Genomic DNA, 115,343 nt, shown 5'->3' with positions numbered 1-115,343 from the left:
ACTCTTTAATAGAATCCAAAATAATTTCTGAGTGAGGCGAATGTTTGATGATTTCAAAAAAAGCAACTTCCTTCGGGTATTTCATGGTAAATGCCGCGCGGTTTTCCCATTGCTTCCATAATCCTTCTTCAAATGACATTTTTGGGGAAAAATTTTTTACCGTACTGGTAAAAAATTGAAGTGCCGTAACAGCACCTATTTTTTGTATTAAATCATCTTTGTCTTTATAGTAAATATAGAGTGTGCCTACTGATATCGAACAGGCCTTCGCAAGCTTATTCATACTGAAACCCTGAAATCCGTCACGTACAATCTGATCGATCGCCATTTCGATTACCAACTTTTCCTTGTCTGCATCTCTTACTCTCATACTCCTTTTTTTTGCAAATATAAAACAATAAATGAATGAACATTCTTTTATTAATTGTTTTTTTGAAATTATTTTTATTGACAAATCCGACAGGTTTTATCCTGAGGCTTCAGAAGATTCGTTTCCCTATGTTTGAAACTACGGTCTATGTTTGAAATACGATAAGTTAAGAGTTCAACAAAGTATATCATCAAAGTATGTCATTTCGGAGGAGACCCGAGCGATCGCGAACAGACGAAGTAGATCTCTCCAAGAAATTAGCGCAAAGTATTTTCCCAAAATTGTGGGAGCTATTTGTGGCGATCCTTCGCTACTCGGGATGGCAAACCAGACGTCAATCCTAAATCGTCTTATGAAAACGAGCCCTGATAGAAGTGGAAATCCTTTTGCGAAGGCGTTCGCCGCAAAAGATTGGAACGAAGAACGGGATTAGCTCCTGAAAAAAAATAGTAAATAAAAAAAAACTCCTGTCCAAAAAATGAACAGGAGTTTTAAAAACATAATCTAATTTCTATTTCTAATCTAATTCTAATATTTAATTTTTAAACTAAACCACGTGTCAACCAGCCTCTTTTATTGGCGGTAACGATGGCGTAAGGTGTAATCCAGAATAAGCTGAAGGTATAAAAAACACTGTACGAATACGCCCAAAGCGAATCAGACAAGTTGTATCTCTTGGCATAAAACAAAACCGGAAAACTCGATACGATTAAGATTCCTAAAAGTGTTGAACTTAAAAACAACAACGGATGTATGGCGATAAAAAAGAACATAAAAAGCATAAATGGATACGCCATAACAATTCTTAGTGCCTGGTTCAGCCATAAAAGTCTTGAACCAAATTTAGATCCTTCTCTAAAATCTGTAAATACATATTTTGCCATAGCAATGTTTTCACGCACATTACTTCTGCTCCATCTGATAAACATTTTATATAATCCAGTGTATTCTTCCGGAACGTTAGTCAATACATAAGCATTTCTTTGAAACAATACATGCTGTCCTTGTTTCAGGATCATATTGGTCATGGCGCGATCTTCTCCAATGTCAGATGGCTGTCCCATAAAAGTCTGGTTGATCCATTCGTCAAGACATGCGAAAACCGAAGTTTTTCTGTAAGCTGCTGCTGCTCCGGGAGTACAAAGTACAGAACCCAATTTGCTTTCGGCAGAACGCATAAACTCAAAACTCATTACGAAACTTACATTCAGCATTTTTGGCAGGATCGCTTTTTTACTGTTTAACACATGCACGTTTCCAGCTACTGCGCCACATTTTTCATCTACTACAAACGGACTTACCAGGTTTCTAAGAGTATCTTTTTTAACGATTGAATCACTATCTACCGTTACAAAAATTTCTCCCATTCCTAATTCAAACCCACGGTACAAAGCGTGACGTTTTCCTGCATTTGCCGGTTGTTGAAAAATCGTTAAACGATCTCCTAATTTTATTTTAGCCTGTTGCATCCAGTACCATGTATCATCTTTACTTCCGTCATCAACGGCTAATATCTCTAATTTATGTGCCGGAAAATCACTTTCGGCCAAACTCATTAAAGTATCCCAAACCAGTTTTCCTTCGTTATACGCAGGAACAATTACTGTCACTGTTGGCAGCATTTCGTCTGACACAGATTCGATTGGTTTGTAGTTAAAATACAAGTATAAATTATACAAGAAAACTCCTGTTTGAAAGAAAAATAACAATCCCGCAATGATCAAAAACGGAAGTCCCCAATTTGAGTTCAGACGCTCAATCTGAAACTGATCAAAGTCGTCCTGCATATGATAGACAGAATAAGCTCCAACAAACATTAAGATAAAAGTACTTACCAGCACAAATAACCCAAACTTACTTTTGGTGCGCTCGCTTACTTTTTTTGTTGCTACATGATCATTACTAATACGAAAAATGGAACTGTTTAAGGCTTGTTCGTTATTAAGATCTGATTTCGACGTATAAAATTGTTCTGTTGTTAAGGTTTCACTTTTCATATGACACTACTTTTGATTTGCTTTGTATGGCTTTTATTTTTTTGCTTTCCTCCCGATTCGTTATTTTCATTTATCGACAGAAATCTACATTATCCCATTTTGCAAGCCTCGTGCCATTATCAGTTTTTACTGGTTTTGAGTTGTTTAGCGGTTTTGTATTATTTTGATGTGTGTAATTATTATACGGTTTTAGGATACAGTATACAGTTTTATTGGGGTTTTGGGAGGTTTTGAGGATGAGGTTTTGGTGTGTTTGAATACCCCGAAGTTTAGTAAAAACGATTTTTGGAGTTTATTATTGTTATACTGAGAGAAGTTGAAGTTTTTTTTGGGATTTGGGATTTGGTCCCGAGGCTTCAGAATTGAAATATCGGAATTTCTTTTTCTGGAGCTATTTACTTCGTCAGTCGCTATCGCTCGTGTCCTCCTATCCGCTTGTATCTTTTCATCCGCAAAAAAGCGGATAAAAAGGATACCGCTTCTATCAGGGCTAGGGGTCTTGAGGTTATGAGAACTATTTATATAAATTGAAGTTTCATTATTACAAATACAACAAAGTAAAAAGTATACTCTCCAATAAAAACATATATCAATTTCTATACTTTCTGGTTTTCCTTATTCATCTTAATCAATTATTCAATACTTTAGCAATCCGATTATTTTTTGTAGATGCGCATCAACAGTGTGGAAGTAAAAGAATATAGCAACGAATTTCATGGAAGAATAGCTTATATGAACACGGGAGAAATACTTATATATCAAAATCAGGAAGGCAATATTAAAATCGATGTACGACTTGAAGAAGAAACGGTTTGGTTAACTCAAGACCAAATGGCACAATTATTTGGAAAAGCCAAATCTACTATTAACGAACATATTAAAAACATTTTTGAAGAAGGAGAACTCCATGAAAGCTTGTCTATGCACAAATTCGGAATTTCCGAATTTCAGCAAAAAGCACCTAATTATTACAATCTTAATGTCATAATTTCTGTAGGTTACAGAGTAAAATCACTTCAGGGAACTCAATTCAGGATTTGGGCAACCCAACGATTAAAAGAATATATAGTTAAGGGTTTTGCATTGAACGCTGATCGTTTTAAATCAGGTAATACAATGAATTACTTTAGCGAATTGCAGCAACGCATTTGTAATTATCGAATACAAAAGAGATAAAAATAGTACTGTCATAGATCAAGGTTTTACGTATTTAAGTTTAATGTTGGAGAACAAAGCAGATTTTGTCTTGACTTATAACGAAACTTTAAATAAATCAATTCACAGCTATTCAATAGATTGGTCACAAACCAGAGTTGCTTTTGTGTCTCCAAGTTTTACAGAAAACCAAAGACTAGCGACTAATTTTAAAGATATTGCTATTGAATTATGGGAAGTAAAAAGATATGAAAATAATCTAATCCGTATTAATCCTATTAAGAAAACAAAATCTGCAGAAAGTATAAGCCATTGACGAAGCAGAATAGTGTTATTAAATCGGTTACTGATGAGATTAAAGTCTATAATGAAGAAGATCATTTACACAGTTCTTCAGAGGAAATAATAGAGTTGTATGAAATTATAAAAATGCAATTTTAAATTTAGCAGACGATATTGAAATTGATCCTAAAAAGTTATATATCGCTTTTAAAAAGAACAAAAACATAGCTGACATCGTTATCCTCAAAAAAGGGACCAAAATTTTGATTAACCTTAAAAAAGGACAATTAGATGATCCTAAAAGTTTAATGAAAGACATTTCTAAAATTGGTTATTGGGGAAATGGAGATTACGAAACTATTGTTAGTAATACTAATAATTTAGAATACATTATGAGTCTTGTAAAACAAGCTATTTAATGTAACCAAAAAACATGTTTTATTGCTTAATTTATATTTAAGAAAATGGTATTTACAAAAGAAAAGATAGATGAACAATGTCAAAAAGTAAAACTTGAATTACTTTCTAATCCAAAACATAAATTCAATAAAATCGATAAGTGGTGCAATGCTTTGGATTCTTTGCCCGGAATCTATGGAATTTTCATAAATAATGAATTAAAATATATTGGAGAGACCGGTAATTTTAAGGCCAGAATGAGAGAGGTTCACAGAACATACAATCATTCTTTTAGAAAGAAATTAGGTCGTTCTTTAAACGCTACTTTAGTTAAAAACAGTTATCATCCTGAAGTCGAAAAACAACTTGATATTATTTTTGAAAAAAGTTTTTCCGTTTCATTTGTACATGTTAACTATGGTCGCTTAGAAATTGAGACAAAATTAGTTACTGAATTACAAGATTCTTTACTAAATTCTATCAAAAAAAGAAAATAATCCCCCTACTCCTCATACATCTCCATCCACAACCTCGTCTCTTCCAAATCCAGTTCCTTCTCAATCTTCCTGAAAATCTCTTCATTGACAGAACCTGCTTTGTGCATTGATTCTAGTTTGTCGCGTTCTACATTCAGGAGATCAATTTGTATTTTGGTAAAATCGTTGAAAATCTCGCCGCCCATTACATTTCCTTTTCCGAAGAAATTGGCCGGGAGTTCGGTTTTTTGGAGGCGGTTGAATTTTACTTCGTATTTGCTTTTGATGTTGTGCAGCAAGTCATCGTTGAGTAACGAGAAATTATCTTCGATGTGCGTAATAGTTTGCGAAACGATAATGTTTCGGATTTCGTATTCTTCGGCGATGATGGAGTACTTTTCGATTTTTAGTTTTTTGATCAGCCACGGCAATGTCAAACCCTGAATGACCAAAGTCGAAAGGATCACACAAAACACCAGATAAATGATGAGGTTTCGTAACGGGAAAGCTTCGGTTTCGTTCATCATTAGCGGAAGCGCCAAAGCCGCAGCCATCGACACCACACCACGCATTCCGGACCAGCCGAAAACAATCATGTTTCGGAAATCGAATTCCTCCTGCAAACGGATTTTTTTACTGATATATCTGGGGAGTAAAGTCGCCGGAATCACCCATAAAAAACGCACAAGAATCACCACTAAACTCACCGAAGCGCCCCAAATAAACAAAGACCAACCGGAGTAATTCCCGATTCCGGCAATAATTTGGCGCAATTGCAATCCGATTAAGATAAAAATTAATCCGTTTAGAATATTGGTTAGAACACTCCAGATCGTTCCTGTCATGATTCGGCTTTCGTGTGTGAAAATCGTTCCCGATCTTGCCGAAAGAAAAAGTCCGGTTGCCACTACGGCCAAAACACCGGAACATTCAAAATGTTCTGCAATCAGGTACGACGCAAAAGGTGTCAGTAAAGTCAGAGTTGCTTCGATCACCTCATCGCAGACAAACTTTTTATGAATAAAACTCATGATATAACCTACTCCTAAACCAATGGCGATTCCTAAAACCGACATGACCACAAAGTTCAGTCCGGCTTGCCAGAGCACAAAATTTCCGGCTGTGATGGCCGTCAAAGCATATTTGTACGCTACCAGACCACTGGCATCATTTACCAGACTTTCGCCTTCGAGGATTGCAATTAATCTTGGGTGCAACCCCAGTCCTTTAGTAATAGAAGTAGCCGAAACCGCATCCGGCGGCGAAACGATCGCGCCCAATAAAAAAGCCAACGGCCAGGAGATATCATCAATCAGCATATGTGCTGCAACAGCCACTGCAACGGTAGTAAAAAGTACCAAACCTACGGCTGCCAAAGTAATTGGCCGGATCGTTTGTTTAAAGTCTGACCAGCTCGTATACCACGCAGCGTGATACAAAAGAGGCGGTAAAAAGATAATAAATACAATTTCAGGACTTAAAGCAATCACCGGAAGTCCCGGAATAACACTAATAATGACTCCGCAAAGTACCAGCACAATTGGAATGGGAAAATTGTATTTTTTGCTAATAAGACTCAGAAAAGCCACCCCGAAAAGCAGCATGATAATAACGGTTATATTTTCCATTTTGTGATTGTTTTGGTAATGCTGGTATTTAGAGTACGAATATAATATTTTTAAAACTTTGTTAGAACTATGATTGTATGGGTTATTTTTTTGCAATTTCTAAGTCACATGGTCAGGCTGACCGAAGTCGAAGCCCACGTTCCTGTTGGAGCGCCCTTCGACTCCGCTCAGGGGGACATATAGAAAGAAACATTAAAGTGATTTATTTCACGCAGATTTTACTGATTATAGCAGATTAAAAAAGATTTTTTTTGCAATTTCTACATCGCATTGTCAGGCTGAGCGGAGTCGAAGCCCAAGTTCCTGTTGGAGCGCCCTTCGACTCCGCTCAAGGGGACACATAAAAAGAAGCATTAAAGTGATTTTATTTCACGCAGATTTTACAGATCATAGCAGATTTAAATAGATTATCATTCAAATTAATTTGCGTAAATCTGCTGAAATCTTTTTTAATCTGCGTGAAATTCATATTTAAAAAATCTGTATGAATCGCTTTAAACAGATAGCAATCAGGGCTGACAAAAAAATAATGCACAACAAGATTAAGCCCAATTCACTAAAATTTCTTAACCAAATTTTATTATCCCTTTAAGTCATAAATATCTTAAAAAAAATTACATTTGATTCTTAAATTCATTGCCTTACATTATGATTCAGAAAAGAAATTATATTTATTTACTCGCCCTGACAGCCGTCTTTTTTTACGCGCCACTCGCCTATTCCCAAACAGCACCGGTCAAAACTGAAGCTGCGCCTGCAAAAACAGAAAACCGTTCAAAGCTTTTTCAGGAAACTGTTACCGACAGCGATTATCTGATGGCGATCGAAAAAGCCGGAGAAGTTTTGAAATCTGCTCATAATGACACTGAATTTGATGCCAACAGCCATCATTTGTTTGGAGAAATTAAAAGAACACAAAGCAAACTCGACCTGATTTTAGTGAGTATAAAAGGCGCAAATCCAAATGTGCGCAACCAGCAAATGTACCGTATTGTCCTGAAAGAAATCGAACAGGAACTGGACGAGCAAAATACCGCAATCAATTCGCGCAACCTCGCTTTGGAGAAAATAAAAGACAGGGTAATTGATCTTCGCAAAGACAAAACCTTAATGGGACTTTTGACAGATACCATTAAACGCAAGCAATTTAAAAAAGAATTTGCCAATCTTAAAGACCGATACCTCAGCACGGATAGTCTGATGACTAAAAACCAGGGAATCCTGAACAATAATAAAAGGCTGACGGTAGAAAGAAAAATTGCCGTTTCGAATGCTTTGATCGCCGTCGACAATAAACTCGAACAATCCGGCATCAGTATTCTAAAAAGAGAATATCCTGTTTTATGGAGTACAAACGATTCGACTTCAAAAAAAATAGAAGGGCAAAACATCAAGGCCAAAATTGTGATCGAACAAAGCGTCGCTTCTTACTATCTAAGTTACAAAGCAGGCGCCCTGATCTCCTTGCTTTTATTAATGGGAATATTGGGCTGGTATATTGCACGCAATCTAAAATACCTGAAAAATAACGGACATGCCAAGAACCTGTCTCAGTTTAATTTCAAATACCTCAACAAAGGCGTTATTATTCCGGTAGCTGTTATTGCGTTGAATATTGCAGTTGTAAGTAACTTATATGCTCCGGCGATGTTTATAGAACTGGTTCAGCTTTGTCTTCTGGGACTACTGACGTTTCTTTTTAGAAAAGACTGGTCTTCTGTCGCCATCCGCAATTGGATGTTTCTTTTAGTCCTGTTTTTTATTCTGTGTTTCCTGGACCTGTTTATTGCCGTTGGTTTTATACAGCGCTGTGCTTTTATTGTCATCAATATTTTAGGAATCCGTTACGGTTTTGTTCAGATCAAAACTTTAAAAGATCAGCTGTACATCAAAGGATTCTTCAAATGGGCGACGATCATTTTTATCGGCCTGAATGTTTTGGCGTTAATCAATAATGTTTTCGGAAGGGTTTCCCTCGCCAATATGTTAAGCCTTACCGCTTTTATTTCGCTTACGCAGATTGTCGCGTTAAGTGTATTTTTGAAAATAATTTTAGAAATTATCCTTTTACAAATTTATACGACAAGGGTAAAACGCGGTATCGAGAAGATTTTTGATTTCGAAAGCCTGTCGGATACACTCAAGAAACCTTTCATCATCGTCATTAGCTATATGTGGATTGTTGTCATCGCAGCTAATCTGAATATCTGGGAATCTTTACGCGATGGTTTAAATGCGCTGTTGAGTCATCCCAACACAATCGGAAGCATCACTTTTACTTTAGGAAATATTGTCTTGTTTTTTATCATCATTTGGCTGGCACATTTATTACAGAATTATGTAGCGTACTTTTTTGGCGAAGTCGATGATGAAAACGAAGAAAACATCAACAAAAGGCAACATTCCAAATTATTGATCACAAGACTTGTCGTCTTAATCAGTGGTTATCTTTTGGCCGTTGCCGCATCGGGAATGCCACTGGACAAACTAAGTATTTTGCTGGGAGCCTTGGGCGTTGGTGTCGGACTTGGACTTCAGAGTGTGGTTAATAATTTTGTTTCGGGTATTATTTTAATTTTTGACAAACCCATACAAATTGGCGATGTGATCAATATTGCTTCAGAATCCGGCCGTGTAAAATCGATGGGATTGCGTACCACCAAAATCAACTCGGCAAACGGTGCCGAAATCATTATCCCGAATGGTAATTTATTGTCTCAAAACATTACCAACTGGACGTATACCGACAATTTTAAACTGGTAGAAATCGCCGCAGAAGTGAGCGGAGAAATCATGCCGGAAGAAATTAATGCGCTCATATTAGAATCTCTCGAAAGCATGGTTTTAGTAAACAATGCTAAACCTCCGCACATTTATTATACGGCTATTGCTGACGGAAAATTCAAATTGCAAATTAAATTCTGGTGCAGCATTTACCGCACAGAAGAAACAATTAGCAGCGCGCGTCAGGTATTGTACAGTAATTTTAAAGCCAAAGGTTTAGTGTTATCCACATAAATTACTGATTCTTAACTAACGTGCCGAAATCTAATCTTTAAAACTGTGCGGGATAAATATCACGCAAAGACGCAAAATCGCCAGGTTTACATCTAAAATCTTTGCGTCTTTGCGCGAAATAAATTACCCTAATCAGCTAAAAGAAGCTTAACTTAATGACATTGCCCGAAGCCACTGGATTGATTTCAAAAATTTGAAAAAAAATGCCAAACGAGTTAATCACTATGGATTATATCTTAAATCCGTCAAATTAATTTTTTGGCGGATTTTTTTTTGAAGTCAATTTTAAAAATAAAACAACAAAAGCCCAACTATTTAATTTTCAATATGTTAATTTTAAAATAAAACGATTACAGAATTAGGCCTAAAAGCGTTAAATTTATTGAAATATTCATGATTATTTGTAATACAATTAATCTTATCTTAGCGAAATAATAGCCTTTTTGAATTTAAATTCATGATAGGTCTGAAGCAGAAAGGCTTCAGCTGACACATTGTACAAAACAAAAAAAACTGATTTTCAAACAGATAACAGACCAACAATACTGTTATTTTAGAAAAACAGGGAGATTAACCGGAATTGAATCAGGACATTAAATCTTACAATACTTAAAATGAGCAAGCAGAATTATAATTTATTACTGGCAGATGACGATGAAGATGATTGCGATTTCTTTAAGGAAGCACTTGATGAATTATCATTTCCCGCAGTACTTGTAACGGTAAACGACGGTGTACAACTCATGGATTTTTTAGCCAGTATCACTACCGGTGATTTACCGGATATTCTTTTTCTTGACCTGAATATGCCCCGCAAAAATGGTCATGAATGCCTGACGGAAATAAGAGAAAAAGAAGCTCTCAAAGATCTTCCGGTAATTATTTTTTCGACTTCGCTAGATAACGAAATTGTCGATAAAATGTATGCCAAAGGAGCCACTTATTACATTCGTAAGCCCGGTGAATTTGCTCAACTAAAAAAAGTAATCGAAAATGCACTAACTACAGCATCTGGCAATAATTTTAAGCAGCCCATGAGAGAGCACTTTATACTTCAACCTTAATTCATTTTTAGAATGAGCCTTACAAATAAGAATCTTTATTTTCTGACCGGTGGTGGAAAAATGGGCAAATTAATGCGAACTAAAGACTGGAATACAACTCCTTTAGGCGATCCCGAAACCTGGCCTCAAAGCCTTAAAACCATTGTTGCCCTAATGCTCAATAACCCCTTTGGAATGTTAATTGTATGGGGGGAAGATTTTACGCAAATATACAACGATACCTACAGCCAGATTCTGGGCTCAAAACATCCTAAAGCTTTAGGAATTAGTTCCCAAATCACATTCTCTGAAGTCTGGGACATCCTTGCTCCCATGTTTGAGGATGTTATGAAAGGAAGCTCGGTTACTTTTCCGGATTTTAAATTAACATTAGACCGAAAAGGCTATGATGAAGATTGCTATTTTAATTTCTCATACAGCCCCATCAAAAAAGAAGATGGCGTAGTAGGCGGTCTTTTGGTAACAGTTATCGAAACTACGGAAAAAGTAAGGGCCACAGCAGCTCTTAAAGAAAGTAACGCCAGATTTAGAAATAATATCATGCAGGCTCCTGTTGCCATGTGTGTTATGAGAGGTAAAGATCAGGTTGTAGAAATTGCAAACGATCAAATGATTCAGTTATGGGGAGTCGAGGCCAGCGAAATTCTCAACAAACCTGTATTTGACGCTTTACCGGAAACAAGAAACCAATATCTTGAAGAGGTACTGAATAATGTTTATAAAACTGGGAGAAAATTTATTGCCAATGAGCAGCTCGTGAAACTGCCGCGCAATGGTAAAATCGAAGATACATATATCAATTTTGTATACGAAGCCCTTAAAGAAGCTGACGGAACTATTTCCGGTGTTGTTGGGATTGCCATAGAAGTTACGTCACAAGTATTGTCACGTTCTAAAATTATTGAAAGCGAACAAAAAGTACGCGAACTGGTAGAAAATGCCCCCTTTCCAATTGCTTTATATGCAGGAAAAGAAATGATAGTCGAACTCGCCAATGATTCCATTATTAAAATATGGGGAAAAGGCGATGACGTTATCGGAAAATCTTTTAAAGATGTCGTTCCGGAACTGGACAATCAATTGGTTTTTGAACAGATTAAAGAGGTACTGGAAACCGGAAAATCCTTTCATACAAAAAATACGCCCCTTGATCTTACCGTTAACGGAAAATTACATACCTATTATTTCAATTACAGCTTAACACCAATATATGACATAAACGGCAATATTTATGGTGTTATGAATACAGGAGTCGACTTAACAGACCTGAATTTAGCCAAGAAAAAAATTGAAGAAAGCGAGGAGAATTTACGCAGCATGGTCGCTCAGTCTCCAATTGGTATTTGTGTAATAGATGCCGCCACTTTAATAAGCGAAATTGTAAACGACAGTTTTATCGAAGTTGCCGGAAAATCCCGCGAAGAAATTGCCGGAAAACATTACTGGGATACTTTTGCCGAGGTAAAATCTTGCTACGAAGCACCGCTTGAAAAAGTAATAAAAGAAGGGCTTCCATTTTATGCTAATGAAGTAGAAATGGAACTCATCAGACAAGGAAATAAAGAGAAAGTATATGTCACTTTTGTATATGCACCACTCAAAAATACCGAAGGCAAAGTAACCAAAATTGCCATTTGGGTACTTGATAATACACCACAGGTTATTGCAAGACAAAAAATTGAAGAAGCCGATAAACGTTTCAGAAATACGGTTAAGCAAACTCCGGTTGGAATCAGTATTTTACGCAGTCCCAACCATATGGTCGAAATGGCCAATGAAGCGTACCTGAAATTGGTCGCCAGAGAAGAAAAAGACTTTGTAGGCAAACCCCTGTTTGAATCATTACCAGAGGTAGAAGAAGCTGTAAGTGCTCTTTTAGAAGGAGTTTTTACTACCGGTATTCCGTATCATGGTTATGAAGTCCCTGTACCTATCAACCGATATGGCAATCACGAAATTTTTTATTTCGATTTTCTTTATCATCCTTTAAAAGAGGAAAATGGAGATATTTCAGGAATCATAGTAACCGTCACGGAGGTAACGGAGAAAGTCGAATCCAGAAAAAAAACAGAACTCAATGAGGAAAGGCTTAATATTATAGTCGAAGCGAGTGAACTGGGTACGTGGGAATTGGCGGTAAAAACAAAAGACCTTCAGTATTCTACAAGATATCTCGAAATTGTTACCGGTTACAAAGACGGTGAATATTTAACCCATGCCCAACTGCTGAGCCATGTGCATCCAGACGATTTACACATCCGCGAAAAAGCGTTTAAAGAAGCGATTGCCTTTGGAAACATTCAATATGAAGCCAGGGTAATATGGGACGATCAGTCGATTCACTGGGTCGAGGCCAAAGGAAAACTTTTTTACGATGACGACAACAATCCTGAAAAATTATTAGGCACCGTAAGAGACATCACTGACGAGAAAAATCATCAGCAGGAACTTGAAGCAAGCGAGAAAAGATTCCGTAAACTGGTCATGGAATCTCCTGTTCCCAAAGCCATTCTGAGAGGAAAAGACATGACGATCGAAATGGTCAATGCTGCTCTTTTGAAAAATATATGGAGGAAAAATGAAAGCGATGTTCAGGGGAAAAATATATTAGACGTATTTCCGGAACTCAAAAAACAAAAATATGCAAGACTCTTAAATGAAGTTTATGCCACGGGAAATGTACATTCAGAATCTGAATCCTTATTTTATTTGAACAATGGAGATACGGAATATAAAATGTATATTGATTTTGAATACGCCCCAATGCGCGAAATCGACAATACGATTTCAGGCATAAAAGTAACACTGATTGATGTTACTGAAAAAGTCGAAGCCAGAAAAAAAATTGAAGAAAGCGAAAAGAAATTCCGATCCCTAACCGAAAGTATTCCACATCTTATCTGGGAAACCGATGAAAAAGGAAATTCCCTGTTTACTTCCGGCAAATGGTTAGAATATACAGGCGTAGTCCCAACTGGTGAAAAAGCCTGGCAAGCCATGATTCATCCTGATGATCTGGAGGAAAATACCAAAATCTGGAACAAGAGTCTGGCCACCGGGGCAGTTTATAAAACTGATGTCAGGGTTTTAAGAAAAGACGGCACCTACAGATGGCATGCTGTAATTGGTGAACCTGTTTTGAACAAAGACAATAAAATCATCAAATGGGTGGGTGCCTTTACGGATATCCAGACTGAAAAAGCATTTACACAGGAATTAGAAAAACAAGTTACCGCACGTACAAAAGAACTCGAACAAAAAAATGTAGAACTGGAGCAAATGAATAAGGAACTTCAGTCTTTTGCCTATATTTCGAGCCACGATTTGCAGGAACCGCTGCGTAAAATTCAAACTTTTGCAACACAAATTATCGAAAAAGAATCCGATAATCTATCCGATTCCGGAAAAGATAAATTCCAACGAATGCAAAACGCTGCACAGCGAATGCAGACCCTAATCAATGATTTGCTTTCGTACTCACGAACCAACATTCAGGAAAGAAAGTTTGAAAAAGTCAATCTTTCTACAATTATTGATGAGGTAAAAGAAGATCTTAAAGAAGAACTGGAACAAAAAGGAGCGGTAATCGAAATTAGTAAAACCTGCGAAGCCAGTATTATTCCGTTTCAGTTTAGACAGTTGTTGTATAACCTGGCGAGTAATTCACTCAAATTTTCGAATCCGGATGTTCCTACCGTAATAAAAATGAACTGCGAATTCAATAAAGGAGCAAATTTAGGCCATCATGGCCTATCTAAAGAAACAGAATATTGTCATATTAGCATTTCAGACAATGGTATTGGTTTTGAACCGCAGTACAGTAAAAAGATATTCGAAGTTTTTCAGCGTTTGCATGGAAAATTAGAATACACAGGAACAGGAATCGGACTTGCGATCGTTAAAAAAATAGTAGAAAACCATAACGGAATCATCACGGCACAAGGAGAAAAAAACAAGGGAGCTACTTTTGACATTTATATCCCGGTGATCCAAAATACAAACTAATAAAAAAACGGAAATAACTTTTAGAAAGTCATTTCCGTTTTTGATTTTTAGTTCTCTAAAAGAATTAAAAAATTACTTCAGATATATTATCTTGTATACACCGTAATGATACCAGTAGTTTTATCTTTCAATTTTAATTCTTTGTTCGTAAGGTTCATGATGTCACTAGTAGAGCTCAAATTACCAACACTAATAGTTAAATCATTATGAGATCTTGCATAAGTCCCTGTAGTTTCAGTTAATGCACAATCAGAACCATTATAATCACCTATAACGGCTGCATTACTTATTCTAAGATCTAAATAATCCCTGCTGCATCCTGCTTGATTTTGTGGGGCATCGATCAATACCTCTTTTCCGTCAATAATTGTTCCTGTCTGACTTAGGTTGTATTTCCCTTGTATCGGAACAATTGTTTCTCCTTCGTTGTCATCACTGCTGCAAGATGTTGCAAATAAACCGATGCTCAATAATAATGCGAATAATATTCTTTTCGTTTTCATGTTTGATTTCTTTAAAATTATTTTATGCTAAATTAGTTTTAAAGTATATCAGAAATGTTCTATAATTTTCGGTTTAATTTATATAATTCCATTAAATATTAAAGAATTGTTTTACGAAATTATAGCAATAACATTATTTACATGGTTTATTGCTTACGTATTTACCCACCATATAATTGGTAATAGGCCTTAGGTATTGACTTCGCCTTTCAGGATGGTATCCCATTTGATTAAAGCATTCTAGTGAGTCTCGAGATCTGGCATAAAACACAATAGGTTTGTCACTTTTAAAAAAAGTAGTTGTATCACACACTTTAATTCTTTTCATGTTAATCTGATTTGGATCTAAAAGTTCAATATTATTGTCCGGTGCTTTCAAATCACAATCTACTATCTCATAGTTATTACCAGTCCACTGCATACAGCCTTTATTTGGAAATGCAAAAAAGATTACCGGAAATCCTATAAATAAAACCAATCCCAGTCCTATTATAGTATTCCTAATTCTTTTGTTCAATTTGCCCGGAGTTTTTTCCTGAATAGAGACAAATGCATTGATTGCTTGTGGCGTTGATTTTATTTCTTCAGTAGTACTTTCTGTTACTTCTTCACTTTCTTTTACCTCAACATGTTTCTTTTCTTCTATTATCCCCTTTTCTATTCCTTTTTCTCTCTCCTTTTCATCAAGAAAAACTTCCAGATCTCCTGAACCCTCATTTTGTCCCTTTTGTTGATTTACTAAAACTACTCCATCATCACCTTTAATTTCATCAGGAAATAAATTGTGTATTCTAAATTTATTAAAAGGTCTCGGTTCTAAATCTACCAAAATTGCAGCCATATTTACTGCCTCAACATTTGCCGGATCAGTTTCTCCTTTAAAGAAAGTTTCAATAGGTCTGAATTTATCTTTTTGTTCATCAAACTTATTCCTTTTAGTAACATCAAAAGCTAGCCCTAATAAAGTACTAAAGACATTTAAATCATCTTGATTTCTGTTTTGCTGCAAAAATAACTCCCAACATAAATTACGAAGTCTACCTCTCGTCGGGTTATTTAAATAAACAAAGTATTCGCTATTTCTAACTTCTTCATATTTCTTTTTTACAGCAATTTTATAATCTTCAAAAGTATTGTTTGGCATGGGTTATCTGGAATTTTAAGGATTTCTCATTTGGAATTTTAAGGAATTATGTGGAATTGTCCGGAATTCTAAAAATATATCGGAATTCCCGGAATTCCCTCTCAATTCAGGCTTAAAGCCGTTGTTACTTTGCGGTATCAAAAATTAGTTCTTGTTCGATATCGCGATTAGAACAAATGTACAAACTAGTTTAAATAAAAAGTGCGGAAAACCGTAAAACGGAGTTTATCCGGGAAGTATAAATAAATTTTTACTGTCTACGCACTTCACTTCCCAACACAAAATGATGTTGCATTAAAAATTTCGGAAAAGATCCGAACGGCAATACTCATGCTTAATCCATAAATATAAAAAAAATGAAAAAGCTAATATTATTGGGAGCGTGCGCTCTATTGACAACTATGATTTCTTGTACTTCTGATGATTTCGAAGATACTAAAGCAAATATAAAACCCGAAGTACCAGCATACGCTGACGGACCTGGAGATTTACCAATAAAGGTTCCGCCACCACCACAATAGTGGCAATTTTAAGTAGTTAATTTCAAATTAATTACTATTTTCGGGGAAAGTAACTCTTATGCTACGATCCCCGTTTTTTTGTTTTCTTTTTTTCCTGCTTTTTCTTTCCTGTAAAGAAGAAAACATTAAACCTGTGGATACATCTTTTATTAAAAAAGAAGCACGAGATTTTAGAAAAAAAGGAATAGAGAGCTTTGAAAATAAAAATTTCAATAGTGCATTCTACAACTTCAATAAATCAAAAATAATTTTTGAGACCATAAAAGACAGTGCTAATATTGTCTTTAATCTGATTCAAATGGCTTCTATCCAGCAAATAAATGGAGATTATTATGGAAGTAAAGAAACACTTACAGAAGCACTGCCTTTTCTGAAACACAAAGACATATATAGTGCTTCCATTAATAACTTCTTCGGAATTGCGGATAAAGAACTTTCTCTTTACCATGATGCCATCCATTATTACAAGGAAGCTATCGCAGATTGTACAGATGAGGTATCAAAACAATCTCCTTTAAATAACATTGCAACTGTTTATATTCAGCAGAAAAAATATGATGAAGCGATTCAAATTTTAAAATCTATACTCGATAAAAAAATTATTGATAAGGAACCTTTTGAAAAAGCAGGAATATTAGACAACCTCGGTTTTGCTTATTTTAAAAACGGATTAACCGAAAAAGGACTATCCCTAATGCAAGAAGGTTATCAATTAAGAAAACAAATTGATGATTTTTACGGAAGCATCGAAAGCAATTTACACCTCGCAGAATATTTTTTAAAAACCGATTCCAAAAAATCGAATCAATATGCACAATCAGCCTATGAAATTGCTACAAGATTTAATAGTGTCGATGAACGTTTGAAAGCTTTGTCTTTTTTAATTTCGAATGATTCCGGAAATAAAAATGCGCAATATGCGCAAAAGTACATTACTATAAATGACAGTATTATTAAGATCCGAAACAATTTTAAAAACAAGTTTGCCAAAATTAAATACGATTCTAAAAAAGAAAAAGACGAAAACCAGAAACTGCGACTTGAAAAAGCAGAGAATGAATTATCGCTACAGGCAGCAAACTATCAAAGGATATTTTTTATAATTGGTATTACATCATTGTTCCTCTTATTATTGTATTTGAGAAAATTTTATCAAAACAGAAACAGGATCGAAAAATTAGAAACCGCCTACGACACTGAAACCAGAATTGCCAAGGACATTCATGATGAACTGGCAAACGATGTTTTTCACGCCATAACTTATACACAAACGCAATCTCTGACTAAAGAAGAAGTAAAAGAAACTTTACTGCAAAAACTGAATCATATTTATATTCGTGTTCGCGGAATTTCGAGAGAAAACAATAGTATTGATACCGGAATAAATTATTCCGCTAATCTAAAAGAAATGCTTTCGACCTACAATAGCAGTAACACAAATGTTCTTATTAATAGTCTGGAAAAAGTAAATTGGGAAAGCATTGATGAAATCAAAAAAGTCACGATACAGAGAGTATTGCAGGAATTAATGGTCAATATGAAAAAACACAGCGATGCTCCCGTAGTTGTTTTAAAGTTTGAAAGTACCGCAAATACTATTACTATCAATTATTCGGACAACGGAAAAGGCTGCGAAAAAGATCTCATTATAAAAAATGGTTTGCAAAATATGGAAAACCGTATTTTATCCATAAAAGGAACTCTTACTTTTGACTCTGAACCGGGAAAAGGATTCAAAGTAAAAATAACACTGCCTAAATAAAAGCCTATGTTTAAAAAAGTAATAATTGCCGAAGATCTTGACGCTATCAGTTTAGGAATTGAACAAGTTTTAAAAGATGTAAATATTGTCGATTTTCAACATTCAAAATATTGTGACGATGCGTTTTTAAAGATCCGCGCTGCTATTCATAAAAATGAACCTTATGATTTATTAATTAGTGATCTTTCGTTCAAAACAGATCATCGGGAAGTAAAAATTGCCAATGGTGACGAATTGGTTCAAAAAGTTCGTGAATTACAACCTGATATTAAAATAATAGCCTACTCTGTAGAAGATAAAAGTTACCGTATAAAATCTCTTTTTGACAATGCTGAAATTGATGGTTTTGTATTAAAAGGTCTGACCAGTATTGAAGAATTAAAGAAAGCAATACACATCATTTCAACCTCCGGAGAAAAATATATTTCACCTGAAGTAGCTTCTGCATTACAGGAAAAAAACAACTACGAAATTGACGACATCGATATTAAAATCCTAAAACATTTGTCTGATGGTACCTCGCAGGATGAGATTGTAGAAATTTTTAAAACCTCAGATGTCAAAGCCAATAGCAAAAGCGCACTGGAAAAAAGACTTTCCAGATTAAAAGATTTTTTTAAAGCAAATAATACCGTTCATCTGGTTTCTATTGCAAAAGATATGGGGATTATTTAAAATATCGTTTACTATTATTAATTCTATAAAGCTCCTTCGGGGCTTTTTTTATGGCTTAAAATTTAAAAAAAAACGGATTATGGATTTCCGTAAAATACTGGTTTTAATTGGATTTACATTTGGATAATTACAAATTAAAATATTAACCAGTATGATAAACGATTTAAAAAAGTTCTTAAACGAAGAACAAGATCCAAAAGCGGTCGAAAAACTTTTAACTAAAGTTAACGGATTACTTACTTCTGGAGAGCAGGTAGAATACATTGCCGTACAAAAAAAACCAGTTGTAAATCTTTCACCAGATTGTATAGCTCTAACTAATAAAAGAATAATCTTTTGTAGACCAAGAAATCTAGGATTATCAATGGATTTTCAGGATTATGCATGGAAAGACATACTAGATTGTCACATGAAAGAGGGAATTATTGGGGCAACCTTTTCTATGAAAACAGTCAAAGGAAATATGAATATGCTCGATTACCTACCAAAAGCTCAAGCCAGAAAACTATATCAATTTGCGCAACAAAAAGAAGAAGAAATGATTGCATATAGACGTGAGCATGATCTGGAAAATAAAAGAGCAATTGCCGGGGGAGGAATTACTGTAAATGCGAATTTACCTATTCCTCAAAATGTAGCAGAGCAAAAAGAAGATCCACTGGAAACACTTCAAAAATTAAAAAAATTATTAGATAGTGAGATTATATCACAAATGGAATTTGACACAAAAAAAACAGCAATTTTATCTAAAATGTAAATTATGAAAAGTAAACTAACCGCAGCAATTTTAACTTTCTTTCTTGGAGGAATTGGTATTCATAAATTTTATTTAGGACAATCTGTACAAGGAATTCTTTATCTCCTCTTTTGTTGGACATTCATTCCTGCAATATTGGCATTTTTTCAGTTTTTTGGACTATTGCTAATGTCTGATCATTCTTTTAACGTAAAATATAACAATGGTTTTTTAAATGACTAAAAATGGGAAAATACATAAAAAGGAAAGATGCCATTAGCGTATCCCTCACAGACTTTATAGATTTTGTAAACAAATCAGGGGGTTCTAAAATGACAAAGGTTAAGCAAGTTAAAAATAGACCTCCCTACAATCCTGCTACCGATTTTTATAAAGCCTTACGTGAGGAAATTATTGACACTCACAAAAATAATGATGATAAAAAAAGGTTGGACAACTTATTGCAAAAACTAACTGATTCAAAGAAAATAGCTAATTATCCTTCATCAATAGACGGATATAAAAAATTTTGGGGAAAGAAAAAAACACAATGGTTTAATCCTCCTTTTTATCATTGGTTAACCGGAGATCTTGATATTAAAATTAATCCTGAATTAGGACTAGCATTTGATAAAAAATATTATGTTATCAAATTATTTTTAAAGGCTGACAAAATTTCTAAAGATAAATTATCACAAATTTTATCACTTATGGAAAGCCAATTACGAAAGGAAGCTGGAGATCAAGTTATCTTTGCTGTTTTAGATGTAAAAAATTCGAAACTGTACGAAAACACAAAAGATAATTTCACTTATTTACCTTTATTAGAAGGTGAAGCAAAAAGTTTTGAATCAATTTGTAAAGCTATATAAATTTCTAATAAAATCAAGTATTACTACGTATTTTAAAGAAGGTATTTCTACTTAGATTTAGAACTTAAAAATTACTTGGTTTTTAATCACAGATTTCAAAAACACTTTTTTATATATAAAATTTTTTATCCAAAAAGCCTATGCAAAAAAACTACCTCATCTTATTTTTATTACTTGTAACACTTTCGTGCAAAAAAGCTGCTGCTCCGCCTCCACCGGAAATTAATTCTTTTTACCAGCAAGCAGTTACGGCAGAGGATCGAAAAACGATCACAGCAGAAGAAGCCAAAACGTATCATGTTAACACCACCTATCAATACGAATACAGAACCGGAAATCCCGGACAATACGAATACAATTATGATGTAAAAGGAATTAATATTCAAGGTGATTCCGTTCACGGAAATATCAACGTTCAGGGAAAATACGGTGCGGGAATTCTAATTGGTGATACTATCGCCTATATTGAAATTAATACAGAATGGGTTTCATACGGAAAGCTAAAAGCCTCAGATAAAAAAGGAAATGAATATCAATTAATTGTCAAATAAAAGAAGTCTGATGCAACATACCCTATTCCTGCTTTTTATTCTTTTAACCTCCTTTCATCCTCCGGAAACCAAAGTATATATCTGTGGTCCGGCCGGAGCCAAAAAATACCATTACAAAGAAAACTGTCGCGGTCTCTCAGCTTGTCGGCATGAGATTATAAAAACATCTATTGCGCAGGCTCAGGGTTTTGGACTCACTCTTTGCGGTTGGGAAGACTGACGACTTTCAATAAAACAATATTTAATTATTTGATAATAATCACTTTACGTTAAATTCACATTAGTTTTATTAATTTGAATAAAACTAAACGTTATGAAATTCTTTAATCTAAATTTTCTGGTTTCCTTCAAAGAATGGCTTTTTTTACGAGCTATGCAATCGTCTTTCCTTCATTAATAAATTAGAATAAAAAAAGGAAAAACTCATTTGAATGAATAAAACTGAGAACTCATTTTTGAACAAAGACCAATTTGGAGATGATTTCTTGTGGGGTGTTTCAACCGCTGCTTTCCAAATTGAAGGGGCACACGATGCCGATGGTAAAGGTTCTTCGATCTGGGATGTTTTTACGTCTCAAAAAGGAAAAATCAAAAACGGCCATCATGCCTTAACCGCTTGCGATTTCTATAATTCTTATCAGACAGATATTGATTTAATTCAGGAATTAAACATTCCTAATTTCAGGTTTTCGATCAGTTGGCCCAGAATTATGCCTACGGGAGTTCATCCTGTAAACCAAGCCGGTATTGATTACTACAACAAAATCATCGATTCTTTACTGGCATCCGGAATACAACCCTGGATAACACTTTATCATTGGGATCTGCCGCATGCCCTGGAAACAAAAGGCGGATGGACCAATCGGGAATCTGTTTCCTGGTTCTCGCAATATGTTGACATTTGCGCCCAATATTTTGGAGATCGTGTCAAAAACTGGATGGTGATCAACGAGCCTTCGGTTTTTACGGGTGCCGGATATTTTCTGGGTATTCATGCCCCGGGAAAAAAAGGCATCTCTAATTATCTCAAAGCCATGCACCATGTTACTCTTGCCACGGCTGCGGGAGCAAAAATACTTCGGAACCGAATTCCCGACGCGAATATAGGCACTACTTTTTCCTGCACGCATATCGAACCGGCTACTGAAACCCCAAAAGATATTGAAGCCGCAAAACGGGTCGATACTTTACTGAACAGAACTTTTATCGAACCTATTTTGGGATTGGGATATCCTCAGGCTGATTTACCTGTGCTAAAAAAGCTCAACAATTATATTTTAGAAGATGATCTCAACAATTTATCTTTTGATTTTGATTTTATAGGCCTGCAATGTTACACCCGCGAAGTCGTAAAATCATCGATGCTGATTCCGTATATTGGCGCCGAATTAATCAGTGCCGAAAAAAGAAACGTAATCTCAACAGATATGGGATGGGAAGTGTATCCTGCTGCGCTATATCACGTCCTGAAAAAATTCAATGCGTACAAAGGCATAAAAAAAATCATCATTACTGAAAATGGCGCCGCGTTTCCGGATATCCTGACCAATGGCAAAGTATACGACATCAAGCGTACCCATTATATTCAGGACCATTTAGAACAAATTCTAAAAGCCCGAAAAGACGGCCTAAACGTTGAAGGCTACTTTGTCTGGAGTTTAACGGATAACTTTGAGTGGGCAGAAGGTTATAATGCCAGATTCGGCTTAATTCATATTGATTTCGAAACGCAGCAACGAACCATTAAACACTCGGGATTGTGGTTCAAAGATTTTTTATCTTAAAACGGATACTTAAAAATAAAAAAAGCCTTTCACTAATTAATTTGTGAAAGGCTTTTGTATTTGAAATAAAATCATTTATCGCTGAAATCGAAACAAATATTTCTGTTTTAAGATTCCAATATTAAGTTTGCCATTGTTTTTTAAGTGAGCTGTAACAAGAATATATCGATCTTCCGGATAATTTATATTGTAACTAAAGGTGGTGTCTTTTGCTTTAACCTGAAGCAGATGTTTTCCCTCCTCTGATAATGGCAGTTCTGCCGTTTCATAACCAGGCAATGTATTTGTTGCTTTTAAGTTTATGTCCTGAACTTTCTTTTTATCAAGAAAGACTTCCAGTTTTAAATTATCAAGTTTCATATTTGTTGGCTGCTCAAATGAGACAACATATTTTTTACAGCCAAAAGTGCATAAAACAAGTAATAGTAATATAAGCTTCTTCATAAAGATGTTTTTAAACGGATAGTGAATAGAAATTAAAACCTAATGCAATATTTTTATAAATATAATCCATTGGGTATAATGTATGAAAATTTAATTAAACACATAGAAACATAGATTTAGGATTCTAAAAAAAGTAAATCAAACAGAAACACGTTTCTCCCACATAGCTATATGCATTTATACGAGTGAAACGATTTTTTTGAGTTCAATAATTCTATGTTTCTATGTGTTAAAAATATTTATACACAAAGAGTAAATATAGATAATTTTATTACAATTCAACCGCTGAAAAGGCAGGTTTTATTGCTGTAAAAATGAGCAATTAAAACCAGAAAAAATCTAAAAATTAATTGCAAAAAAAAGCAAAAAAAATGATCATTTCTCTTGTATTTACTAGGTTTAACCGTTATTTTTTCTTATCTTTATAGTATAAATAACAGATCCTATATGCCAAAAAACAAACTATTTACGCGCTCAAATCACTTCTTAAAAAATCATTCTTTTTATCTCTTCCTGCATTTTATTTTTCAAAGTGCTTTCCAATTTTATTTGGAAATTTTTTCAATTCATCTTTTTTCTACACAAAGTATAAATATGCAGCATACACCAGGGCAACCGCTCCAATTTCAGCCATAATTATTTTTCCCGAATATATTTCTGAGCTGTTTTTTTAGAAACTATATTCCTGACATTAAAGAAAAGATTTCCTTTCCCGGGATCCTCTTTCGAATCTTCATGTTCATTTTTCACTAAACTAAATGTAATTCTATGATTTATTTCTCGTTTTGCAACAATCAGATTTTTTCTAATAGTAACCTTAATGTATTGATTTTTTCAATACAACATTTTTTATCTTTTTTTAATAGTTCAATCCAACCTTTTTAAGACTTTTTGCCTCTATATAATAAAGGTCTGAATGGTTTTACATTCCAATAATACGTTCTAATTAACCTAAATTTATTACGCATTGTATTTTGTTTTAAGGAATTTTTGGGAATACCGGGAAAACGCGGGAATTCTGGGAATCCCTTATCTACAAAGGCTTCAAAGCACCTTTACTTTGCCAAAAAATTAGTTCACGTTTTAACTGCAGATTAAAACAAAAACAGAACTAATTCAATTGAAAGTGTAGAAAACTGTAAGACCGAGTTTATTCGGGAAGTATAAATAACGTCTTACAGTCCTACACGCTTTACTTCCCCAAAAGCAATTTGGTATTGCCTCAAATAAGTTCCGGAAAAATTCCGGACAGCAATACTCATGTCTAATTTTTAAATTAAATCAAAATGAAAAAACTAATACTTTTTATCGCTTTCGCGTTATTGTTCACTATATTTTCTTGTACGCCGGATGAGTATGAAACTCAAACAAAAAAGGAAACAGAAAAAGTCATTAATCCTGTAAATTCAACTTATGCTGACGGACCAGATGATAAAGGTAAGGTGCCACCACCGCCACTTTAATATAAAAATATATATTTTTAGTATCTAATTAATTACTATTTTCGGGGAAAGTAAATTTATATGTTACGGTCCCCGTTTTTTTGTTTTATAATCCTTCTTTTTCTTTTTTCCTGCAAAGAAAAAAAGGCAGTTGAAACTAACACAGAATCGATCCGCAAAGAGGCACTTACTCTACGAAACAAAGGAATTGAGAATTACGAAAAACAAAACTTTAATACCTCTTTTGATCAGTTTAATAAATCAAAACAACTTTATGAAACTTTAAAAGAAAGTGGAAAAAAGGACAGTGCTAATATTGGTTACATCCTTATTCTAATGGGAGCAATTCAGCAGGTCAACGGAGATTACTACGGCAGTAAGGAAACTGTAACTGAAGCATTACCTTATGTCAAAAAAAAGAGTATCTACACGGCTTCAATCAATAATAGATTAGGTATTGCTGATAAAGAACTTTCTCTTTATGATGATGCCATTAAATACTATAAAGCAGCGGCAAATGACTATAAGGATCCTCTTGATAAACTAGACCCTTTAAGCAATATTGCAGCTGTCTATATCCAACAAAAAAAATACGACAACGCAATTGCTCTCTTAGAATCAATTTTAAGTAAAAAAATATCAAAAGAGGAAGCTCAGGCGACTGAAGATGTCGTACTTACAGACAACTTGGGTTATGCTTATTTTAAAAAAGGAATGGATGAAAAGGGATTCTCTTTAATGAATGAAGCACTCCAGATAAGAAATGAGTTTAAAGATATGTATGGTAGTATTGCAAGTTATCTGCACCTTGCCGATTACTATGCTAAAAAAGACATTCAAAAATCAAATACAAATGCTCTTGCGGCTTATAATACAGCCACAAAACTCAACAGTGTCGATGAAAGATTAGAAGCGCTGCAAATTTTAATTTCTAATGATCATAGTGCGCAGAATGGCAAATATGTACAAAGGTATTTTACTTTAAACGATAGTATTATTAAAGTCCGGAATAACTTCAAAAATAAGTTTGCTAAAATTAAATACGATGCTAAAAAAGAGAAAGATGAAAACGCAAAACTGCGTTTAGAAAAAGCAGAAAACCTGTTATCGCTTCAAAAAGCCACCTATCTCCGAATTGTATTTGTAATTGTTTTTATCTTTTTAGTCATTTTAATAGCCATCTTAATACGCTATTATAGAAATAAAAATAAGGCTATAGAAGTAAAGACGTCGTACAACACCGAAACCCGAATTGCTAAAAAAATCCATGATGAATTGGCCAACGATGTCTATCATGTAATTGCTTTTGCCGAATCTCAGCCATTGTCGAAGGAAAGTACGAAAGAGAACCTGCTTCAGAAATTAGATGATATTTATGGCCGTGTGAGAGGTATTTCGAGGGAAAATAATCGAATTGATACTGGCGTAAATTTTACCAAAAGCATCAAAGAAATGCTTTCGACTTACAATACCAGCGAAAGAAATATCATGGTTACCAACTTAGAAAGTATCCACTGGGAACTTATTGACGATATAAAAAAAATTACCATTAATCGTATTTTACAGGAATTAATGGTGAATATGAAGAAACACAGTCAGGCAAATCTGGTAGTAATAAAATTTGAAAGTGATGCTAAATCAATCCTGATCAACTATACGGACAATGGCATAGGCAGCGAAAAAACTGAGATGGTCAAAAACGGTTTACAGAACATGGAAAACCGTATTCAGGCCGTTAAAGGAACCATTGATTTTGACACAGAACCTGATAAAGGTTTTAAAGTAAAAATATCGATCCCTAAATAAATACAAATTAAGGTTTAACTCTTGATAGTAAAGCTAAAAAAGCCTTTCAAAATTTTACTCTTGAAAGGCTTTTTCTTCTACAAATTAACAGGCAATATTATTTCCATCCGCCGCCTAAGTCTCTATAAACATGGACAGCAGCATTTAGTTGTTCTTTTTTGGTATCAACCAGTTCTAATTTTGCTTCTAATGCATCACGTTGTGTCATCAACACTTCGAAATAATCTACTCTCGCTGATTTAAACAAATCATTAGAAACATCAATGGAAGTATTTAAGGCATCTACTTGTTGTGATTTAAGATCATACCCTTTTTGCAGGTTTTCAATCTTAGAAAGTTGGTTTGACACTTCTAAATAAGCATTCAGAACCGTACGATCGTAATTATACAACGCCTGAAGCTGTCTTGCGTTGGCACTTGCAAACTCTGCTTTGATCGCATTTCTGTTGATCAATGGTGCAGCAAGATCTCCCGCTAACGAATATAAAATCGATTCCGGAAACGTAAACAAATAAGAAGGTTTGAAAGCATTTACCCCCACTGCAGCAGAAATATCCAAGGAAGGATAAAACTCGGCGCGGGCTACTTTTACATCTAATTTTGCCGCTACCAATTCTAATTCTGCTTGTTTAACATCAGGACGATTCGCTAATAATTGAGACGGAATTCCTGAACTCACAGCCGCTGGCAATAAACTTAAGAAGTTGGTACTGGTTGTTCTCTTAATTTCCTGCGGGTATCTACCCAACAAAAAGTTGATTTTATTCTCTGCTTCTTTTATTTGCTGACGAATATCAAACTCCATACTTCTTGAAGTTAAAACCTCTGCTTCAAACTTTTTAACACCCAATTCTGTTGCTCTCGCCGCCTGCTTTTGAATTTTTACAATTTCTAACGCATTGGTTTGCAATTTGATGGTTTGGTTCACAATATCGAGCTGCGTGTCTAAAGCCATTAATTCATAATAAGAATCTGCCACTTCAGCAATAAGATTGGTAATCACAAAGTTTTTCCCTTCAACAGTTGCTAAATACCTGTTTAATGCTGCTTTTTTAGAATTGCGCAGTTTTTTCCAGATATCCACTTCCCAATTGGCGTAAGCTGAGATGGTAAAATCACCCAACGGATCAGGAGTTTCTACACCCGGTTTGATTTCTGTAGTAGCATCACCCGCACCCTGACTGGTATATCTACCTACTTTTTCAACTCCGGCTCCGGCGCGAACACCAACTGTTGGTAATAAAAGTCCTTTTTTTACACGAATATCATTCTTTGCGATTTCAATTTCCTGTAAAGTGATATTTAATTCCTGATTGTTTTTTAAGGCAACATCAATCAAATCTACAAGGTTCTGATCCTTAAAGTAATCTTTCCACTGTAAAGCTGAGGTGTTGTTTGAATCCTGAGTTTGAGCTGTTATACCAAACGATTCAGGAACTGGTGTACTGGTTGTAGGTGCTGCCTCAGGCGCAGGGGCTTTACACCCTGCAACCGTAAGACATATTCCTAATGCAATACCATATTGATATGATTTGAATTTATACATGATTGTTATCAATTTCTTCTGTTAATGGATTTTCTTCTTCATGTTTTACCAATTTATGCTTCTCTGCAATTTTGGCAAAAATGAAATACAAGCCCGGAATTACAAATACTCCACAAATAGTACCTATAAGCATACCTCCGGCAGCTGCAGTACCAATAGTTCTGTTACCAATTTTACCCGGACCGGTAGCAAAAGCAAGTGGCAATAATCCCGCAATAAAAGCAAATGAAGTCATTAAAATAGGACGGAACCTCGCTTTCGCTCCCTCCATTGCGGCTTCAAGCACTGATCTTCCTGCGGCATGTCGCTGTATCGCAAACTCTACAATCAGCACGGCATTTTTACCCAGTAAACCAATAAGCATTACCATGGCTACCTGAGCATAAATGTTGTTTTCTAATCCTGTTAACTTCAATAAGAAGAAAGCTCCAAAAATACCTGCCGGTAAAGAAAGAATTACGGATAATGGTAAAATAAAACTTTCGTATTGAGCGGCTAATACCAGGTACACGAATCCTAAACAAATCATGAATACCCAAATCGCCTGATTACCCTGAGCCACCTCATCGGCAGAAATACCCGCCCAGTCAATATCATATCCTCTTGGTAATTTTTTTGCCGCCACTTCCTGAATTACTTTAATTGCCGTACCAGAACTATATCCGGCTGCAGCAGAACCACTAATTTGTGTCGAAGTGTACATATTGTGTCTCGTAATTTCCGAAAGTCCGTATACTTTTTCTAATCTCATAAAGGCTGAAAAAGGCACCATTTCATCACGATTGTTTTTTACATACAACTTTAAAATGTCATCCGGCTGAGCGCGGTACTCCGGAGAAGCCTGCACAATTACTTTATAGTTAATTCCGTATTTAATAAAACTAATTTCGTAGTTACTTCCCACAAGAGTTGACAAAGTATTCATGGCATTTTCGATAGAAACGCCTTTTTGCTGTGCCATATCATTGTCTACTTTCATCATATACTGAGGAAAACTAGAGCTGTAAAAACTAAATACGTTAGATAATTCCGGATGAGTATTTAACTCCTTAACAAAATCGTTATTTACCTGCTCCATTTTTTTGTAATCATTTGAACCTGTTTTATCTAACAAACGAAGCTCAAATCCTCCGGCAGCACCATATCCAGGTACAGCAGGCGGTTGAAAAAACTCGATATTGGCACCTGCAATATCTTTAGATTTTTCTTCCATTTCAGCCATGATCTCAAGAACAGAATGTTTTCTGTCACTCCAGTCTTTTAGGTTGACCAAACAAGTTCCTGAGTTAGATCCCGTACCTTCAGACAGAATCTCATAACCCGCTAATGAAGAAACTGATTTTACTCCATCTATTTTTTCAGCAATTTTCTGCAGTCTTTCGGCAATATTATTGGTTCTTTCTAATGATGAACCCGGTGGCGTCTGAATTACAGCATAAAACATACCCTGATCCTCATTCGGGATAAACCCGGAAGGAACAGTACTGCTGATCAGCCATGTTCCGGCGCAAAAACCAAGAAGTGCAATAATAGTAACAGCTCTTCTGTTTACAATTTTACCTAACAGATTTTGATATTTTCCTTGAGCAAGATTAAACTTATTATTAAATCCGTCTATAAATACATTTACAGGCGTTTTCTTTTTAGGTACACCATGATTATTTTTTAACATCATCGCACAAAGTGCCGGTGTCAAAGTCAAAGCCACAATACCAGAAAGGATAATTGCCGTTGCCATCGTTACAGAGAACTGTCTGTAAAATACCCCAACAGGACCGGACATAAACGCAACCGGAATAAATACCGCCGCCATCAAAAATGTAATCGCAATAATTGCACCCGCAATTTCGTGCATTGCTTTTTTAGTGGCTTTAAGTGGTGAGAGATGCTCTTCCTCCATCTTGGCGTGCACGGCTTCGATTACCACAATCGCATCATCGACGACGACCCCAATAGCTAAAACTAAAGCAAATAATGTGATTAAGTTTAATGAAATATCAAAGAAAGTCATGAACACAAACGTTCCTATCAATGATACCGGTACCGCAATTGCCGGAATAACCGTCGAACGCCAGTCACCTAAGAAAAGGAATACGACAATACCTACCAGAATAAAGGCTTCAACAAGCGTATGAATTACTTTTTCGATTGAAGCATCAAGGAATTTAGAAACGTCATACGAAATTTCATAATCCATTCCTTTAGGGAATCTTTGCTTAATTTTTTCCAGTTTCGCTTTTACCTCTTCAATAACCTGATTCGCATTACTGCCAAACGATTGTTTCAATACGATAGCGGCAGATGGTCTTCCGTTTAGGTTCGAATAAATATCATACATCGAGCTTCCAAATTCTACTTTGGCCACATCTTTCAAACGTAAAAGTTCCCCGTTAGCGTTTGATTTTACCACAATATTCTCGTATTGCTCTTTGGTTGTAAAACGTCCTGAATATTTTAATACATATTCAAATGCCTGAGAACGTTTACCGGAACTTTCTCCTGTTTTACCAGGCGAAGCTTCTAAACTCTGACTTGATAAAGCTTCCATGATCTCATCTGCAGAAATTTTATAAGCTAACATACGATCAGGTTTTAACCAAATACGCATCGCATATTCACGTGTTCCCAAGATATCTCCGGAACCAATACCATTTACCCTTTTCAATTCAGATAGTACGTTGATATCAGCATAGTTGTACAAGAACTTCATGTCAGTATTTTTATCTGTACTGTAAAGATTCACGTACATCAGCATACTTGGCACTTCGCGGGTAATTTTGATACCTTCTCTAATTACTAAAGGAGGTAATTTATTGGTCACCGAAGCCACACGGTTCTGAACGTTGATTGCGGCCTGATTAGGATCTGTTCCTAAGTTAAACACTACTTTTATAGTCGCTTCTCCATCATTTCCGGCATCAGAAGCCATGTATTTCATTCCGGGAACTCCATTTAAGGCTCTTTCCAGAGGAATTACAACCGCCTTGATCATCAGTTCACCATTAGATCCGGGATAATCTGCGGTAACATTCACCATTGGTGGTGAAATTGTAGGGAATTGTGTAATAGGTAAATTTAATACCGACAATATCCCCAAAAAGACAATTATAAGCGATATTACTATCGACAGTACAGGTCTTTGAATAAATTTATTAAACATTTTATATTTTTTTAATGATTAAACCAAATAGGAGTAAAAACACTGTGAAATGCAGACTGTAATATGTGAAATGTGAAAAGCAAAATAGTATTGAATACTATACTAATGATATGCTACTGAACACACTATAAACTGTTACTGACTACTGACACTGAAAACTGTTACTTACTCTGCTTTTACGCGCAAATGATTCATTACCTCTTTTGGAGATTGGAATTCATATTTAATTTTGTCATTCTCTTTAACTTTCTGAACTCCTTCAAGTAAAATTTTGTCATTTTGAGTAAGACCTGTTTTAATCACATACAAATCAGGGATTTCACCCGTAATTGTAATTTCTCTTGAATTTACTTTATTGTTTTTATCAATAACAAAAACATATTTTTTATCCTGAATTTCGTAAGTCGCTTTCTGCGGAATTATGATCGCATTTTTAAGCGGCACTAACATTTTAACCTGTCCGGTTTCACCATTTCTAAGTAATTTGGCAGAATTAGGGAATCTTGCCCTGAAAGCAATATTTCCGGTTTCGCTGTTAAATTCACTTTCGATAAGTTCTACTTTTCCTTTTTCTTTGAAGGTATCACCATTGGCCAAAACCAGGCTTACTGTATTATCAGCACGGTCTTTTACATCTGTCTGATATTGTATGTACTCCGGTTCTGACACGTTGAAGTAAGCAAACATCTGGCTGTTGTCTGAGAGACTTGTCATCAATTCGCCTTCATCGATAAGACTTCCTAATTTTAATGGAATACGGTCGATGGTTCCGTCAAACGGAGCTCTTATTTCTGTAAATGATAAATGTAGTTTTGCTAATGCAACCTCAGCTTTTGCTGATTGTAGTTTTGCCTGAGCGACAGTTAATTCGTTTTTAGAAACGATATTTTTATCTGCCAGTAATTTAGAATTCTGCAATTCTATTTCTACTGATTTTTGTTCCGCCTGTGCTTTTAGCAATTCAGACTGATACATGTTTGGCATAATTTTGAACAACAATTGTCCTTTTTTTACAAACTGCCCTTCATCAACATAAATGTTTTGCAGGAACCCTTTTTCCTGAGCGCGGATTTCGATGTTGCGCACAGATTTAATCTGAGAAACATACTCTTTTACAAACGAAGTGTCGATTAGTACCGGATTTGTTGCGGTAAATTTTTCTACTTCTTCTTTTTCTTCTTTTTTAGTTGTACAACTAGTAAGGCACACAAGGGCAATTAAGCCTGTGAACAAGATAATTCTTTTCATGATTTAGTTTGAAAATTAAGCGATTGAATGCTTGGAATCCAGCGATTCCTTTAGATGAAAAAATGCATCAGGCAGCCTTAGTTAGACTTAACTTTCATATAAGATGAGGTAGAAAAAAATACATCAACAAGATATGCAGGATCACAACTTAGGTAACCGATGTATACTGTTGGATCAAATTCTTAAAACCTGTTGGGTAATGTAGATAGGATTTGAATTGCCACAAAAGGGCACGAAGATTTTAAAACGATTGTAATCATTTACAATAGTCTGACTTGAAAAGGAAAGGTACCAATCGTCAAGTAAACTGTAGTTTGTTGCAAAAAACTTATTCGTAAGTCCATCTTTAAGATCATCACTTCCAAGATATTCTTCTTCAAGATCTAAATCGGCATCTTCAATTATTGAACTGCCCTGATCCTGATTCGTGAATTTCACCCGGTGCTTTTTCTCAAGAGTATGCTGATGAAAGTTTTGTGGAGTACCAGCATTAAGATATTGCCCTCCGCCAAGCAGAAGCAAATTCATGAATACTAAAAATACTATTAACTTTCTCATTTGGGTGCGAAAGTAAGGAAAGTATCGAAACAAAAAAAGATTTTTTTATAAGCTTTAACATTTAATAAAACCGAAAACGTTTTCATTGTTTTATTAAGCACTAATTACACTAAAATAATATTATTTTCTGCGAAAATATCACAAAAAAACAACCTCAAATTAGAATTATCCCAGGACTAAAGCTCAAACTCCTGTAAAACCAACAAAATCGCAATCATTTGGCATGATATGTTTTATTCCGGAATTTAATCGAACGTTCTGTAACTAAGATTTCGAATATTGCAAATTGCTGTTCTTCATTAAAAAAAGTTTCACGCTTTTAAAATATAGAGTTTCAAATTCTAAAGCCCGACTACCGTAAGTTACAATTACATGATAAGAATCATATTTTACAGAAAAAGTTGAGCTTAAATTTGTGTTTATTACAGATCATAATGAAAACTCTTGCTTATATATTTTTAATCACGATAATTTTAAAACCAGCTTTTCCGGTTTTAAACTATATTATCAATTATGATTATATTGCCAAGGAACTTTGTGAGAACAGAAAACAGCCTCAATTGGGATGTAATGGAAAATGTCATCTAAAAAAAGAACTGGCAAAAAATACAGAAAACGACTCTTCTTCATCAGAGAAAAAAAACTTCACTACAGGAATTGATTTGTTATTCATTGAAAAAATCAACGCTTTTAATTTTAAGCTTGCGATACCATCCATTCTAAAAAATGACATTTTACCTCATAACCTTTATTCTCATTATACTATCGTTTCGATATTTCATCCGCCGGCTTTTCAGTATTAATTCGCAGACTTTTTATTCATTTCCTTATCGGTACTACTACCGATAAGCTATTTATTCTCTGTTTTTTAAATTAATACTTATGAAAAATTTTAAATTTTTATCTGTTCTTATTCTGGCAATTACTTTTTTTTCCTGTTCATCTGATCATGATGCTGCTCCCGAACCTCCCGTTGACGAAACTTCAGGACTTGTAAAAATTAAGGAGTTATCGAATGATACTCATATCATTGAACTTTATTCTGAAACCGGAATACTCACACAAGGTTACAATCAAATCTCGTTACGAATAAAAGATAAAGCTGCCAATACATTTGTTACAAATGCTTCTCTTAACTGGACACCCATCATGAATATGTCTGAAATGCAACATTCTTGTCCAAGATCTTCAATCGAAAAAATTTCAGGCAAACAAACCTTATATGGCGGCGATATTATTTTTCAGATGGCTCAAAATGATACTGCTGCATGGGAGCTGCAAATCAATTATACCATCAATGACATTAAGTACAGTGCAAAATCTGACATAGCTGTAACTGCTTCTCAAAAACGTACCATAAACTCTTTTACAGGAAATGACGGTGTAAGATACATTTTAGCTTATATCAGTCCGAAAACACCAAAAGTAGCTTTAAACAATATGACTGTTGCTCTTTATAAAATGCAGGATATGATGACTTTTGCAGCAGTTGATAATTTTAAAGTAAAAATTGATCCCCGAATGCCAAGTATGGGCAATCATAGTTCACCAAACAATACTGATTTGCTGCAATCATCATTAGGAGGAACCTATAACGGTAAACTTTCCCTGACCATGACCGGATATTGGAAAATAAACCTGCAACTCCTGAATGCTTCCGGCGAAGTATTGAAAGGGGAAGATTTTACTACTGAAAATCTGCAAAGCAGTCTCTTTTTTGAGGTTGAATTTTAATCATTTTATTACTAACAAAAAAGGGTTAAGTGATCACACTTAGCCCTATTATTTATGGTATTATGAAAATTACAACCACAATTCTGTTAGCAGCATTTTCAACTATTTGTCTGGCACAGAAAAAAGAAAAAGACAGTATTGCTCCTGTTGATCTGAATGAAATTATTGTTATCAGCAAAAAAACACCAGTACATCTCAAACAGCCAAAATCTCTTGCAACCGTTGAGGAATATCTGCAGCAATCGTCAAAAGTGACTATGGTACGAAGAGGCGGATACGCACTGGAACCCATTATTAACAGCATGGCAACCGAAAGAACTGTTATCACAATAGATGGCATGCGGATCTTTGGTGCTTGTACGGACAAGATGGATCCTGTAACTTCTTACGTTGAGGTTTCAAACCTGTCTGAAGCAAATATTGCTTCAGGCCAGCAAGGAAGCTGTCACGGACCAACAATTGGCGGAGCAATCGATCTGAAGCGGGCCAATCTTAATCAAAAAGAGTTAGGCTGGAAGGGCGCTCTTAAAACAGGTTACGAAACCAATAATCAGCATAAAATTCTGGGAACTTCGATTGGGTACAACGATAAATCCTTTTATGTAAATAGTGATTTTACCTATCGCGATGCCGGAAATTATAAAGCCGGAAATCACGAAGAAATAAATTTTTCTCAATTTACAAAATACAATCTCTCTGCTACAGCTGGTTTTTATTTAGGCAAAAAAAGTCTGATCGAAGGTTCTCTAATTTATGATAAAGCTACCGATGTAGGTTATCCTGCCCTGCCTATGGATGTTGCTTTGGCAAAAGCTACCATAACTTCATTGCGCTACAGCTATACTCCCGTTTCTTCTTATTTTTTGAATTGGGAAACTAAAGTGTATTATAATACCATCACGCATAAAATGGATGATACCAAAAGACCGCAAGTACCTATTCATATGGATATGCCTGGCTGGTCAGATACTTACGGATATTATTCTAAACTAAAAGGGAAATATGAAAATCATCATTTCATGGCAAACCTGAACAGCTTTTATAACAAATCGATTGCCGAAATGACGATGTACCCAAGTAATCCCAAAGAGAATCCTATGTTTATGTATACCTGGCCTGATGTCAGGACTTTTTATAATGGTTTGTATCTCGAAGACAGAATACAGATTTCCTCAAACGCAGATATCAAAGTTGCTGCCAATATTGGGATACATTCTAATAAAGTCGCAGATGAATTTGGCCTACAGAGTCTTCAGATTTTTTATCCCGATATGACTGCATCCAAAAATCGTATTTTAAAAAGTCTTTCGGGGAATTATATCTTACATCAGGACAAATTCGAATATGGTTTTGGTCTGGCTTACGGAGAAAGAGCACCATCTGTTTCAGAAGGTTATGGTTATTATCTGTACAACAGTAATGATTTTTATGATTATATAGGAAATCCAAATCTGCAAAACGAAAAGTCTTTTGAGGCCAATCTCTCTTTTGGATTTAAAACAGAAAGTTTTACATCAAACCTAACCTCATCCTTTTTTCATATTCAGGATTATATCATTGGAAAAATTGCCCCAAACATACAACCCATGACTATAGGAGCTTCAGGAGTAAAAATGTACGATGCCATAAATTATGCTGTAATTTTTAATACCGATTTGAATTTAGAGTATAAAATAGCGCAATACTGGAACCTTAAAACGCTATTGGTTTATAGTTATGGCAAAGATGATAACCGGAACAATCTGCCCTTTATAAGTCCGTTGCGTTATTCCGGGAGTTTGCAATTTAAAAAAGAGAACTTCAATTTAGGATTCGGAGCCTCCGGAAATCTGACTCAGGCAAAATTCGCAGCTGCTTATGGCGAGACCAAAACACCTGATTATGTGATTTTCAATTTCAATTCCGGCTACACTTTCCCGTGGAATGGAAACAAACTAAACATTCAGGCTGGGGTAGAAAATATTCTGGATAAATACTATACGACATTCTCTGACTGGAATAAAATCCCAAGACAGGGAAGAAACTTTTTTGTAAATGTTTCGTACGTTTTATTTTAAAAATCCTTTCTACAATTTATGAAACACCTAGAAATATAGATTTTGGATACAAAAGAAAACTATAAAGAGATGTTTTTTTCTTTCTAATAGCTGGCTTTGTGCATTTCAAATAAGTGAAACGCCTTTTTTAGTTTAAAAAATCTATGTTTCTATGTGTTAAAATAATTACACCTCCAGTTTAGAAAAAACTAATTTGGTGCGTATACGTCTACCACAAAATTTCCATTATCGTAAATTCCTGTCCTTCTTTAATAAAAGTCTGATGCGTATCTATCATTCCAAATTTCTCATAAAAAGACTTTTTGTTGGTTCTGGCATTGCACCAGACTTTTTTAAGATCTTTTTCTTTTGCGATTTTAAAAACATGATTCAAAAGCTGAGATGCAATTCCTTTTCCCTGATATTCTTCAAGAGTCGCCAGTTTTCTAAACTGCATTTCATTACCAGTAATAAAACAAGACACAATCGAAACTAATTTTTCATGATCAAAAACGCCAAAATGCAATCCTGAATTATCTTCTTCTAACTGAACAAATTCAAAAGGCTGATCCGGCCACATCACTTCATGTCTGATTAGCCAGGTTTGCGAGGCTTCTATTCTTTTAATATTCATTGATTTACTCTTTTATAAACATTCAAATTTACAGTTTTTTAGATTTCGGCACAAAACACACATATAAAACACTATATATCAACTATATATAAAATTAAAATCTTAATTTAGTAAAAAAAGAATCTACTTTACCTTATACAATTACAGATAATACTTACTTTTACGTATCATTTAAATAAACAAACATGAAAAAATTCATTTTAGCAGTATTATTAGGTATTAGTGCAAATGGTTTTGCACAATTAATACAATTCGGACCTCAATTCTCTTACAATATTACTTCTCCGCTTTCTGATGATTTTAGTTCAAAAAGCTCTGGAACCGGTATAGGCGCTGCAGGATTTGTAAGGGTGAACCTATTACTTTTTTATGGTCAGGGAGAATTTGGGTATGCTAAATCAAAGTTTAGCGTTGCTCAAACAGGGACTGCAGAAACTGAATATCAATTATCAGGAACTGATGCTACGCTGCTTGTTGGTTTTAAAGTGGTTCCTTTAGGAAAACTGGGAAATGTTCGGATTTTTGCGGGATACAACTGGAAAAATTATTCTGATATAAAAACGAACAATAACCTCAATCCTATTGCCATCGAAAAAAACAACAGTAGTATTCTTGGAGGAGTTGGTGTCGATTTGTGGAGACTGACCTTAGATTACAGATATCTTGCCGGTGTTACAGATATTGACCCATCAAATAGAAAACTAAAAACTGCCGTTTCTAATATCTCACTTGGATATAAGTTTTTGTAAGCAAACGTTTTTCAGGATATAAAAAAAGGAATCTAAAATTAGATTCCTTTTTTATTATTCTACTTTAGAATAAAAGCGTTCCGTATTATTGCTTGTTATTTTCTCAAAACCATTCGTATCTTTTTTACCAACGTTAATGACACGCAGTTCATCTGAGTTTTCATTAATTATACAATGCCAGACAGTACCATCAGACAAAATAATATCTGAATATAAAGAGTTGGTTTCTCCTCCGTCATAATAAACTAATTCTTCTGATTTGATTAGTTTTTTTTCCTGTGTTTTGTTGCTTTTCTCGTAAAACAAAATCTCATTTTGCTTAATTTCAACTAACTCTTCAACATCTTTTCCCACAGAATCATTGGCTTGATTTACTGCCCAAATGGGTTTATCACCAATCATTTTCCAGGTTCCCAGAGCATGAGTAATAATCTCTTCTCTTAAAATATGCTGCAAAGTATCTACTTTTTTAGCAGACTCAACACCTATTTTATTTTCAGGTTTAATTTTAGAGGCAAAATAAAACAGATCAATAGCTTTCTTATAATCAGCTTTATCATAATAAGATACTGCTAATTCATATCTGCTCTTCTGAAATGCGATGTTTGTATTATTCTGGGCAAAATTTTTACAAACAATTAATAAAACAATAAAAAGAAGTGGCTTTTTCATCAATATAGTAGGTTATTCGTTTTTTTTTGCAAACCTAGTTTTTTATTTCATAATTTTTACGGTTTTCCTCATTTTATTTTAAAGAAAAAACCTGCTTATAAAAACAAAAAAAAAAGAGGATCTAAAATTATTAGTCCCCTTTTCTATGCTGTTTACTTACTATTGCCTAAATTAAAAAATGAATTTAATTCGAGAATGAATTCAAAATCTGCATTGCCGTATCAGCGTCTTTTTTATTGACAAAAATATGATCGTGATAAAAAGCAGCCACAACATTGCAACTGATATCTTTTTCTGAAAGTGCTTTCGAAAATGCCGCTGTCAAACCCACCGCTTCTAATGACGAATGAACGGTAAGCGTTATCCAGGACATTACAACCGAGTAATCGAGTTGCCATTTATCTGCAATTTCTTGTTTAAGAATTAAGGTAATCGCCTCTTTCTCTTTAAAGAACATTTCAACTTCATGTATATTTATTTTTTCTAAAGTTCCGACTTTACAAAAAACATAATCACCCAGATGATGTTCCGGTTTCATACTTTTAAGCAATTGCTGTAAATCTTTCTCTCCTGACATATTTAATGATTTATTTAGACGCCCAAACATTATTCTTTGGTGTTGCATCCATAAAAACACCACCATCGATTGTTACTTGTCTGATCGCTTTTTTATTTTTTAAAGCGATTACAGCACGTTTTTGATTGGCTTGCCACGCAGCAGGCGTTTGATGAATCGTTTCTGTTGTATGATCTGCATACTTAATAATAACATCAAACGGAATCGCAAAACCTCCAACATTTTCTACTGTAACCACATTTTTGGCAACATTTTTAACGGAAAGATCAATATAATTATTGGTAAAAAACCAGTTATCAAAAAACCAATTCAGATTTTTTCCCGAAGCGGTATTGAAAGAATTAAAATAATCCCACGGAATTGGATGTTTACCATTCCAGTTTTCCATATAAGCGTGAAGTGATTTTTTGAACAAATCGTCACCAAGTAGATCTTTTAAAGCGATATAGGAAAGTGATGCTTTGCCATAAGAATTATTGCCATAACCTGAATCTGACAATTGTGATGACATGGTAATAATTGGCTGATCTTCTTCTGCAGAAGGATCGTTTATGTATTGCTCTACGCGAAATTCTTTATAAAATTTATCGGCAGCTTCTTTCCCGTGTTCTGCAATTCCTATCAGATATTCAAAAGTAGTTGCCCAGCCTTCATCCATAAAGGCATAACGCGTTTCGTTGATTCCCATATAAAAAGGAAAATAACTATGCGCGACTTCATGATCCTGAACCAATTGTGCAAAAACCGGATCTCCCATTTGAGAGTCGTTGCACATCATTGGATATTCCATATCGGCAAAACCCTGAAAAGCGGTCATTTTAGAAAACGGGTACGGAATTCCCGGCCAGTTATTAGAAAACCAATCCAATGCATATTGATTGTTTTTAATCGAGTTTACAAAATCAGTTCCTTTTACATCATAAGCTGCCTGTATGCTCGAACGTCGCTTTGTTTTTTGATCTACAATAACACTGCCGGCATCCCATAAGTAATGATCGCTTAAACCAAAACAAACATCTGAGATATTCTTCGCTTCAAATTTCCAGACATTCCATTCGTTTTGTTTCGTGACCACACCGCTTTTCATTTCCTGCTCATTGGCAATGTGCAGAACTTCATCTGTTGTGTAAGATTTTTTGAGACGTGAAGCAAACTCAGGCTGCAAAACCTCATCCGGATTTAATAAATCCCCTGTTCCGTAAACCACATAATTTTTTGGTGCTTTTACCGAATATACATAATCATTAAAATCATTATAAAATTCCTGACCTGAAGTATGTGGCAAATCATCCCATCTATTATAATCATCAAAAACAGAAACACGAGGGTAACTGTAAGCTACAAAAAAGGTACTGTCATCTATTTGCCCCTCTCTTCCGCTAACTTTAGATAATGGATAATTCCAGTCGATATCAATTGTGATTTTACTATGCGGGGACAAAGGCTTTTTCATTTTTACAGTTCCTACTGTTCCCCAGTCTTTGCCATCTTCATTATAAACTTCGCCTTCAATTTTTAAAGCTGTAATTGTCAATCCGTCTGTAAAAAAACCTTCGCTATTTTGTACCGCTCTTGGTGAGGATTTTTTATGAATATTATTTACAAATCTGATTCGTAAATTTTTTAAAGTATCATTACTATTGTTTTCATACACGATAGTTTCAGTACCGCTCACTATTTTGGTATCGGCATTTACCTGCAGTGCAATAGCGTATTTACCATGATTCTGCCAATAATTTTTACCTGGCTTTCCATCCATAGAACGAACGGCATTAGCATATGATTCTTTAATATTTCTTGGCATATAAAGTTCTTGTGCAAAGCCTTTTTGGGCTAAAAACACAATCGCTATAAACAGCAATTGAAGTGATTGTTTTTTCATAGGTTGTTTTAAGATTTTGATGATTAATGATTATAACATAAGTTGATTTTTCAAACTTAATGTTACACAAATTTAAAATTATAGTTTATTATTTTACAAAAAACCTGATCTTAAACAACTTAAAAATAAAAACCGCCTCATTCTAAAAAAAGAAAAAGACGGCATCTACAATTAATATATAACCTTGATTACTACAAAATATAATCGGTATTAATAAAATTCGATTCTTTGCTGTTTAGCAATTCCTGCAAAATTTCATTATTATAAGCGATATCTTTTGAAGCTACAAACGTACGGATGGAGAACGAGCGCAATGCATCCGGAATACTTAATGTTCCTACTGCAGAATCTTTACGACCTGTAAACGGGAACGCATCCGGGCCTCTCTGACAAGAACTATTCAGGTTAACTCTGCAAACTAAATTTACCAAAGCATCAATAAGCGGTGCTAAAGTCTTGATGTCTTTACCAAACAAACTTACTTGTTGTCCGTAGTTAGACTCAGCCATATCTTCTAGCGGCTCATTAATATCTTTAAAGGCAATAATAGGCACTACTGGTCCAAATTGCTCTTCGTGATATACACGCATATCTTTATTTACAGGATACAAAACAGCCGGAAAAATATAATTATCAGTATGTTTGCCTCCTTTTTCGTTCAGGATTTTTGCTCCTTTATGAGTAGCATCATCAATTAGCCCCTGAATGTAATTTGGTTTCTCACTTTCAGGAAGCGGTGTCAATGAAGCTCCTTTTTCCCATGGATTTCCAAATACCAAACCGTCTACTTTTTCAGAGAAACGTTTGTTAAACTCGTCAACAATAGATTCATGTACATATAATACTTTTAAAGCTGTACAACGCTGACCGTTGAAAGATAAAGTTCCTGCAATACATTCCTGAATTGCCAAATCTAAATCGGCATCCGGTAAAATAATCGCCGGATTTTTAGCTTCTAAACCTAAAATCAGACGCAATCTGTTTTTATTTGGATGTTGATCCTGCAACGCAATCGCAGATTTACTGTTTCCGATTAAGGCAAGAACATCAATTTTTCCTGATTTCATGATCGGAGAAGCGACTTCACGGCCTCTACCGTAAACAATATTGATAACTCCTTTTGGAAAACTGCTTCTAAATGCTTCTAATAATGGCGAGATACATAAAACACCATGTTTAGCCGGTTTGAAGATTACTGTATTTCCCATAATTAAAGCCGGGATCAACAACGAGAACGTTTCATTAAGAGGATAATTGTAAGGTCCAAGACACAATACCACTCCAAGAGGCCCACGGCGGATCATAGCATTTACACCCTGCACTTTTTCAAAATGTGCGCTGCGTCCGTTTAGTTCTTTATAACTGTCAATAGTATCATAAATATATTCAACCGTTCTGTCAAATTCTTTTTGCGAATCGCCAAGGTTTTTTCCAATTTCCCACATCAAAAGCTTAACCACTTCCTCGCGGGTTTCCTTCATTTGTCTTACGAAATTCTCCATGCATTTTATACGGTCCACCACTTTCATAGTTGGCCATAAACCCTGACCTTTATTATAGGCAGTATTGGCAGCTTCTACCACTTCAGCAGCTTCTTTTTCTGCCATAAACGGAATCGATCCCAATAAAGTCGGGGCATATTTTTCTGTAGATGAAATCGTAGAAAACACTGGAGTCGTTTGTCCTGTCCAGGGTTTCAATTCGCCATTTACAAGATAAGTATCTTGGTTTATAAGTGTTTTAATCTGATATTCTTCGGGTATTAAACTCATAATTTGGTAATTTATGTTTGGTTACTATTAGCATATTAAAAGAAAAAAGAGGCTTTTTTGCGCCTCTTTAGTTTATTTTTATGGATTTATTGTCTCGCCTTCCCAATCCAGGATTCCACCAAGCAGATTATAGGCATTGTTTATACCTAATTCATTCATAATCTGACATGCTTTTGCACTTCTGGCTCCGGAACGGCAATACACATAATAATTTTTATTTTTATCCAGTTCTTCGATTTCGTAAATAAAACCCTGACCTTTGTTAATATCAATGTTTACGGCATTCTCGATATAACCGTCATTAAATTCGTCTTCAGTTCTTACGTCCAGTATAACTGCATTCTCGTCAGCAGCAAGCTGATTAACCCAATCTTCTTGTGATAAATTCATAGTATCTGTTTTTTGTAAAATTACGACGTTTCTATTAATTAAAAACGTGCCAAATGCGATTTCGATTATTATTCTCAGAAAACGTTTTAGAGAAAGTATTATAATCAGTGAAATACAAATTTACTTACTATTTTCAAAAATACAGTCTATAAAATCGATAGAAAATAGGATTTTTTCATTTACATAAAATGCATCTTAAAAATAGTTTTCTCACAATTTATACCATTTCAATCTGCTATCTTTGTAATAAATCATATGTTTTAATTTCTATTTGATAAAAAAGTTAAGCCACGAATCGTTTTTTTGTCACTAATAAAAAGATTATAATGATTAAAAATGTTCGCCACGAATTGCACTAATTTTCACTAATTGGTTTATGCTAATTCGTGAAATTCATGGCAGAAAATAAATCTGTAAAAACCAGTCCAATTTGTAAAATCCGTGGGCAATAAATACCCACCTAATAACCATGCAAAACTCACTTAAAAATATATTTCCTAATTTTTCTAATGAACTTATCTCGACAATCGAAGAAAACGGAAGTCTGCAGGATTTTGAAGCCGGAACCATTTTAATGCGAACCGGACAATACATAAAAAACACGGTTTTAATCACCAAAGGAAAAATCAAAATCTATCGCGAGGGCGAAGATGGCGGCGAATTTTTAATGTATTATCTGCAACCCGGACAAGCTTGTGCGATTTCGATGATTTGTACCGCCAAAAGTGAGAAAAGCCAAATCATGGCAAAAGTTGTCGAAGATGTTTCGGTGATGATGATTCCGTTACAAATGATGGACAAATGGATGATGGAACACAGAACCTGGTACGAATTTGTCATCGAAACGTATAGAAGCCGATTTGAAGAAGTGCTGGAAGTAGTCGATAATATCGCTTTCCGTTCTATGGACGAACGTTTAGAGTTTTACCTTAAAAGACATTCTGATGCTTGTGGCTGTTCTGAAGTAAATTTATCGCATCAGGAAATCGCAACCGAATTAAATACCTCCAGAGAAGTCGTCTCAAGATTACTCAAAAAAATGGAACAACGAGGTTTGGTCAAACTCAACAGAAACCAAATTGAGTTATTAAACACGAATTTCACGAATTAACACTAAGTTTTTTTTTACTTTAACCATTAAGAGATTAAGAAAAATTAAGGTTTGCTGCTTAATTCCCTTTACATATTAAGATAAAAAAAATCAAGCTTAACTTTCTTACTATCTTAATGGTAAAATTAATATTTAAAGACAACAGTTGTCACATTGAGAAGTCGAAATGCTTTGCGGGTTCTCGACTTCGCTCGAACTGACAAATCAATTTGTGCAAATTCGTGAAATTTGTGTTTATTTTTATTATGTGATAAATGTTACTGTAGATTTCTTTTTATCCAGGCACCTTTGTATAAAATAAATGCAATGGAATATTTAGGTTATTTTGCTTCGATCATCATCGGGATTTCGCTGGGCTTAATTGGTGGAGGCGGGTCGATATTGACCATTCCTATTTTAGTGTATTTGTTTAAAGTAAATCCGGAGCAGGCCACTTCTTATTCCTTATTTATTGTGGGATTAACGGCTATGTTTGGAAGTTACAGTCATTATAAAATGGGAAATCTCAAACTCAAATCGGCATTGTATTTTGCAATTCCGTCCGTGATTTCGATTCTGATCATTCGTGAAGTTATATTTCCTCAAATTGCTTCTACCCTATTTTCTATCGCTTCGTATTCTGTATCAAAAGATTTTCTGATTATGATTGTCTTTTCGGTATTGATGATCACAGCGGCAATCTCGATGATCCGAAAAAACAAACCCGAAATAAAAGTCACAGAAACGAATTATACCCAACTAGGCATAATAGGTTTTATAGTTGGGATCATAACCGGATTTCTGGGTGCCGGCGGTGGATTTCTAATTATTCCTGCCCTGCTCTTTTTCGCCAATTTACCCATGAAACAAGCCGTAGGAACATCATTGTTGATAATTACGATCAATTCATCGATAGGTTTTGGAGGCGATTTATATATAGGAACTCCTATAAATTATCCCTTTTTATTAAGTGTTTCTGCAATGGCACTTATCGGAATGATAATTGGAAGCCAGCTTTCGAAAAAAATCGACGGTACCAAACTCAAACCCATTTTTGGCTGGTTTGTTTTAGTGATGGGATTTTATATTATTACCAAAGAGGTTTTGTTTTAAGTTTTGTTTTCTCGCAGATTTAGCAGATTCGGCAATTTTTTTTATAACTTTAATTTGTAGATTAAAACCAAAAATGGGGAACCAATTACTGCTTCCCCATTCTTTATTCTTTATTCTTTGTTCTTTGTTCTTTATTTCCACCAATGATAATAATTATGCAATCCGTCATATTCAAATCCGCAACGCGGGTATAAAGTGTTGCCTATATCGTTTGTTTTTTCTGTTTCCAGCATCAAACCGCAGGCATTTGTTTCCTCACACCATTGTTTACTTCGGTCAATTAAGGCTACCGAAAGTCCTTTGCCTCGATAATCCGGATGCACAAAAAGATCGCTTAACAGCCATTGCTTTTGCAATTTTGTGTAATGAAATAATTTATAGAGCTGCACAAAGCCCACCGCTTTTTCGTCTACAATTACTAAAAAGATATCAGATTCATTGTTTAATAATCGTTCTTTAAGAAATGCTTTTCCTTTTTCGACATCAGATTCCTGGCGGTAAAAAACACGATAAAGATTAAAAAGTGCTGCTGCTTGGTCAAGTTCTTCGATACTTGCTTTTTTGATTTTGTAATCCATAGCTTTTAAATATTTTGATTAAAAAGCGAAAGTATCCCAAAGAGCAAAATCATTTACAGTCCAGTTTATACAAAACTGGATCATCCAGTATTTACAACGTCAAAAACAACATTCTGTAGTAAGTGCATCAACAAAATATTTTCCTGTAAATCAATTCTTATCTGATTTAAGGGTTTTAGAAAGAGAAGAAAGAAAGCACAGATTTAAAAAAAAGTAGTCGACGCATCGCTCTGAAAGAGCTTTAGCAATAGCATGGTGCGAAGCACTATGAATAAAAACGATTGTTATTTAGCCCTGAAAGGGCGAAAGCTTAACCGCAAAGAAAAACTTCATTGTGCGTTATATGTATTTTCTAAGAAGCAACCTGTACTTTTATGTCTATTTGCTTTTATTTTAGTTCGTAGTGCGATGCACTACGCTAGTGATTTTAGACCTTCGGCCTATTTGTTCAATAGCTTTTCAAGATATTCTACTTTTCCTTTTTCGGCCTGAACTAATTCTTTTTCAGCAAGAACCAAACGTTCGTAAAGTTCAACCATTTTATCTAAAGGATTGAAAGTACAAGCATTATTTGTTATAAAACTGCCTGAAACAGATTCATTAAATGTGTTAAAATAAGTGATAATACTTTCTTCCGAAAAATTTTCAATCGCTTCTACCGTAACTTCAAGCGCTTTTGCAATTTCCACAAGTCTTTTATTATCAACTTCTTCACTTCCTTCAATGCTGGAAACAGTTTGTTGACTTACACCAATTGCTTCTGCAAGAATCTCTTGTTTCATTCCTTTAAGCTCTCTGATTCGGCTTATGTTGCGTCCGATATGTTTTGGTTTTGTTGCTGTGCTCATAGTTCAAAGATATTTAAAAATTCTTTAAGAAAATATAGATGTGGTAAAATACAGGTTCTTTTTTGTAAGGTACGGTTTACATGCTTTAAATAATCTTTGTCAAAGTTTTAAATTTTGATAAAGATTAAAACTCAAAGATAGTGCAGATTTGCAATCCGTTCCCGCAAACTATTTCCGCCATAAAAGAAAAATAATATGTGATTATTGAAACGTGCACGAATTGCACATCCGCGCTATCGTAGTCATTGCAAAAAATTTGCTCTAATTTATTATTAAATCTATTTTAATCGTAACAAAGTGTTTATCGCATTTATAAGCCCAATAGAAGCTTTACCCGTTTCCATTTGAAAACTGAATTCTTTTCCATGAAAATCAATAATTCTAAATATTGATAACTGAGGTTTATTTAGATCTCCTTTAAAATTATCATATCTCACGTTATCAACATCCTCAAACTTCACAGAATCAATGTTGTCATTAGATTTCTCAATAATGCGACGTGTTGTTATAAGTGTTGTGGCATTCACACTTTTCACTTCAAAAACTGATAGTTCATTTTCCTCAAGATCAAAGTCTACATTTGCACCTACAAAGTATGCCTTTGAATATATCCACTCTTCCGGATTCATGATTTTACGTCTAAGAGCCGCAATTGTAATATTCTTTTTTGAATTATCGCTTTTCATTCTGCTTAAATTTATAAGACTTCAAACTTTCCATTTCTTAATTCAAAAATCTTATCTGAAACAATATGATCTCCTGTTTCATTGATATTCTTTACCGAGTCGTAAAGGCGATGCAAATTCTCTGAATCTTTACTTCCGGTAATAAACAATATATCCCGTGCAGGAATACCAATCACAAAATTACCATTTACAGCAAAATTTTCATGATACCAAATGTCTAATAAAATTAAACTTGATTCATAATTTCCTCCAGCAGTTATCATAAAATATCCATTTTCCCCATGTCGATTCATCTCTAATTGATCTGAGAGATTTTGGATCGCTTTATTATGCAAATTCTCTATCGGAAAATTAATTTCCTTCAAATCATCTTTTGAAAGATAATGAATTGTGTTTTCTCTGTCTTCTGCATAAAAAACAAATAACTCGTCATTATAAGATTCAAAAATGTGGCTTTTTTCAAAATCAACAATCGTGTCATGTAGTCCTTTTATAAATCTTTTATCTTTAACAATCGGAAAAAATCTTTCAGAATTTACATTTTCCTTTGGCAAATAAATTTCATAAGCCGCATTTATGTACCTTCCAATTATTTCATTAATTAATTTTGCTTCCCCCACATATTCTAAGTAACAATTATCTAAAAAATGTTTATAGTCATTTACTCCTTTATACTCCGATACTATTTCTAGATTATTTATCGAAGTGATTTTTAAACCATTCACCTTTTTAAGTAATTCTTTTGCAAATTTCTTAGCAAATTCATCTTCTGATAATAATTTCTTTTTGAAAAACATTCTTTTAATCTTTTCGATTAATATTAATTGAATTCTTGACTTGCCGTGGGTTTAACCCACGGCAAGTCAAGAAACTAACCTTCTTGGCTTTAGCCAAATATACTCAACAATTTGGACAAAAAAAACCGCTGGTTAAAACCAACGGCTAGTGATATAATTAATTCGTGAAAATTTGGGCAATTGCTTCGCCTGTTGGCCAGGCTCGGATTGTGGCAAAAAAACTTAATGTTCCCCATACCCCACATCATCCATCTTTCCACTAAAAACCCTATACTGAATAATAAAATAAATAATCACCAGAAACAAAGCAATAAAAAACCAGCTCATTCCGGCATTCAATCCGTATGCTCCTGCGGCAGTATTGTAAATGGTTAAAGACGGATTTACATTATTAGTTGAAGGCAAAACATTCGGGAAAATCGAAACGGCTGTTGAGGCAAAACCTCCCACCAGAAACAAAGTCGAAAACAAAAATCCCATTCCGTCTTTTTGCCAGGAACGAACTTTAAACAAACCTAAAATTCCAACAAAAGTCATTAGCGGGAAAAACCAAAGAATTGGATTCTCGACGAAATTATGAAACGGTTTTGGCTCAATAAAATGCCAGATCTGCAACGAAATACAAACCAGAACCAGTAAAACAATATTAAGTTTAAAAACTACATTTTTCAGTTTCGGATTCAAAGATGAATTCGTTTTATAAATAACCCAGTTGGCACCATGAATGGTCAGGGCAACAACACTCACAATTCCTAAAAATAACGTGAACCAATCGATAATTCCCAATTCATTTGCTTGCGGACTAAAAGTTGGATTCCACAAAGGCAAAAAGAAAAAATGTGCTTCCTGTGTCGAAACGCCGTTGGTTACCATTCCCAGATTTACACCACGAACAATATTCCCCAAAGCAATCCCAAAAAATAAAGCCAAAAGTAAACTCGCGATTCCAAAAGCTTTATCCCAAATGGCTTCCCACATGGGGTGATGCACTTGTCCTCTCATTTCTAAACCGATTGCACGGAAAATCAACAACCATAAAATCATGATTAACGGCAAATAAAATCCGCTAAAAGATGAAGCGTATAAAGTAGGGAAAGCAAAAAACAAAACACCTCCCGCAGCAATGATCCAAACTTCATTGGCATCCCAAAACGGACCAATAGCGCTTGTAATTGCTTTTTTATCTTTCTCTGTCTTGGCAAAAAATAAGTGAATAATTCCTGCACCAAAATCGTAACCGTCTAAGACAATATAAACGGCCAGAATTCCCATTAAAACTACGTACCAAAAAAATTCCATAATTATATTTTTTCTGAATTCAGTTCAACATTATGAGGTCCTTTATTGATGATTTTTCCAATCAAAAGCAAAAACAACATTCCAAGTAAAAGATACAATCCTATAAAACCTAATAAAGTAAACAAGGTATTTCCGGACGAAACAGTTGGCGAAGCTCCTGCAGAAGTTCGTAACAAATTATAAACCAGCCACGGCTGTCTTCCTAATTCGGCCGTGTACCAGCCTGTGGTATTGGCGATGTACGGAAATGGCATCATAAACATGAGCGACCATAAAATCCATTTGGTTTCGAATAATTTCTTTCTAAAAAGCTGTACGAGTGCCAAAGTCATTAAACCTATAAATATGGTTCCGAGTCCTACCATAATATGATAAGCATAATACAAACCGGAAATATTAGTTGGATGAAGGTCTTCTTCGAACTGATCCAGACCTTTTATTTCCTCATGCCAGCTTCCGTAAGTCAGGAAACTCAGGATATTGGGAACGGCAATTTTATTGTCCAGTTTTTTGTCTTTTACATCGGGCTGACCGATTAAAACAATTTCAGAACCTTTCTTTTCGGTATGAAAAATCCCTTCCATTGCAGCAAAAGTTACCGGTTGGTATTTTACTACGTTTTTAGCCAGTAAATCTCCTGTTGGAACTGCTACGATAATACTCGAAATCAATCCGAAGATGACACCGGTTTTCACGAACATTCTGCCGAAAGCAACATTCTTTTTACTTAAGATATAAAAAGCACCAATTCCGGCCACAACAAACGAACTTGTCACTAGAGATGCTGCCTGATTGTGCAAATAAGAAGGCCACAACCACGGATTCAGGAATAAAGCTTTGAAATTGGTCAGAACAAATCTACCGTTTTCCAGAATTTCATAACCTACAGGATTTTGCATCCACGAATGTGTCGCTATAATAAGGTATCCACTTGCCCAGGAACCAATCATAATTAATAATCCGGTTACAAAATGCCATTTATGTCCAATTATTTTCTCTCCAAATAAAAAGATTCCGAGAAAAGAAGATTCTAAGAAAAATGAAAACATTCCTTCCATGGCTAAAGTCTGACCGATAATTCCACCGGTTAATTCAGAGAATTTTGCCCAGTTGGTTCCAAACTGAAATTCCATTGGGATTCCGGTTACAACGCCCATCGCAAAATTAAGAGCGAAGATTTTCATCCAGAAATGCGTAGCGTGATTGTATTGATCGTCTTTAGTTTTAAGATATTTCCATTTAAAATAAACAATGATCAGCGAAAGCCCCATTGTAAGTTGCGGAAAAAGATAGTGAAAAGTAATGGTGAAGGCGAATTGCATTCGGTCATAAAAAAGCATTTCTTCCATAGTGGTATTTTATTTATGAAGTCTCCTCAAATTTACCCATTAAAACCTGAATTCCCTGCCTTTAAAAAAAGTTTTTCCTTTTTTAAACCATATAAGTTATATAAGAAAAATAAGCGTAGCCTTAATTAGAAAAGGTTAAACATACTGCAATAAAAAAATTCATTTTATAGATTTAATATAAATATAAAATTCGCAAAACCTAAAATATACCTGTATTACTTATAGGTTAAAATTGACATTTGTTTAGAAATCTATAGGTTTAAAAATTTAGTCTTTCTTCAAAATGCCTTTTACTACACTATAGTTTATTAATCCTTCGGCGTAATTCCATATTGTTTTTGAACCTTCTTAAAAACACTTAATAATAAAAACACGAGAATTACTAACATTGTAAATCCTTAAAAATATTAAACACATAGAAACATAGATTTTTAATCCTATAAAAAAAGAATACAAAAAAGAAATACATTTCTTCACACATAGCTATGTGAATTGATGCCAAGTGAAACACCTTTTGAAGACAAATCAAACTATGTTTCTATGTGTTAAAAAAAATGACATCTTACTCTTCTTTCAAAATTCCTTTTTCTACACTTTCGTTTATTAATCCTTCAGCATAATTCCATATTGTTTTTGAACCTTCTTTTATAACGCTCTTTTTTTCATAAACCTTACTATAGCTTACTCCAAACTCTTTCCAGGTTCCACCGTTATTAGAGGTATTTTGTAATAAAGGTTCTAATCTGTCCATTGATTTTGCAAATTTTGCTTCGTTGGTTTCACCTGCTTCAAATTCTTCCCAAATGGCAATCATTTCAGCCGCCTGTTTTTCAGGAAGCAATCCAAAAATACGATTTGCAGCCAATCGTTCCTCATCTGTATTATCATGACTTTTTTGTGTATCATAAATAAAAACATCTCCCGCATCGATTTCGACAATATCATGTATCAAAACCATTTTTACCACTTTTAGAACATTAATTGGTTCATTTGAATGTTCTGCCAGAACAATTGCCATTAAAGCCAAATGCCAGCTGTGTTCCGCATCATTTTCATTTCGGTCGCTATTAAACAGTTTTGTTTTGCGCTGAATGTATTTTACTTTATCAATCTCTTTTATAAAAGCAATCTGATTCAATAAATCTTGTGTGTTCATGTCAATGATTTTTGTAAAGTTGTAAAATTACGTAGATTATTTTTTTTACCATATAAGTAATATAAGTTCATTTTAGTTTTGAGCCTATTAAAACAGAACAACACCATCAAATTTCTTAAACTATATAATTTCATTTTAGCTTGAGGTATATTACATGAATCCTTAAATTTTCTTATATCACTTATAGGATGAAACCCGTCAATTCTGTTGCAATCTTAAATCATTTTATATGCGTGTTTTTGAATTTCCTATGGGCTTTATATGGTAAAACTATCCAACGCTTTTTTACATAAAAATCAAATTTGTGTAACATAAGTCACCCATTTTAAGTAAAAAGTAGGTTACCTTTGTATTCCCTTATTTTTAGAATATATATCATGAAAATAGAACAAATTTACACCGGATGCCTTGCACAAGGTGCTTATTATATTACTTCGAATGGCGAAGCTGCGATTATTGATCCGTTAAGAGAAATTCAACCATATCTGGATCGTTTAAAACGTGATGAAGTTAAGCTGAAATACATTTTTGAAACGCATTTTCACGCTGATTTTGTTTCAGGCCATGTCGATTTAAGTAAAGAAACTCAGGCACCAATCGTTTACGGACCCAATGCGGCTTGCGAATTCGATTGTATTTCTGCCAAAGACGGACAGGAATTTAGAGTTGGAAAAATCACGATTAAAGCCTTGCACACTCCGGGACATACCATGGAGAGCACAACGTATTTATTGATCGACGAAAACGGAAAGGATCATGCTATTTTCTCCGGAGATACTTTATTTATTGGCGATGTTGGCCGTCCGGATTTAGCTCAAAAAGCGGCCGGAATGACACAAGATCAATTGGCGGGGATTTTATACCATTCTTTAAGAGATAAAATCATGACCCTTGCCGATGACGTAATTGTTTATCCTGCACATGGAGCCGGAAGCGCCTGCGGGAAAAATATGAGTAAAGAAACGGTTTCAACAATTGGGAATCAAAAAGCTACCAATTATGCGCTGCGCGCCAATATGACGGAAGCTGAATTTATTACCGAAGTTACGGACGGGTTATTACCTCCTCCTGCCTATTTTAGCATGAATGTAGCCATGAACAAAGGGGGTTACGAAAGCTTTGAATCGGTTTTGCATAACGGAATGAAAGCAATTGACGTAAAAGAATTCGAGGCTGTTGCCGAAGAAACCGGAGCATTGATTCTAGACACCAGAAAAAGTGCTGATTTCTACAAAGGTTATATCCCTCAATCTATTAATATAGGAATCAACGGTGATTTTGCGCCGTGGGTAGGTACTTTAGTGGCCGATGTAAAACAACCTATTATATTAGTAACTGAAAAGGGTCTTGAAGAAGAAACGGTAACTCGTTTAAGCCGTGTAGGTTTCGACTCGATTATCGGGCATCTGGATGGTAGCTTTGAAGCCTGGGAAAAAGCGGGATTTGAGGTTGATACCGTAAACCGAATTTCAGCAGAACAATTTGCCGGTCAGTTTAAGATTGAGCAAGATAAAGTAATCGATATTCGTAAAGAAACCGAATACAGTGCAGAACATATTGATGATGCGTACAACAAACCCTTGGCTTTTATCAATGACTGGGTAAAAGATATTGACCCAAATGAGCATTTTTATTTGCATTGTGCCGGTGGATACAGAAGTATGATCGCGGCTTCGATTTTGCAGGCTCGCGGTTTTAGAAACTTCACCGAAATCGAAGGTGGTTTTGGAGCGATTGCAAAAACAAATATCCCGAAATCAGATTTTGTTTGCCAAAGCAAGGTTTTAAAATAAAGGTTCTAAGTTGCTAAGATACTAAGGTTCTAAGATTTTTGACCTTATCTTAGCAACTCACAACCTTAAAAAATAATCTACAAAAATTTTACCTTAGTAACTTAGTATCTTAGCACCTTAGAACCTAAAAAAAATGAATTTATTAGAAATATTGAGAGAACCTTGGCCTTGGTACGTTGCAGGTCCGTTAATTGGATTGACTGTACCAATTTTGTTGATTATCGGAAACAAATCTTTCGGGATTAGTTCTTCGCTTCGTCATATTTGTGCGGCTTGTATTCCGGCAAATATCTCGTTTTTTAAATACGACTGGAAAAAAGAAAGCTGGAATTTATTTTTTGTTTTCGGAATTTTCCTTGGCGGAGTTATCTCAGCGTATTTCCTGGCCAATCCAAATCCGGTCGAAATAAATCCTGAACTCTCACAACAATTGGCAGGTTACGGCATCACAGATCATTCAGGTTTGGTTCCGGCCCAGCTTTTCTCATGGGAAAGTTTATTGACGCTCCGCGGATTTATCATGATTGTTGTTGGAGGATTTTTAGTAGGTTTTGGGACACGCTATGCCGGAGGATGCACAAGCGGACATGCCATTATGGGAATTTCAAATTTGCAGTGGCCTTCATTGGTAGCTACAATCTGTTTTATGATTGGCGGTTTTATAATGTCTCTTTTGATTTTACCATATATTCTTTCACTTTAAAATGTCAAAAATGAATACTTTAGAAAATAAAAATACAGACACTGAAGGAATCAATGGAAGCCAATTGAAAGATTCCGGATTTTCAAACTTAAAATATCTTATCGTTGGAATCTTTTTTGGAATTGTCTTCGTAAAAGCAGAAATCATCAGCTGGTTTCGTATTCAGGAAATGTTTCACCTGCAATCGTTCTTCATGTATGGTGTGATTGGAAGTGCAGTAGTTGTTGGACTTATCTCTGTTCAAGTGATTAAAAAATTCAATATTAAAACCATTCAGGGAGAAAAAATTGAGATCCAGCCTAAAACCTTTAATAAAGGACAAATTTATGGCGGATTATTATTTGGTTTCGGCTGGGCAATCACCGGAGCTTGTCCCGGACCGCTTTTCGCTCAGATTGGAACTGGAGTTACCGTAATTGTGGTGACTTTAGTAAGTGCGATTTTCGGAACCTGGGTTTATGGTTTGATTAAAGATAAACTGCCTCATTAATATTCTTAATGTTATTATACATATCAGACCCGACAGGTTTTAAAAACCTGTCGGGTTTCATAATTCTACAAAATAAACCAAAATGACCAAAATATTATCTCAACTTTTAATTTGTTTGCTATTAATAAGTTGTTCGAATAGCAAAAAAATAAACTCTCAAATATCAAATAATACGTATCCCGTTAAGCTTGATACCTTAGAGTTATTTGACAAATCGAGAAATCGTAAAATTCCGATTGCCATTTTTTGCCCAAAAACAGACTCGAAAATTAATAATCAGCAGATCATAATTTTTAGTCATGGATACGGAGAGAATAAAGGCGGAGACAATATGATTTATTCTTATTTAACAGAAAACTTAGCTTCAAAAGGATATTTTGTCATTAGTATTCAGCACGAATTACCTACTGACGATCTTTTGGCAATGGAAGGAGATTTTAAAGTTACAAGAAAACCAAATTGGGAAAGAGGCACTGATAACATTCTTTATGTTTTAAATGAGTTTAAAATTATAAAACCTGAATTAGATTTTAAACATCTAACATTAATTGGTCATTCAAATGGAGGAGATATGACTGCATTATTTGCTACCAAATATCCTAAATTGGTTTACAAAATAATAACGATGGACAATCGAAGAATGCCTCTTCCAAGAGTTAACCATCCAAAAGTATATACGTTACGCTCTAAAAACTATTCTGCAGACGAAGGTGTATTACCAACTGAACAAGAACAAAAAAAATACGGAATGACAGTTCAATTCACTCCTATCAACCACAGTGACATGGATAATGATGCAACAATTGACGAACGAAAAATAATAAATACATCCATTGAAAAGTATTTAAGCGAATAATAACTTTCGTAAATTAGAAATTTAACCTGACAGTTTTACTGCATCTTAATTTATAGTTTCTTTAAAAACAAATTCATTAATTTTCCTTTAATAGTTTAATACTAAAAAAATGAGCAACATAACAGAAAATTTAATTTTAAGAAAAGCTGATATTTCCGAAGTTCCTCAAATTTGGAGCATCTTACAAGATGCTATCGAGCAAAGACGACAAGACGGAAGCACACAATGGCAAGATGGCTATCCTAATGAACTTACGATTCAGAATGACATACAAAATGGGTACGCCTATGTGCTTACAGAAAACGAATCGATTTTGTGTTACGCCGCCATCATATTCGAAAAAGAACCTGCTTATGAAGAGATACAGGGCAAATGGCTTACAAATGGCGATTATGCCGTGGTACATCGTGTAGCGGCATCAAAATTAGCAAAAGGAAAAGGTATTGCTACAAAGCTTTTTAAAAACATAGAGCAGATCTGCATCACAAACAATATCTACAGCATAAAAGTAGATACTAACTTTGACAACATTCCGATGCTGAAAATTTTGGAAAAACTAGATTACAGCTACTGCGGTGAGGTCTTTTTTAGAGGAGCAGCACGAAAAGCATTCGAAAAAAAATTAATATAAATACCTAATTTCAAGGTTACAATACAACCCGACATGTCTAAAACCTGTCGGGTTTCTTATTTTATTTGCTCACGTGAGGGATAGAGCTAATCCGCCGTGCGGAAGCGAAAGCCCGACAGCATGCTGATAAGAGGGCGTATAAGCGCACTGTAATGTTGCCCTCTTGTCAGCATGCTGGCACGCCCAACTATCAAAAAGTACTGTTCCTTTCATATACAATAATAACCTTCGCGCCTATTCCGCTCAATTTCATTTTGTTTCCTTAAGTTTGTTATTAAAAATAAACGCCTGTAAAAAGACACCCGTACAATTAAGACATGAAACATTCAGAACAATTATTAAAACTAAAAAGCACTGAAAAGTGGGATGTTATTATAATAGGCGGCGGAGCAAGCGGACTTGGAACGGCTCTTGATGCTGCAAGTCGGGGATACAAAACTATACTGCTCGAAGCTGTCGATTTTGCAAAAGGAACTTCTAGCAGAAGCACAAAATTAGTTCATGGCGGTGTACGTTATTTAGAACAGGGAAATATTCATTTAGTTCGGGAAGCTCTGAAAGAAAGAGGATTAATGGCTAAAAACGCAGGTCACTTAGTCAAAAATCAATCCTTTGTAATTCCGAATTACAATTGGTGGGGCGGTTCTTTTTACACTATCGGATTAAAAATTTATGATATACTTGCAGGAAGGTTAAGCTTAGGCAGTTCGAAATATGTTTCGAAGAAAAAAACAATCGAAATGCTGCCTAACGTAGAAGAAAACGGCTTGCAAAGTGGTGTTGTTTACCATGACGGACAATTTGATGATTCACGTTTGGCGATTAATATTGCTCAGACCGCAGTCGAAAAAGGCGCTTGTCTTTTGAATTATATGAAAGTTGTTCACTTATTAAAGGACGAGAACAATCAGATCATTGGTGTTGAGGTACAGGATCACGAAACCGGAGAGAAATATACTTTAAAAGGTGCTGCGATAATTAATGCAACAGGTGTTTTTACAAATGCCATAATGAAACTGAACGATACTGTTTATAAAAAATATATCGTTCCGAGTCAGGGAATTCATCTTGTATTTGATAAATCTTTTTTACCCGGCGATCACGCTTTAATGATTCCCAAAACAAGTGACGGCAGGGTTTTATTTGCTGTACCGTGGCACAATCGAATTGTTGTGGGTACTACAGATACCTTAATCAAAAAACAAAGTTTAGAACCTATTGCTTTAGAAAGCGAAATTGCATTTGTGCTCGAAACAGCTCAACGTTTCCTGGCAAAAAAACCAACCAGAGCTGATGTTTTGTCTGTTTTTGCAGGTTTGCGTCCGCTGGCTGCTCCTGAAGAAGAAGGAAAAAGCACCAAAGAAGTTTCCAGAAGCCATAAAATTATAGTTTCAGAAACCGGCTTAATCACCATTACAGGAGGAAAATGGACTACATACAGAAAAATTGCGGAAGACATTATCAATAAAGCAATCAAAACTGGAAAACTTCCTGAAAAATCCTGTGTCACCCAACATCTTCTCATTCACGGAAATAAACTTACCACCTCTTTAGACAGAGAAAATCATTTGTATATCTATGGTTCAGATATTCCTAAGATAATTGAATTACAACAAAACTATCCTGAACTTAAAGAAAAAGTACATCCTGATCACGAGTTTACTATGGCAGAAATAATTTGGGCCATTCGATATGAAATGGCAAGAACGATAGACGATATTTTAGCAAGACGTGTTCGCTTATTGTTTTTAGATGCCAGAGCAGCCATTCAGTCTTCAGAAAAAGTAGCGCGATTACTTGCTAAAGAACTCGGACATAATGAAGCCTGGGTCAATAAAGAAATTTTAAATTTCAAAAAAATAGCGAAGGGATTTTTACTGTCTGAATTTCAATAAGACTATAATTATCCTTTAAATAACCCAGCCCAACAGATTTTAAAAACCTGTCGGGTTTGATTTTTATGAGTTCGGTCAAGATTGCTTCAACTTTAAACAATCGTTAAATATCAATTAACCAATGTTTTAAATCAAATTTTACAGTATTTTTATACTAATTATATAGAGTTTATCTAGGTGTTGACTTTGCCTTATTTGAATTAACAAAAAATTAACACGACATTTGTATATACAACTATTTAAAAGACATACATTTGTATATACAAATTATACACTTACGACTATGACAATTGAAGAGGTTATAAAAAGTACAGTTAAGATGGATAATTCGAAAAAAGTTATTCTGAATATCATGTACACGCAAAACGTGATTCTGGATCATTTCAACGAGCTGATAAAACCGTATGATCTATCCGGAGAACAATATAATGTACTGCGTATATTAAGAGGACAAAAAGGAAATCCTGCAAATATGTGTGTGATCCAGGAACGTATGCTGGCCAAAACAAGTAACACCACCCGATTGGTAGATAAATTATTACTGAAGGATTTTGTTACCAGAAATGTTTGCCCCGGCAATCGACGAAAAATTGAAGTTCTAATCACCCAAAAAGGATTAGATGTATTGAAAGAATTAGATCCGAAGGTAGATGAACACGAGCGTACATTTGCTGCCAATATAAGTCCTGAAGAATTAGAATTATTAAATAAATTACTAGAAAAATACAGAACCCAACAAAATTAATATTATGAGCACATTATTAGACAATCTAAACTGGAGATATGCAACAAAAAAGTTTGATGCAACCAAAAAAATATCTTCAGCAGATTTAAATACTTTAAAAGAAGCAGTGAGATTAAGTGCTTCTTCTTACGGACTACAACCTTATAAAGTTATTGTAGTAGAAAACCCTGAAATCAGAGAGCAATTAAAAGCTGCTGCTTATGGGCAAACTCAAATTACTGATGCTTCTCAATTATTTATTTTTGCAAATGACTTAAATGCAGGAGCAGAATCTGTAGATGCTTACATCAAAAACATTAGCGAAACCAGAGGTGTTCCTGCTGATGCTTTGGCTGGATTTGCTGACATGATGAAAGGTACAATCGCTAACTTATCACAAGAGGCTAAAAACATTTGGACTTCAAAACAAACTTATATCGCTTTAGGGACTTTATTAAGTGCTGCATCTGAACTAAAAATTGATGCTACGCCAATGGAAGGATTTAATGCTGCAGCATTCAATGAAATCTTAGGTCTTGACAAGTTAGGTCTTAACGCATCTGTTATCGCTACTGTTGGTTACAGACATGGTGAAGATGATACGCAGCACTACAAAAAAGTCAGAAAATCAAACGAGGAATTATTTATCACTATATAATTATTTATTAATCTAAAATCAATTTTAACAACATGAAAAATTTAAAAACAATTGCAATAGCATTATTCGTAGCAGCGGCTAGTATTTCAGTAAATGCTCAAACTAAAAAAATCGACGTAAAAGCAAGTACTATCAAATGGGTAGGAAAAAAAGTAACTGGAGAACACTCTGGAACTGTAAACTTTAAAGACGGAGCTGTAGTTTTTAAAGGAAAAAAATTAACTGGTGGTTCTTTTACTGTTGATATGACTTCTTTGACTGCAACTGATTTAACTGGAGAATACCAAGGAAAATTAAACGGTCACTTAAAAGCTGACGATTTCTTTGGAACTGATAAATTCCCAACTGCAAAATTAGTTTTCAAAACTATCGGTGCTAAATCTACTGACGTTTATACTGTAACTGCTGATTTAACTATCAAAGGAATTACTAAACCTGTAACTTTTGATATTACTGTAGCTGGAAATACTGCTACAACAGCTTTCAAAGTAGACAGAACTAAATACGATATCAAATACAACTCTGGTAACTTCTTCGAAAACTTAGGAGACAAAACTATCAATGACGATTTCGAATTGACTGTAGCTTTAAAATTCTAATATTTTAAATTTCACATACAAATTCTAAATTATATAAGAAAAACCCCAATAGTTCAAAACTATTGGGGTTTCTTTTTATGCTTTAATATTTTTACTTCGTTCTTTTTATATTTATTGGATCCTGACGCGTATCGAATAAATCCAGAATTTCCACTGAATTTTTCTCTAAATTTATCCAATAAATAATTTTATAATTTTTAAAAACTAAATAACGAATTTCTTTTGGACTATTAATTAGAAGATCTTCTTTTTGTCCAATTAAAGGCTGTGTTTTTAATTTTAGTGTCTCTTTTGTAATCCTCAGAACAAGTTTTCTTGCAACATCTACATTTGCTTCTTTCTTATAATAATCAAAAATAATTTTCAACTCTTTTTTAGCAAAATCAGTCCAATCAAGTTTCAACTCCATTTCTCTATTTCAGAAATTAATTGATAAGATCCTGTTACGCGTCCATTTTTGGAATCTTCCAAAGAATCAGAAATTCTTTTGTTAAAATCAGAAATTGACATTGGCGTTAATTCAGAATCTATTTCAGTTTCTTTCTTCAATAATTTTTCAAACTGAGAAATAGCCTTCTCGCTTTCGAGCTTCAGAAAGTCTTTAATAAAAATCACTTTTCGGGTATCTAAATCCATCTCATTTTATTTTTATCAAAGTTACAAATTATCTTTAAATGAAAATTTAATTACAAATAATTTTAAAATCGATATTCTGTAAAGTCATGAAATATTATTTCTTTTCAAAAACATAACATTCTTAATAGTAACGTAACGCTTTCGTAATAACATATAAGACTTTGATTAACATTCGGCTTCTAATTTTGGACTCATTAAAAACAAAACTGGAAATCAACATCATAGTTATGAAAACAAAAATACGTATTGCAATTATTACTCTTCTAAGTACTTTATGTATACAAGCACAGCAACCTAAAGGAATTATTGGCAACACGAACTGGATGAGCAACTGGACGAATTTTAAACCAGCCAATACAGAATATAACGAAGCTACAAACATTATTGCGGGAACTATTGACAAAGATACCAAGCTAACGAAACGGAATACGTATCAGTTAGTTGGGGTTGTTTATGTAACCAAAAATGCGGTTTTGACCATCGAACCGGGAACTGTTATTCGTGGAGATGATAAAACTTGCGGGACTCTGGTTATAACCAATGGAGCAAAAATTATTGCCGAAGGCTTAGAAACGGACCCTATCGTTTTTACCTCAAATAAAGAAATTGCAGAAAGAAAACCTGGGGATTGGGGCGGCATTATCATTCTGGGGAAAGCTCCGATAAACACAATTGGCGGCGTGCATATTCTGCCATTTGATCTTGAACCAATGCTGAATCATTACGGAGGTCAGGACGCCGAAGATAATTCAGGGATTTTAAAATATGTTCGCATCGAATATTCCGGACGAAAACTAAGTGCTGCAAAAGAACTTAACGGACTTTCGTTAGCCGGTGTTGGAAAAAAAACAGTCTTGAGCAATATTCAGGTTAGTTATTCTAACGACGATTCTTTCGAATGTTATGGCGGAGATTTGAATATGACCAATCTCGTTTCGTACAGAACTACAGACGATGATTTTGATTTTACACAAGGGGCTCAAATAAATATCAGCAATAGTATTGCCATTCGCCACCCTTTCTCATCCGATATTTCAGGTTCAAGATGTTTTGAAGTAGATTCATACGACAAAATAGGAAACACGGATATGAGCAAAAAACTGACTAAAATAAATGCCAACAACATTACTTTAGTGAATTTAGAAGAAAACAATCAGGGACTGGTAAGAGAATCGGTTTACGTGAGAGAAAACACTTTTTTTAATCTGACCAACAGTGTTATTTCAGGCTTTAGTCCTTTTATTTTACTTGAAGGAAATATTGGAAACGGAGATGTCAACTTAGCTAAAATCGCCTTTAAAAATCTAATTATCAACAACTGTAACGGTGGAATTACAAGTGAAGCTGGCGGTGCAAATCAGGCCATTCAGCAATTTTATAATGACCCTGATTTTCAAATAAACTTTACAAAAATTAAAAACAGCGAGTTGTTTACCACCTCGAATATCAAAGGAAATCCTGATTTTAGAATCAACCAAAACAATACAATCGCTATTGGAAATTAGTCAATTACCACCTTTAGAATCATTGAAATTTAACAAAATTTAAAATTTAGAAAAGTTTTTTTTGAAATTTTATGTATTCTAATCCAAATTACATTTATATCTTTGTCACATCAAAATAAGATATGAAAACAATAATGAACAATACTTGGTGGTGGAAGAATTTACGTCAAACGTCGTGAACAAAGCTTCCTATGGTATTATCAACTATAAATATAAAAGGCTTGTCATCACGACAAGCCTTTTTTTTTGGTCAAAATTTAAGTAAAGAACACATTAAAAACTAAAAAACAACATACTTTGAAACCTTTTATACTCAACACACATTACAAACAAATTCTGGCAGATACGATTACGCCGGTTAGCATCTATTTTAAAATAAGAGATAAATTCCCGAATAGCTTATTACTTGAAAGTAGTGATTATCACGGAAACGATAATAGTTTTTCTTATATCTGCTGCAACCCGATTGCAACTATTAAAATTGAAAATGAAATCATCTCAAAAACTTTTCCTGACGGAACAACAGAGCAAATTACAATCGATGCTTCTACCAATATCCCTCAGGTCATTCAGGAATTTTCGAGTCAGTTTCAATCAGAGAAAAACGATTTCAAATTCATCAACAATGGTTTATTTGGTTACATTTCTTATGATGCCGTTCGTTATTTCGAGAAAGTTTCGATTGCTAAAAAAGATACTGCTACTTTAATTCCGGATGTCTTTTATGCCGTTTATCAAAACATTATCGCAATCAATCACTTCAAAAACGAAGCGTACATTTTTTGCCACAGTGTAGACGGAAGAAATAATATCGCTGAAATCGAGCAGTTATTACAATCCAGAAATATTGCATCCTATAAATTCACCAAAGAAGGTGAAGGTTTTTCTAACCTGACTGATGAGGAATTCAAACACAATGTTGCTTTAGCCAAAAAGCACTGTTTCCGTGGAGACGTTTTTCAATTAGTTCTGTCACGACGTTTTACACAAGGTTTCAAAGGTGACGAATTTAATGTTTACAGAGCTTTAAGAAGTATCAATCCTTCTCCTTATTTATTCTTTTTTGACTATGGAGATTTTAAAATATTTGGTTCTTCGCCTGAAGCACAAATTATCGTAAAAAACAGAAAAGCGGAGATTCACCCCATTGCAGGAACTTTTAAAAGAACCGGAAATGATGAACGTGATGCCGTTTTAGCCAAACAACTTTCTGAAGATAAAAAAGAAAATAGCGAACACGTCATGTTAGTCGATTTAGCCCGAAACGATTTAAGCAGAAACGGACATGATGTAAACGTAGAGAAATACAGAGAAGTTCAGTTTTTCTCGCACGTAATTCACCTGGTTTCTAAAGTAACGGGACATTTGCATGAAAAAGCGACAACTATGCAAGTCGTTGCAGATACTTTCCCAGCCGGAACTTTAAGCGGCGCACCAAAACACAGAGCGATGCAATTGATTGAAGATTACGAAAAAACAAATCGTAATTTTTACGGAGGCGCAATTGGTTTCATGGATTTTGAAGGCAACTTTAACCACGCTATCATGATACGAACTTTCCTGAGCAAAAATCATCAGCTGCATTGTCAGGCCGGAGCGGGAATCGTAGCAAGTTCTGACGAAGAAAGCGAAATGCAGGAAGTGTATAATAAATTAAGAGCCTTGAATACAGCGCTGGAAATGGCAGAAAAAATTTAAAAATTGAAAAATTGAAAGATTTAAAAACCAGCAAAAATCTTTCAATTTTTAAATCATTTAATCTTTCAATAAATATGAAAAACATTATTCCATTTTTTATCGCTTTCGTTCTTTTAGTATCGTGTGAGCCAAAGAAAGAATCAAACGCAATTCCGTTAACAGGAACCTGGCGACTGATATCAGCAGAAACGACAGAAAAAGATTCGACTTTCTCGACTTTCAATCCAAAAACAAAAATGATTAAAATTATAAATGATACTCATTTTGCTTTTTTCAATCATGATTTGAATAATGGTAAGGATTCAACAAATGCAGTATTCTTTGGCGGAGGCGGAAAATACACTTTGAAAGACAGCATTTATACAGAGAATTTAGAGTTCTTTAATAACAGGCAATGGGAAAATGGAAAATTTGAATTTACAGTAAAAATTAAAAACGACACGTTGACTCAAAAAGGAGTTGAAAAAGTAGAAAAATTAGGAATTGACCGTATCATTACAGAAAAATACGTTAGAGAAAAATAAAAAAAATCGTTTCAAGTTTCAGGTTTAAAGTTTCAAGTTATTGGAACGTGAAACAAAGAAAACCTGAAACCTGAAACAAAATAAAAGACATGAAAAAAATATTAGTTATAGACAATTACGATAGTTTCACTTATAATTTAGTGCACTATCTGGAGGATTTAAACTGCGAAGTTACCGTTTACAGAAATGATGAATTTGACATTGAAGAAATCGCTTCTTTCGATAAAATATTACTTTCTCCAGGACCGGGAATTCCGGATGAAGCTGGATTATTAAAAGCTGTAATTCAGAAATATGCTCCAACAAAAAGTATTCTCGGGGTTTGTTTAGGACAACAGGCTATTGGGGAAGTTTTTGGAGGAACACTATCTAATCTCGATAAGGTATACCACGGAGTTGCAACAAATGTAAAAACAGTGGTTTCAGACGAAATTTTATTTGAAGGTTTAGGAAACGAATTCGAAGTGGGAAGATACCATTCATGGGTTGTAGATGCTAATTTACCGGACGTTCTTGAAGCAACTTCAATTGATGAAAACGGGCAAATTATGTCGTTAAGACACAAAACATTTGATGTAAGAGGCGTACAGTTTCATCCTGAAAGTGTTCTGACCCCAAACGGAAAAAGGATTTTAGAAAACTGGATTAATAGTTAGAGATTAGCCAAAAGTTTTAAAGTCGAAAGTCATAAAGTCAAATACATTAAAACTTAATCTTTCACTATTTAAAACTAAAAAAACAATAATCAACTCGGAAAAAACATCAACTTCGAAGACTTTAAGACCTTCGACTTTAGACTTTAAGACTTATGGAAATAACAATTTCAGCAACTAAAGAAATCAATATTGAAGATATACTGATTTTATACAAAGCAAATGAATGGAGTTCCGCCAATAAACCAAAAGAATTATATAATGCCCTTACTAATTCTGAGACTTTAATTACGGCTTGGGAGGAAGAAAAATTAGTTGGACTTGGGAATGCGATTTCTGACGGTTATTTAACCGTTTATTATCCACATTTATTGGTGCTTCCGGAATATCAGGGAAAAGGAATCGGAAAATTGATTATGGATAAAATGCAGGAGAAATACGGTCACTTTCACATGCAAATGTTAACTGCAGACGGAAGATCAGTTGATTTTTATAAAAAAAACGGATTTGAACGCGCCGGAAAAACAGAACCCATGTGGATTTATCAGGGAAATGAACATTGAAAAATTAGTCGTAAAGTCTGAATGTCGAAAGTCATAAGTCAAAAGCGATGTAAAAAATATAAATAGAAAAAACTCAAAGAATATCAAAAGTCAGAATGCTTTAAGACCTTCGACTTTAGACTTTAAGACTTATATAAATGAAAAATATATTAAATAAACTAATCAATCATGAAGTACTTTCTAAAGAAGAAGCCAAAAACGTATTGATTAATATCTCAAGCGGAAGTTACAACCCAAGTCAAATTTCGGCATTTTTGACCGTATTTATGATGCGAAGCATTACGATTGATGAACTTTCAGGTTTTCGTGAAGCTTTATTAGATTTATGCATTCGCGTTGATTTATCAGCCTATAACACTATCGATTTGGTTGGTACTGGTGGTGACGGGAAAGATACTTTCAATATTTCTACTCTGGCTTCGTTTATAGTTGCAGGAACAGGAATTAAAGTAGCCAAACACGGAAATTATGGAGTTTCTTCTATTTCAGGATCAAGTAATGTGATGGAAAAAATGGGTGTTAAATTCAGTAATGACAGTTCGTTTATCGAAAAATGTATAGACAAAGCCGGTATTACTATTTTACATGCACCTTTATTTCATCCTGCTATGAAAAATGTTGGCCCAATCCGAAAAGAATTGGCAGTAAAAACATTTTTTAATACGTTAGGACCATTGGTAAATCCCTCTTTTCCTAAAAATCAGTTATTAGGTGTATTCAATCTGGAAATGTTCAGAATGTATGGCTATTTATATCAAAATACCGATGTCAATTTCACGATTTTACATTCTTTGGATGGTTATGACGAAGTGTCTTTGACTGGCCCGACAAAAATTTTAACCAGCACCACGGAAGGTATGCTAAATCCTGTTGATTTTGGAGTTCGTCATTTAAAGCAAAGCGAAATTGAAGGTGGTAAAACCATTGAAGAATCAGCAGATATGTTTATCAACATTCTTTCAGGAAGAGGAACTGAAGCCCAAAACAACGTAGTTTGTGCCAATGCGGGATTAGCTATTGCAACGGTTACGAAATGTACACCATTAGAAGGATTTGAATTAGCAAAAGAAAGTCTGTTCTCCGGAAAAGGATTAAAAGCATTACAGACATTACAAGAATTAAGTAAATAAAAAACAAACACAAATTTCACGAATTAGCACTAATTAATTTTGCGTCTTTGTGACTTTGTGGCAAAACAGCAGCCATGAATATTTTAGATAAAATAATATTTGATAAACAAAAAGAAGTCGTTCTTAAAAAATCGATAATTCCGGTTTCGCAATTGGAAAGTTCTGTGTTTTTTGGAAGAGAAACAATTTCTTTAAGTCAAAAACTAAGAACAAGTTCAACCGGAATCATTGCAGAACACAAACGTCGTTCTCCTTCAAAATCGGTTATTAATCATAGTTTTACTGTTGAAGAAGTGGTAAAAGGATATGAAAATGCCGGAGCTTGCGGAATCTCTGTTTTAACTGACGGAAAGTATTTTGGAGGTTCTCTAGACGATTTACTTTTGGCAAGAGCAAGTGTAAGTATTCCGCTTTTGCGAAAAGAATTTATTGTAGACGAATATCAAATTTTAGAAGCCAAAGCTTATGGAGCTGACTTGATTTTATTGATCGCAGCGGTTTTAACCCGCGAAGAAATCAAATCATTATCTGAATTTGCCAAGAAATTAGGATTAGAAGTGCTATTAGAAGTTCACAATCAGGAAGAATTAGAAAAATCAATTATGCCCAGTCTGGATATGATTGGTGTAAACAACAGAAACCTGAAAACTTTTGAAGTAAGCCTGGATTTTAGTAAACAATTAGCATCACAAATTCCGGATGATTTTGTAAAAGTTTCCGAAAGCGGAATTTCATCCATTGAAGCGATTTCTGAACTTAGACCTTACGGTTACAGCGGATTCTTAATTGGAGAAAATTTCATGAAAACCGATAACGCCGGCGAAGCAGCAACAGAATTTATTAGAAAGCTTAAATAAACACGAATTACACTAATTAACACAAATTCAATTCGTGAAAATTTGTGAAATTGCTTCACCTGTTCGCTGTCGATCAGGTCGTGGCAAAAACAACAAACACAAAGCTTTGCGAACTTAGCGTTTATAAGCGTAATAAAAATAAAAAAACTTAGCGCCCTTTGCGGTTAAAAACACACAAGCTAAAAAACACACAATACAATGAAACTCAAAATATGCGGTATGAAATATCCTGAAAACATTCTCGAGGTAGGTGCACTCCTACCCGATTATATGGGATTTATTTTCTGGGGCAACTCCGCGCGATATTTTAACGGAGAAATTCCGGAGCTGATAGAAACAATAAAAAAAGTGGGCGTTTTTGTCAATCAAACTCAGGAAGATATTCTGGATAAAGCAGCAAAATATAATTTACAAGCCGTTCAGTTACACGGAAATGAATCCGTTGAATTTTTATCAGAATTAAAAAAACAACTGCCTGAAAAAACTGAAATCATCAAAGTATTTTCAGCCGATAATGATTTCGATTTCGAAATTATAAAACCATTCGAACCGGTTTGCGATTATTTTCTGTTTGATACAAAAGGAAAATTACCCGGCGGAAACGGAACTACATTTGACTGGAGCATATTAAAAAAATACAAGTCTGACAAACCATTCTTTTTGAGTGGCGGAATCGGAATGAACGAATTAAAAGCCATCGAAGAAATTTCAAAAACCAATCTTCCTATTTATGCCGTCGATATAAATAGTAAATTTGAAATCGAACCAGGGCTGAAAAACAAAAATCTATTTAGCAATTTCAAACGAAAATTTGATGTTGCCAACTTTTAAAATTGGAATAAAATGAATTTTAACGTTAACGAAAAAGGATATTACGGAGAATTTGGAGGAGCTTACATTCCTGAAATGTTATATCCAAATGTAGAAGAATTACGCCAAAACTATTTAAAAATAACAAGCGAACCTGATTTTAAAGCAGAGTTCGATCAGTTGCTGAAAGATTATGTTGGGCGTCCTAGTCCGCTTTATTTTGCGAAGCGTTTATCTGAAAAATACAATACCAAAATTTATCTCAAAAGAGAGGACCTAAACCATACCGGAGCGCATAAAGTCAACAATACAATTGGGCAGATACTGGTTGCAAAACGTTTGGGTAAAAAAAGAATTATCGCCGAAACCGGCGCTGGTCAACACGGTGTAGCAACTGCCACGGTTTGTGCACTTATGGGTATGGAATGTATCGTTTATATGGGCGAAATCGACATTGCGCGTCAGGCACCAAACGTAGCGCGTATGAAAATGTTAGGCGCTGAGGTTCGTCCGGCGCTTTCAGGTTCAAGAACCTTAAAAGACGCTACAAATGAAGCAATTCGTGACTGGATCAATAATCCCGTTGACACACATTATATCATTGGATCTGCCATTGGGCCGCATCCTTATCCGGATATGGTAACACGTTTTCAGAGTGTCATTTCCGAAGAAATAAAATGGCAGTTAAAAGAAAAAGAAGGCCGCGAAAACCCTGATTATGTAGTGGCTTGTATTGGCGGCGGAAGTAACGCTGCCGGAACCTATTATCACTTCCTGCACGAACCGCAAGTTGGCATTATTGCTGTCGAAGCAGCCGGAAAAGGTGTTGATAGCGGTCACAGTGCTGCAACAAGCAAATTAGGAAAAGTAGGTGTTATTCACGGTTGCAAAACTCTTTTGATGCAAACTTCTGACGGACAAATTACGGAGCCTTACTCTATTTCTGCAGGTCTGGATTATCCTGGAGTTGGCCCAATGCACGCACATTTGGCGCAAACGGGCCGTGGCGAATTTTTCTCGGTTACAGATGACGATGCTATGAATGCCGGTTTACAATTGACAAAATTAGAAGGAATAATTCCAGCGATTGAGAGTGCACATGCTTTTGCGGTGTTAGATCAAAAGAAATTTAAACCTACGGACATTGTTGTAATCAGTCTTTCTGGGCGTGGTGATAAAGATTTAGACAATTATATTGATTATTTTAAATTGTAATAAAAATCGTAATTTAGGCGTTCTCCGCCACGGCGGATCGGGCTGTCTGCTTTATTCCCGATTAACAAAAACTACGGATAAAAAAGCCTTGTTTTTCTAAATCGGGAGATAACGCTCCCAACCCTAACGCAAACAAATAACGAGTAAATAATAATTATTATGGAACAGTTCTTTTCTTACGGAACATTACGATCGAAAGAAATTCAGATGCAGGTTTTCAACAGAATCTTAAACGGGACACCTGACAAGCTCTCTGGCCACAAGCTAAAGGATCTGCAAATCGAAGAAGAATTTGGAATTGAAGATTATCACGTAGCAGTCGCAAGCGAAAATCCTGCGGATACAATAAAAGGTGTTCTTTTTACTATTTCGACGGAAGATTTGGCTAAAATAGATTTATTTGAGTCTAATGCCTATAAAAGAATTCAAGTGACTTTGAGCTCCGGAACTGTTGCATGGATTTATACCGAAAATAAGTAAGCCGATATGATTCTAGCTGCTGCACAAACAAAGCCAACCCGAGGAAATATTGAAGCTAATCTATCTGATCATTATCGTCTTATAGATTTAGCGGTGCAAAACGGAGCACAATTAATCGTATTCCCTGAACTGTCTATTACGGGTTACGAAAGAGAAAATGCTCACGAATTAGCTTTTACAAAAGAGGATTCGAGATTAGATTCTTTACGAAAATTGGCTGTCGAAAATAATATCGTCATTGTTGCCGGTGCGCCAATTCAAATTGAGTCGGAATTATTTATTGGAGAATTTATTATTTCTCCTGATAATTCGGCTGTGGTTTATACAAAGCAGTTTTTACATGAAGGCGAAGACGAATTTTTTCAATCTTCTTTCGATTATAATCCGATGATTACGATTGAGGATCAAAAGATTTCATTTGCCATTTGTGCTGATATTGACAATCCTTTGCATCCTGAAAATGCATTTAAGAGAGCAACTGATATTTATATCGCCAGTATTTTCTTTACACCAAACGGAATTCCGAATGCCTATAGAGATTTACAATATTATGCTGAAAAACATGAAATGAATGTATTGATGTCTAATTTTAGTGGAGACTCCTGGGGTTATCCTTCTGGAGGAAAAAGTGCTTTTTGGAATAATAAAGGGGAACTTGTTGCTCAAATGAATGATTCAGATTCCGGATTATTAATTATAGAAAATCGAGGCGATAATTGGACAAGTAAAATTGTAAAAAATTAAAAAAAATATAATGCCACAGATTGCACAGATTAAAAGGATTTTTTTTCACGCAGATTTGGCAGATTAAAGCAGATTTAAATTAAAAGCAAATCTGCCCGAATCAGCTTAAATCAATTTTAAATCTGCGTGAAATAAATTTTAAGCAGTAATCAGTAAAAGTTTTTTATCCCTTTAACTATTGGGAGTGGCGAAAAAATAACTTAATAATACCTTACAGGTTTTGGAAACCTGTAAGGAGAAAAAAACATAAACGAAATGAACAGAATAACTCAAAAATTACAAGAAGATAAAAAGATACTTTCTATTTATTTTTCAGCGGGATATCCTAACTTAAATGATACCGTTCAAATTATTCAGGATTTAGAAAAAAATGGTGTTGACTTAATCGAGATTGGTTTACCCTTCAGTGATCCTTTGGCTGATGGACCAACGATTCAGGCGAGTTCGACTCAGGCACTTAAAAACGGAATGACAACTCAAATTCTTTTTGATCAGTTAAAAAACATCCGCGAAAGCGTAAAAATCCCATTGATTATTATGGGATATTTCAACCCGATGTTACAATATGGAGTCGAAGCTTTTTGTGCAACATGTGCCGAAATTGGTATCGATGGTCTAATTATTCCGGATTTACCGGTTGATGTTTATGCTGACGAATACAAAGCAATTTTCGAAAAATACGGCTTAATCAATGTATTTCTGATTACACCACAAACTTCTGACGAACGTATTCGTTTTATCGACAGCGTTTCGAACGGATTTATTTATATGGTAAGTTCTGCCAGTGTTACAGGATCTCAATCCGGTTTTGGAAATACTCAGGAAAGTTATTTCGAAAGAATTTCGAATATGAACCTTAAGAATCCACAAATTATTGGTTTCGGAATTTCGAATAAAGAAACTTTTAATCAGGCAACTAAATTTGCAAAAGGAGCGATTATCGGCAGTGCTTTTATCAAACATTTGAGCGAGAATGGCAGCGCAAAGATTAATGAATTTGTTGGAGAGATTCGATAATCTATTTAAAAAAAGAAAATGAAAAATATAGCTTTATCTATAATTATGATTTTAATTATAGTATCCTGCAGGGATAATAAAAACACTTCAAAATTGATAGATAAAGCTACATCAATTCAGGAACCCAACTTCCATTATAAAGATATATTGCTTGATATGAAAAATGCCAACGATACTATCCAGCCTAAAAATATAAAAGAAATATTTGGAATTTGGAAATTAGATTCGATTGCCAAAATTGGAGGCACAATGGCAGATGAACAACTAATTCAATCTCAAATTGGTCATCAATTATTAATTAGTGATTCGCTATTATCATTACAGTTTCTGAATCAAAATATAAAAATAGATAAACCAAAGTATTCATTAGTAAAAAGTAGCGATGATATTAGATGTACATCTTGGTTTTACGGCTATAAAGATGGAAGAAAATATGTAACATCCCTAAAAGCTCATAGAAGTTATTTTTTTGAAATAGTCAATTACCACGAATTGGCTTATTACTATGATGGACGAATTTATTTTTTCAAAAGAAGTTTATAACATTTTGATCTCAAAATCATTTTAACAACGATTAACTAAAAGTTAAAAATAAGGATGGAAAGATCAGGAATAAATAACATTTAGAATTATTTTGTACATTTGAATAAAATCAATTATTATGGATTTAGAAGCCCGTAAAATATCTTTCGTCCAGGAATTTCTAAGACTTCAAAGTGAAGAAATAGTTATTCATCTCGAAAACTTACTTCATAAACAGAAAGTTGAACTTTTAGATCAGGAAATGAAATCGATGAATATTGAACAATTTAATAAAGAAATTGATCAGTCTTTAGATGATGCCAAAAATGCAAGAATTATATCTGCAAAAGATTTAAAATCTAAAATTCAAAAATGGGGTTAACTGTCTATTGGACTCAATTTGCAGAAAATAAACTTGAAGACATTTTTGAGTATTACAAATTTAAAGCCGGAATAAGAGTCGCTCAAACTTTAATAAACGGCATAATTGACCTCTCGTTATCTTTAGAAATCAACGCTTATGGCGGACAAAAAGAAGAATTTTTATCTCAAAGAACCGAAGATTTCAGATATTTAGTTTTTAAAAATTACAAAATCATTTATTGGATTGATGAAGTCAAACAGATAGTATTTATCTCTAATATCTTTGACACAAGGCAAAATCCTCAGATGCTTTCACTAGGAAAATAAGTGATTCCCTTCTAACATTTTAACCAAAAAACACAGTAAATCCACTACAAGGTTTTCTGTTAAAATTATGTTAAAATAAAATTAAACGACTGTTTAATTTAAACGCTTGTTTAATTTTGTACCCGATTAGAAACAATATCATGTCCAACATCGAATTAAACGATAAAAAAATTCAAATTCTTGAGGTAGCTGAAAAGCTTTTCTCCGAAAAAGGATTCGAAGGTACTTCAATACGAGACATTTCAAAACATGCCAAAATTAATATTGCCATGGTTTCGTATTATTTTGGTTCAAAAGAAAGACTACTTGAAGCGCTAATCATTTACAAAACTTCTGATTTAAAACTACAACTCGAAAATTTATTGCTGGAAAATCTGGAACCTTTAGATAAAGTCAATAAATTAATCGAAATTTACATCAACAGAATTAGTTGTAACAAAGGGATTTTCAGAGTCTTACACTTTGAGATCAATGCAAAAAAAAGAGAAAAAAGCTTCATTGCCTTTACAGAACTGAAAAAAGGAAATCTAAAATCTGTTGAAAGCATTATTGCGCAAGGTCAGGCTAAAGGAGTTTTTAGGAAAGATGTTATCATTCCGCTTATCACTCCAACTATTATTGGAACTTTTTTTCACTTTCATATGAACAAACCTTTCTTCGAAGAATTACTGAATCTAAAAACAGAAGCAATGTATAATGATTACATTAAAAACAGTCTTACAAAGCACATTCAACAAACTATAAAAGCTCTACTTGTTTATGAAAATTAATCAATTAATGCTCTTTGGTATTTTCTTTATCGGAATTTCATCAATAGAAGCACAAGAAAAAACAAGTTTAACCTTAGACGAAGCCGTTAAGTTGGCTTGGGAAAAAAGTAACGACGTTACTCTTGCCAGTACTAAGGTAAACACAAAAAAGTACGAATTACAATCGGTAAAAAACAATCAGTATCCGGATATTAAAGTTTCCGGTCAATACCAGCGCCTTACCAAAGCATCGATTGACATGCCAAATCAGGGCGAAAATGCATCTTTAGCATCTCCTGACAGAGCAATGCTTGGAATGGCCAATTTAAGTCTGCCTCTTTTTGCAGGATTTAAAATTCAAAATAGCATTAACGCATCTGATAATTTATATGAAGCTGAAAATGCAAATGCTGCTAAAACAAAAGAAGATGTTGCTTTAAGGGTAATCACTTATTATACAGCACTGTATAAAGCTCAAAAAACTTTGGATGTTTTAAATGAAAATCAAAAAAGCGCTAAACAGCGTGTTACTGATTTTACAGAATTAGAGAAAAACGGAATCATCCCGAGAAATGATTTATTAAAGTCACAATTATTGGTTTCAAAAACGCAATTATCAATTGATGAAGCGACTAACAATCTTAATAACATCAATTTTTATCTGACTACTCTACTGAAGATGGACCCGAGTACAAAACTTCAGGTTAACGAAGCTGATTTCTTTAGTTTAAAAACCAGTAATGCTCCAACATCTGATGCTTTAGCACTAGAAAACAGAAAAGACCTGGAAGCGATTCGTTTTCAACAAAAAGCTTCTGAAGCAAATATTAAAGTGGCAAGAGCAGCCTACTATCCTACTTTAGCATTACTTGGCGGTTATACTGCTCTGGATCTTAAAGATATTATCACTGTAAAATATGCGATGAACTTTGGTCTGGGTTTAACTTACGATATCTCCGGAATTTACAAAAACAGTGCTCACGTAAGAGAAGCTGAAAGCAGATCTTTGGAAGTTAAAAATACAGAAGCCATAATGACAGACCGTATTAAAGTTGAGGTTCAAAAATCTATAGAAGATTATGACCTAGCTATAAATCAAAGTGTGGTTTATGACGAAGCGCTTCAACAGGCATCTGAAAATTACAGACTTGTAAAGGATAAATTCGATAATGGTTTAGCTGATACCAATGATTTGGTCGAAGCCGATGTTGAGCAATTAAGCGCTAAAATAAATACTGCTGTATCTAAAGCTACAATTATTCAAAAATATTACGAATTACTTTCAGTATCAGGACAATTATCACAATCATTCAATCTTTCTAAAATATAATCGATAGCTCTCATGGAAAAGAAAAAAACAAATACTAAATTCATCATTATACTAACCGTGTTGGTTTTAGTGGGCGGAACATACGGAATAACAAAATACTTGCACTCCCAGGCTCACGAAGAAACAGATGATGCTCAGATCGAGAAAAAAATGAATCCAATTATTCCCAGAGTATCAGGATATATTAGCAAAGTGTATGTAAAAGATAATGACTTTGTAAAAAAAGGAGATACTTTATTTACAATCGATAAAAGAGATTACCAATTAAAAATTGATGAAGCTAATGCTGCTTTATTAGGTGCTGAAGGACAATACGAAGCTGCAAAAGCTGACATTGGAAGCGCAAATGCAAACATCTCAGTTTCTGATGCTAACATGAGATCTGCAACCGGATCTATCGAAAGTGCCAAAATTAGATTAAGACAAATTACAAACGATTATAACCGTTACAATAATTTGTACAAAACACATACGATCACCAAACAGCAATATGAGCAGGCATTATCTTCAAAAGAAGAGGCTGAAAATCAAGTTCGCGTTTTAGAGCAACAACAAAGAGCAAGTTCTTACCAAAAATCAGTAATTCAATCAAAATCTAAAGTTTCTGACAAACAAACTGAAGTTGCTGCTGCAAATATCAAAAGAGCTAAAACAATGTTGGATGTTGCTCATTTAAACTTAACATATACTGTTGTAACTGCAGCAATTGACGGTCAGGTTTCTAAAGTAGACATTCAGCCGGGACAATTGGTTCAACCGGGACAATCTTTGTTTTACATCATCAATAATAATGAAGCGTGGGTTGTAGCAAACTTTAAAGAAACTCAATTGAACAAAATGATTGTGGGTCAGAAAGTAAGTTTAAAAGTAGATGCTTATCCTAACTATGAATTCAAAGGAACCGTAACTTCTTTCTCTCCTGCGACAGGATCTCGTTTTTCATTATTACCTCCTGATAACGCAACAGGTAACTTCGTAAAAACAATCCAAAGATTACCGGTAAAAATTAGTCTGGATGAATCGAACGATCCTGAAAAAGTAAAATTACTGAGACCAGGTATGAATGTTGACGTAGACGTACATTTAAAATAATATAATGACAGCAGTACAAGGAGATGACGATTTAGTAGAATACGGTTACAGACGTGTGATTATTACGATTACTGCAGTACTTTGTGCACTGTTGGAAATTGTAGATACCACGATCGTAAACGTAGCACTAACAGACATGCGAGGTAGCCTTGGTGCTACTTTGACTGATGTGGCTTGGGTAATTACAGCATACGCAATTGCGAATGTTATTGTAATTCCGATGACGAGTTGGCTTTCGCAACAATTTGGAAGACGTAATTATTTTGTGGCTTCTATCATACTGTTTACAGTCTGTTCCTTTTTATGCGGAAATGCCACTAATATCTGGGAATTGGTTGCTTTCAGGTTTGTACAAGGTATGGGTGGTGGTGCCTTGCTGGTAACAGCTCAAACCATTATTACCGAAAGTTACCCGGTTGCAAAACGTGGTATGGCACAGGCTATTTACGGAATGGGTGTAATTGTGGGACCAACTTTAGGTCCGCCTTTAGGAGGATATTTAGTAGATAATTATTCGTGGCCTTATATATTCTATATCAATATTCCGTTAGGAATTATTGCAACTATTTTGGCAATTACTTTCGTAAGAAGCCCGAAATACGGAGAAAAACTAAAAGCCAATCAGGTCGACTGGTGGGGAATCATATTATTGGCTGCTTTTATTGGATCACTACAATTCGTTTTAGAGCATGGCCAGCAAGACGACTGGTTCAACGACTCAACGATCGTAACCTTAAGTGTGGTAACGGTTCTTGGATTGGTATTATTTATCTGGAGAGAGCTCACCTATAAATACCCAATTGTAAACTTAAGTGTTTTAAAAGACGGGAATTTAAGAATTGGAACCGTAATGTGTTTTATTCTTGGTTTCGGTTTATACGGATCAACTTTAATTATTCCAATTTACACGCAGTCTGTTTTAGGATGGACAGCAACTGATGCCGGATTATTATTGATTCCGGGTTCGATTACAACAGCGATCATGATGCCATTTGTGGGTAATATGATTCAAAAAGGAGTTCCGCAAGGTTATATGGTTGGGGTTGGATTTTTGGTATTCTTCTTTTTTACCTTTATGATGCAGACGCGTATGACACCTGATACTGGTGTTGAACATATGTACTGGCCTTTGATTTTAAGAGGAATTGGATTAGGACTGCTTTTTGTACCTATCACAACGCTTTCGCTTTCTACCTTAAAAGGAAAACATATTGGTGAAGGAGCTGCTTTTACCGGAATGATGCGTCAATTAGGAGGATCATTTGGTATCGCGATTATTACGACATTTATAACCCGTTTTAGTCAGGAACACAGAGTAAATCTGATCAACAATTTAGATCCTACAAGCCATCAGGTTCAGGAACGCATTGCAGGAATGCAAAGAGCTTTTGAAGCTAAAGGCTATAGTGCAGACGTAGCACTTAAAAAAGCTTATCAAGCTATCGATTATGCTGTTTTAAAACAAAGTACAGTAATGTCATACATTGATATTTTCATGTACTTAGGAATCATGTTCCTATGCTGTATTCCGATTATATTTTTCATTAAAAAAGGAAAAAACAAGATTAATCCTGCTGATGCAATGCATTAATAATAATTGTTTATAATACGGAAAAGCCGGACTATTTATTTAGTCCGGCTTTTTTATTTAATAATAATGGCATAATCTGAAGGGATTAAAATCCCTGCCTACAATATAGCCCCAGTCTTCGACTCTCTAGTAAAAACTTAGTTCCTCAGCATCTTAGAACCTTAGAACCTCAAAAAAAAAACTATCTCGTAAAAACCAAATGATTTCCTTCAGAAAGATTCGCATCAAACTGATATCCTTCGTAATTAAAACCTTTTAAGTCGTCAATGGTTTCAGCATTGGTATCGATGATATAACGCACCATCATCCCTCTCGCCTTTTTGGCAAAGAAACTTATTATTTTAAGTTTTCCGTCTTTATAATCTTTGAAGTCCGGAGTGATTACAGGAACTTTTAGTGCCTTAATATCAACTGCCGAAAAATATTCATTACTGGCTAAATTCACGAACAATTCTCCTTTTTCTAATTCTTTATTTAAAGCCTTAGTAACGGTTGGTTTCCAGAATTCGTGCAGATTTTTGTATTCGCCAATTGGTAATTTTGTTCCCATTTCTAATCGGTACGCCTGCATTAGATCTAATGGTTTTAAAACACCGTAAAGACCGGATAGAATTCTAAGTTTATTTTGTAAAACTTCTAATTTTTCGAGCGGAATTGTATAGGCATCTAAACCTGTATAAACGTCTCCATCAAAAGTATAAATGGCAGGACGCGCATTTTCAGGCGTAAAAGGAGTTTTCCAATCCTGGTTTCTTTTCCAGTTTAAGTCGGATAATTTATCTGAGATCGACATTAATTCAGATAGTTCAGCTGGCTTTTTTTCTTTTAAAACTTTATGAACCTGACGTGCTTCTTTTAAAAAAGCAGGTTCCGTATATTGAGCAGTTGGTAATTCTTTTTCGAAATTTAATGACTTCGCCGGCGATATAACAATTTTCATGTGTGCGTTTTTATAGGATTCAAAAATACAAATTGAAATTTTAAAAATATGTTATTACAATTGATTTGTTTGATAGGTATATAAATCAACCAGACGGATGTTTTTTGTTCGCCACGAATTCACGAATTTCTTTTTTTATTGATTATGATTCGTGAAATTCAGCGTGAAGTCTTTTGTTTTAATAAAATTTGATACCTGAAACTATGAATTTGTTCAAAAAAGTAAACGATAGATTGTAATAGGCATTTTCTATGTTGTAAATTTGCGGCTATAAAATTCCAAATAACATTTCAATATAAAATTGAAAGTTGCATTCTAAATATTAGCCACGAATTCACAAATTAACTTTTTAATCATTAATTTAAAAAAATTCGTGAATTCGTGGCGAAAAAAAATTAGAGTATGACAAAAATATTATATCAACTGGAAAGTTATCAGATAATGGGAATTTTATTTGATGTTCATAGAAATTTAGGTGGAGGTTTTTCTGAAATCGTTTATAAAGATGCTTTAGAATATGAATTTAGAAAAGCAAATATTCCATTTGAAAGAGAAAAAGAATATTTAGTAAATTATAAAGACACAATATTGAATCATAGATTCTATGCTGATTTTGTTTTGTTTGATAAAATTATACTTGAAATAAAATCAAGTGATTTTTTACATCCCAAACATATTTCGCAATGTCTAAATTATTTAAAGGTTTCAAAAACCCATTTGGCAATTTTAGCAAACTTTAATTCTGTCTCACTTGAACACAAACGTATTATTTTATAAAAAATTAGTGAATTCGTGGCTATACAAACAAACTATAAAACAGCATTACAAAATAAAATCTTCGAAATCATTTCGAAAGCATCTCAGGAACTGAATGTCGACAGTTATGTTATTGGCGGATTTGTTCGGGATTTGCTTTTAAACCGGGGTACTAAAAAAGACATCGATGTGGTTGCTGTTGGCAGTGGCATCGAATTGGCTTTGAAAGTTTCTGAATTACTTCCTAAAAAACCAAAAGTACAGGTTTTCAAAACTTACGGAACAGCGATGTTGCGTTTTGAAGATACTGACATCGAGTTTGTTGGTGCCCGAAAAGAATCTTATAATTTTGACAGCAGAAATCCTATTGTCGAAAACGGAACGCTGGAAGACGACCAAAATCGCCGTGATTTTACCATAAACGCATTGGCTTTATCGCTAAACGAAAAAACATTTGGCGATCTTTCTGATCCGTTCAATGGTTTGGCTGATTTAGAAAATAAAACCATCAAAACACCTTTAGATCCCAGCATCACTTATTCTGATGATCCATTGCGAATGCTTCGCGCAATTCGTTTTGCCAATCAGCTGGGTTTCGAAATCGAGAAAAACTCTCTTGATGCAATTACCAAAAATGCTGACAGAATCAAAATCATTTCGGGGGAACGAATTGTTGATGAATTAAACAAAATTTTATCAACTGATAAACCTTCAACTGGATTTTTACTTTTATATCAAACCGGGCTTTTAGATATTATTTTACCTGAGTTAACAGCTTTGAATCAGGTAGAAGAAATTGAAGGTCATACGCATAAAAACAACTTTTATCATTCACTGGAAGTCGTTGATAATATTTGCCCTAATACAGATGATGTCTGGTTACGTTGGTCGGCTTTGTTGCACGATATTGGTAAAGCGCCAACAAAACGTTTCAACAAGAAACAAGGATGGACGTTTCACGGACATGAATTTTTAGGAGGTAAAATGGCTAAAAAAATCTTTGAGCGCCTGCATATGCCATTAAACCATAAAATGAAATTTGTGCAAAAAATGGTTATTATGAGTTCGCGTCCGATTGTATTGGCGCAGGATATTGTAACGGATAGCGCAGTGCGTCGTTTGGTTTTTGATGCCGGTGAAGATGTAGAGGATTTAATGACATTGTGCGAAGCCGACATTACAACCAAAAATCCGTCGAAGTTTAAAAAATATCATAAGAATTTTGAAATCGTTCGCAAGAAAATTATTGAAGTTGAGGAACGAGATCATGTTCGTAATTTTCAACCACCAATTTCCGGTGAAGAAATTATGGCAATTTTCGATTTGAAACCTTCGCGCGAAATTGGAGTGTTGAAAGAAGCGGTGAAAGAAGCTATTTTAGAAGGAGATATTCCGAATGAATATCAGGCTGCTTATGATTTTATTATTAAGAGAGCAGAAAAACTTGGATTAAAAAAAGTTTAAGAATAAGAAGTTAATAAAATGAAAAAAGAGAATAAATCAGTAATCATTTGGTTACTATCAGGTTGTGTTTTATTGTTTTTAATGGTTGTTGTGGGAGGAATCACGCGATTGACTAATTCAGGTTTATCCATGACCGACTGGCATTTGGTTACAGACACTTTCCCGCCTTTGACGGATGCCAAATGGAATGAAGCTTTCGAGCAATACAAGAAATTTCCTGAGTATCAAAAAATTAATATTCACAACGATTTTCAATTAGCCGATTATAAGTTTATTTACTTCTGGGAATGGTTCCACCGCTTTATTGGCCGTATCATTGGTTTGGTTTTCTTTGTTCCTTTCGTTTATTTTTTAATCAAAAAGAAACTGGATCGTGCTACTATCAAAAAATGTATCGTTCTTTTGGCAATGGGAGGTTTTCAGGGTTTTCTTGGATGGTTTATGGTTCGCAGCGGATTAATCGACAATCCGGATGTTAGTCATTTCAGACTTTCTTTACACCTTACTTTCGCCTTTATCACTTTCGCTTATACGTTATGGGTAGCATTGGATTTAATTTATCCGGAAAGAACTATTACTAAAGTAATTCCGCTTCGCAATATAGCACGATTCGCCTTGATTGCTTTGCTAATCCAGATTATTTACGGCGGTTTTGTAGCGGGTTTAAATGCGGGATTAATACACAATCACTGGCCATTAATGAGTGATGGGGAATTTATACACGATTCTGTTTTTATTGAGCAGCCAACTTTGGTAAAGAACTTAATCGAAGGTAAAAGCGGTGTTCAATTCGTACACAGAACTTTTGCTTATGTGGTTGTCGCTTTTATTTTGTTTTTATATTACAGAAGCACAAAATTCTCACTTAACAGAATTCAAAAAAACGGAATTAAAACTTTAGTTGTTTTTGTATTTATTCAGTTTGCATTAGGGGTTTTTACACTTTTATACAGCGTACCACTGGCTTTAGGATTAATTCACCAGATTATGGCTTTTTTCCTTTTAAGTGCCATGACTTTTACATTGCACCGTTTAAGCAAATAGATAAACATTAGACAAACAAAAAGATCCTTCTCTCGAAGGATCTTTTTGTTTGTCTATAATATGCATATATCTAATTTTATATGTTTAAACCGGATTTTAATCGGGTTCACCCATAGACCAATCTACCCAAAGTTTGAGATTAATTCCGTTGAAATTTTAATTGTATCTTTTTTACTCCAGCCAGGCCTTAAAATCCTGTACTTTTTCACGGCTTACAATTACCTCGTCTTCTTTATAAGTGGGTAAAATAACTTTGAGACGGGAGTTTGTATACACCTGAATTTCTTTTATTGCCGTAAGCGGAACAATGAATTTACGGCTTACACGAAAGAAATCTTTCATATCTAATTCCTGCTCCAGAACTTCTAATGTAGTATCGATCAGATAATTTCTGTTATCGAAAGTATGAATATAAGTTCCTTTGTTTTCACTAAAAAAACATTCGATTTCATCTGTGGTAATCACTTTTAGATGCTGCCCGATTTTAACGGTGAATCGTTTCTTGTAACTCTTCTCAAAAGGATTGGATAACATTTGACGTATTTGTTCAAAATCAAGCTGAAGATTTTGATTTCCTGAATCTGCCTTAGGAATTCGGGTTCTGAATTTAGTGACGGCAACTTCTAAATCATCTTCGTCTATAGGTTTTAGAAGATAATCTATACTATTCAATTTAAATGCTTTCAGGGCATATTCATCATAAGCCGTTGTAAAAATAATAGCGCTTTGAATGTTTATTTTTTCGAAAATTTCAAACGACAAACCATCTGATAACTGAATGTCCAGAAAAATCAGGTCCGGATGCTTATTATTAGAAAACCAATGAATCGATTCTTCTACAGAGTGCAGCATGGTGGCTACTGCAATATCTAACTTCTCGAGTTTGCGCTGCAATAATCTCGCTGCCGGTTTTTCGTCTTCTATTATTAATGTGGTCATTTAATACGATGCAAAAAATTGAAATTTTTAATTTAAAGTTACTCCCATTTATTCTTGTTCTGAGCTTCTTTCTCCATATATTTCTGGATTTTCTTTTGCTCCCAATCCTTGCTGAAAAAGACATCAGGACCAAATACTGTAAAGGCATGAATCAATAAAGCAATTCCCCAGTAAAATGCTGTCGAATAGATTTCCCAATTATTAAAACCTCTCACTTCAAAGTGATTGCCGATATATCCTTTGTTCAGACTTGAAATAATGATAAAAGCATTTACTATAATATAAACTTTCAAATGCGAATAAAAACCTTTGATTCTTTTCACTTTTTTATATGCTGCATTATAACTTTCATCTGTACTAAATTCATGTCTGTAATCTTCGTACATGCGTTGTTTAAATCGTCCCATTTCTTTATAATTTAATAAATTATTGCCATTTGTTTTTATTCAGTTTTTCTTTTTCCATGAGTTCTTTTATTTTTCTTTCTTCCCAGCCCTTTCCTAAAACCGGAAATACTTCAAAAACCTTCAATCCGTGAAAAACAACTCCAAATCCCCACCACATTAGTGGCCAGTAAAACCATAAATGTTCTGGCGAAGTATATAAATTGATAAAAATCAAAACCGTGTTTACCATTAGAAAAGAAGTCAGGTTTCCATAAAATCCTTTTATACTTTCTACTTTCTTTTTTGCTTGGTAATATTTATCCTCTTCATTATAATTTACTTCCATGATTACTCCCATTTTGTTTTTTTATTTTTTTTGTCCAGTATGCTTTTCACTTTGCGTTCTTCCCACTCTTCTCCAAAAATTTTAAAAGAAGCGAATACATCTATTGCAGAAACTAAAAATACGGTTGTCCAAATTATCATTACAAAACAATTTAAATATTTAAACGGTAAGAAATTCAAATGGAATCCTGCATATTCTTTTAAAACAAAAATAATTACTCCAATAGCATAAATAAATGCATGTGAATAAAATGCTTTTAGTTTTATTACTTTTTTATTGGCTATTTTTTTAAGCTCGAATTCTTCCGCATCATTATTAAAACTGTTTTCCATGACTATTTCCAGGTTGGTTTATTTTCTTTTTCTAAAATTTCCCTAATCTTTCGTTCTTCCCATTCTTTATTAAAAAACGGTGAAAATTCAAAAGCTTTCAATCCGTGAGAAATCAATCCTACTCCCCAACCCAGCAAACACCAAATAAACCATAAATAGCCCGGTGATGTCATAAGATTGACCACTATTACAATTGGATTACAAAGAAGATAAACCGTTAAATGCCCGTAAAATCCTCTTATCTCTTTTACTTTTTTCTGAGCCTCGTAGTAGCGTTCTGCTTCAGTATAATTTGGTTCCATTATTTCCAGCTTTTTTGTTGTTTTTCTTTTTCTAAAATCTGTCTTATTTTTCGTTCTTCCCAATCTGAGCTGTAACCAAACACTTTAAAAGCATGCATTACGACTCCAAATCCCCAGCCTAAAGCCGAAAACCAAAACCATTGAAATCCAGGAGAATACCTAAAATTTATAAAAACTAAGAATGGAATCACACAAACATATGAAATAACATTCCCATAAAAACCTTTTAGTTCTTCTACTCTTTTTTTAGCTCTGAAATAAGCTTTGTTTTCATCGTTATATTCTGCACTTGTTTCCATAACTGTAACTTGTTTGGTTAGAATTGGAATCCTGACTGTGAAGTTTTGCTCATTTTGTTCAATCAGGACTTTTCTGTTGGTTATAATCCCGTATCGATTTACGATATTCTGTAAACCAACTCCTTGCCTGTCCTGCAAAACTTCTTTTTTCTGAAAATCATTCTGAATGGCCAAATAATCCCCATCAATAAAAATTCTGATATGCAGCGGTTTCTGCTCGCTCACTACATTATGTTTTACCGTATTTTCGAGTAAAAGCTGTAATGATAACGAAACCACTTTTGCATCCGGATTGATATCTGTCGCAGGCAATTCGTAAAACAGACTATTTTCGAAACGCATTTTCAGCAGATTCATATACGTTTTTGCGAAAGACAATTCATCTTCAACTGAAACCAGTTCTTTGTCTTTTTGCTCTAAAACATAGCGGTAAATTTTAGACAATGAAGTAGTGAACCGTTGCGCATTATCCGGATTTTCTTCGATTAAGGAACTTAAAACATTCAAACTGTTAAAAAGAAAATGCGGATCAATCTGATTTTTTAAACTTTCGAATTTCGCATTTGCAGTTCCTGCGATAATCTTTTGTTGCGTAATTTCAAATTTTGAAGCTTTTTTCCACTGCACCATGAAACTTCTGGCTTGCATAAAAGTTGAAACTCCTAAAGCCAGCATGATATAAAACAAATGGATCCAGATCATTCTTTCGCTAAAGAATTTATCCAAAGGCAAATTCTGAAGATAAACAAAAATGTAATAATTGATTCCTAGTACTACCGGGACCGTGTACATAACTGTCACCAAAATTCCGTAGTATACTCTTAAATTAGTCTGCTCTAACCAATTCCATTTTCTGTCCAGCAGCACATTAATATATCCATTTCCAAAACCTACCAGAAAAGAATACAGACAGCTTATAAAAAAAGTAATAAGAACGTTCTGAATGTTTAAATCTTTCCCTAAACAAGCGGAAAATAGTATCGTAAAGATCACAGAAATTTTGAATGATACAATTGTTCCACTTTTCAAATCTGCATATGTGCTTCTATGATCTTTCATTACAATCCGCTTATATTAAATTTATTTTTTGCAATTTTTTTGAGTTTCCAAAGCTCTGTCTAAGCCCCATTTTGGAGAAAAAGGCGTTTCAGGTTTAAAAGTAGCGAAAAGTTCAACAGCTTTATCAACTTGTACACAAAGAGGTTTAGTGTCAACACCCGTCCATTTTGCTCCGCCTAATTGGTAATCCGCCTCACCAAAAACAATTCTTGGATTATTAGGATCTATCGCTTTTCCTTTTGCATACGCTTCCATTACTTTAGCCGAATATTTCATTCCGTTTGTCATTGGGTCCGCCACTACCCAAGCCGTATAAATCAAAGCCTGCATGGCATATAACTCGGCATTGTTTTGGTCTTTTATCAATTCAACATCAAGTGCATCCTGAGCTTTTGTCAGCAACAAATCAATCTTTGTTTTATCTTTTTCGCTAAACGCAGCTGTAGTATTGATTAAGGCTATATAATAATTAGGTAAATAACTTGTTTTCTCTGCCGCAGCAATTCTTTCGAATAAAGCAGAAGCTTCAGTATTTTTTCCTTCTTTCCAAAGCCCGAAAGCCTTAGTCATTCCTTGTTCAAATTGTGTTTGTGCAGATAATAAACCGCAGATAAATAAAGTAAGCATTGTAATAATCTTGGTCATGGTTTCTTTTTTTTTTAAGGTTCTAAGTTACTAAGGTTCTGATTCGCTAAGTTTTTTTTTAAAGTTTCTAAGTCTTTAAAGAGCTAAGTCTCTAAGTTTTTTCTTAGCGTCTTAGAATCTTAGCAACTTAGGAACTCATTATTTATACTTCAAAAGTAGGCTCCTTTTTATTGTTTTAAAACTAAATAATACTGAGTTGTTGATTTTGATGACTGAATTGTTGTTCCTGAGGTTCAAAGGCTCAGAGTTGCAAAGGCTCAAAGGTTTTTATGTTTTAGCTCCAAAGGCGTAAAACGCTTCAAAGTTTGTACTGTTTTTAGTTCTAAAGCATTGTTAATTACTTATATAATTTATTTATTTTTTAATCCAGGCTTGGAAAACCTTTGTCACTTTGAACCTTTGTAACTTTGAACCTTCTTAAAGATTCTTCAATTGATTCTCATTCTTATTCTCACTGATTGTCCAGAAGAAGCCCACGAAGAAAAATCGGTCTGCGGTTGGTACAACCGGCTGTCTGTTATAAACTCCGTTGGCATCCGGTAATTTTGCATAATCGTAACCAAAGACATTCTGGCTTCCCAGTACATTCGAAACTGAGAAATACAGGATCTTTTGAGTAGTTAATAAATACGCCCAGTTAAAACCCAAACTATTATATGACTTTGTTTTTCCGTTCATGAATTGCGTCTGGTTCGGATCATTATACGGACGCCCTGAACTATAACTGTTGGTGAAACCTATTTGCGATTTCCAATCCGTGATAAAATATTTCGTAACAATGGATAAACTGTGATTGGCAATAAAATTAGGCGTCGCCATCATTGGAAAATTCTTGTATTGCCTTTCTGAATCGATATAGGAATACGAAATCCAATATTCTAAGTTTTTTAATAAATTACTGTCTCTCCAAAACAAGTCCAATCCTTTTGCATAACCCGAACCGTTGTTATTGAAAACCGAATTATACTGAATATCTTTTGTGTCATACTGAACTAAATTGCTGTAATCTTTATAATATGCTTCGGCCCTGAAAGTCTGACCCGGTTTCGTAAACTGATAATTCAGAATATAATGCCTGGCTTTCTCACTTTCGAACTGATGGTATTTAGAATATTTAATATAATCCACCACGGGTGTCTGGCTAAAATCTCCGTAAGCAAACGAAAACTGGCTATTTTTAGAGACTTTATATGCCATAGAAGCTCTTGGCGCAATATTGGTTTCGTCTAATAAACTGTTATTCGAAAGTCTGAAACCAATTTTCAGTGCGAGTTTTTTTGAGAATAGGATATCTCCTTCTGTATAAAAAGCGGCGATATTTGAATCGTAACCGTTTGATGCTTTTATCGAAATATTATCGTTGAAATTTTCATCGTATTTTGTGATAAAATAATCCGCCCCAAATGATAATTTGAAATAGTTAGACACATTTTTTCTTACTTTCAATTTCAGCTGAGCCGCATTTTCATTACTGTCAACATCATTGATATCATATTTTATTTTGTTATTGCTATAACCGTAACTAACTCCTGACGTAATTTGCCATCCGGTTCCGAAATCGCCTTTATAAGAAGCATTAAAATAAAAATTATTATTGTTTAAATTTGTTCTGACCGGGTTTACAAAATTTACGTTTTTCTGGTTTAAGTCAAATTTTTCAGCATCAAAAGCGGCATATAATTTAAAAATCCCCCTTTCGAAATGGTACCGATAAACTGCTTCGCCACCCAAAGACTGGTACGGATTATTCCAATCTACATTTTGAGGAATTACTGCTTGATAAGGTGCCAGATTAATATAATTGGTATTGATACTAAACGAACTTTTTTTCCATTTTTGCGTATTTCCCACTCCTAGCCCCACAGTCATTAAGGCAATATCCGTTTTATTCTGATCCGGTTCGTCCTGCGTATTCAATAATAAAACACTTGACAAAGCCTCGCCATATTCAGCTGAATAACCTCCGGTAGAAAAAGCAATTCCGCTAAACAAAAAAGGCGAAAACCTGCTGCGTGTTGGCAGATTATTCGTTGTTGCGCCATAAGGCTGCGCTACACGAAGTCCGTCTACAAAGGTCTGGGTTTCGCTGGCTTCACCTCCACGAACAAACAAACGTCCGTCTTCGCCTACAGTTTGTGTTCCAGGCAAGGTTTGCAAAGCAGCAATAATATTTCCGGCAGAACCGGCAGTTGTCACAATATCTAAAGGTTTAAGTACCGAAACTCTTGCCTTATCACCTGATTCTAATGTTCCCGCAGTAATTACAACTGCATCAAGTGCATTTACGTTTTCTCTAAGTTTTACCGTTTGATCTTTGTAGTTGGTAACCTCTATTTCTTTTTTGAATGTTTCATACAATAAAAAACTCACTACTAAAGTCTGATTTCCCGTTGTGGTGGTTTCAAAAGAAAATTCTCCTGTTTCAGAACTTGTAGCTCCGTCATAAGTTCCGTCTAAATAAATATTGGCGCCCGGAACCGGTTTCCCTTTTTGATCTGTCACTTTACCCGAAATCGTGTTTTGGGCAAAAATAAAAGAAGTCAATAATAGCAATAATAAAGTAAAGTTGGTTTTCATTTTATTGGTTTTGATGAGGCAAATATATTTTAACAGTTTTAGTTAAAAAATATTAAATAACCCAATTGTGGAATTTCATGGATGAGTTGTAAAATACTTATTTGTATCTTAGCTTTCAGTTCGTCACATTTAATAAAAACAATAAATGAACATAGCAATTGCACAGATAAAACCTTTTAAAGGAGCTATTTCAGCCAACATAGAAAAGCACATTAAATGTATAGAAATTGCAGTTTCACTAAACTCAAATGCTATTTTTTTTCCTGAACTTTCTTTAACAGGTTATGAACCTGAGCTGGCAAAAGATCTTGCAACTCACCAAAATGACAATCGATTTGACCAACTTCAGGAAATTAGTACCTTAAAAAATATTACTATTGGAGTTGGTGTTCCTACTAAAACAGAAAATGGAATACAAATAAGTATGATTGTATTTCGACCAGATCAGGAAAGACTTTCTTACTCAAAACAACAACTTCATGAAGACGAGTTGCCTTATTTTGAAAATGGAAACAAACAACTCATCATTGAGGTTGAAAATCAAAAAATCATTCCGGCAATTTGCTACGAAAGCCTGCAAACCCAACATGCCGAAAAAGCGAGTAAATTAGGTGGCGAAATATATCTTGCCAGCGTAGCCAAATCACAAAACGGAGTAGAAAAAGGTTTCAAACACTATCCTGAAGTTGCTGAAAAATATGCTATACCAGTGTTGATGGCAAATTGTATTGGAGAATGTGATAATTTTGTAAGTGTTGGTTTTAGTTCCGTCTGGACAAAAGAGGGACAACTTGCAGGACAACTTGACAACAAAAATGAAGGCATAATAGTTTTTAATACCGTAACTGAAGAGATTACAAAACAGATGATCCCGACACAATCAAACATGTTTGAGCATCAGAGATAACCGGAATTATATTTTTTTAACACCAATAATTCATATTAGCTATGTCAGAAAGCAAAAGAGTTTCAAATTTATATCAGTCCATTTATAATGGAAATCCCTGGCTGGAGGTTACTTTGGCACGTACGTTAGAAAATGTAACCGCAGAACAAGCTTACAGGAAAATAAATCCTAATTTAAATACAATTTGGGAAATTGTCAATCATTTGATACAATGGAGAAGAAATATTTTAAAACGTATGCAGGGAGAAACCGTTACTACTCCTGATCATAATTATTTTGTTCCTATTTTGGATCCATCCGAAGCCTCTTGGGAACAATCGCTGCAAAGTCTTGGAAAATCACAAGAATTATGGGATGCCTTTTTTGAAGATTTCGATGATCGCGATTTCGAAAAAATATATCCGCATAATGGTCATACTTATTACGAACATATTCACGGAATCATTCAACATGATGTTTATCATTTAGGACAAATTGTTATTCTGAAGAAGTTACTTTAAGGCATAGAAAAGCGAAGAAAGAAATATAAAATATAATTATGAGTACTGAAAAAGAAAAAATGATTTCGGGAGAATATTACCTTGCAGGAGATCCTGTTTTAGTAAAAGAACGCCGAAAAGCTAAAAACTTATTACATCGATTAAACGTAACTGAATATAGGGTAACGAAAAAAGCAAAACTGATTTTAGAAGAATTAATCCCAAATACAGGGAAAAGTTTTTACATCGAACCTCCTTTTCATTGCGATTACGGTTACAATATTTTTTGTGGCGACAACGTTTATTTTAATGTAAACTGTGTTGTCCTGGATTGTGCTCCGGTAAATATTGGATCAAATGTTTTTTTTGCACCCAATGTACAAATTTATACCGCCACGCATCCGCTTGACGCCGAATTAAGAAAAACACTCGAAAATGCATTGCCCATTTCGATTGGTGATGATTGCTGGATTGGCGGAAATTCTGTTATTTGTCCAGGAGTAACTATTGGCAAAGGATGTGTTATTGGCGCAGGATCAGTTGTTACAAAAGACATTCCGGACAATTCACTAGCCGTTGGAAATCCGGCAAAAGTAATTCGAAAATTAAATCAGGAACCTGAATCAAATAAATAAATGCTTACCTTAAATAAAGTTCACCATATTGCCATCTTATGCTCTGATTATCAAAAATCAAAAACTTTTTACACCGAAGTTTTAGGTCTGACTATTATCCGGGAAATTTATAGAGAAGAACGCCAATCGTACAAACTCGATCTGGCTTTGAATGGTACGTATATCGTTGAGTTGTTTTCATTTCCAAATCCGCCACAACGCCCTTCAAGACCTGAAGCTGTTGGATTGCGTCATTTGGCTTTTGAAGTAATAAATTTAGAAGAAACGATTGCATTTTTAGATACCAAAAATATCGAATCAGAACCCATCAGAATTGACGAAACAACCGAAAAGCGATTTACTTTTATTGCTGATCCTGATTTGTTACCAATTGAGTTTTATGAGAGATAAGTAATTTCTTGCCACGAAGACGCAAAGTTTTTTTTAAGATTAAGATGATAAAACGTATTATTTTTCATTCTGAGGAACGAAGAATCACAATCGTAACTCCGCAAACAAAATTGCCAATCTTTGCCGAGTTTCTAATGTGATTTCTCCTTCGTCGACATGACCTAAAATGAGAAAAAACTTTGTGCCTTAGTGCCTTTGTGGCAATCTCTTCTCCTCGAAAGAATTTTCTTGTTTTTATCGCTTTTAACACATTATATTGCGTTTTTTCTATAAAAAACCGAATTTGATACTTAATTTTGTGATCCGCATAAAATACTGCGACTACAAAAATCACTTCTGATGAACAAAACGGCTAGAATCAAAAAAAATCATCAATTTATTGTCCTTCAAAAATTAATTATTGTTTCTGTTTTAATTGGCTTTTTATCGGCCTTTTTAGGAATATCACTAAAAAAAATCACGGAATATTACGAAGAAATCTTCTTTCATGAAGTCTCGGTAAACCCTATTTTTTATATCATTTTCCCAGTTTTCGGATTGTCTGTTATTTACTTCCTGAGACAATATCTATTTAAGAAAAAAGAAAACAAAGGAATTAAAGAGGTTTTTGAAAGCACACAATCCAATTCAAAAAATCTACCTTCATACAAAATCCCTTCTCACTTTATAAACGGATTATTGACTGTTGCTTTTGGAGGCTCAACCGGAATCGAGGTTTCGACCGTAGTTGCCACTGCTACAATTGGATCTGTTGCACAGCAAAAAGAAAATGTATTTCGTAAATACAAAACCGAATTGATCTGTGCCGGAGTTGCAGCTGGTGTTACGGCATTATTCAGCAGTCCAATTGCAGGAATTTTATTCGCTCTTGAAGTGATTTCCAGAAAAGTAACCCGTGTTTTTGTAATTTCTAATATTATTGCGGTTTCAGTTGCTTTTGGATTACTTTCTATTATAAAAGAAGAACCTTTGTTTGCTGTTTCGATCACAACCTGGCATCTGAAAGCGATTCCGTATTTTGTTCTTTTGGGAATTCTAGCCGGAATAAATTCGGTTTACCTCACACGTTGTGTCTTATTTTTTAAATCTCAGTTTGGCAAAATCGATACTCATTATTATAAAATCTTAATTGGATCAGTTGTGTTAAGTGTTTCTTTATTTATTTTTCCACAATTATATGGTGAAGGTTACCATGCTATAAAAGGCATTTTCAGTAACTCGGCACAAATTCCGTTAACGCTTACTCTGGCTTTTACTTTTATTGGAGTTTTACTTCTAAAACCAATCGTAACCTCTATAACATTGGCGTCCGGCGGTGATGGAGGAGTTTTTGCTCCAAGTCTTTTTATTGGGGCTTTTTTAGGATTATTACTGGCTTCGGTTTTAAACACGTTTTTTCACGTACAGGTAATTCCGGTGAATTTTATGATTATTGGTATGGCCGCTGTTTTAAGTGCCAGCATTCATGCGCCATTTACAGCAATATTTTTAGTTTGCGGATTAACAAATGACTACACTTTGTTTCTGCCTATTATGGTTGTGTGTCTGATTTCAAAATATACCGCAAAACTGATTTATCCTTTTACCGTTTACTCTTATTCTCCTATTTTAATAAAATAAAAAATGCCAGTTCAAAAAATAAAAAGAGGCTATCGTAAAACCCGTTACATACTTTACAAAGAAACCTTAGTCGATTATAAAGAACATTTTTGGTCGTTTTTAGGATCGTTTGTAGGTATCGGAATTTTGTCTTATCTAGAATTCACTCACTTTGCAGGTAGTGATGCCGTTTATTTAATTGGATCTTTTGGTGCTTCAAGTGTTCTGATCTACGGAATTATTCAAAGCCCGTTTTCGCAGCCGCGAAATCTAATTGGAGGTCATCTGATATCCGCATTTATTGGCGTTACCGTAAATAAATTGGTACCTGACATTGTTTGGCTGTCTGCTCCTTTGGCAGTTTCGCTTTCGATTATTTTTATGCAAATTACAAAAACCTTACATCCGCCTGGAGGTGCAACAGCCCTTATTGCTGTTACCGGTTCTGCTCAAATAAAAGGTTTAGGATATATGTATGTTTTTTCACCGGTTCTGGTTGGTGTAATGATCTTGTTTCTAACGGCACTCGTTTTTAACAACATGACGTCCAGCAGAAGTTATCCAAGTCATAGTACTTATCATAAACACTATCATAAGATTAGAAAACGATTGGCGGGGAGGTAATTTTTCTTTTGTAATACGAATGTCACCCTAAGCGGTCCCCATAACTATCGCGAGAAGGCTTGCCAATTGTAGCGGGCTTCGACTCCGCTCAGCCTGACAATAGAAACTAAAAAACATCAACTGTCACCCTGAGCGGAGTCGAAGGCTTGCCAATTGTAACGGGCTTCGACTCCGCTCAGCCTGACAAATAAAAATCTTTTCAACAAATCGTAATTCACAATTCGTATTTCGTTTTTTATATTTTACCTTTGACCTCTCAATAAAAACAAAGATTATGGTTTATAAATTTAGAGTAATTCTAGACGCCGAAGAAGATATTTTTAGAGACATTGCAATTCTTGAAGACGATACTCTTGAGGATTTACACAATGCGATCTTCAATGCTTTTGGTTTTGACGGAATGGAAGTAGCTTCGTTTTATACCTGCGATGAAACTTGGAATCAGGAAGATGAAATTGCACTTTTTGATACCGGCGATGTTCCAGGAGAACAAAGAACCATGAGCGATTATAAATTATCGGATCTGTTAGATGAACAAAACACTAAAATTATCTACGTATATGACTTCATCAATATGTGGACATTCTTAGTTGAATTGGCTGCTATCGAAGATCAGATTGCAGGAGTTCCTTATCCTGAAACGCTGTTCTCTCACGGAGAAATGCCTGATGAAGCCATCGAAAAAAGCTTTGAAGCAGATATGCACGACGATATCTACGGAGAATTCGAAGATGATCTTGACGAAGACGATCTTGACATGTTCGAAGGCGACGACAGCTTTGAAGATTTTGGGTTTGAAGAGAATTGGAATTAAAGGAAAGGTTCAAAGGCTCAGAGTTACAAAGGTTCATAGGTTTTTCTTTTTAAATCTTTGATTTAAAAATGAAAGGATATTCTTATTTTTTTTGTGTTTAATTTTTTTAAATACAAACTATGAATACTTTTAGAGACCTTTTAATCTGGCAAAAATCCATGAACTTAGTAACTAAAATTTACCAATTAACAAAATCATTTCCAAAAGAAGAAATTTATGGACTATCTTCACAAATCCGAAGAAGTTCAGTATCAATACCCAGCAATATTGCGGAAGGTTACGGCAGAGACGGAAATAATGATTATTTGAGATTTTTAAACATTTCAATGTCATCATTATTCGAGATACAAACCCAACTTGAAATCTCATTCAATTTAAAATATTTAAGCGAGAATCAATTTAATAAAATAAATGGAGAAAGCAGAGAAATAGAGCGCATGTTAAGTGCCTTTATTCGAAAGATAAAAGGTCGAAACTAAGCCTTTGTTCCTTTGAACCTTTGCCACTCTGAACCTAAATAGAAACATGATCAACTTATTCAACACCCACATCGAGACGCTTGCGATACACCGCGTAGGAAACAAAAGCAGAAACGAAGCGATTTTTTTATCGGAACAGCCTTTTAACTTAAATGATGAAATTGTGCCTTTGATAAAAGAGTACTTTTTTAAGCCTTTTAGAGAAAAAGAAGAAAACTATTATCAGTTTGCGCACGAAGTCGATTTGGATTACAACGACATGTTTAAATATGCATCTGAGATTTTTGATAATCCGAATAATTTACAGGAGGTTTCAAAAAGAATCACCACACATTTATTCGAGCAGTCAAATCACCCGCACATCAAAAACGGGGAGGTTTATGTAACATATTTGACAAATTTAAGTATCGACAATAATGTTGTTGATGCTATCGGGATTTTTAAAAGTGAGTTACAAGCAGACTTTTTACAGTTTGAAGAAAAAAACAGTAACCTTGAAATGATCTTACAGCAAGGTATCAACCTTAGCAAGTTAGATAAAGGATGTTTGATTTTCAATTACAAAAAAGATGAAGGATACAAAATCCTGACTGTAGACAGCAACCGTTATGATGCGCGTTACTGGTTAGAGCACTTTTTATCTGTTGATGCTTTTGAAGATGAAAACTTCATCACTAAAAAATACCTGAAATTCTGTCAAAACTTTGCAAAAGATGTTGTTTTGCCGGCAGAAGACAAAAAAGAAGAAGTAATGTTCATGAACAGATCTGTGAATTATTTCGCTAAAAATGATCAGTTTGAAGAACAAAACTTCCTAAACGAAGTATTAGACAATCCTGACTTAATTCCTGAATTCAAAAACTATAAAGTTGATAAAGGAGAAAAATACAGCATCGAAGATGTAACCTCATTCCCTATTGCCAACGCAGCAGTTTCTGATGCCAGAAAATCGATAAAAAACGTGATTAACCTGGATACTCATATTCAGATTAAAATGGATTTTATCAACCCGGAAAGCGCCGAGAAATTTGTTGAAAAAGGCTGGGATGAAGAAAAACAAATGTATTACTACTTAGTTTACTTCAATAAAGAAGAAAAAAGCTAAGAGTCATTCATTTTCTATTACTTACTTAAAACAAAAAACGGCAACTACATCTGTAATTGCCGTTTTTTTATTTTACATTCCCCAAAAGACCCCCTTTTGTTATTTGCCGGCGTTAATATTTAGTTAAAATAATAATCCGCTCTAAAAACACTGATTTTCAGCCATTAAAACCTATACAACTATAAGCGAAAGAAATAATAAATTACCGTACATTCTTAATATTTGCTTAATTTTGTATTTTAAATCACAACTTAGATGGATACTCTTTTACACAACGATAGTCCCTTCAAAACGATAATCTCCTTTCATAAATTAATAGAGTCTTTTGAAGAAATTGCCCAGTCAGATGTTGATTACCGATCAAACTATGCAAAAGCTATTTTAAAAGAAATAAAACCTCTGCCTGAACTAAGAACAGGTATTGAGGATTTTTCGATTATTCCAAAAAATGAAGCTTTAATCAAAAACCTTTTAGCCGATTTATTTCCTACCGCTTTAACTCACAACGAAATAAAAGCAGTTACCATTCCTTTTCAGAATTTATCTTTTAATTATACAGAACGTTTCAAAAATATATTGAGCAACGCAGGATCTGAATTTGATATGGAAATTCGTGATTTCGACGATCACCAGTTTTATATCAATAACTGCTGTTTGATTTTAGCGACTTATTACCATCAAAAAATAGATTTCAACAAGCCTTTTTTCTACGATATTCCAGACGAAAATGGTATAATTAAGCATTATCGTATTTTATATAATGCTGATTTTATGGAAATCATTCCAACAGAAAATTCAGTACAATTAACTCAGGAAGACATTGATTTATTAATTGACAATTATAATGATATTGAACTCTGGAAATCAAAATTCCCGGTAAGAAGCTGGATTTTAAAAGGTTTCGGAATTGTTTCTTTATTTGATGCTACTACAGAAAGTGCAATTTCTAATTTGAAAAGCAATTTATTGAAACCCGATTCAAAAACTGTTGCAATCGACGAAATTGTATCGGGCATCTTTAAGTCAATTTTTAAAATTTCAGATTTAAAAGTGGGTTTTATTGTCTACAATCCGGAAGAAGAAAAATTCATAAGACCTGTAAAGTATGACAATCAACTACAAAGTTTTCTACTTTCTAAAGATCAGGAAGTAGATTGCAAGAATGCTTTCTTTGGCTGTTCTTTTGAAAATCTGTTAGACAACAAAGAGCCGCTGGTAATTTCGAGTGTAAAAAAATTCATAGAACAATCTGAAAATAAAAAACTTGGCGAGCATTTATTAAAACAAGGTATTCAGAGTTGTGTTTTTGCCCCTATTATAAAGGACGGACATTTACTAGGTGTTGTAGAACTGGTTTCCCGAAAAGAAAAAGATTTAAATAGTGTCAATGCTACTAAGCTCGAGTTGGTCCTACCCTATTTAACAGATACTATTGATCGTTACAATACTGATATGCAACATCAGATTGAAGCGATTATTCAGCGTGAATACACTACAATTCACCCAAGTGTGTATTGGAAATTCAAACGGGAATCACAAAATTATTTTCAGAATACAAACCATACCAAAGATTATATTTTTAAAGAAATTGTTTTTAAAAATGTATATCCTTTATACGGACAGATTGATATTAAAGGTTCTTCTGAACACAGAAATGAAACAGTTAAAAAAGATCTTAAAAACCAATTAACGGCATTATTGAAAATTTTTGAATCTCAGGACCCTAATACAAATCTGGTATTGCTGGAACAAAGAAAATTCGAATTAGAATCGTTTCGTAATGAATTAGATTCTCCGCTAAAGGCAGATACAGAACAATATATCCAGCGTTATATTGAAGAAGAAATTCATCCTTTATTAAAAAACACAAAAGAAACTGAAAAAAGTCAAAAACTAGAGCGTCAGTATTTAGAGAGTCTGGACGAAAAAAGCGGATTGTTTTATCAGGAAAGAAAGAAATTTGATAATGCAATGTCGATTATCAATAAAAGACTGGCAACTATTTTAGACAAAAAACAAATCGAAGCGCAGCAAATTTATCCGCACTATTACGAGCGTTTTAAAACGGATGGCGTTGAGCATAATTTATATATTGGTGCATCGATTGCTCCATCCAAACCTTTTGACATTATGTATTTGCACAACTTGCGTTTATGGCAATTGCAGACATTATGCGAAATGGAACTGGAACATCACCAGCTCAAAGAATCATTACCTTATGAATTAGATGTTACTTCGCTGATTTTGGTATTTAGTGCGCCGCTTTCTATCCGTTTTAGAATGGATGAAAAACGTTTTGATGTTGACGGAACTTACAATGCAAGATATGAAGTGGTGAAAAAACGCATCGACAAATCGAATATTAAAGGCACGAAAGAACGTATTACAGAGAAAGAAAAAATTACGATTGTATATTCTCAAAACAGCGAAGAAGCTGAATATTTGAAATACATCAAATACCTGCAGCACAAAAAAATACTTGAACCATCAATCGAACAATTTGAGGTCGAAGATCTTCAGGGTGTTTCAGGTTTAAGAGCCATTCGCGTAAAAGTGATCAACAGCAATACGAATGCCGTAAAACAAAAAATTACATATCAGGACTTATTAGATGAGCTTAACTAATTTCAAGTTAAGCTTATCTATTGAATTGTCTTAAAAGCGATTACAAAAGCGATAACGGTAACAATGATTCCAATCATGAAAAAATTGTAAGCAATACGCAATAAATTGTATTTGCGCTGCAAGACCAATCCCAGATAATATAAATCCTTGATCATAGTCGAGTATAAATAATCACGGTCTTTCATCATTTCGTTCATTACCCAGTCGTACTCTTCTAAAGGCATTTTATAAAAATTCCCAAAAAACAGTAAGTTTATTTTTTTAGCTTCGATATCTTCCCGGGTAAAAACTCCTGTCGTTACTTTTGGCCGTGTAGAAAGAATGGCAAAAATTATCGTAACAACACTCGATATCAACATTATAAAAGTTGGAATCACTAAATGCGCGTTTTTAGGACTGTCTAATTTTGGAATAATAGAGGATAGTGCGATCGAAATAATAATTGCATTTACAGACAATAAAATATTTGCTTTACTATCCGCAATTCCGCTTAAGCGCGTATGGTTTCCAAGTGTAACACGGAATAATGTATCTACGCCACGATCCGGTTTTTCGATTTTATCTTTCTTTTTATTTTCTGCTTCGATTTTATCTGCTTCTTTCTTTTGTTGTTTTTCAATTTTTTGCTGCACAAGAAGTAAGTTTCTCTCCTTTAGAGGCTGCCATTTTCTAAGAGCATAATCAGTATAAAAACGATGTTTATTCATCAGGAAATTCAAATTTTCTTTCGCCCATTCCGAGTTAGAGAAATCCAGGTTCCATGTATTCTTTAATTCAATACGCAATAATTCACAAGTCGTTGCATATTCAGACCCCATAAGATGTGCAAAATCAGCATCTTTGATTATTTTCTCCAGATGTGTCTTAGGGACATACTCTTTTACGGTAGCCATAATCAGGCTGGAAACAGTTGCAATAAATTCATCAGATTGTTCTTTTTCTTTCAAAAAAGCTGTAGCAATTCTCACACTTTCCTCTTCATGTTTTTCATAGCCTTCAACATAACCAGTATCATGAAACCATGCCGCAACCAATAGCATTTCTTTCTCATTTCCTTTAACATCTTCTTTTTTACAGAGCTCTTTTACCGCATTTACTACCGTTAAAGTATGGTTAAAATTATGATAAGAATATAAATTAGAAAGTTTATCTTTGAGTAAATTACTAACGAAATCTTCGGATTGTTCTATTAAATTCATAGAGAATATTTTTACACCACTAAATTATGAAATTGTTTTTGGATAATCATTTTATTACTAAAATTAAAACCTGTTGTTTAGCAATACTTGTATTGTTACTTGTATATTCCTGTGCGACGCATAAAGCACAATATGGAAAAAATGTGAGTGCCAACGAAACGGAAAACGCAACTGATACCATAAAAATTGTACATACTTTTTATTTAGTTGGAGATGCAGGAAATGCAGATGAGTTACAAGCACAGCAAACACTGGAATTACTACATAAAAAACTAAAAAAAGCGAGTAAAAAATCGACCTTGCTATTTTTAGGAGATAACATATATCCTAAAGGTTTTCCTGCGAACAACGATGCTTCAGAGAAAACTCTGGCAGAAACAAAACTTACGAATCAATTGAAATTAACGCAAGGTTATCGAGGAAAAACAGTTGTTATTCCCGGAAATCACGATTGGTACAACGGTATTAAAGGCCTGGAACTTCAGGCTGATTTTGTGACGAAATATCTAAATGATAAAAAATCATTCTTACCAAGAAAAAGCTGCGCGATCGAAGATGTCAAAATCGACAGTACTGTTACTTTAATCACGGTTGACAGCGAATGGTTCCTTGAAGACTGGGACAATCATCCCACAATTAATGACAATTGCGACATAAAAACCAGAGAAGATTTTTTTGATGAATTAGAAAGTCTTTTAAATAAAAATCAGGAGAAAACAGTTGTTCTGGCCATACATCATCCTTTGATGAGCAACGGAACTCATGGCGGACAGTTCTCATTAGAAAAACAATTGTTTCCGTTAGAACAAAAAATCCCGTTACCAATAATCGGTTCTTTTATCAATTTATTGAGAAAAACATCCGGTGTAAGTCCACAGGATATTCAGAACAAGCAATATACTATTTATGCCAAAAGAATTAAAACGCTTTTACAGAAACAGAAAAATGTAATTGTTGTTTCGGGACACGATCACAATCTGCAATATGTTAATAAAGAAAATATTAAACAGATTATCAGCGGCGCAGGATCAAAATCTGAAGCTGCACGAGCGATAAATCCAACTGAATTCTCTTATGGAGGAAATGGTTATGCTACCCTGACATTATTTAAAAGCGGAGATGCAAAAGTTTCTTTCTATGGAAATGAAAACAATAAGGAAAAACTTCTTTTTGAACATGAAATCATAAAGGCAAAAGAAATTAACTGGGCATCTGATATTCCAAATAAATTTCCTCCCACCATAACAACTTCAATCTATTCTAAAAAAATGACCCAAAAAAGCTGGGTTCATAAATTCTTATTCGGAAATCATTACAGAAAATATTACAGCTTGCCCATTGAAGCTAAAGTGGCAACAGTAGACACATTAATGGGGGGATTGAAGCCTATTCGTGAAGGCGGAGGACATCAGTCTATTTCTTTAAGAATGTCTGATCCTAAAGGACGCGAATATGTAATGCGTGCGATGAAAAAAAGTGCAACACAATTTTTGCAGGCAGTCGCTTTTAAAGATCAATACATTGTAAATGATTTTGAAGATACTTATGCTGAGAACTTTTTACTGGACTTCTACACTACTTCTCATCCTTATGCTCCATTTGCAATTGGCAATATGGCGGATAAAATAAAACTTGCACACACTAACCCTGTTTTATATTATATCCCGAAACAAAATGCCTTAAAAGAATTTAATTCGAATTTTGGAGACGGATTATATATGGTAGAAGAAAGACCAGCAGACAATCATCTCGACGGCAAAAACTTCGGAAATCCAACGGATATTATCAGTACAGATGATATGATGAAAAACCTGCACAAGGACGAAAAATATTCTGTTGATGAAAATGAATACATAAAAGCACGTCTATTTGATATGCTTATTGGCGACTGGGACAGGCATGATGATCAATGGCGTTGGGGAGAATATAAAAAAGATGGTAAAGTGATCTACAAACCCATTCCGCGCGATCGTGATCAGGCGTTTGCAAAATATGACGGAACTTTGCTTTCTTTATTAATGAATATCCCTGCACTTCGTCATATGCGTACTTTTAAGAACAAAATTGACAATGTAAAATGGCTGAACAGAGAACCTTATCCAATGGATTTGGCTTTCTTAAAAACAGCGGAAGAAAAAGACTGGATTGCTCAGGCAAAATACATTCAGGAAAACTTGTCAGACAACGATATTGACAATGCTTTTAAAAGTTTGCCAAAAGAAGTCCAGGATGCTACGATTGAAGATATCAAGCATAAATTGAAAAACAGAAAAAAAGAACTTCAAAAATATGCTTCAGAATACTTTGATGTTTTAAGTCATACGGTTATGATTGCCGGAACAGATAAAAAAGACAAATTCGTAATTAATCATGATGCCAATAAAAGTATCGAAATTAAGGTATATCGCATTAAAAAAGATGGAGAAGAATTACAGTACACTAAAAAAGTAACAGATGCCAAAACTAAGAATCTATGGATTTATGGTTTAGATGACAATGATGTTTTTGAGGTTACAGGAGATCCAAAATCTAAAATAAAAATTCGTTTGATTGGCGGTCAAAACAATGATACTTACAACATAACAAACGGAAAAAGAGTTATTGTTTACGACTTTAAATCAAAACAAAATACTTACAATTTAGATGCTAAGGCTAAAACAGAATTGACAGATGATTATGATGTGAATCTTTATAATTACGAAAAACCAAAATACAACGTGATATCCGGGCTTCCAAACATTGGCTATAATCCGGATGATGGTGTAAAAATGGGCGTGAATTTAAATTATACGGTTAATAATTTCAAACAGAACCCTTATACACAAAGACACGTTTTAAACGCTTTCTACTATTTTGCAACGGGAGGTCTCGAATTTAATTATGCTGCACATTTTCCCGGATTATTGGGTAAATGGGTGATTGATGTGGAATCGCAATATACTACTCCAAATTTTGCCATAAATTATTTTGGATATGGAAATGAAACTGAAAACAAAACTGATGAATTTGGAATGGATTATAACCGTGTTCGTATTCAGAGGTTCAATGTTTTGGGAGCGATCAGACATGTAGGCAGATATGGGAGCGAATTTAGCTTTCAGCCCATGTTGCAGCAAATGAGGGTCGAAGAAACTAAAGACAGGTTTATTGATACGCCAAATATCATAAACCCTAACGTTTTTGACAGTCAGGTATATGGCGGTGCAAAAATTAAATATTCGTTTAAAAATGCTGACTTTGCGGCAAAACCTACTTTAGGAATGGCGTTTATGGTTTCGGCCGCCTGGATGACGAATTTAAGTGATTCTAAACAAAATTTTCCAACTATCGAAAGTTACCTAGGTTTTACGCATAAAATCGATCACAACGGAAAATTAGTATTGGCTACTATTGTAAAAGGAAAAGCTATTTTGAATAATAATTATGAGTTTTATCAAGGGGCAACTTTAGGCGGAGATACTGATTTGCGCGGTTATAGAAACGAACGCTTTTTAGGAAGTTCTTATTTTTCTCAAAGTACAGATTTAAGACTGAGTATTGGTAAAATACAAAAAACAATTGCTCCTTTGACTTACGGAATCCTGGGCGGTTTTGATTATGGAAGAATATGGCTTGATGGCGAAAGTTCAAGAAAATGGCATCAGGATTATGGCGGCGGACTTTGGATCAATGCCATCAATGTTATAACAGCCCGAATTTCTTATTTTAAATCTCCTGAAGAAGAAGGAAGGGTAATTTTTGGAGCAGCATATAGTTTTTAGAAAAGGCACTAAGATTCTAAGGCTCTAGCTAAGATTCTAAATGGCAAAAAAAACAGCCACGAATTCACGAATTATTTGCAATGAAAATTCGTGAATTCGTGGCTGTTTTTTTATTTGGGCTTGTGGCAAATTTTTTAAATCTTAGTACCTTAGAAACTTAGCGACTCAATGACTTAACCTACTTCAGTTTAAATTCGTAAACGTTTCCTCCTACTTTTTTTGTTTTTTCATCGGCGATCAGTAAGGTATTGTTGTCTTTAAAAACGACAGCTTCTTTTTGCGAATAGTGATTTAGTTTTATTTCGGTTTGAGTGCCTTTATGGAATAAATCATCTTTGTAACCTGCGAATAAAACAATTTTATCATGACTTAATACAACCACTTTTTTTCCGTCAGGGCTAATTGTTGCTCCGGTTAAAACACAATGATTATAATTATTACAGGTTTTAAATTCTCCAATCTTCGTGGCTTTTTGAGTTCCGGGAGCATTTAATATTTTATAGATATAAGCCGTTCCGTCAAAATCTTTACTTCGGTTTTTAGTAAAAAGATAAAAATAATTTCCATGCTCAAAAAAACCTTCAACATCAAAAAACATGGCTTTTTTCTTTGGAGGAAATTCCGTTTGTTCCGGATAAGAAAATGAAACTTTATATTCGGCCACAGCCATATCTTTATTTAGCTGGTCTTTATTTACTTTATAAATACACAAATCTTTACGCTCATTATCGTTGTTTCCAAAATCACCAATATAAACATTCCCGCTTTTATCTTTTGTAATATCTTCCCAATCTACATTTGTGGCATTTGTAACGGTAATTGTTTTGGTTAATTTCCCTTCTGAATTTATAGCATAGATCGCATTTTTATTTCCACTGTCTTCTAATGTATAAATCAAATTTGTCTCTGGGAAATACGTAATTCCTGAAACTTCTTTTAATTTTTTCGGAAGTGAATAAAGGGTCTTAAAATCCGTATTTGATTGTTGCTGACAAGCTAATAAAGCAATAGAAGCTCCAAGTAAAAAAAACTTTTTCATAAAATTATATTTTAATTAATTCGCCCCTGATCAGGCAGCAAAAAACTAGATTAAGTTAGTATTTTTAAAATTACGTGTTATAAATTCAAACGCTGCAAACATAATATGTCCCATTGATTTCGCATTTTTAAATTTCATATCATTGGTATAACGGTACAATTCCATTTTTAGTTGATTCAGATGTTCTTCTGTCGAAATAGTATCGTGGCACATTATATTCAACAATTTTTTGATCCTGTTTTCGGCAGAATGAATACGCTTGGCCAGAATTGCTCTTTCTTCATCTTTATACTGAATAATCGACCGGTCTTCTAATTTCTCCTTAATCAATTTTATCATCGGATAATTCTCTTTAAAAAACTGAGGACGATATACCTTAAAATTCCCTTCGTAACATTGCTGATCAAAATCAATTGGACGAATTTTATACACTACCTGATCAAAATCGTGAATCGGGACAATCACATAATTGTACGCTCTCATGTCACCCAAAAGCCTGATCATACAACGTTCATTAAACTTTACAAATTCTTTTGCTATCTGAGATTTCTCCGTTTCACTGCAGTTATGCAACAAAGTATCCATAAAAACATCACCCGGAATCCCAATAATATGTTCCTCGATCAGAGTGTCTTTGTATACTAAAAAGTTAATTTTATCCGGAGAAAGAATATCTTCTAATTCCAGTCCGTAGATTCTCGAAGCATCTGCTTTTTTGATATAAAAATGAACGTAATTATCATTGAGAATATTTCGAACCTTTATTCTGAAAGGTTTTGAATTTCCAAAAGTACAATAGTCAATCGCATCAACATTAAGAAACTGAATAATCTCGCTATTTCCATCTGAATGCAAAAGCGAATAGATTTTTTTAAGATTTAAGTCAATTTCGCTTCTTTCAAATTCATTGTAATAAACCCTGATCCATAAAGTATCCGTTTCATTTTTATCGTATACATTTACAGAACCTGAAAATCGCAATAAATCATCATAGAACACAGATACTTTCGAAATACGCTCGTATCTTTCTAAATAACTTAAAAGTGATGGTATTAAAGGATAAGATGGCTTTTTTAAAACCATTAAAGGTTCACTCATTTTGAATATCTTTATTACAAATTTACATTAAATAAAATTTAGCGTAACAATATAGGGACTGAATCGTCATACTAAAAACTAAAACCGAAATAAATTTGGAAACCATACTAACTATCGAGAATCTTCATAAAAGATACGGGCGTATTCAGGCCTTAAAAAATGTTTCTTTCGAAATACAAAAAGGCCGCGTTTATGGCATTTTGGGCCCTAACGGAAGTGGAAAGTCGACTACTTTGGGCATTGTATTAAATGTCGTCAACCGTACATCAGGAAATTACAGTTGGTTTGGAGGAAAAGTTCAGACACACGAAGCTTTAAAAAAAGTAGGTGCTATTATCGAAAGACCTAACTTTTACCCTTATATGACGGCTGAAGAAAACCTGAAACTGGTGTGTAAAATAAAAAACATCGATTATTCTAAAATCAACGAAAAGCTGGATTTAGTAGGTTTAACAGAAAGAAAAGACAGCAAATTCAGCACTTTCTCTCTCGGAATGAAGCAACGTCTGGCGATTGCATCTGCACTTTTGAACGATCCTGAAATTTTGATTTTAGATGAACCTACGAATGGTTTAGATCCGCAGGGAATTCATCAGATCCGTGATATTATTAAAAAAATTGCTTCACAGGGAACTACAATTTTACTGGCTTCACATTTATTAGACGAAGTCGAAAAAGTTTGCTCGCATGTTATTGTTTTAAGAAAAGGCGAGATTCTTTATTCCGGTTCAGTAGACGCCATGTCTGCAAACGAAGGTTTTTTTGAAATTATGGCGGATGATACTACTGCATTAAAAAACATTCTGACAACTCATGATGCAATAGACCGAATTGCAGAAGAAGACGGCAAAATTTTGGTTTACCTAAAATCAGATTTATCAGCTTCTGAACTCAATCAGTTTTTATTTTCTAAGAATATTGCGTTGAGTCATTTAGTAAAACGCAAAAACAGTTTAGAAGCTCAATTTTTAGAATTAACCAAAAATGCCATTACCAAAAACTAACTAAGCCATGAACAGACTTCTCTCTATAGAATTACAAAAAATCTGGAAAAACAAAGCCAGCCGTATCCTTACTTTAACCTATTTCGTTTTACTTTCTTTTATTGCATTGATTGCTTCAATAAAGTTTGATTTAGGACCAATTCATATCGATCCATCCGAAATAGGAATTTTTAATTTCCCTTTTATATGGCATTTTAATACTTATTTTGCCGCTGTACTCAAATTTTTTCTGGCAATTGTTATCGTATCCATGATGGCAAATGAATACAGCTACGGCACTTTAAAACAAAATCTAATTGATGGTTTAAGCAAAAAGGAATTTATTTTATCGAAATTCTTAACTGTTGTGCTCTTTGCTTTAGCCTCTACTATTTTTGTCTTTTTTATGACTTTAATCCTTGGATATTCTTTTTCATCTTACACTGAATTTGGAATTGTTTTTAGTGATTTACAATATTTACTTGCCTTTTTCGTAAAATTATTAGGCTTCTTTTCTTTCTGTTTATTTTTAGGTATTCTAGTAAAACGATCTGCTTTTGCACTAGGATTTTTATTGGTATGGAGCTTTATTGAGTGGATATTAAAAGGGCTTTTGGTGTTTAAAGTTTTCCCGGACAGCAATACAGGCTATTACATTACAAAGTTTCTTCCTTTAGAAGCGATGTCGGATTTAATTGTCGAACCTATTTCAAGATTATCAGTTATAAGAAGTATCGGAACGCAAATGGGCGTAGAAAACACTAAAGATTATGCTGTACATCCCCTTACAATTTTAATCGTTTTGGTCTGGACATTTTTATTTATTTACTTTTCTTACAAACTATTAAAAAATAGAGATTTATAGTATATTTGCTATGCTATGAATTATTATAAAGTCTTTTTACTTGTTTTCTTTTTGTGCTGTTCCTCTGTAAAGATGAAGGCGCAGAATATTACTGTTAATGCAGCAATAACACCGGAAGAATTAATAAAAAACATATTGATAAACAGTTCCTGTATAAATATTGGAACTGTTACTGCATCTGGTAATCCGGCCAATACCGGACAGAGTTATGCTCAATTTACTTCGACAAACAGTAATTTTCCTTTTTCAGGTGGTATTGTTTTAAGTACATCACCAAGCAAAAATGCAGCTGGTCCTTATATACAAGCCAATTCTAAGGGATCTACCAATCATAATTGGCAAGGTGATGCTGATTTAAATAAAGCATTAAATAATACGAAAAGTGCACAAGCAACTGTTTTAGAATTTGACTTTGTAGCTTTGACGAATTCTATCAGCTTCAATTATATTTTTGCCTCGAATGAGTATCAAACCTATTATCCGTGTCAATATTCAGACGGATTTGCTTTCTTAATAAAAGAAGCCGGAACTACAGATGAGTACACAAATCTGGCTGTTTTACCCAATACAACAATTCCAGTTTCCTCGACTACAGTTCATACAAAAATTGATCCCGTTACTATTAACGGGCAAACTTTTAATGGCTGTGACCCTATCAACGAAAATTTGTTTAATGGTTATAATACTGTGGCTAGTCCAATAAATTATGCAGGACAAACTGTCGTAATGAATGCTCACGCAGCAGTAGTCGCAAACAAAACCTATCATCTGAAATTGGTAATTGCAGATGATGAAACCGGAGAATTTAACTCTGCTGTTTTTATAGAAGCCGGAAGTTTTCTTTCTACAATAAGTTTTGGGGAAGACAGAACTACTGCAAACAACAATCCTGCGTGTTTTGGAGAAAATATAACTCTGGACACAAAACTGGATAACACCTATACCTTTAAATGGTTTAAAACAGATGCTTCGAACAATTTTGTTCAAATTCCGTCAGAAGCAAACCCAACTTACGATGTTAAATCTACAGGAACCTATAAAGTCGAAGCTACCCTAAGCGGTACAGATTGTGTAACTACAGGTCAGATTAAAATTGAATATGCACCTGAAATACTATCAACCAATACAAGCTTATTACAATGTGATGATGATACAGACGGCATTACAGTCTTTAACTTAACAAAGGTTGATAACATCGTCAAAAACAATGTGGCAGAGAATCTAAACAAAGGATATTATGAATCCTTAGCCGATGCCCAGATCAAAACAAATCCAATCGTAACACCTGAAAACTATACGAATAAAGTTGCCGATCAGATTGTTTTTGCCAGGATTGAAAACCAATACAGCTGTTATAAAATTGCCGAAGTAAAATTACAAGTCTCTACATCAGCAATTCCGGATCAAAATCCAATTGCTACCTGCGACGGAGACGACAATCAAGATGGTTTTTATCAATTTGATCTTAGTTCCGAAGTTACGCCACAAATTTCGACAGGTTTACCCGCAGGATTAGTTTTTAATTATTATTTAAATAGTGCTGATGCATTAAATGACACGAATGAACTGCCAAATATCTTTAAAAACAGCATTGCTTTTATCCAAACTATTTATGCTAAAGCTACAAACGGAGCTGATTGTTTTGACATCACCCCAATTACTCTTGTTGTAAACACTTTTGACCCTCCAAATTTTGAGGATGAATCACTACATTTATGCAAAGGAGATGATATAACACTAACTGTGGCTTCAGGTTTTAGCAGTTATCTATGGAGCACAGGAAGTACTGATAATCTTATCACAGTAAATTCAGCCGGTGATTATTCTGTAGTTGTGACAGATGTAAACGGTTGCGAAAAAACAAAGAAATTTAAAGTTACCTTATCTGAACCAGCTTTTATAGCAGAAACTGTTGTCAAAGATTTTTCAGGAGTTGACAACTCTGTTTTGATTAAATATACCGGAAACGGCAATTATGAGTTTTCATTAGACGGAACTGTTTTTCAGGATGATCCGTTGTTTACTAATGTAAGACCGGGAACTTACACCGCTATTGCCAGAGATAAAAATGGCTGCGGATTATCGAATTCACTAATTACTTATGTCATAGACTATCCTCGATTTTTTACTCCCAACGCAGATGGCTACAATGATTTATGGCTTATTACAAATATAGCTCAGATGCCTAAATATAAAATCTACATTTTTGATCGTTATGGTAAATTCCTAAAAGAAATGAATCAGAATAGTGATGGCTGGAATGGTCTCTTCAACGGTCAGCAATTACCCGCAGACGATTACTGGTTTACTTTAGAATTTGTTGATGGTAAAATTGTAAAAGGGCATTTTAGTTTAAAAAGATAGTCTGTAAAAAAATTCCAAATATTAAATAACAAATTCCAATATCTGGAAAAAGATCAAAAAAAATCCCAAACTCCTTAATTGGAATTTGGGATTTTTATATTGAAATTAAATCGTTTAGAATTTAAATCTTTTTCTATCAGTTTCTGTCAAATAGATTTTTCTCAAACGAATAGATTTTGGTGTAACCTCTACATATTCATCTTTTTGAATGTACTCTAAAGCTTCTTCAAGAGAGAAAATAATTGGCGGGATGATTCTTGCTTTTTCATCATTTCCAGAAGAACGAACGTTTGATTGTTTTTTCTCTTTAGTAACGTTTACACACATATCATCAGCACGAGAGTTTTCTCCAATTACCTGACCTTCGTAGATTTCAGCATTTGGTTCAACAAAAAACTTACCACGATCTTGTAATTTATCTATAGAATAAGGAATAGCTTTTCCTTTTTCCATAGAAATCAATGAACCTTTGTTACGTCCTGAAATTTCTCCTTTGTAAGGTTCATATCCAATAAAACGGTGTGCCATAATAGCTTCACCAGCTGTCGCAGTAAGTAATTGGTTACGTAATCCAATAATTCCACGTGATGGAATATTAAATTTAATGATCATACGTTCCCCTTTAGTTTCCATACTCAACATTTCTCCTTTACGGAAAGAAACAAACTCTACAGCTCTACCTGAAAGATTTTCCGGTAAATCGATAGTTAATTCCTCAATTGGCTCACATTTTTTACCATCAATTTCTTTGATAATAACTTGTGGCTGTCCAATTTGTAATTCATAACCTTCTCTTCTCATTGTTTCAATAAGAACAGATAAGTGAAGTACTCCACGACCAAAAACCATGAATTTATCAGCAGAATCAGTTTCACCTAACTTCATCGCTAAGTTTTTCTCTAATTCTTTTGTCAGTCTTTCTCTAATATGACGAGATGTTACAAATTTACCTTCTTTACCAAAGAAAGGCGAATCGTTAATTGTAAACAACATACTCATTGTTGGCTCATCAATTGCGATAGTTTGTAAAGCTTCAGGATTTTCAATATCAGCAATTGTATCACCAATTTCAAAACCTTCAACTCCAATAATAGCACAAATATCTCCAGCAATTACTTCAGTTACTTTTTTACGGCCTAAACCTTCAAAAGTATGTAATTCTTTAATACGTGATTTTATAACTTTACCATCTCTTTTTACCAAAGAAACCGGCATACCTTCTGTCAATACACCTCTTTCAAGACGACCAATAGCAATACGACCTGTAAATGCAGAGAAATCTAAAGATGTAATCAACATTTGAGGAGTACCTTCTGATACTTTAGGAGCTGGTACATTTTTGATTACCATATCTAATAAAGGCTCAATGTTTTCAGTTTGGTTTCTGAAATCATCAGACATCCAGTTGTTTTTAGCAGAACCATAAACAGTTGGGAAATCTAATTGCTCTTCTGAAGCACCTAATTCAAACATTAAGTCAAAAACTTTCTCATGAACTTCTTCAGGAGTACAGTTTTCTTTATCAACTTTATTGATAACTACGCAAGGTTTCAAACCAAGGTCAATCGCTTTTTGCAATACAAAACGCGTTTGTGGCATTGGACCTTCAAAAGCATCAACTAGCAAACATACACCATCGGCCATGTTTAATACACGTTCTACTTCTCCTCCAAAATCGGCGTGACCAGGAGTATCAATAATATTGATTTTTGTTCCTTTATATTGAACTGATACGTTTTTTGAAGTAATAGTAATACCTCTCTCACGCTCTAAATCGTTATTATCAAGAATTAAATCACCTGTGTTTTCGTTGTCACGAAATAACTGACAGTGATACATAATTTTATCAACCAAAGTGGTTTTACCGTGATCGACGTGGGCAATAATTGCAATATTTCTAATAGATTCCATCTGAGATTTTTAATGGGTGCAAAGGTACGCTTTTTTTTGATATAAAAAACGTTTCTGCGATAGTTTGCGTATAGACAAGTAATTAGTTCGTTAAAACAACGTAAATTTAACCTCCTAAATGAACTTCTCTTATTGTTTAATTATAGTTAATTTAACTATATTTGAGTAATGAAAAGTAAAACTCTCCAAATTACTCTAGTTTACGTTATCATATCGCTAATTATGGCAGTAGTTTGCCATAAAATACTTACTTCCTACTTTTCTAAGATAGAATATTTCTATTTGTTCTTCATCAAAGACATCCTTTTTATACTCATTACAGGACTTATTTTCAAATACATACTATCAAAAAATGAGAAAAGAAATATCTCTATTTTTGAAAAATTAAAAAAGACCAACGAAGAGATTAAAGAATCGAACGAAAAATATGACATTGTTGCAAAAGCGACAAGCGATACGATTTGGGACTGGAAAATTCAGGAAGACAGCATTAACTGGAATAAAGGAATCGAAAGTGTTTTTGGATACAATCCTGCCGATGTAGGAAATACATCAAAATGGTGGTTTGACAAAATACATCCTGAAGACAGCATCAGAATGTCTATTAAATTATATTCCTTTATAGAACAAAAAACCGAAAAATGGCAAGATCAATATCGCTTTAGATGCGCTGACGGAAGCTATAAATATGTACTTGACCGGGGGTTTTTATTAAAAGACGAAAACGGAAGAGCCATCAGAATGATTGGAGCAATTCAGGATATTACCAAACAAAAAGAAGAAGAACAACGATTAAAACTTCTAGAAACCGTGATTACACAATCGAAAGATTCTATTCTGATTACGGAGGCAAATTCAATAGACCGCAAAATCCCCCGAATAGTCTATGTAAACCCTGCTTTTTCTCACATGTCCGGATATCTCTCCCATGAAATAATTGGCAAATCCCCCAATATTTTCAAAGGGCCAAAATCAGACTCAGAAGAATTAAAAAAACTATTAAGAGCCATAAAAAACAAAGAAGAGTGCTTAATAGAAACTATTAGCTATACCAAGAAGAAAGAAGAGTATTGGGTGCGCTTTTCAATGATACCGATTTTCAATAATGAAGGATCAATTTCGCACTGGATCTCTATTCAAAGAGACATAACAGATGAGAAAAAATTAGAGACAGAAAAAGAACATCTTATTCGCGAACTAACACAAAACAACAAAGACTTAAAACAATTTTCATATATCACATCACACAACCTGAGAGCCCCGTTATCGAATTTAATAGGATTATTGAATTTAATAGAAGATATTCCGGTTGAAGATCCCGAACTTCAGGAAATTCTTGCCGGATTTACTAAATCAACCCATTTACTAAACGAAACCATAAATGATCTGGTAAAAGTTATTATTATCAAAGACAACCCTTCGATGCAAAAAGAAGAAGTCTCCTTAAAAGAAGTTTTCGAAAATGTTTTTAGCCAATTATCTTTTCAAATAGAATTGCACAAGCCAATAATTAAATTAAATTTCGAAAAAGTTCCACTGCTCAACACAAACAAAGCTTATATAGAAAGTATCTTACTTAATTTACTGACCAACTCCTTAAAATACAAATCAGAAAACAGGAAATTAAAAATATCAATAACCGCTGAACAAATAGACCACAAAGCAATCTTAACTTTTAAGGATAACGGAATTGGAATTGACCTGGAAAGAAATCGCGACAAAGTTTTTGGCCTTTATCAACGATTCCACAATTATCCGGACAGCAAAGGCTTAGGTTTGTACCTTGTAAAATCGCAGGTAGAGACCATGGGAGGAACAATTACCATCGAAAGCGAAGTTAATAAAGGCACAACATTTACAATAACATTCAAAAATTAACACAAATGCTCGAGCAAATTTTATGCATTGACGACGACCCAATCACGTTAATGTTATGCAAAAAAGTAATTTCGAAATCTTCCTTCTCCAAAGAAATCATCACTGCTCAAAATGGAGAAGAAGCATTGTTGCATTTCAATACTTTGAAATATAACAACATCAAAAACAAAGCAAACAAAAAACCCGAATTGATTTTTCTAGACCTGAATATGCCGGTTATGGGCGGATGGGAATTTCTGGACCACTTTACCTCTCCTGCTTACGCAGAATTCAATACCGCTAATGTAATTGTGTTATCTTCTACAATTGACCCTGACGATTTAGCCAAAGCAAAAAAATATCCCATTATTATAGATTTCCTTTCGAAACCAGTTACTCTACCAATGCTGGAATACCTCAAAAAGAAAATAGGCATTTAAACCTTTACAATAACAATTCTTTCGTCCCCAAACTTTCAATAAACAGCAATACATTCAATTTTTTACTATCAATTCTACACACAAAACAGTACATATTTTTTTCTCAAACAAAGAATTATAGATTCTAATCTAACCATCAAATTCCAAAAACACCCACCATTACAAACAAAACAAAAAAAAAAAAAAAAAAAAAGGAGTTAACTCTAAATAAAAAAATTACACGAAAGAACACAAACTTAAAAGCACAAAGGTTCGCCAAGTTTATTTATAGCTTTGCGAACCTTTTCGTAATCTTAGTAAACTTTGCGGTAAAATTTTACCCAATTCCCAGCTTTACACCTGATCCTAAAAAAAAATCCCAAAGCACAATAAACCTTACCAACATATGAGCAAGAATTGGGATGAAGTGCAAAACTT

Annotated in this window: 108 protein-coding genes and 1 pseudogene (1 of these 109 running past the window's edge); 71 read left to right on the top strand and 38 right to left on the bottom strand. The window is 34.3% G+C overall.

The window, feature by feature from the left end:
- On the bottom strand, nt 1-370 hold the 5' portion of the coding sequence (locus tag B0A67_RS02450; protein WP_072963876.1) for a TetR/AcrR family transcriptional regulator. It extends 227 nt beyond the left edge of the window; only the first 370 of its 597 coding nucleotides appear in the window; its start codon is at nt 368-370; its stop codon lies off the left edge, out of view.
- Nucleotides 371-912: 542 nt separating this feature from the next.
- A complete protein-coding gene (locus B0A67_RS02440) occupies nt 913-2,367 on the bottom strand; it encodes a glycosyltransferase (protein WP_072963872.1) in 1,455 nt (484 codons plus the stop codon).
- Nucleotides 2,368-3,099: 732 nt separating this feature from the next.
- Between B0A67_RS02440 and B0A67_RS02435 the strand changes: the two are divergent.
- The 4 genes and pseudogenes from B0A67_RS02435 to B0A67_RS02425 all read left to right on the top strand — a co-directional run.
- Nucleotides 3,100-3,540 (top strand): annotated as a pseudogene (locus tag B0A67_RS02435) (virulence RhuM family protein); the annotation flags it as partial.
- Nucleotides 3,541-3,586: 46 nt separating this feature from the next.
- Nucleotides 3,587-3,838 (top strand): hypothetical protein, encoded by a 252-nt coding sequence (locus B0A67_RS24890; protein ID WP_072963869.1) that lies wholly within the window; start codon nt 3,587-3,589, stop codon nt 3,836-3,838.
- 118 nt (nt 3,839-3,956) lie between these two features.
- Complete coding sequence (locus B0A67_RS24885) at nt 3,957-4,223, top strand: DUF5655 domain-containing protein (protein WP_317044070.1); 267 nt, start codon at nt 3,957-3,959, stop codon at nt 4,221-4,223.
- 45 nt (nt 4,224-4,268) lie between these two features.
- A complete protein-coding gene (locus tag B0A67_RS02425) occupies nt 4,269-4,700 on the top strand; it encodes a hypothetical protein (protein WP_072963867.1) in 432 nt (143 codons plus the stop codon).
- Nucleotides 4,701-4,705: 5 nt separating this feature from the next.
- Here the strand turns inward: B0A67_RS02425 and B0A67_RS02420 are convergent, their stop codons facing one another.
- Nucleotides 4,706-6,307, bottom strand: coding sequence for a Na+/H+ antiporter (locus tag B0A67_RS02420; RefSeq protein ID WP_072963865.1), 1,602 nt, complete (start codon nt 6,305-6,307; stop codon nt 4,706-4,708).
- A 648-nt stretch (nt 6,308-6,955) separates the two neighbouring features.
- Between B0A67_RS02420 and B0A67_RS02415 the strand changes: the two genes are divergently transcribed.
- The 3 genes from B0A67_RS02415 to B0A67_RS02405 all read left to right on the top strand — a co-directional run bounded on the left by B0A67_RS02415 (nt 6,956) and on the right by B0A67_RS02405 (nt 14,394).
- The gene (locus B0A67_RS02415; RefSeq protein WP_072963863.1) at nt 6,956-9,325 is read left to right on the top strand and encodes a mechanosensitive ion channel family protein; all 2,370 of its coding nucleotides are present in this window, start codon (nt 6,956-6,958) and stop codon (nt 9,323-9,325) included.
- Nucleotides 9,326-9,939: 614 nt separating this feature from the next.
- Nucleotides 9,940-10,389, top strand: a complete 450-nt coding sequence (locus B0A67_RS02410; RefSeq protein ID WP_072963862.1) for a response regulator — start codon at nt 9,940-9,942, stop codon at nt 10,387-10,389.
- Nucleotides 10,390-10,401: 12 nt separating this feature from the next.
- Nucleotides 10,402-14,394: a PAS domain S-box protein gene (locus B0A67_RS02405; RefSeq protein ID WP_072963860.1), complete on the top strand. Its 3,993-nt coding sequence runs from the start codon at nt 10,402-10,404 to the stop codon at nt 14,392-14,394.
- 86 nt (nt 14,395-14,480) lie between these two features.
- On the opposite strand, the gene B0A67_RS02400 is transcribed toward B0A67_RS02405, so the two are convergent.
- Together B0A67_RS02400 and B0A67_RS02395 are read right to left on the bottom strand one after the other, a co-directional pair.
- On the bottom strand, nt 14,481-14,897 hold the full coding sequence (locus B0A67_RS02400; protein ID WP_072963858.1) for a lipocalin family protein: 417 nt from the start codon (nt 14,895-14,897) through the stop codon (nt 14,481-14,483).
- Nucleotides 14,898-15,030: 133 nt separating this feature from the next.
- Complete coding sequence (locus B0A67_RS02395; RefSeq protein WP_072963855.1) at nt 15,031-16,041, bottom strand: hypothetical protein; 1,011 nt, start codon at nt 16,039-16,041, stop codon at nt 15,031-15,033.
- Between the two features lie 356 nt (nt 16,042-16,397).
- Between B0A67_RS02395 and B0A67_RS24880 the strand changes: the two genes are divergently transcribed.
- The 9 genes from B0A67_RS24880 (at nt 16,398) to B0A67_RS02355 (ending at nt 22,942) form a co-directional block, all read left to right on the top strand.
- Complete coding sequence (locus tag B0A67_RS24880) at nt 16,398-16,562, top strand: hypothetical protein (protein ID WP_207557300.1); 165 nt, start codon at nt 16,398-16,400, stop codon at nt 16,560-16,562.
- A gap of 133 nt (nt 16,563-16,695) precedes the next feature.
- Nucleotides 16,696-18,324, top strand: coding sequence for a tetratricopeptide repeat-containing sensor histidine kinase (locus B0A67_RS02390; protein ID WP_317044068.1), 1,629 nt, complete (start codon nt 16,696-16,698; stop codon nt 18,322-18,324).
- Nucleotides 18,325-18,330: 6 nt separating this feature from the next.
- Nucleotides 18,331-18,999, top strand: coding sequence for a response regulator (locus B0A67_RS02385; RefSeq protein WP_072963852.1), 669 nt, complete (start codon nt 18,331-18,333; stop codon nt 18,997-18,999).
- 151 nt (nt 19,000-19,150) lie between these two features.
- On the top strand, nt 19,151-19,756 hold the full coding sequence (locus B0A67_RS02380) for a PH domain-containing protein (protein WP_078005592.1): 606 nt from the start codon (nt 19,151-19,153) through the stop codon (nt 19,754-19,756).
- Nucleotides 19,757-19,759: 3 nt separating this feature from the next.
- Nucleotides 19,760-19,978 carry a TM2 domain-containing protein gene (locus B0A67_RS02375; RefSeq protein WP_072963849.1) on the top strand — a complete coding sequence of 73 codons (219 nt, stop codon included), beginning with the start codon at nt 19,760-19,762 and terminating at the stop codon, nt 19,976-19,978.
- A gap of 2 nt (nt 19,979-19,980) precedes the next feature.
- A complete protein-coding gene (locus B0A67_RS02370) occupies nt 19,981-20,607 on the top strand; it encodes a hypothetical protein (protein WP_072963847.1) in 627 nt (208 codons plus the stop codon).
- Between the two features lie 140 nt (nt 20,608-20,747).
- Complete coding sequence (locus B0A67_RS02365) at nt 20,748-21,158, top strand: single stranded DNA-binding domain-containing protein (RefSeq protein WP_072963845.1); 411 nt, start codon at nt 20,748-20,750, stop codon at nt 21,156-21,158.
- 10 nt (nt 21,159-21,168) lie between these two features.
- On the top strand, nt 21,169-21,378 hold the full coding sequence (locus tag B0A67_RS02360; RefSeq protein ID WP_072963843.1) for a hypothetical protein: 210 nt from the start codon (nt 21,169-21,171) through the stop codon (nt 21,376-21,378).
- Between the two features lie 211 nt (nt 21,379-21,589).
- Entirely contained in the window at nt 21,590-22,942 is a 1,353-nt protein-coding gene (locus B0A67_RS02355; RefSeq protein ID WP_072963841.1) for a GH1 family beta-glucosidase, read from the top strand.
- 75 nt (nt 22,943-23,017) lie between these two features.
- On the opposite strand, the gene B0A67_RS02350 is transcribed toward B0A67_RS02355, so the two are convergent.
- On the bottom strand, nt 23,018-23,386 hold the full coding sequence (locus B0A67_RS02350) for a hypothetical protein (RefSeq protein WP_123887331.1): 369 nt from the start codon (nt 23,384-23,386) through the stop codon (nt 23,018-23,020).
- Between the two features lie 1,286 nt (nt 23,387-24,672).
- Here B0A67_RS02350 and B0A67_RS24875 point away from each other — a divergent pair.
- Together B0A67_RS24875 and B0A67_RS02345 are read left to right on the top strand one after the other, a co-directional pair.
- Entirely contained in the window at nt 24,673-24,849 is a 177-nt protein-coding gene (locus B0A67_RS24875) for a hypothetical protein (protein WP_207557299.1), read from the top strand.
- 60 nt (nt 24,850-24,909) lie between these two features.
- Nucleotides 24,910-26,634 (top strand): tetratricopeptide repeat-containing sensor histidine kinase, encoded by a 1,725-nt coding sequence (locus B0A67_RS02345; RefSeq protein WP_072963837.1) that lies wholly within the window; start codon nt 24,910-24,912, stop codon nt 26,632-26,634.
- 97 nt (nt 26,635-26,731) lie between these two features.
- Here the strand turns inward: B0A67_RS02345 and B0A67_RS02340 are convergent, their stop codons facing one another.
- From B0A67_RS02340 to B0A67_RS02325, 4 genes are all read right to left on the bottom strand, one after another.
- A complete protein-coding gene (locus B0A67_RS02340; RefSeq protein WP_072963836.1) occupies nt 26,732-28,180 on the bottom strand; it encodes a TolC family protein in 1,449 nt (482 codons plus the stop codon).
- Nucleotides 28,173-31,340, bottom strand: a complete 3,168-nt coding sequence (locus B0A67_RS02335; RefSeq protein ID WP_072963834.1) for an efflux RND transporter permease subunit — start codon at nt 31,338-31,340, stop codon at nt 28,173-28,175. The genes B0A67_RS02340 and B0A67_RS02335 overlap by 8 nt, the downstream gene beginning before the upstream one ends.
- Nucleotides 31,341-31,505: 165 nt before the next feature.
- Nucleotides 31,506-32,588, bottom strand: a complete 1,083-nt coding sequence (locus B0A67_RS02330) for an efflux RND transporter periplasmic adaptor subunit (RefSeq protein ID WP_072963832.1) — start codon at nt 32,586-32,588, stop codon at nt 31,506-31,508.
- 174 nt (nt 32,589-32,762) lie between these two features.
- Nucleotides 32,763-33,146, bottom strand: coding sequence for a hypothetical protein (locus B0A67_RS02325; protein ID WP_072963830.1), 384 nt, complete (start codon nt 33,144-33,146; stop codon nt 32,763-32,765).
- A gap of 434 nt (nt 33,147-33,580) precedes the next feature.
- On the opposite strand from B0A67_RS02325, the gene B0A67_RS02320 reads away from it, so the two are divergent.
- The 3 genes from B0A67_RS02320 to B0A67_RS02310 all read left to right on the top strand — a co-directional run bounded on the left by B0A67_RS02320 (nt 33,581) and on the right by B0A67_RS02310 (nt 36,937).
- The gene (locus B0A67_RS02320; protein ID WP_242670913.1) at nt 33,581-33,949 is read left to right on the top strand and encodes a hypothetical protein; all 369 of its coding nucleotides are present in this window, start codon (nt 33,581-33,583) and stop codon (nt 33,947-33,949) included.
- A gap of 79 nt (nt 33,950-34,028) precedes the next feature.
- Nucleotides 34,029-34,880, top strand: a complete 852-nt coding sequence (locus B0A67_RS02315; RefSeq protein ID WP_072963828.1) for a hypothetical protein — start codon at nt 34,029-34,031, stop codon at nt 34,878-34,880.
- A gap of 29 nt (nt 34,881-34,909) precedes the next feature.
- The gene (locus tag B0A67_RS02310) at nt 34,910-36,937 is read left to right on the top strand and encodes a TonB-copper family protein (RefSeq protein WP_242670911.1); all 2,028 of its coding nucleotides are present in this window, start codon (nt 34,910-34,912) and stop codon (nt 36,935-36,937) included.
- A 208-nt stretch (nt 36,938-37,145) separates the two neighbouring features.
- Here B0A67_RS02310 and B0A67_RS02305 read toward each other — a convergent pair whose 3' ends face one another.
- Nucleotides 37,146-37,550 (bottom strand): GNAT family N-acetyltransferase, encoded by a 405-nt coding sequence (locus B0A67_RS02305; RefSeq protein ID WP_072963825.1) that lies wholly within the window; start codon nt 37,548-37,550, stop codon nt 37,146-37,148.
- Nucleotides 37,551-37,735: 185 nt separating this feature from the next.
- Here B0A67_RS02305 and B0A67_RS02300 point away from each other — a divergent pair, with 185 nt between their 5' ends.
- Nucleotides 37,736-38,299 carry an outer membrane beta-barrel protein gene (locus B0A67_RS02300; protein WP_072963823.1) on the top strand — a complete coding sequence of 188 codons (564 nt, stop codon included), beginning with the start codon at nt 37,736-37,738 and terminating at the stop codon, nt 38,297-38,299.
- 54 nt (nt 38,300-38,353) lie between these two features.
- Here B0A67_RS02300 and B0A67_RS02295 read toward each other — a convergent pair whose 3' ends face one another.
- From B0A67_RS02295 to B0A67_RS02275, 5 genes are all read right to left on the bottom strand, one after another.
- A complete protein-coding gene (locus B0A67_RS02295; protein WP_072963821.1) occupies nt 38,354-38,971 on the bottom strand; it encodes a tetratricopeptide repeat protein in 618 nt (205 codons plus the stop codon).
- A 184-nt stretch (nt 38,972-39,155) separates the two neighbouring features.
- Nucleotides 39,156-39,548 (bottom strand): ACT domain-containing protein, encoded by a 393-nt coding sequence (locus B0A67_RS02290; protein ID WP_072963900.1) that lies wholly within the window; start codon nt 39,546-39,548, stop codon nt 39,156-39,158.
- Nucleotides 39,549-39,558: 10 nt separating this feature from the next.
- On the bottom strand, nt 39,559-41,430 hold the full coding sequence (locus tag B0A67_RS02285) for a M1 family metallopeptidase (protein WP_072963818.1): 1,872 nt from the start codon (nt 41,428-41,430) through the stop codon (nt 39,559-39,561).
- Nucleotides 41,431-41,621: 191 nt separating this feature from the next.
- The gene (locus B0A67_RS02280) at nt 41,622-43,202 is read right to left on the bottom strand and encodes an NADP-dependent glyceraldehyde-3-phosphate dehydrogenase (protein WP_072963816.1); all 1,581 of its coding nucleotides are present in this window, start codon (nt 43,200-43,202) and stop codon (nt 41,622-41,624) included.
- A gap of 78 nt (nt 43,203-43,280) precedes the next feature.
- Complete coding sequence (locus B0A67_RS02275; protein ID WP_072963814.1) at nt 43,281-43,592, bottom strand: rhodanese-like domain-containing protein; 312 nt, start codon at nt 43,590-43,592, stop codon at nt 43,281-43,283.
- A 469-nt stretch (nt 43,593-44,061) separates the two neighbouring features.
- Between B0A67_RS02275 and B0A67_RS02270 the strand changes: the two genes are divergently transcribed.
- Together B0A67_RS02270 and B0A67_RS02265 are read left to right on the top strand one after the other, a co-directional pair.
- Nucleotides 44,062-44,703, top strand: a complete 642-nt coding sequence (locus B0A67_RS02270; RefSeq protein ID WP_072963813.1) for a Crp/Fnr family transcriptional regulator — start codon at nt 44,062-44,064, stop codon at nt 44,701-44,703.
- 306 nt (nt 44,704-45,009) lie between these two features.
- Entirely contained in the window at nt 45,010-45,795 is a 786-nt protein-coding gene (locus B0A67_RS02265) for a sulfite exporter TauE/SafE family protein (RefSeq protein WP_072963811.1), read from the top strand.
- Between the two features lie 131 nt (nt 45,796-45,926).
- Here B0A67_RS02265 and B0A67_RS02255 read toward each other — a convergent pair whose 3' ends face one another.
- The 7 genes from B0A67_RS02255 to B0A67_RS02225 all read right to left on the bottom strand — a co-directional run bounded on the left by B0A67_RS02255 (nt 45,927) and on the right by B0A67_RS02225 (nt 52,508).
- Nucleotides 45,927-46,373 carry a GNAT family N-acetyltransferase gene (locus tag B0A67_RS02255; RefSeq protein ID WP_072963806.1) on the bottom strand — a complete coding sequence of 149 codons (447 nt, stop codon included), beginning with the start codon at nt 46,371-46,373 and terminating at the stop codon, nt 45,927-45,929.
- Between the two features lie 440 nt (nt 46,374-46,813).
- The gene (locus B0A67_RS02250; RefSeq protein WP_072963805.1) at nt 46,814-47,221 is read right to left on the bottom strand and encodes a helix-turn-helix domain-containing protein; all 408 of its coding nucleotides are present in this window, start codon (nt 47,219-47,221) and stop codon (nt 46,814-46,816) included.
- Between the two features lie 278 nt (nt 47,222-47,499).
- Nucleotides 47,500-47,907, bottom strand: a complete 408-nt coding sequence (locus B0A67_RS02245) for a hypothetical protein (protein WP_072963803.1) — start codon at nt 47,905-47,907, stop codon at nt 47,500-47,502.
- Nucleotides 47,908-47,918: 11 nt separating this feature from the next.
- Nucleotides 47,919-48,704, bottom strand: a complete 786-nt coding sequence (locus B0A67_RS02240) for a DUF1444 family protein (RefSeq protein WP_072963800.1) — start codon at nt 48,702-48,704, stop codon at nt 47,919-47,921.
- Between the two features lie 222 nt (nt 48,705-48,926).
- Nucleotides 48,927-50,003 carry a cytochrome d ubiquinol oxidase subunit II gene (gene cydB / locus B0A67_RS02235; protein ID WP_072963797.1) on the bottom strand — a complete coding sequence of 359 codons (1,077 nt, stop codon included), beginning with the start codon at nt 50,001-50,003 and terminating at the stop codon, nt 48,927-48,929.
- A gap of 2 nt (nt 50,004-50,005) precedes the next feature.
- Nucleotides 50,006-51,352, bottom strand: coding sequence for a cytochrome ubiquinol oxidase subunit I (locus B0A67_RS02230; protein WP_072963793.1), 1,347 nt, complete (start codon nt 51,350-51,352; stop codon nt 50,006-50,008).
- Nucleotides 51,353-51,914: 562 nt separating this feature from the next.
- On the bottom strand, nt 51,915-52,508 hold the full coding sequence (locus B0A67_RS02225; protein ID WP_072963790.1) for an HD domain-containing protein: 594 nt from the start codon (nt 52,506-52,508) through the stop codon (nt 51,915-51,917).
- A 377-nt stretch (nt 52,509-52,885) separates the two neighbouring features.
- Here B0A67_RS02225 and B0A67_RS02220 point away from each other — a divergent pair, with 377 nt between their 5' ends.
- The 9 genes from B0A67_RS02220 to B0A67_RS02180 all read left to right on the top strand — a co-directional run bounded on the left by B0A67_RS02220 (nt 52,886) and on the right by B0A67_RS02180 (nt 60,857).
- The gene (locus B0A67_RS02220; RefSeq protein ID WP_072963787.1) at nt 52,886-54,301 is read left to right on the top strand and encodes an MBL fold metallo-hydrolase; all 1,416 of its coding nucleotides are present in this window, start codon (nt 52,886-52,888) and stop codon (nt 54,299-54,301) included.
- Nucleotides 54,302-54,434: 133 nt separating this feature from the next.
- On the top strand, nt 54,435-55,004 hold the full coding sequence (locus tag B0A67_RS02215) for a YeeE/YedE family protein (protein WP_072963784.1): 570 nt from the start codon (nt 54,435-54,437) through the stop codon (nt 55,002-55,004).
- Between the two features lie 10 nt (nt 55,005-55,014).
- Complete coding sequence (locus tag B0A67_RS02210; protein ID WP_089069503.1) at nt 55,015-55,494, top strand: DUF6691 family protein; 480 nt, start codon at nt 55,015-55,017, stop codon at nt 55,492-55,494.
- A gap of 82 nt (nt 55,495-55,576) precedes the next feature.
- The gene (locus B0A67_RS02205; RefSeq protein ID WP_072963778.1) at nt 55,577-56,350 is read left to right on the top strand and encodes an alpha/beta hydrolase family protein; all 774 of its coding nucleotides are present in this window, start codon (nt 55,577-55,579) and stop codon (nt 56,348-56,350) included.
- Nucleotides 56,351-56,459: 109 nt separating this feature from the next.
- On the top strand, nt 56,460-56,981 hold the full coding sequence (locus B0A67_RS02200; RefSeq protein ID WP_089069500.1) for a GNAT family N-acetyltransferase: 522 nt from the start codon (nt 56,460-56,462) through the stop codon (nt 56,979-56,981).
- Nucleotides 56,982-57,298: 317 nt separating this feature from the next.
- On the top strand, nt 57,299-58,876 hold the full coding sequence (locus tag B0A67_RS02195; RefSeq protein WP_072963775.1) for a glycerol-3-phosphate dehydrogenase/oxidase: 1,578 nt from the start codon (nt 57,299-57,301) through the stop codon (nt 58,874-58,876).
- A gap of 283 nt (nt 58,877-59,159) precedes the next feature.
- On the top strand, nt 59,160-59,621 hold the full coding sequence (locus B0A67_RS02190; RefSeq protein WP_072963771.1) for a MarR family winged helix-turn-helix transcriptional regulator: 462 nt from the start codon (nt 59,160-59,162) through the stop codon (nt 59,619-59,621).
- A 4-nt stretch (nt 59,622-59,625) separates the two neighbouring features.
- The gene (locus tag B0A67_RS02185) at nt 59,626-60,258 is read left to right on the top strand and encodes an NAD(P)H-dependent oxidoreductase (RefSeq protein WP_072963768.1); all 633 of its coding nucleotides are present in this window, start codon (nt 59,626-59,628) and stop codon (nt 60,256-60,258) included.
- A gap of 32 nt (nt 60,259-60,290) precedes the next feature.
- Nucleotides 60,291-60,857, top strand: coding sequence for a YceI family protein (locus B0A67_RS02180; RefSeq protein ID WP_072963764.1), 567 nt, complete (start codon nt 60,291-60,293; stop codon nt 60,855-60,857).
- Between the two features lie 91 nt (nt 60,858-60,948).
- On the opposite strand, the gene B0A67_RS02175 is transcribed toward B0A67_RS02180, so the two are convergent.
- Nucleotides 60,949-61,266 carry a type II toxin-antitoxin system RelE/ParE family toxin gene (locus B0A67_RS02175; protein ID WP_072963761.1) on the bottom strand — a complete coding sequence of 106 codons (318 nt, stop codon included), beginning with the start codon at nt 61,264-61,266 and terminating at the stop codon, nt 60,949-60,951.
- Nucleotides 61,257-61,493 (bottom strand): hypothetical protein, encoded by a 237-nt coding sequence (locus B0A67_RS02170; RefSeq protein WP_072963758.1) that lies wholly within the window; start codon nt 61,491-61,493, stop codon nt 61,257-61,259. Before B0A67_RS02170 ends, B0A67_RS02175 begins: the two co-directional genes overlap by 10 nt.
- Nucleotides 61,494-61,720: 227 nt before the next feature.
- Between B0A67_RS02170 and B0A67_RS02165 the strand changes: the two genes are divergently transcribed.
- From B0A67_RS02165 to B0A67_RS02075, 19 genes are all read left to right on the top strand, one after another.
- Nucleotides 61,721-62,998, top strand: a complete 1,278-nt coding sequence (locus B0A67_RS02165; protein WP_072963896.1) for a hypothetical protein — start codon at nt 61,721-61,723, stop codon at nt 62,996-62,998.
- A 297-nt stretch (nt 62,999-63,295) separates the two neighbouring features.
- A complete protein-coding gene (locus B0A67_RS02160; RefSeq protein ID WP_072963755.1) occupies nt 63,296-64,696 on the top strand; it encodes an anthranilate synthase component I family protein in 1,401 nt (466 codons plus the stop codon).
- A gap of 74 nt (nt 64,697-64,770) precedes the next feature.
- Nucleotides 64,771-65,220 carry a hypothetical protein gene (locus B0A67_RS02155; protein WP_072963894.1) on the top strand — a complete coding sequence of 150 codons (450 nt, stop codon included), beginning with the start codon at nt 64,771-64,773 and terminating at the stop codon, nt 65,218-65,220.
- Nucleotides 65,221-65,309: 89 nt separating this feature from the next.
- Nucleotides 65,310-65,876 carry an anthranilate synthase component II gene (locus tag B0A67_RS02150; RefSeq protein ID WP_072963752.1) on the top strand — a complete coding sequence of 189 codons (567 nt, stop codon included), beginning with the start codon at nt 65,310-65,312 and terminating at the stop codon, nt 65,874-65,876.
- 152 nt (nt 65,877-66,028) lie between these two features.
- Entirely contained in the window at nt 66,029-66,436 is a 408-nt protein-coding gene (locus tag B0A67_RS02145) for a GNAT family N-acetyltransferase (RefSeq protein ID WP_072963748.1), read from the top strand.
- A gap of 137 nt (nt 66,437-66,573) precedes the next feature.
- Nucleotides 66,574-67,566, top strand: a complete 993-nt coding sequence (trpD, locus tag B0A67_RS02140; protein WP_072963745.1) for an anthranilate phosphoribosyltransferase — start codon at nt 66,574-66,576, stop codon at nt 67,564-67,566.
- A 74-nt stretch (nt 67,567-67,640) separates the two neighbouring features.
- The gene (gene trpC / locus B0A67_RS02135; RefSeq protein ID WP_072963741.1) at nt 67,641-68,423 is read left to right on the top strand and encodes an indole-3-glycerol phosphate synthase TrpC; all 783 of its coding nucleotides are present in this window, start codon (nt 67,641-67,643) and stop codon (nt 68,421-68,423) included.
- Between the two features lie 198 nt (nt 68,424-68,621).
- Nucleotides 68,622-69,254, top strand: a complete 633-nt coding sequence (locus B0A67_RS02130) for a phosphoribosylanthranilate isomerase (protein ID WP_072963738.1) — start codon at nt 68,622-68,624, stop codon at nt 69,252-69,254.
- Between the two features lie 12 nt (nt 69,255-69,266).
- Complete coding sequence (gene trpB / locus B0A67_RS02125) at nt 69,267-70,448, top strand: tryptophan synthase subunit beta (protein ID WP_072963735.1); 1,182 nt, start codon at nt 69,267-69,269, stop codon at nt 70,446-70,448.
- Between the two features lie 159 nt (nt 70,449-70,607).
- Complete coding sequence (locus B0A67_RS02120) at nt 70,608-70,928, top strand: gamma-glutamylcyclotransferase family protein (RefSeq protein WP_072963731.1); 321 nt, start codon at nt 70,608-70,610, stop codon at nt 70,926-70,928.
- Between the two features lie 6 nt (nt 70,929-70,934).
- Nucleotides 70,935-71,672 carry a carbon-nitrogen hydrolase family protein gene (locus B0A67_RS02115; protein ID WP_072963728.1) on the top strand — a complete coding sequence of 246 codons (738 nt, stop codon included), beginning with the start codon at nt 70,935-70,937 and terminating at the stop codon, nt 71,670-71,672.
- Between the two features lie 255 nt (nt 71,673-71,927).
- Complete coding sequence (gene trpA / locus B0A67_RS02110) at nt 71,928-72,689, top strand: tryptophan synthase subunit alpha (protein WP_072963725.1); 762 nt, start codon at nt 71,928-71,930, stop codon at nt 72,687-72,689.
- Between the two features lie 18 nt (nt 72,690-72,707).
- Nucleotides 72,708-73,232: a hypothetical protein gene (locus B0A67_RS02105; RefSeq protein WP_072963722.1), complete on the top strand. Its 525-nt coding sequence runs from the start codon at nt 72,708-72,710 to the stop codon at nt 73,230-73,232.
- Nucleotides 73,233-73,350: 118 nt separating this feature from the next.
- Complete coding sequence (locus tag B0A67_RS02100) at nt 73,351-73,593, top strand: hypothetical protein (protein WP_072963719.1); 243 nt, start codon at nt 73,351-73,353, stop codon at nt 73,591-73,593.
- Nucleotides 73,584-73,901 carry a type II toxin-antitoxin system RelE/ParE family toxin gene (locus B0A67_RS02095; protein WP_072963716.1) on the top strand — a complete coding sequence of 106 codons (318 nt, stop codon included), beginning with the start codon at nt 73,584-73,586 and terminating at the stop codon, nt 73,899-73,901. The genes B0A67_RS02100 and B0A67_RS02095 overlap by 10 nt, the downstream gene beginning before the upstream one ends.
- Before the next feature lie 140 nt (nt 73,902-74,041).
- Nucleotides 74,042-74,671 (top strand): TetR family transcriptional regulator, encoded by a 630-nt coding sequence (locus tag B0A67_RS02090; RefSeq protein WP_072963714.1) that lies wholly within the window; start codon nt 74,042-74,044, stop codon nt 74,669-74,671.
- A complete protein-coding gene (locus B0A67_RS02085; RefSeq protein ID WP_072963711.1) occupies nt 74,661-75,980 on the top strand; it encodes a TolC family protein in 1,320 nt (439 codons plus the stop codon). Before B0A67_RS02090 ends, B0A67_RS02085 begins: the two co-directional genes overlap by 11 nt.
- Before the next feature lie 12 nt (nt 75,981-75,992).
- Nucleotides 75,993-77,072 carry an HlyD family secretion protein gene (locus tag B0A67_RS02080; protein WP_072963708.1) on the top strand — a complete coding sequence of 360 codons (1,080 nt, stop codon included), beginning with the start codon at nt 75,993-75,995 and terminating at the stop codon, nt 77,070-77,072.
- A gap of 4 nt (nt 77,073-77,076) precedes the next feature.
- Complete coding sequence (locus tag B0A67_RS02075) at nt 77,077-78,663, top strand: MDR family MFS transporter (protein WP_072963705.1); 1,587 nt, start codon at nt 77,077-77,079, stop codon at nt 78,661-78,663.
- A 181-nt stretch (nt 78,664-78,844) separates the two neighbouring features.
- Here B0A67_RS02075 and yaaA read toward each other — a convergent pair whose 3' ends face one another.
- Nucleotides 78,845-79,603, bottom strand: a complete 759-nt coding sequence (gene yaaA, locus B0A67_RS02070; protein WP_072963702.1) for a peroxide stress protein YaaA — start codon at nt 79,601-79,603, stop codon at nt 78,845-78,847.
- 402 nt (nt 79,604-80,005) lie between these two features.
- Here yaaA and B0A67_RS02065 point away from each other — a divergent pair, with 402 nt between their 5' ends.
- Genes B0A67_RS02065 through B0A67_RS02055 form a run of 3 tightly spaced genes read left to right on the top strand, consistent with a single transcriptional unit; the run spans nt 80,006 to nt 82,867 of the window.
- A complete protein-coding gene (locus tag B0A67_RS02065) occupies nt 80,006-80,380 on the top strand; it encodes a GxxExxY protein (protein ID WP_065451400.1) in 375 nt (124 codons plus the stop codon).
- A gap of 15 nt (nt 80,381-80,395) precedes the next feature.
- The gene (locus B0A67_RS02060; protein WP_072963699.1) at nt 80,396-81,823 is read left to right on the top strand and encodes a CCA tRNA nucleotidyltransferase; all 1,428 of its coding nucleotides are present in this window, start codon (nt 80,396-80,398) and stop codon (nt 81,821-81,823) included.
- 18 nt (nt 81,824-81,841) lie between these two features.
- A complete protein-coding gene (locus B0A67_RS02055; protein ID WP_072963696.1) occupies nt 81,842-82,867 on the top strand; it encodes a COX15/CtaA family protein in 1,026 nt (341 codons plus the stop codon).
- Nucleotides 82,868-83,038: 171 nt separating this feature from the next.
- Here the strand turns inward: B0A67_RS02055 and B0A67_RS02050 are convergent, their stop codons facing one another.
- From B0A67_RS02050 to B0A67_RS02015, 8 genes are all read right to left on the bottom strand, one after another.
- The gene (locus B0A67_RS02050) at nt 83,039-83,806 is read right to left on the bottom strand and encodes a LytR/AlgR family response regulator transcription factor (protein ID WP_072963693.1); all 768 of its coding nucleotides are present in this window, start codon (nt 83,804-83,806) and stop codon (nt 83,039-83,041) included.
- 38 nt (nt 83,807-83,844) lie between these two features.
- Nucleotides 83,845-84,213, bottom strand: coding sequence for a 2TM domain-containing protein (locus tag B0A67_RS02045; protein WP_072963690.1), 369 nt, complete (start codon nt 84,211-84,213; stop codon nt 83,845-83,847).
- A gap of 19 nt (nt 84,214-84,232) precedes the next feature.
- Nucleotides 84,233-84,538, bottom strand: coding sequence for a 2TM domain-containing protein (locus tag B0A67_RS02040; protein WP_242670910.1), 306 nt, complete (start codon nt 84,536-84,538; stop codon nt 84,233-84,235).
- A gap of 2 nt (nt 84,539-84,540) precedes the next feature.
- Nucleotides 84,541-84,870, bottom strand: coding sequence for a 2TM domain-containing protein (locus B0A67_RS02035; protein ID WP_072963684.1), 330 nt, complete (start codon nt 84,868-84,870; stop codon nt 84,541-84,543).
- Between the two features lie 2 nt (nt 84,871-84,872).
- A complete protein-coding gene (locus tag B0A67_RS02030; RefSeq protein ID WP_072963681.1) occupies nt 84,873-85,172 on the bottom strand; it encodes a 2TM domain-containing protein in 300 nt (99 codons plus the stop codon).
- The gene (locus B0A67_RS02025) at nt 85,172-86,530 is read right to left on the bottom strand and encodes a histidine kinase (RefSeq protein ID WP_072963679.1); all 1,359 of its coding nucleotides are present in this window, start codon (nt 86,528-86,530) and stop codon (nt 85,172-85,174) included. Before B0A67_RS02025 ends, B0A67_RS02030 begins: the two co-directional genes overlap by 1 nt.
- Nucleotides 86,531-86,551: 21 nt before the next feature.
- Nucleotides 86,552-87,175, bottom strand: a complete 624-nt coding sequence (locus B0A67_RS02020; RefSeq protein WP_072963676.1) for a hypothetical protein — start codon at nt 87,173-87,175, stop codon at nt 86,552-86,554.
- Nucleotides 87,176-87,592: 417 nt separating this feature from the next.
- On the bottom strand, nt 87,593-89,752 hold the full coding sequence (locus tag B0A67_RS02015; RefSeq protein ID WP_072963673.1) for a TonB-dependent receptor: 2,160 nt from the start codon (nt 89,750-89,752) through the stop codon (nt 87,593-87,595).
- 145 nt (nt 89,753-89,897) lie between these two features.
- On the opposite strand from B0A67_RS02015, the gene B0A67_RS02010 reads away from it, so the two are divergent.
- From B0A67_RS02010 to B0A67_RS01965, 10 genes are all read left to right on the top strand, one after another.
- Complete coding sequence (locus B0A67_RS02010) at nt 89,898-90,659, top strand: carbon-nitrogen hydrolase family protein (RefSeq protein ID WP_072963671.1); 762 nt, start codon at nt 89,898-89,900, stop codon at nt 90,657-90,659.
- A 41-nt stretch (nt 90,660-90,700) separates the two neighbouring features.
- Entirely contained in the window at nt 90,701-91,159 is a 459-nt protein-coding gene (locus tag B0A67_RS02005) for a DinB family protein (RefSeq protein ID WP_072963668.1), read from the top strand.
- Nucleotides 91,160-91,197: 38 nt separating this feature from the next.
- A complete protein-coding gene (locus B0A67_RS02000; RefSeq protein WP_072963665.1) occupies nt 91,198-91,773 on the top strand; it encodes a sugar O-acetyltransferase in 576 nt (191 codons plus the stop codon).
- Complete coding sequence (gloA2, locus tag B0A67_RS01995; protein ID WP_072963661.1) at nt 91,774-92,163, top strand: SMU1112c/YaeR family gloxylase I-like metalloprotein; 390 nt, start codon at nt 91,774-91,776, stop codon at nt 92,161-92,163. It begins immediately after the preceding gene.
- 339 nt (nt 92,164-92,502) lie between these two features.
- Nucleotides 92,503-93,783, top strand: coding sequence for a chloride channel protein (locus B0A67_RS01990; protein WP_072963658.1), 1,281 nt, complete (start codon nt 92,503-92,505; stop codon nt 93,781-93,783).
- A 3-nt stretch (nt 93,784-93,786) separates the two neighbouring features.
- Entirely contained in the window at nt 93,787-94,386 is a 600-nt protein-coding gene (locus B0A67_RS01985) for an HPP family protein (protein WP_072963655.1), read from the top strand.
- Nucleotides 94,387-94,660: 274 nt separating this feature from the next.
- Entirely contained in the window at nt 94,661-95,200 is a 540-nt protein-coding gene (locus B0A67_RS01980) for an IS1096 element passenger TnpR family protein (RefSeq protein WP_072963653.1), read from the top strand.
- 119 nt (nt 95,201-95,319) lie between these two features.
- Entirely contained in the window at nt 95,320-95,679 is a 360-nt protein-coding gene (locus B0A67_RS01975) for a four helix bundle protein (RefSeq protein ID WP_072963651.1), read from the top strand.
- Between the two features lie 46 nt (nt 95,680-95,725).
- Nucleotides 95,726-96,784: a nucleoid-associated protein gene (locus tag B0A67_RS01970; protein WP_072963648.1), complete on the top strand. Its 1,059-nt coding sequence runs from the start codon at nt 95,726-95,728 to the stop codon at nt 96,782-96,784.
- A 255-nt stretch (nt 96,785-97,039) separates the two neighbouring features.
- Nucleotides 97,040-99,409 carry a GAF domain-containing protein gene (locus B0A67_RS01965; RefSeq protein ID WP_072963645.1) on the top strand — a complete coding sequence of 790 codons (2,370 nt, stop codon included), beginning with the start codon at nt 97,040-97,042 and terminating at the stop codon, nt 99,407-99,409.
- Nucleotides 99,410-99,426: 17 nt separating this feature from the next.
- On the opposite strand, the gene B0A67_RS01960 is transcribed toward B0A67_RS01965, so the two are convergent.
- Nucleotides 99,427-100,608, bottom strand: coding sequence for a Pycsar system effector family protein (locus B0A67_RS01960; protein ID WP_072963642.1), 1,182 nt, complete (start codon nt 100,606-100,608; stop codon nt 99,427-99,429).
- 26 nt (nt 100,609-100,634) lie between these two features.
- Here B0A67_RS01960 and B0A67_RS01955 point away from each other — a divergent pair, with 26 nt between their 5' ends.
- The gene (locus tag B0A67_RS01955) at nt 100,635-104,369 is read left to right on the top strand and encodes a metallophosphoesterase (protein WP_072963639.1); all 3,735 of its coding nucleotides are present in this window, start codon (nt 100,635-100,637) and stop codon (nt 104,367-104,369) included.
- A gap of 178 nt (nt 104,370-104,547) precedes the next feature.
- Here the strand turns inward: B0A67_RS01955 and B0A67_RS01950 are convergent, their stop codons facing one another.
- A complete protein-coding gene (locus B0A67_RS01950) occupies nt 104,548-105,408 on the bottom strand; it encodes an SdiA-regulated/phytase-like domain-containing protein (RefSeq protein ID WP_072963636.1) in 861 nt (286 codons plus the stop codon).
- A gap of 45 nt (nt 105,409-105,453) precedes the next feature.
- Nucleotides 105,454-106,506 carry a hypothetical protein gene (locus B0A67_RS01945; RefSeq protein WP_072963633.1) on the bottom strand — a complete coding sequence of 351 codons (1,053 nt, stop codon included), beginning with the start codon at nt 106,504-106,506 and terminating at the stop codon, nt 105,454-105,456.
- 95 nt (nt 106,507-106,601) lie between these two features.
- Between B0A67_RS01945 and B0A67_RS01940 the strand changes: the two genes are divergently transcribed.
- From B0A67_RS01940 to B0A67_RS01930, 3 genes are all read left to right on the top strand, one after another.
- Nucleotides 106,602-107,510 (top strand): ABC transporter ATP-binding protein, encoded by a 909-nt coding sequence (locus tag B0A67_RS01940; RefSeq protein WP_072963629.1) that lies wholly within the window; start codon nt 106,602-106,604, stop codon nt 107,508-107,510.
- 7 nt (nt 107,511-107,517) lie between these two features.
- Nucleotides 107,518-108,354 (top strand): ABC transporter permease, encoded by an 837-nt coding sequence (locus tag B0A67_RS01935; RefSeq protein ID WP_072963626.1) that lies wholly within the window; start codon nt 107,518-107,520, stop codon nt 108,352-108,354.
- 72 nt (nt 108,355-108,426) lie between these two features.
- Nucleotides 108,427-110,718 (top strand): T9SS type B sorting domain-containing protein, encoded by a 2,292-nt coding sequence (locus B0A67_RS01930; RefSeq protein ID WP_242670909.1) that lies wholly within the window; start codon nt 108,427-108,429, stop codon nt 110,716-110,718.
- A 114-nt stretch (nt 110,719-110,832) separates the two neighbouring features.
- Here the strand turns inward: B0A67_RS01930 and typA are convergent, their stop codons facing one another.
- On the bottom strand, nt 110,833-112,629 hold the full coding sequence (gene typA, locus B0A67_RS01925; RefSeq protein WP_072963620.1) for a translational GTPase TypA: 1,797 nt from the start codon (nt 112,627-112,629) through the stop codon (nt 110,833-110,835).
- A 222-nt stretch (nt 112,630-112,851) separates the two neighbouring features.
- On the opposite strand from typA, the gene B0A67_RS01920 reads away from it, so the two are divergent.
- Nucleotides 112,852-114,507, top strand: a complete 1,656-nt coding sequence (locus B0A67_RS01920; protein WP_242670908.1) for a PAS domain-containing sensor histidine kinase — start codon at nt 112,852-112,854, stop codon at nt 114,505-114,507.
- Nucleotides 114,508-114,512: 5 nt separating this feature from the next.
- Nucleotides 114,513-114,926 (top strand): response regulator, encoded by a 414-nt coding sequence (locus tag B0A67_RS01915; RefSeq protein WP_072963613.1) that lies wholly within the window; start codon nt 114,513-114,515, stop codon nt 114,924-114,926.
- Nucleotides 114,927-115,343 lie beyond the last annotated feature (417 nt).

It is taken from the genome of Flavobacterium aquidurense, from assembly GCF_002217195.1.
GTDB lineage: Bacteria > Bacteroidota > Bacteroidia > Flavobacteriales > Flavobacteriaceae > Flavobacterium > Flavobacterium frigidimaris.
This window is presented reverse-complemented; position numbering and strand designations above follow the sequence as displayed.

Bases quoted from the DNA above. Each gene is read 5' to 3' on its own strand.
- B0A67_RS01945 (WP_072963633.1), bottom strand. From the start codon at position 106,506: ATGAGTGAACCTTTAATGGTTTTAAAAAAGCCATCTTATCCTTTAATA.
- B0A67_RS02155 (WP_072963894.1), top strand. From the start codon at position 64,771: ATGAAAAACATTATTCCATTTTTTATCGCTTTCGTTCTTTTAGTATCG.
- typA (WP_072963620.1), bottom strand. From the start codon at position 112,629: ATGGAATCTATTAGAAATATTGCAATTATTGCCCACGTCGATCACGGT.
- B0A67_RS02370 (WP_072963847.1), top strand. From the start codon at position 19,981: ATGGGAAAATACATAAAAAGGAAAGATGCCATTAGCGTATCCCTCACA.
- B0A67_RS02005 (WP_072963668.1), top strand. From the start codon at position 90,701: ATGTCAGAAAGCAAAAGAGTTTCAAATTTATATCAGTCCATTTATAAT.
- B0A67_RS02330 (WP_072963832.1), bottom strand. From the start codon at position 32,588: ATGAAAAGAATTATCTTGTTCACAGGCTTAATTGCCCTTGTGTGCCTT.
- B0A67_RS02265 (WP_072963811.1), top strand. From the start codon at position 45,010: ATGGAATATTTAGGTTATTTTGCTTCGATCATCATCGGGATTTCGCTG.
- B0A67_RS02285 (WP_072963818.1), bottom strand. From the start codon at position 41,430: ATGAAAAAACAATCACTTCAATTGCTGTTTATAGCGATTGTGTTTTTA.
- B0A67_RS02395 (WP_072963855.1), bottom strand. From the start codon at position 16,041: ATGCCAAACAATACTTTTGAAGATTATAAAATTGCTGTAAAAAAGAAA.
- B0A67_RS01960 (WP_072963642.1), bottom strand. From the start codon at position 100,608: ATGAATTTAATAGAACAATCCGAAGATTTCGTTAGTAATTTACTCAAA.
- B0A67_RS02220 (WP_072963787.1), top strand. From the start codon at position 52,886: ATGAAAATAGAACAAATTTACACCGGATGCCTTGCACAAGGTGCTTAT.
- B0A67_RS24880 (WP_207557300.1), top strand. From the start codon at position 16,398: ATGAAAAAGCTAATATTATTGGGAGCGTGCGCTCTATTGACAACTATG.
- B0A67_RS02405 (WP_072963860.1), top strand. From the start codon at position 10,402: ATGAGCCTTACAAATAAGAATCTTTATTTTCTGACCGGTGGTGGAAAA.
- B0A67_RS01950 (WP_072963636.1), bottom strand. From the start codon at position 105,408: ATGAAAAAGTTTTTTTTACTTGGAGCTTCTATTGCTTTATTAGCTTGT.
- B0A67_RS01970 (WP_072963648.1), top strand. From the start codon at position 95,726: ATGATCAACTTATTCAACACCCACATCGAGACGCTTGCGATACACCGC.
- trpD (WP_072963745.1), top strand. From the start codon at position 66,574: ATGAAAAATATATTAAATAAACTAATCAATCATGAAGTACTTTCTAAA.
- B0A67_RS02180 (WP_072963764.1), top strand. From the start codon at position 60,291: ATGAAAAATTTAAAAACAATTGCAATAGCATTATTCGTAGCAGCGGCT.
- B0A67_RS01935 (WP_072963626.1), top strand. From the start codon at position 107,518: ATGAACAGACTTCTCTCTATAGAATTACAAAAAATCTGGAAAAACAAA.
- B0A67_RS02225 (WP_072963790.1), bottom strand. From the start codon at position 52,508: ATGAACACACAAGATTTATTGAATCAGATTGCTTTTATAAAAGAGATT.
- B0A67_RS02120 (WP_072963731.1), top strand. From the start codon at position 70,608: ATGGAACAGTTCTTTTCTTACGGAACATTACGATCGAAAGAAATTCAG.
- B0A67_RS01955 (WP_072963639.1), top strand. From the start codon at position 100,635: ATGAAATTGTTTTTGGATAATCATTTTATTACTAAAATTAAAACCTGT.
- B0A67_RS01985 (WP_072963655.1), top strand. From the start codon at position 93,787: ATGCCAGTTCAAAAAATAAAAAGAGGCTATCGTAAAACCCGTTACATA.
- B0A67_RS02215 (WP_072963784.1), top strand. From the start codon at position 54,435: ATGAATTTATTAGAAATATTGAGAGAACCTTGGCCTTGGTACGTTGCA.
- B0A67_RS01930 (WP_242670909.1), top strand. From the start codon at position 108,427: ATGAAGGCGCAGAATATTACTGTTAATGCAGCAATAACACCGGAAGAA.
- B0A67_RS02145 (WP_072963748.1), top strand. From the start codon at position 66,029: ATGGAAATAACAATTTCAGCAACTAAAGAAATCAATATTGAAGATATA.
- B0A67_RS02400 (WP_072963858.1), bottom strand. From the start codon at position 14,897: ATGAAAACGAAAAGAATATTATTCGCATTATTATTGAGCATCGGTTTA.
- B0A67_RS02105 (WP_072963722.1), top strand. From the start codon at position 72,708: ATGAAAAATATAGCTTTATCTATAATTATGATTTTAATTATAGTATCC.
- B0A67_RS02095 (WP_072963716.1), top strand. From the start codon at position 73,584: ATGGGGTTAACTGTCTATTGGACTCAATTTGCAGAAAATAAACTTGAA.
- B0A67_RS02245 (WP_072963803.1), bottom strand. From the start codon at position 47,907: ATGAAAAGCGATAATTCAAAAAAGAATATTACAATTGCGGCTCTTAGA.
- B0A67_RS02425 (WP_072963867.1), top strand. From the start codon at position 4,269: ATGGTATTTACAAAAGAAAAGATAGATGAACAATGTCAAAAAGTAAAA.
- B0A67_RS02055 (WP_072963696.1), top strand. From the start codon at position 81,842: ATGAAAAAAGAGAATAAATCAGTAATCATTTGGTTACTATCAGGTTGT.
- trpB (WP_072963735.1), top strand. From the start codon at position 69,267: ATGAATTTTAACGTTAACGAAAAAGGATATTACGGAGAATTTGGAGGA.
- B0A67_RS02030 (WP_072963681.1), bottom strand. From the start codon at position 85,172: ATGGAACCAAATTATACTGAAGCAGAACGCTACTACGAGGCTCAGAAA.
- B0A67_RS02045 (WP_072963690.1), bottom strand. From the start codon at position 84,213: ATGGGACGATTTAAACAACGCATGTACGAAGATTACAGACATGAATTT.
- B0A67_RS02050 (WP_072963693.1), bottom strand. From the start codon at position 83,806: ATGACCACATTAATAATAGAAGACGAAAAACCGGCAGCGAGATTATTG.
- B0A67_RS02325 (WP_072963830.1), bottom strand. From the start codon at position 33,146: ATGAGAAAGTTAATAGTATTTTTAGTATTCATGAATTTGCTTCTGCTT.
- B0A67_RS02300 (WP_072963823.1), top strand. From the start codon at position 37,736: ATGAAAAAATTCATTTTAGCAGTATTATTAGGTATTAGTGCAAATGGT.
- cydB (WP_072963797.1), bottom strand. From the start codon at position 50,003: ATGGAATTTTTTTGGTACGTAGTTTTAATGGGAATTCTGGCCGTTTAT.
- B0A67_RS01975 (WP_072963651.1), top strand. From the start codon at position 95,320: ATGAATACTTTTAGAGACCTTTTAATCTGGCAAAAATCCATGAACTTA.
- B0A67_RS02020 (WP_072963676.1), bottom strand. From the start codon at position 87,175: ATGACCAAGATTATTACAATGCTTACTTTATTTATCTGCGGTTTATTA.
- B0A67_RS01965 (WP_072963645.1), top strand. From the start codon at position 97,040: ATGGATACTCTTTTACACAACGATAGTCCCTTCAAAACGATAATCTCC.
- B0A67_RS01920 (WP_242670908.1), top strand. From the start codon at position 112,852: ATGGCAGTAGTTTGCCATAAAATACTTACTTCCTACTTTTCTAAGATA.
- B0A67_RS02375 (WP_072963849.1), top strand. From the start codon at position 19,760: ATGAAAAGTAAACTAACCGCAGCAATTTTAACTTTCTTTCTTGGAGGA.
- B0A67_RS02175 (WP_072963761.1), bottom strand. From the start codon at position 61,266: ATGGAGTTGAAACTTGATTGGACTGATTTTGCTAAAAAAGAGTTGAAA.
- B0A67_RS02015 (WP_072963673.1), bottom strand. From the start codon at position 89,752: ATGAAAACCAACTTTACTTTATTATTGCTATTATTGACTTCTTTTATT.
- B0A67_RS02270 (WP_072963813.1), top strand. From the start codon at position 44,062: ATGCAAAACTCACTTAAAAATATATTTCCTAATTTTTCTAATGAACTT.
- gloA2 (WP_072963661.1), top strand. From the start codon at position 91,774: ATGCTTACCTTAAATAAAGTTCACCATATTGCCATCTTATGCTCTGAT.
- yaaA (WP_072963702.1), bottom strand. From the start codon at position 79,603: ATGAAAATTGTTATATCGCCGGCGAAGTCATTAAATTTCGAAAAAGAA.
- B0A67_RS02100 (WP_072963719.1), top strand. From the start codon at position 73,351: ATGGATTTAGAAGCCCGTAAAATATCTTTCGTCCAGGAATTTCTAAGA.
- B0A67_RS02230 (WP_072963793.1), bottom strand. From the start codon at position 51,352: ATGGAAGAAATGCTTTTTTATGACCGAATGCAATTCGCCTTCACCATT.
- B0A67_RS02080 (WP_072963708.1), top strand. From the start codon at position 75,993: ATGGAAAAGAAAAAAACAAATACTAAATTCATCATTATACTAACCGTG.
- B0A67_RS01980 (WP_072963653.1), top strand. From the start codon at position 94,661: ATGGTTTATAAATTTAGAGTAATTCTAGACGCCGAAGAAGATATTTTT.
- B0A67_RS02360 (WP_072963843.1), top strand. From the start codon at position 21,169: ATGCAACATACCCTATTCCTGCTTTTTATTCTTTTAACCTCCTTTCAT.
- trpA (WP_072963725.1), top strand. From the start codon at position 71,928: ATGAACAGAATAACTCAAAAATTACAAGAAGATAAAAAGATACTTTCT.
- B0A67_RS02085 (WP_072963711.1), top strand. From the start codon at position 74,661: ATGAAAATTAATCAATTAATGCTCTTTGGTATTTTCTTTATCGGAATT.
- B0A67_RS02090 (WP_072963714.1), top strand. From the start codon at position 74,042: ATGTCCAACATCGAATTAAACGATAAAAAAATTCAAATTCTTGAGGTA.
- B0A67_RS02065 (WP_065451400.1), top strand. From the start codon at position 80,006: ATGACAAAAATATTATATCAACTGGAAAGTTATCAGATAATGGGAATT.
- B0A67_RS02355 (WP_072963841.1), top strand. From the start codon at position 21,590: ATGAATAAAACTGAGAACTCATTTTTGAACAAAGACCAATTTGGAGAT.
- B0A67_RS02345 (WP_072963837.1), top strand. From the start codon at position 24,910: ATGTTACGGTCCCCGTTTTTTTGTTTTATAATCCTTCTTTTTCTTTTT.
- B0A67_RS02365 (WP_072963845.1), top strand. From the start codon at position 20,748: ATGCAAAAAAACTACCTCATCTTATTTTTATTACTTGTAACACTTTCG.
- B0A67_RS02275 (WP_072963814.1), bottom strand. From the start codon at position 43,592: ATGAATTTATCACAAGAAGATTGGGTTAATCAGCTTGCTGCTGACGAG.
- B0A67_RS24890 (WP_072963869.1), top strand. From the start codon at position 3,587: ATGTTGGAGAACAAAGCAGATTTTGTCTTGACTTATAACGAAACTTTA.
- B0A67_RS02295 (WP_072963821.1), bottom strand. From the start codon at position 38,971: ATGAAAAAGCCACTTCTTTTTATTGTTTTATTAATTGTTTGTAAAAAT.
- B0A67_RS02315 (WP_072963828.1), top strand. From the start codon at position 34,029: ATGAAAAATTTTAAATTTTTATCTGTTCTTATTCTGGCAATTACTTTT.
- B0A67_RS02040 (WP_242670910.1), bottom strand. From the start codon at position 84,538: ATGGAAGTAAATTATAATGAAGAGGATAAATATTACCAAGCAAAAAAG.
- B0A67_RS02335 (WP_072963834.1), bottom strand. From the start codon at position 31,340: ATGTTTAATAAATTTATTCAAAGACCTGTACTGTCGATAGTAATATCG.
- B0A67_RS02205 (WP_072963778.1), top strand. From the start codon at position 55,577: ATGACCAAAATATTATCTCAACTTTTAATTTGTTTGCTATTAATAAGT.
- B0A67_RS02170 (WP_072963758.1), bottom strand. From the start codon at position 61,493: ATGGATTTAGATACCCGAAAAGTGATTTTTATTAAAGACTTTCTGAAG.
- B0A67_RS02305 (WP_072963825.1), bottom strand. From the start codon at position 37,550: ATGAATATTAAAAGAATAGAAGCCTCGCAAACCTGGCTAATCAGACAT.
- B0A67_RS02415 (WP_072963863.1), top strand. From the start codon at position 6,956: ATGATTCAGAAAAGAAATTATATTTATTTACTCGCCCTGACAGCCGTC.
- B0A67_RS02010 (WP_072963671.1), top strand. From the start codon at position 89,898: ATGAACATAGCAATTGCACAGATAAAACCTTTTAAAGGAGCTATTTCA.
- B0A67_RS02165 (WP_072963896.1), top strand. From the start codon at position 61,721: ATGAAAACAAAAATACGTATTGCAATTATTACTCTTCTAAGTACTTTA.
- B0A67_RS02150 (WP_072963752.1), top strand. From the start codon at position 65,310: ATGAAAAAAATATTAGTTATAGACAATTACGATAGTTTCACTTATAAT.
- trpC (WP_072963741.1), top strand. From the start codon at position 67,641: ATGAATATTTTAGATAAAATAATATTTGATAAACAAAAAGAAGTCGTT.
- B0A67_RS02440 (WP_072963872.1), bottom strand. From the start codon at position 2,367: ATGAAAAGTGAAACCTTAACAACAGAACAATTTTATACGTCGAAATCA.
- B0A67_RS02420 (WP_072963865.1), bottom strand. From the start codon at position 6,307: ATGGAAAATATAACCGTTATTATCATGCTGCTTTTCGGGGTGGCTTTT.
- B0A67_RS01990 (WP_072963658.1), top strand. From the start codon at position 92,503: ATGAACAAAACGGCTAGAATCAAAAAAAATCATCAATTTATTGTCCTT.
- B0A67_RS02115 (WP_072963728.1), top strand. From the start codon at position 70,935: ATGATTCTAGCTGCTGCACAAACAAAGCCAACCCGAGGAAATATTGAA.
- B0A67_RS02340 (WP_072963836.1), bottom strand. From the start codon at position 28,180: ATGTATAAATTCAAATCATATCAATATGGTATTGCATTAGGAATATGT.
- B0A67_RS02190 (WP_072963771.1), top strand. From the start codon at position 59,160: ATGACAATTGAAGAGGTTATAAAAAGTACAGTTAAGATGGATAATTCG.
- B0A67_RS02185 (WP_072963768.1), top strand. From the start codon at position 59,626: ATGAGCACATTATTAGACAATCTAAACTGGAGATATGCAACAAAAAAG.
- B0A67_RS02250 (WP_072963805.1), bottom strand. From the start codon at position 47,221: ATGAGCACAGCAACAAAACCAAAACATATCGGACGCAACATAAGCCGA.
- B0A67_RS02210 (WP_089069503.1), top strand. From the start codon at position 55,015: ATGAATACTTTAGAAAATAAAAATACAGACACTGAAGGAATCAATGGA.
- B0A67_RS02035 (WP_072963684.1), bottom strand. From the start codon at position 84,870: ATGGAAAACAGTTTTAATAATGATGCGGAAGAATTCGAGCTTAAAAAA.
- B0A67_RS24875 (WP_207557299.1), top strand. From the start codon at position 24,673: ATGAAAAAACTAATACTTTTTATCGCTTTCGCGTTATTGTTCACTATA.
- B0A67_RS02410 (WP_072963862.1), top strand. From the start codon at position 9,940: ATGAGCAAGCAGAATTATAATTTATTACTGGCAGATGACGATGAAGAT.
- B0A67_RS02025 (WP_072963679.1), bottom strand. From the start codon at position 86,530: ATGAAAGATCATAGAAGCACATATGCAGATTTGAAAAGTGGAACAATT.
- B0A67_RS02320 (WP_242670913.1), top strand. From the start codon at position 33,581: ATGAAAACTCTTGCTTATATATTTTTAATCACGATAATTTTAAAACCA.
- B0A67_RS01915 (WP_072963613.1), top strand. From the start codon at position 114,513: ATGCTCGAGCAAATTTTATGCATTGACGACGACCCAATCACGTTAATG.
- B0A67_RS02195 (WP_072963775.1), top strand. From the start codon at position 57,299: ATGAAACATTCAGAACAATTATTAAAACTAAAAAGCACTGAAAAGTGG.
- B0A67_RS02380 (WP_078005592.1), top strand. From the start codon at position 19,151: ATGATAAACGATTTAAAAAAGTTCTTAAACGAAGAACAAGATCCAAAA.
- B0A67_RS02240 (WP_072963800.1), bottom strand. From the start codon at position 48,704: ATGTTTTTCAAAAAGAAATTATTATCAGAAGATGAATTTGCTAAGAAA.
- B0A67_RS02000 (WP_072963665.1), top strand. From the start codon at position 91,198: ATGAGTACTGAAAAAGAAAAAATGATTTCGGGAGAATATTACCTTGCA.
- B0A67_RS02130 (WP_072963738.1), top strand. From the start codon at position 68,622: ATGAAACTCAAAATATGCGGTATGAAATATCCTGAAAACATTCTCGAG.
- B0A67_RS02350 (WP_123887331.1), bottom strand. From the start codon at position 23,386: ATGAAGAAGCTTATATTACTATTACTTGTTTTATGCACTTTTGGCTGT.
- B0A67_RS02200 (WP_089069500.1), top strand. From the start codon at position 56,460: ATGAGCAACATAACAGAAAATTTAATTTTAAGAAAAGCTGATATTTCC.
- B0A67_RS02290 (WP_072963900.1), bottom strand. From the start codon at position 39,548: ATGTCAGGAGAGAAAGATTTACAGCAATTGCTTAAAAGTATGAAACCG.
- B0A67_RS02255 (WP_072963806.1), bottom strand. From the start codon at position 46,373: ATGGATTACAAAATCAAAAAAGCAAGTATCGAAGAACTTGACCAAGCA.
- B0A67_RS02385 (WP_072963852.1), top strand. From the start codon at position 18,331: ATGTTTAAAAAAGTAATAATTGCCGAAGATCTTGACGCTATCAGTTTA.
- B0A67_RS02280 (WP_072963816.1), bottom strand. From the start codon at position 43,202: ATGAGTTTAATACCCGAAGAATATCAGATTAAAACACTTATAAACCAA.
- B0A67_RS02075 (WP_072963705.1), top strand. From the start codon at position 77,077: ATGACAGCAGTACAAGGAGATGACGATTTAGTAGAATACGGTTACAGA.